General features: G+C 38.7%; 94 protein-coding genes and 1 pseudogene (2 of these 95 only partly in view). 50 read left to right on the top strand and 45 right to left on the bottom strand.

Annotated elements, in window-relative coordinates:
- The 8 genes from GQR87_RS17675 to GQR87_RS17640 form a co-directional block, all read right to left on the bottom strand.
- Positions 1–556, bottom strand: the 5' portion of a protein-coding gene (locus GQR87_RS17675; protein WP_158971633.1) for a hypothetical protein. 1,979 nt of this gene lie to the left of the window's left edge; the window shows 556 of its 2,535 coding nt (coding positions 1–556); it begins with the start codon at positions 554–556; the stop codon falls past the left edge of the window.
- Between the two features lie 37 nt (positions 557–593).
- Positions 594–1,700: a GNAT family N-acetyltransferase gene (locus GQR87_RS17670; RefSeq protein WP_158971631.1), complete on the bottom strand. Its 1,107-nt coding sequence runs from the start codon at positions 1,698–1,700 to the stop codon at positions 594–596.
- A 36-nt stretch (positions 1,701–1,736) separates the two neighbouring features.
- Positions 1,737–4,472: an XrtA/PEP-CTERM system TPR-repeat protein PrsT gene (gene prsT / locus GQR87_RS17665; protein WP_158971629.1), complete on the bottom strand. Its 2,736-nt coding sequence runs from the start codon at positions 4,470–4,472 to the stop codon at positions 1,737–1,739.
- A gap of 142 nt (positions 4,473–4,614) precedes the next feature.
- Positions 4,615–6,252 (bottom strand): FAD-binding oxidoreductase, encoded by a 1,638-nt coding sequence (locus GQR87_RS17660; RefSeq protein WP_158971627.1) that lies wholly within the window; start codon positions 6,250–6,252, stop codon positions 4,615–4,617.
- 185 nt (positions 6,253–6,437) lie between these two features.
- Entirely contained in the window at positions 6,438–7,337 is a 900-nt protein-coding gene (locus GQR87_RS17655; protein WP_158971625.1) for a PEP-CTERM sorting domain-containing protein, read from the bottom strand.
- 148 nt (positions 7,338–7,485) lie between these two features.
- Positions 7,486–8,313, bottom strand: a complete 828-nt coding sequence (locus tag GQR87_RS17650) for a PEP-CTERM/exosortase system-associated acyltransferase (protein WP_158971623.1) — start codon at positions 8,311–8,313, stop codon at positions 7,486–7,488.
- Between the two features lie 11 nt (positions 8,314–8,324).
- Positions 8,325–9,164 carry a patatin-like phospholipase family protein gene (locus tag GQR87_RS17645; protein WP_158971621.1) on the bottom strand — a complete coding sequence of 280 codons (840 nt, stop codon included), beginning with the start codon at positions 9,162–9,164 and terminating at the stop codon, positions 8,325–8,327.
- Positions 9,165–9,240: 76 nt separating this feature from the next.
- On the bottom strand, positions 9,241–9,993 hold the full coding sequence (locus GQR87_RS17640; protein WP_158971619.1) for a YdcF family protein: 753 nt from the start codon (positions 9,991–9,993) through the stop codon (positions 9,241–9,243).
- A gap of 479 nt (positions 9,994–10,472) precedes the next feature.
- On the opposite strand from GQR87_RS17640, the gene GQR87_RS17635 reads away from it, so the two are divergent.
- The 4 genes from GQR87_RS17635 to GQR87_RS17620 all read left to right on the top strand — a co-directional run bounded on the left by GQR87_RS17635 (position 10,473) and on the right by GQR87_RS17620 (position 14,166).
- On the top strand, positions 10,473–11,201 hold the full coding sequence (locus GQR87_RS17635; RefSeq protein ID WP_233267309.1) for a serine protease: 729 nt from the start codon (positions 10,473–10,475) through the stop codon (positions 11,199–11,201).
- Between the two features lie 146 nt (positions 11,202–11,347).
- The gene (locus GQR87_RS17630; protein WP_158971615.1) at positions 11,348–11,929 is read left to right on the top strand and encodes a hypothetical protein; all 582 of its coding nucleotides are present in this window, start codon (positions 11,348–11,350) and stop codon (positions 11,927–11,929) included.
- 247 nt (positions 11,930–12,176) lie between these two features.
- Positions 12,177–13,064: an HprK-related kinase A gene (locus tag GQR87_RS17625; RefSeq protein WP_158971612.1), complete on the top strand. Its 888-nt coding sequence runs from the start codon at positions 12,177–12,179 to the stop codon at positions 13,062–13,064.
- Positions 13,057–14,166, top strand: a complete 1,110-nt coding sequence (locus GQR87_RS17620; RefSeq protein WP_158971610.1) for a nucleotidyltransferase family protein — start codon at positions 13,057–13,059, stop codon at positions 14,164–14,166. The genes GQR87_RS17625 and GQR87_RS17620 overlap by 8 nt, the downstream gene beginning before the upstream one ends.
- Positions 14,167–14,186: 20 nt before the next feature.
- On the opposite strand, the gene GQR87_RS17615 is transcribed toward GQR87_RS17620, so the two are convergent.
- Positions 14,187–15,128 carry a LysR family transcriptional regulator gene (locus GQR87_RS17615; protein WP_158971608.1) on the bottom strand — a complete coding sequence of 314 codons (942 nt, stop codon included), beginning with the start codon at positions 15,126–15,128 and terminating at the stop codon, positions 14,187–14,189.
- A gap of 232 nt (positions 15,129–15,360) precedes the next feature.
- Between GQR87_RS17615 and GQR87_RS17610 the strand changes: the two genes are divergently transcribed.
- The gene (locus tag GQR87_RS17610; protein ID WP_158973081.1) at positions 15,361–16,308 is read left to right on the top strand and encodes a chemotaxis protein CheV; all 948 of its coding nucleotides are present in this window, start codon (positions 15,361–15,363) and stop codon (positions 16,306–16,308) included.
- Between the two features lie 152 nt (positions 16,309–16,460).
- On the top strand, positions 16,461–17,747 hold the full coding sequence (locus GQR87_RS17605) for an alkaline phosphatase (RefSeq protein WP_158971606.1): 1,287 nt from the start codon (positions 16,461–16,463) through the stop codon (positions 17,745–17,747).
- Between the two features lie 81 nt (positions 17,748–17,828).
- On the opposite strand, the gene GQR87_RS17600 is transcribed toward GQR87_RS17605, so the two are convergent.
- Both GQR87_RS17600 and GQR87_RS17595 read right to left on the bottom strand, forming a co-directional pair.
- Complete coding sequence (locus GQR87_RS17600; RefSeq protein WP_158971604.1) at positions 17,829–18,527, bottom strand: VC0807 family protein; 699 nt, start codon at positions 18,525–18,527, stop codon at positions 17,829–17,831.
- 85 nt (positions 18,528–18,612) lie between these two features.
- Positions 18,613–19,179 (bottom strand): rhomboid family intramembrane serine protease, encoded by a 567-nt coding sequence (locus GQR87_RS17595; protein ID WP_158973080.1) that lies wholly within the window; start codon positions 19,177–19,179, stop codon positions 18,613–18,615.
- 143 nt (positions 19,180–19,322) lie between these two features.
- On the opposite strand from GQR87_RS17595, the gene GQR87_RS17590 reads away from it, so the two are divergent.
- Positions 19,323–20,372, top strand: a complete 1,050-nt coding sequence (locus tag GQR87_RS17590) for a glycoside hydrolase family 5 protein (protein ID WP_199271641.1) — start codon at positions 19,323–19,325, stop codon at positions 20,370–20,372.
- A gap of 268 nt (positions 20,373–20,640) precedes the next feature.
- Positions 20,641–22,626, top strand: coding sequence for a glycoside hydrolase family 127 protein (locus GQR87_RS17585; protein WP_158971602.1), 1,986 nt, complete (start codon positions 20,641–20,643; stop codon positions 22,624–22,626).
- Positions 22,627–22,765: 139 nt separating this feature from the next.
- Here the strand turns inward: GQR87_RS17585 and GQR87_RS17580 are convergent, their stop codons facing one another.
- The 4 genes from GQR87_RS17580 to GQR87_RS17565 all read right to left on the bottom strand — a co-directional run bounded on the left by GQR87_RS17580 (position 22,766) and on the right by GQR87_RS17565 (position 29,855).
- Entirely contained in the window at positions 22,766–23,938 is a 1,173-nt protein-coding gene (locus GQR87_RS17580) for a glycoside hydrolase (RefSeq protein ID WP_158971600.1), read from the bottom strand.
- On the bottom strand, positions 23,931–25,616 hold the full coding sequence (locus GQR87_RS17575; protein ID WP_158971598.1) for a sodium:solute symporter family protein: 1,686 nt from the start codon (positions 25,614–25,616) through the stop codon (positions 23,931–23,933). Before GQR87_RS17575 ends, GQR87_RS17580 begins: the two co-directional genes overlap by 8 nt.
- Positions 25,617–25,873: 257 nt before the next feature.
- Positions 25,874–28,621: a sialidase family protein gene (locus tag GQR87_RS17570; protein WP_158971596.1), complete on the bottom strand. Its 2,748-nt coding sequence runs from the start codon at positions 28,619–28,621 to the stop codon at positions 25,874–25,876.
- A gap of 196 nt (positions 28,622–28,817) precedes the next feature.
- A complete protein-coding gene (locus tag GQR87_RS17565) occupies positions 28,818–29,855 on the bottom strand; it encodes an SMP-30/gluconolactonase/LRE family protein (RefSeq protein ID WP_199271640.1) in 1,038 nt (345 codons plus the stop codon).
- Between the two features lie 134 nt (positions 29,856–29,989).
- On the opposite strand from GQR87_RS17565, the gene GQR87_RS17560 reads away from it, so the two are divergent.
- The 8 genes from GQR87_RS17560 to GQR87_RS17525 all read left to right on the top strand — a co-directional run bounded on the left by GQR87_RS17560 (position 29,990) and on the right by GQR87_RS17525 (position 42,958).
- On the top strand, positions 29,990–31,558 hold the full coding sequence (locus tag GQR87_RS17560) for an MFS transporter (RefSeq protein WP_158971594.1): 1,569 nt from the start codon (positions 29,990–29,992) through the stop codon (positions 31,556–31,558).
- Positions 31,559–31,572: 14 nt separating this feature from the next.
- Positions 31,573–32,472: a 2-dehydro-3-deoxygalactonokinase gene (locus GQR87_RS17555; protein ID WP_199271639.1), complete on the top strand. Its 900-nt coding sequence runs from the start codon at positions 31,573–31,575 to the stop codon at positions 32,470–32,472.
- A gap of 16 nt (positions 32,473–32,488) precedes the next feature.
- The gene (locus tag GQR87_RS17550; RefSeq protein ID WP_158971592.1) at positions 32,489–33,130 is read left to right on the top strand and encodes a 2-dehydro-3-deoxy-6-phosphogalactonate aldolase; all 642 of its coding nucleotides are present in this window, start codon (positions 32,489–32,491) and stop codon (positions 33,128–33,130) included.
- A 101-nt stretch (positions 33,131–33,231) separates the two neighbouring features.
- On the top strand, positions 33,232–33,981 hold the full coding sequence (locus GQR87_RS17545) for a FadR/GntR family transcriptional regulator (protein ID WP_158971590.1): 750 nt from the start codon (positions 33,232–33,234) through the stop codon (positions 33,979–33,981).
- Positions 33,982–34,586: 605 nt separating this feature from the next.
- Positions 34,587–35,210, top strand: coding sequence for a hypothetical protein (locus tag GQR87_RS17540; protein ID WP_158971588.1), 624 nt, complete (start codon positions 34,587–34,589; stop codon positions 35,208–35,210).
- A gap of 87 nt (positions 35,211–35,297) precedes the next feature.
- On the top strand, positions 35,298–39,236 hold the full coding sequence (locus GQR87_RS17535) for a hypothetical protein (RefSeq protein ID WP_158971586.1): 3,939 nt from the start codon (positions 35,298–35,300) through the stop codon (positions 39,234–39,236).
- 228 nt (positions 39,237–39,464) lie between these two features.
- Positions 39,465–41,903: an alpha-amylase family protein gene (locus GQR87_RS17530; RefSeq protein ID WP_158971584.1), complete on the top strand. Its 2,439-nt coding sequence runs from the start codon at positions 39,465–39,467 to the stop codon at positions 41,901–41,903.
- A gap of 206 nt (positions 41,904–42,109) precedes the next feature.
- On the top strand, positions 42,110–42,958 hold the full coding sequence (locus GQR87_RS17525) for a putative RNA methyltransferase (protein ID WP_233267308.1): 849 nt from the start codon (positions 42,110–42,112) through the stop codon (positions 42,956–42,958).
- A 16-nt stretch (positions 42,959–42,974) separates the two neighbouring features.
- On the opposite strand, the gene GQR87_RS17520 is transcribed toward GQR87_RS17525, so the two are convergent.
- The 4 genes from GQR87_RS17520 to GQR87_RS17505 form a co-directional block, all read right to left on the bottom strand.
- Complete coding sequence (locus GQR87_RS17520) at positions 42,975–43,427, bottom strand: hypothetical protein (protein WP_158971582.1); 453 nt, start codon at positions 43,425–43,427, stop codon at positions 42,975–42,977.
- Between the two features lie 11 nt (positions 43,428–43,438).
- On the bottom strand, positions 43,439–43,876 hold the full coding sequence (locus GQR87_RS17515; protein WP_233267307.1) for a hypothetical protein: 438 nt from the start codon (positions 43,874–43,876) through the stop codon (positions 43,439–43,441).
- 112 nt (positions 43,877–43,988) lie between these two features.
- The gene (locus GQR87_RS17510; protein WP_158971580.1) at positions 43,989–45,536 is read right to left on the bottom strand and encodes a DUF3413 domain-containing protein; all 1,548 of its coding nucleotides are present in this window, start codon (positions 45,534–45,536) and stop codon (positions 43,989–43,991) included.
- A gap of 24 nt (positions 45,537–45,560) precedes the next feature.
- A complete protein-coding gene (locus GQR87_RS17505) occupies positions 45,561–45,779 on the bottom strand; it encodes a DUF1414 domain-containing protein (protein WP_158971578.1) in 219 nt (72 codons plus the stop codon).
- A 119-nt stretch (positions 45,780–45,898) separates the two neighbouring features.
- On the opposite strand from GQR87_RS17505, the gene yejK reads away from it, so the two are divergent.
- The 10 genes from yejK to GQR87_RS17455 all read left to right on the top strand — a co-directional run bounded on the left by yejK (position 45,899) and on the right by GQR87_RS17455 (position 53,981).
- Positions 45,899–46,969, top strand: coding sequence for a nucleoid-associated protein YejK (gene yejK / locus GQR87_RS17500; RefSeq protein ID WP_158971576.1), 1,071 nt, complete (start codon positions 45,899–45,901; stop codon positions 46,967–46,969).
- A gap of 64 nt (positions 46,970–47,033) precedes the next feature.
- A complete protein-coding gene (locus GQR87_RS17495) occupies positions 47,034–47,909 on the top strand; it encodes a 6-carboxytetrahydropterin synthase (protein WP_158971574.1) in 876 nt (291 codons plus the stop codon).
- Between the two features lie 10 nt (positions 47,910–47,919).
- Positions 47,920–48,708, top strand: coding sequence for a M23 family metallopeptidase (locus GQR87_RS17490; RefSeq protein ID WP_370459643.1), 789 nt, complete (start codon positions 47,920–47,922; stop codon positions 48,706–48,708).
- Between the two features lie 264 nt (positions 48,709–48,972).
- Positions 48,973–49,401, top strand: a complete 429-nt coding sequence (gene rplM, locus GQR87_RS17485; protein WP_158971570.1) for a 50S ribosomal protein L13 — start codon at positions 48,973–48,975, stop codon at positions 49,399–49,401.
- Between the two features lie 12 nt (positions 49,402–49,413).
- Entirely contained in the window at positions 49,414–49,806 is a 393-nt protein-coding gene (rpsI, locus tag GQR87_RS17480; RefSeq protein ID WP_133471128.1) for a 30S ribosomal protein S9, read from the top strand.
- Between the two features lie 288 nt (positions 49,807–50,094).
- Complete coding sequence (gene petA / locus GQR87_RS17475) at positions 50,095–50,727, top strand: ubiquinol-cytochrome c reductase iron-sulfur subunit (protein WP_158971568.1); 633 nt, start codon at positions 50,095–50,097, stop codon at positions 50,725–50,727.
- A 1-nt stretch (position 50,728) separates the two neighbouring features.
- The gene (locus GQR87_RS17470) at positions 50,729–51,997 is read left to right on the top strand and encodes a cytochrome b N-terminal domain-containing protein (protein WP_158971566.1); all 1,269 of its coding nucleotides are present in this window, start codon (positions 50,729–50,731) and stop codon (positions 51,995–51,997) included.
- Positions 51,994–52,728 carry a cytochrome c1 gene (locus GQR87_RS17465; protein WP_158971564.1) on the top strand — a complete coding sequence of 245 codons (735 nt, stop codon included), beginning with the start codon at positions 51,994–51,996 and terminating at the stop codon, positions 52,726–52,728. Before GQR87_RS17470 ends, GQR87_RS17465 begins: the two co-directional genes overlap by 4 nt.
- 179 nt (positions 52,729–52,907) lie before the next feature.
- A complete protein-coding gene (gene sspA, locus GQR87_RS17460; RefSeq protein ID WP_158971562.1) occupies positions 52,908–53,540 on the top strand; it encodes a stringent starvation protein SspA in 633 nt (210 codons plus the stop codon).
- 27 nt (positions 53,541–53,567) lie between these two features.
- On the top strand, positions 53,568–53,981 hold the full coding sequence (locus GQR87_RS17455) for a ClpXP protease specificity-enhancing factor (protein WP_158971560.1): 414 nt from the start codon (positions 53,568–53,570) through the stop codon (positions 53,979–53,981).
- A gap of 67 nt (positions 53,982–54,048) precedes the next feature.
- On the opposite strand, the gene GQR87_RS17450 is transcribed toward GQR87_RS17455, so the two are convergent.
- Genes GQR87_RS17450 through GQR87_RS17435 form a run of 4 tightly spaced genes read right to left on the bottom strand, consistent with a single transcriptional unit; the run spans position 54,049 to position 57,525 of the window.
- Positions 54,049–54,621, bottom strand: a complete 573-nt coding sequence (locus GQR87_RS17450) for a BON domain-containing protein (RefSeq protein WP_158971558.1) — start codon at positions 54,619–54,621, stop codon at positions 54,049–54,051.
- Positions 54,622–54,626: 5 nt separating this feature from the next.
- On the bottom strand, positions 54,627–55,220 hold the full coding sequence (locus GQR87_RS17445; protein ID WP_158971556.1) for a phosphoheptose isomerase: 594 nt from the start codon (positions 55,218–55,220) through the stop codon (positions 54,627–54,629).
- A gap of 36 nt (positions 55,221–55,256) precedes the next feature.
- Positions 55,257–55,637, bottom strand: coding sequence for a YraN family protein (locus GQR87_RS17440; protein WP_158971554.1), 381 nt, complete (start codon positions 55,635–55,637; stop codon positions 55,257–55,259).
- Positions 55,624–57,525, bottom strand: coding sequence for a penicillin-binding protein activator (locus GQR87_RS17435; RefSeq protein WP_233267306.1), 1,902 nt, complete (start codon positions 57,523–57,525; stop codon positions 55,624–55,626). The genes GQR87_RS17440 and GQR87_RS17435 overlap by 14 nt, the downstream gene beginning before the upstream one ends.
- A gap of 138 nt (positions 57,526–57,663) precedes the next feature.
- Between GQR87_RS17435 and rsmI the strand changes: the two genes are divergently transcribed.
- The 3 genes from rsmI (at position 57,664) to GQR87_RS17420 (ending at position 60,326) form a co-directional block, all read left to right on the top strand.
- The gene (gene rsmI / locus GQR87_RS17430) at positions 57,664–58,497 is read left to right on the top strand and encodes a 16S rRNA (cytidine(1402)-2'-O)-methyltransferase (protein ID WP_158971550.1); all 834 of its coding nucleotides are present in this window, start codon (positions 57,664–57,666) and stop codon (positions 58,495–58,497) included.
- A gap of 77 nt (positions 58,498–58,574) precedes the next feature.
- Positions 58,575–59,096 carry a hypothetical protein gene (locus GQR87_RS17425; protein WP_158971548.1) on the top strand — a complete coding sequence of 174 codons (522 nt, stop codon included), beginning with the start codon at positions 58,575–58,577 and terminating at the stop codon, positions 59,094–59,096.
- 564 nt (positions 59,097–59,660) lie between these two features.
- The gene (locus tag GQR87_RS17420) at positions 59,661–60,326 is read left to right on the top strand and encodes a 2OG-Fe(II) oxygenase (protein WP_158971546.1); all 666 of its coding nucleotides are present in this window, start codon (positions 59,661–59,663) and stop codon (positions 60,324–60,326) included.
- 87 nt (positions 60,327–60,413) lie between these two features.
- Here GQR87_RS17420 and pyk read toward each other — a convergent pair whose 3' ends face one another.
- Both pyk and GQR87_RS17410 read right to left on the bottom strand, forming a co-directional pair.
- Entirely contained in the window at positions 60,414–61,847 is a 1,434-nt protein-coding gene (gene pyk / locus GQR87_RS17415) for a pyruvate kinase (RefSeq protein WP_158971544.1), read from the bottom strand.
- A 240-nt stretch (positions 61,848–62,087) separates the two neighbouring features.
- Positions 62,088–62,933 (bottom strand): MurR/RpiR family transcriptional regulator, encoded by an 846-nt coding sequence (locus tag GQR87_RS17410; protein WP_158971542.1) that lies wholly within the window; start codon positions 62,931–62,933, stop codon positions 62,088–62,090.
- 280 nt (positions 62,934–63,213) lie between these two features.
- Between GQR87_RS17410 and zwf the strand changes: the two genes are divergently transcribed.
- Genes zwf through GQR87_RS17385 form a run of 5 tightly spaced genes read left to right on the top strand, consistent with a single transcriptional unit; the run spans position 63,214 to position 68,849 of the window.
- Positions 63,214–64,704 carry a glucose-6-phosphate dehydrogenase gene (gene zwf, locus GQR87_RS17405; protein ID WP_158971540.1) on the top strand — a complete coding sequence of 497 codons (1,491 nt, stop codon included), beginning with the start codon at positions 63,214–63,216 and terminating at the stop codon, positions 64,702–64,704.
- Positions 64,704–65,396 (top strand): 6-phosphogluconolactonase, encoded by a 693-nt coding sequence (pgl, locus tag GQR87_RS17400; RefSeq protein WP_158971538.1) that lies wholly within the window; start codon positions 64,704–64,706, stop codon positions 65,394–65,396. The genes zwf and pgl overlap by 1 nt, the downstream gene beginning before the upstream one ends.
- 27 nt (positions 65,397–65,423) lie before the next feature.
- Complete coding sequence (gene edd / locus GQR87_RS17395) at positions 65,424–67,244, top strand: phosphogluconate dehydratase (RefSeq protein ID WP_158971536.1); 1,821 nt, start codon at positions 65,424–65,426, stop codon at positions 67,242–67,244.
- A 4-nt stretch (positions 67,245–67,248) separates the two neighbouring features.
- A complete protein-coding gene (locus GQR87_RS17390; protein WP_158971534.1) occupies positions 67,249–68,202 on the top strand; it encodes a glucokinase in 954 nt (317 codons plus the stop codon).
- 5 nt (positions 68,203–68,207) lie between these two features.
- Entirely contained in the window at positions 68,208–68,849 is a 642-nt protein-coding gene (locus GQR87_RS17385) for a bifunctional 4-hydroxy-2-oxoglutarate aldolase/2-dehydro-3-deoxy-phosphogluconate aldolase (RefSeq protein WP_158971532.1), read from the top strand.
- Positions 68,850–68,927: 78 nt separating this feature from the next.
- On the opposite strand, the gene GQR87_RS17380 is transcribed toward GQR87_RS17385, so the two are convergent.
- Positions 68,928–69,794, bottom strand: coding sequence for a hypothetical protein (locus tag GQR87_RS17380; RefSeq protein ID WP_158971530.1), 867 nt, complete (start codon positions 69,792–69,794; stop codon positions 68,928–68,930).
- A gap of 164 nt (positions 69,795–69,958) precedes the next feature.
- Between GQR87_RS17380 and GQR87_RS17375 the strand changes: the two genes are divergently transcribed.
- Both GQR87_RS17375 and GQR87_RS17370 read left to right on the top strand, forming a co-directional pair.
- Positions 69,959–72,349 carry a right-handed parallel beta-helix repeat-containing protein gene (locus GQR87_RS17375; protein WP_158971528.1) on the top strand — a complete coding sequence of 797 codons (2,391 nt, stop codon included), beginning with the start codon at positions 69,959–69,961 and terminating at the stop codon, positions 72,347–72,349.
- Positions 72,350–72,426: 77 nt separating this feature from the next.
- The gene (locus GQR87_RS17370) at positions 72,427–74,049 is read left to right on the top strand and encodes a cytochrome-c peroxidase (RefSeq protein WP_158971526.1); all 1,623 of its coding nucleotides are present in this window, start codon (positions 72,427–72,429) and stop codon (positions 74,047–74,049) included.
- Between the two features lie 38 nt (positions 74,050–74,087).
- Here the strand turns inward: GQR87_RS17370 and GQR87_RS17365 are convergent, their stop codons facing one another.
- From GQR87_RS17365 to argC, 7 genes are all read right to left on the bottom strand, one after another.
- Positions 74,088–74,432, bottom strand: a complete 345-nt coding sequence (locus GQR87_RS17365) for a HopJ type III effector protein (RefSeq protein ID WP_158971524.1) — start codon at positions 74,430–74,432, stop codon at positions 74,088–74,090.
- Between the two features lie 66 nt (positions 74,433–74,498).
- A complete protein-coding gene (gene argA, locus GQR87_RS17360; RefSeq protein WP_158971522.1) occupies positions 74,499–75,809 on the bottom strand; it encodes an amino-acid N-acetyltransferase in 1,311 nt (436 codons plus the stop codon).
- A 9-nt stretch (positions 75,810–75,818) separates the two neighbouring features.
- Positions 75,819–77,201 carry an argininosuccinate lyase gene (argH, locus tag GQR87_RS17355; protein ID WP_158971520.1) on the bottom strand — a complete coding sequence of 461 codons (1,383 nt, stop codon included), beginning with the start codon at positions 77,199–77,201 and terminating at the stop codon, positions 75,819–75,821.
- Positions 77,201–78,448, bottom strand: a complete 1,248-nt coding sequence (locus GQR87_RS17350; RefSeq protein ID WP_158971518.1) for an argininosuccinate synthase — start codon at positions 78,446–78,448, stop codon at positions 77,201–77,203. Before GQR87_RS17350 ends, argH begins: the two co-directional genes overlap by 1 nt.
- A 144-nt stretch (positions 78,449–78,592) precedes the next feature.
- Positions 78,593–79,522 (bottom strand): ornithine carbamoyltransferase, encoded by a 930-nt coding sequence (locus tag GQR87_RS17345; RefSeq protein ID WP_158971516.1) that lies wholly within the window; start codon positions 79,520–79,522, stop codon positions 78,593–78,595.
- Between the two features lie 38 nt (positions 79,523–79,560).
- A complete protein-coding gene (gene argB, locus GQR87_RS17340) occupies positions 79,561–80,349 on the bottom strand; it encodes an acetylglutamate kinase (RefSeq protein ID WP_158971514.1) in 789 nt (262 codons plus the stop codon).
- A 1-nt stretch (position 80,350) separates the two neighbouring features.
- Complete coding sequence (gene argC / locus GQR87_RS17335; protein ID WP_158971512.1) at positions 80,351–81,379, bottom strand: N-acetyl-gamma-glutamyl-phosphate reductase; 1,029 nt, start codon at positions 81,377–81,379, stop codon at positions 80,351–80,353.
- A 349-nt stretch (positions 81,380–81,728) separates the two neighbouring features.
- On the opposite strand from argC, the gene argE reads away from it, so the two are divergent.
- Entirely contained in the window at positions 81,729–82,874 is a 1,146-nt protein-coding gene (gene argE / locus GQR87_RS17330) for an acetylornithine deacetylase (RefSeq protein ID WP_158971510.1), read from the top strand.
- Positions 82,875–83,301: 427 nt separating this feature from the next.
- On the opposite strand, the gene GQR87_RS17325 is transcribed toward argE, so the two are convergent.
- Complete coding sequence (locus GQR87_RS17325; protein ID WP_158971508.1) at positions 83,302–83,898, bottom strand: hypothetical protein; 597 nt, start codon at positions 83,896–83,898, stop codon at positions 83,302–83,304.
- Between the two features lie 84 nt (positions 83,899–83,982).
- On the bottom strand, positions 83,983–85,068 hold the full coding sequence (locus GQR87_RS17320; protein WP_233267305.1) for a glycoside hydrolase family 5 protein: 1,086 nt from the start codon (positions 85,066–85,068) through the stop codon (positions 83,983–83,985).
- Between the two features lie 378 nt (positions 85,069–85,446).
- Between GQR87_RS17320 and GQR87_RS17315 the strand changes: the two genes are divergently transcribed.
- Positions 85,447–86,616: an AraC family transcriptional regulator gene (locus GQR87_RS17315; protein WP_158971506.1), complete on the top strand. Its 1,170-nt coding sequence runs from the start codon at positions 85,447–85,449 to the stop codon at positions 86,614–86,616.
- A 472-nt stretch (positions 86,617–87,088) separates the two neighbouring features.
- Here the strand turns inward: GQR87_RS17315 and GQR87_RS17310 are convergent, their stop codons facing one another.
- A complete protein-coding gene (locus tag GQR87_RS17310) occupies positions 87,089–87,937 on the bottom strand; it encodes an alpha/beta hydrolase (protein WP_158971504.1) in 849 nt (282 codons plus the stop codon).
- A gap of 392 nt (positions 87,938–88,329) precedes the next feature.
- Between GQR87_RS17310 and GQR87_RS17305 the strand changes: the two genes are divergently transcribed.
- Positions 88,330–88,647, top strand: a complete 318-nt coding sequence (locus GQR87_RS17305; RefSeq protein WP_158971502.1) for a heavy metal-binding domain-containing protein — start codon at positions 88,330–88,332, stop codon at positions 88,645–88,647.
- Here GQR87_RS17305 and GQR87_RS17300 read toward each other — a convergent pair.
- From GQR87_RS17300 to GQR87_RS17280, 5 genes are all read right to left on the bottom strand, one after another.
- Entirely contained in the window at positions 88,637–88,816 is a 180-nt protein-coding gene (locus GQR87_RS17300; protein ID WP_158971500.1) for a hypothetical protein, read from the bottom strand. The two genes, GQR87_RS17305 and GQR87_RS17300, sit on opposite strands and share 11 nt — an antisense overlap.
- 139 nt (positions 88,817–88,955) lie before the next feature.
- On the bottom strand, positions 88,956–89,843 hold the full coding sequence (locus GQR87_RS17295; protein ID WP_158971498.1) for a response regulator transcription factor: 888 nt from the start codon (positions 89,841–89,843) through the stop codon (positions 88,956–88,958).
- Positions 89,833–93,198 (bottom strand): ATP-binding protein, encoded by a 3,366-nt coding sequence (locus GQR87_RS17290; RefSeq protein WP_158971496.1) that lies wholly within the window; start codon positions 93,196–93,198, stop codon positions 89,833–89,835. Before GQR87_RS17290 ends, GQR87_RS17295 begins: the two co-directional genes overlap by 11 nt.
- A gap of 116 nt (positions 93,199–93,314) precedes the next feature.
- Positions 93,315–95,294, bottom strand: a complete 1,980-nt coding sequence (locus tag GQR87_RS17285) for a bifunctional diguanylate cyclase/phosphodiesterase (protein ID WP_158971495.1) — start codon at positions 95,292–95,294, stop codon at positions 93,315–93,317.
- 165 nt (positions 95,295–95,459) lie between these two features.
- Positions 95,460–96,848, bottom strand: coding sequence for an MATE family efflux transporter (locus tag GQR87_RS17280; RefSeq protein ID WP_158971493.1), 1,389 nt, complete (start codon positions 96,846–96,848; stop codon positions 95,460–95,462).
- A gap of 545 nt (positions 96,849–97,393) precedes the next feature.
- Between GQR87_RS17280 and GQR87_RS17275 the strand changes: the two genes are divergently transcribed.
- From GQR87_RS17275 to GQR87_RS17265, 3 genes are all read left to right on the top strand, one after another.
- A complete protein-coding gene (locus GQR87_RS17275; protein ID WP_370459613.1) occupies positions 97,394–97,597 on the top strand; it encodes a CsbD family protein in 204 nt (67 codons plus the stop codon).
- A 124-nt stretch (positions 97,598–97,721) separates the two neighbouring features.
- Positions 97,722–98,291: a YqaA family protein gene (locus GQR87_RS17270; RefSeq protein WP_158971491.1), complete on the top strand. Its 570-nt coding sequence runs from the start codon at positions 97,722–97,724 to the stop codon at positions 98,289–98,291.
- Between the two features lie 673 nt (positions 98,292–98,964).
- Entirely contained in the window at positions 98,965–101,118 is a 2,154-nt protein-coding gene (locus tag GQR87_RS17265; protein WP_158971489.1) for a hypothetical protein, read from the top strand.
- 393 nt (positions 101,119–101,511) lie between these two features.
- On the opposite strand, the gene GQR87_RS17260 is transcribed toward GQR87_RS17265, so the two are convergent.
- On the bottom strand, positions 101,512–102,072 hold the full coding sequence (locus tag GQR87_RS17260) for a phosphoribosyltransferase (protein ID WP_158971487.1): 561 nt from the start codon (positions 102,070–102,072) through the stop codon (positions 101,512–101,514).
- Between the two features lie 83 nt (positions 102,073–102,155).
- On the opposite strand from GQR87_RS17260, the gene GQR87_RS17255 reads away from it, so the two are divergent.
- The gene (locus GQR87_RS17255) at positions 102,156–102,725 is read left to right on the top strand and encodes a phosphoribosyltransferase (RefSeq protein WP_158971485.1); all 570 of its coding nucleotides are present in this window, start codon (positions 102,156–102,158) and stop codon (positions 102,723–102,725) included.
- Positions 102,726–103,352: 627 nt separating this feature from the next.
- On the opposite strand, the gene GQR87_RS17250 is transcribed toward GQR87_RS17255, so the two are convergent.
- The gene (locus GQR87_RS17250) at positions 103,353–104,687 is read right to left on the bottom strand and encodes a serine hydrolase (protein ID WP_158971483.1); all 1,335 of its coding nucleotides are present in this window, start codon (positions 104,685–104,687) and stop codon (positions 103,353–103,355) included.
- A 753-nt stretch (positions 104,688–105,440) separates the two neighbouring features.
- Here GQR87_RS17250 and GQR87_RS22595 point away from each other — a divergent pair.
- Positions 105,441–105,947: a prepilin-type N-terminal cleavage/methylation domain-containing protein gene (locus GQR87_RS22595; RefSeq protein ID WP_158971481.1), complete on the top strand. Its 507-nt coding sequence runs from the start codon at positions 105,441–105,443 to the stop codon at positions 105,945–105,947.
- A gap of 810 nt (positions 105,948–106,757) precedes the next feature.
- Here GQR87_RS22595 and GQR87_RS17240 read toward each other — a convergent pair.
- Entirely contained in the window at positions 106,758–107,741 is a 984-nt protein-coding gene (locus GQR87_RS17240; protein ID WP_158971479.1) for a transposase, read from the bottom strand.
- A 115-nt stretch (positions 107,742–107,856) separates the two neighbouring features.
- Positions 107,857–108,195, bottom strand: a pseudogene (locus GQR87_RS17235) (transposase); the annotation flags it as partial.
- Positions 108,196–109,120: 925 nt separating this feature from the next.
- Here GQR87_RS17235 and GQR87_RS17230 point away from each other — a divergent pair.
- The 6 genes from GQR87_RS17230 to urtE all read left to right on the top strand — a co-directional run.
- The gene (locus GQR87_RS17230) at positions 109,121–110,080 is read left to right on the top strand and encodes a porin (protein ID WP_158971477.1); all 960 of its coding nucleotides are present in this window, start codon (positions 109,121–109,123) and stop codon (positions 110,078–110,080) included.
- Between the two features lie 68 nt (positions 110,081–110,148).
- Positions 110,149–111,432, top strand: coding sequence for an urea ABC transporter substrate-binding protein (urtA, locus tag GQR87_RS17225; protein WP_158971475.1), 1,284 nt, complete (start codon positions 110,149–110,151; stop codon positions 111,430–111,432).
- Positions 111,433–111,590: 158 nt separating this feature from the next.
- Complete coding sequence (gene urtB, locus GQR87_RS17220; protein ID WP_158971473.1) at positions 111,591–113,228, top strand: urea ABC transporter permease subunit UrtB; 1,638 nt, start codon at positions 111,591–111,593, stop codon at positions 113,226–113,228.
- Positions 113,228–114,415 (top strand): urea ABC transporter permease subunit UrtC, encoded by a 1,188-nt coding sequence (gene urtC / locus GQR87_RS17215; RefSeq protein WP_199271638.1) that lies wholly within the window; start codon positions 113,228–113,230, stop codon positions 114,413–114,415. Before urtB ends, urtC begins: the two co-directional genes overlap by 1 nt.
- Entirely contained in the window at positions 114,412–115,221 is an 810-nt protein-coding gene (urtD, locus tag GQR87_RS17210) for an urea ABC transporter ATP-binding protein UrtD (RefSeq protein WP_158971471.1), read from the top strand. Before urtC ends, urtD begins: the two co-directional genes overlap by 4 nt.
- On the top strand, positions 115,221–115,343 hold the 5' end (the start) of the coding sequence (urtE, locus tag GQR87_RS17205; protein ID WP_158971468.1) for an urea ABC transporter ATP-binding subunit UrtE. It continues 573 nt past the right edge of the window; 123 of the gene's 696 nt are visible here — the first part of the coding sequence; its start codon is at positions 115,221–115,223; its stop codon lies off the right edge, out of view. The genes urtD and urtE overlap by 1 nt, the downstream gene beginning before the upstream one ends.

Raw genomic sequence — 115,343 nt, 5'->3', positions numbered from 1 at the left:
CGAATGTTAAGGTAAACAGGCAAGGGGGCTGCGGTTGTTGATCGGAAAATTGACCTTTTACTATGATCTCAAGATCAGAATTTTCTTGGCTCAGTAAACTTTGTTTTCTTACTATTTGGTAATCTACAGTGTTAGGAATTAATTTTGAGCCTAGTGCATCTTTTAAATTAATTGTTCCAGCTTGTTTCACTAAGTGGTTTGTGTAATTTAATTCAAAACTAGATTGATTAAGATTGTAACTAAATACAGTGTTTTCTGTTTGTAACTTAATGAACTGCTGATCAATATCTAATACAAATGAATCTTCTTTTGGCGTAATTGAAGCTGCAAAGCTAGGGTCAATCACTATCTCGATTTTTTCAACGGGATGGCAGGAGAAATAAATAATTATTAAGCATGACTTAATACTTTTGTCATGCCAGTTTGAGGTTATTTGTGCACTCGCCTCAACCTTGTTGCCATTTACTTCAATTGACATTTGATCAAGTGATTTGAGTACACCACAAGGTAATGGTAGACCAAACTTAACTAAAGGTGAAGTTTGTTGTTTCTTCAATAGGACTGGAATTCTAATCACTTGCTGCTTATACCTATTAATCTTTATTCGAGGGAAATATGATTTGTTTTAAATGACGTAGCTGTTTTATCAAAATAAGTAAGCTTGAGGGTTTTGAAAAACAAACGAGAGCTTGAGGCTCTTCTACCACGTTACTCATTGATTGTTTGTATCTGGCATCGCCAGCCAAAAAACTATATTTTTGTATATTACATTTTATCGCTTGTTCTATCACTAAAGTATGGGCCAATAAGCCTATTTTAATTCTATTGTCTGAATGGGTTTGTATGCCAGATAAATAAAAATACCAAGCATCTTTTGTTTTTAACAAATAAAGTAAAGCTAAAGCTTCTCCATTCAGTTCTAAAGCGTAAATATCTGAGTAGCTATTGTTCACATCTTTAATAATGATGCTTTTATGGAAATTCACGAAAGTAGTGTTGTCGAAACCGCTGCCTAGCTCGGTATCTCGCCATTTTTGCTGATGAAATAAACTTATCAGCTGAAAAAAGTTTTGCTTTTCTTGTTCTGTTTTAGCAATAGTTAATTTTACTTCGCCGAGTTGGTTAAGTAATTTTTGTGAACGATTAATTTGTGATCTAGTGTTTTTAGATAAAGAAGAAAGATATTGGGAAACATCTTGCATTTGGCTTAAATCGACGGAAAAATCGGCAGAATGTACAATTGTTCTTGATGGCCCTAAAACCTCTTCGAATTTGGTTAATAGGGACTGTTGAGACATACCAACGTAAAATTCATGCCAACGGTTGAGCTTACTTTTTATATATTCAAGTAGTGCTGCTCTTACTTCTTCTTCGTACTTTATATCAAGCAAAAAGTCATTATGTTCAATCCAAGTTTGATCAACTAAATCATCACCATATTTATGTAACCATAATGTTTGGATGGCGAAGCTGTTAAAAAAAACACGTTTGGTCTTTTCGCAGCAGAGCCCTAAACCTACTGGTTTATTATTAACATTTGCTTCAATTACGAGGACAGTAGAAGGAATGGATTGCAGCCAAGCTGAAATCCAATTCCAATCTAAAAATACACATTGTTTAGAGCTTAAGAATAGAGAGGTCCATTTATTCTTAAGCGTATTTTCGTCTTCCAATGCATAGTGAGATACAGATACTTTCAAATCATTCCCTATGAGCTTACAACCTATATTTCTAAACTAGAGTGCACTATTGAGTCGTTTCAACTCTTGTTCTTGAGATATATTTGTAGCTTTTACTCTTCTTAAAATCCCTTTTGCTTCTGAGTATTGCTTTTCTGCAATTAGAACTTCTGCATAATGGAGTTGTATGACAGCCTGATCAGGTAATTTTTCATAGGCTTTGGATAAATAATACAGAGCCTCTCTTGGTTTTTTCTGTTTATATATTATCCAGCCTAATGTATCCATAAAATAGGGAGAATCGGGAGCTAATTTATTTACCTTCGCTGCATATTTGTATGCTTCGTCAACCCTACTTAATTTAACTAATACATCTGCGTAATTATTTAATGTAATTAAATGGTCGGGAAACCTAGTAATAATTGATTCATAATGCTCTGCTGATTTTTCATACATACTATGTGTGCTGTAGAACTCGGCGACATAATGTATTTCTTTAAAGCGAGCCGGTAGTTTTATTAACTCTTGTTCTAAGTACTTTGCACCTTCTGCAGCCTTTCCTAAGCCAGCTAGGGAGTCTGCTAACAGCTTTGCTGTCTCAAAAGAAGGCGTAGAGTTGTAGTGTTCTTTTAATAATAAAGCGGCCGTTGAAAAGTCTTGTTGCAATAAAGCTAATTCTCCATCAAAGAGCTTGAGTAAAGGGTTGTTAATATTTTGCTTCTTTAATTCATCAAGTTTTTCTCTTGATTCTCGAACTTTTCCTGTTTTTAGCAAAAAGCTCGCGATAAATATGTCAAAGCCTTGTTCGTGAGGGAATAAATTAGTTGCCTCATTCGCCATTATAAGTGCTTTGTTATAGTCTCCACTTTCATTTAGGGCTTCTAGAGCATAAAGCCAAGCTCTTTTGTCTGAAGGATATCTTTCCTTCCATTGTGAATAAGTGTCAAACGCCTTATTAAATTGTTTTTGTGCAAAATAAGTATTCCCTAAAGCGGCAAATATTTCTTTTGAAGGTTCGACAATATTTGAAAGCAGTGAGATGGCTTTCTCCGGCTGTTTTTGATAATTATATAATAAGGCGAGTGCGGCTTTCGTCGTCATAGTTATATCGTTGTCATCAGCGTTATCTGTGATTATTTTTGTAAAAAATGGCTCTAGTTGCTCTACTTGTTTCTGATCTACCACAATATTGGTGAGAGTTATCATAGATTGGAGATTACTCAAGTCCATATAAACTAATCGCTCTGCGAGCTCTCTAGCTTCGGGTAATCTGTTTTCTCTCGCATTGAGAAGCATAAGAAAACGAGTAGATATGGGGTGCTCCGAATTTTGTTTTAAATTATTTTCAAGTAATTTTCGGGCTTCAGTATTTTTATTTATCTGTAAATAGATATATGCCTCAAGGGCAGTACCATTTTCTGAATCGATTTTTTGCCACTTTTGAGCTGTTTCGAGGGCTAAATCGATATCGCCGGCTTGTACATGAGCTTGTGCTAATAGCATCCAAGCCTCGTCTAACTCTTCATTGGACTTAATAGCATGCTCGAGATTTTTGATTCCTTCAAAATCATCATTCAATAGCCTCACTAGCCCTTCTTTTAATAAATTTTCCGAGTTATTAGGTGTAATTGAGTTCGATTTACTAAGAAAACTTTTAGCTTTTTCTAGGTTTCCTTGTTGAAACATCCTTATTCCAGCTTTCGAGTAAAGCTCTGATTCATATTTTGAATCTCCTGAGAAGTTTGACATTAATGTCTCAATGTTATCCGTGTAGCCTAGCCTTAATTGCACCTCAGCTAATAACCTTTTACCTAAATGATTATTAGGAAGGCTTGGTGCTACTTTACTTAAATACCTATATGCACTTTCTAATTTGTTTGTTCGGTAAGCTGTCACTCCTGCTAATAAATTGCTCACAGTATTATCGATACCATTTTGAATCGCGGTTTCCACTGAAGAAAATGAATCTTCGAATTTTTCGTTTTTAAATTCAATCTGTGCTTTTAATAGGTTTATATAGGCGCTTTTACTATTTATGTCATACAGAAAATTTACATGTGATTTTGCTTCGTTTTGCCTATCGGCTTTAATTAAGATTTCAGCTAACTGAAATCTGGCCACATAATAATTAGGTGCAATTGCTACTGCATTTTCTAAGTCTTCTATAGCCTCGGGTTTATTGTCTAGAAAGGTGTTGACTAAACTCGATAATAAGAGTTTTTCTAATTTATTTTTATCTTGGTTTTGAAAAGTATTTATTATTTCTTCACTTTGCTTTAAGTTTCCAATGGCCAGTGATTGGTATGCTCTTGCTATAAGTTGATCATCATTTTCTAAATATCCTATTTCGATCTGTTCAACATTTTCTTCTGTCTTAAATTTAGATAAATAATTGAATAAATTAACGGAGCTCAATATCGCTTTATCGTCTGTTTTAAAGTCTTTTGTTAAATTAATCACTCGGAAAAAGTCATTTTGGTAAAATATTGTTCTGCTTAGTGGGGGGATGACTAAGTCTGCAGGCGCACCGAGTTCTAGGGCTTTTCTCAACTCTTTTTCAGCTTCTTCGTATAAACTTTTTTCGAAGTAAAAATGACCAATTTTCACTCTAGTATTGAAGTTTGATGGCTCAATAATAATCGCATTTTTAAGAGCTAAAATTGCAGAATTAATATCATGATTAATGTAACTAACTCTAGCGGATTCAATATACTCCTGCTCTGTTTTTTTATTACATCCTATAAGCGGTATGACTGATAAAGCCAATAATAAACTGATTAACTTCTGACGCATTCTAACTCCATTAGTAAAAACTATATTACCCAATTACTTATGAGAAAACATATCTTAAATTTTTCGTTCTTCGACTTATGTAAACTCATTCTATTACAGTTGTTTATAAAAAATCATACTTATTTTTACAAATTCCCATTACTTAATCATTTGCTGAAGGTGCGTATCTACCAGGTGAGATTACGTTATTCGGATCAATTGTTTCTTTAAGTAAATTGACTGTTTTCCAAAATAATTGATTTGGATCAAGCTTCTGTTGTTGCACTACATCCATCCTATAAGGAACAAACCCTCGTTTTTTTCCTTCGGAAATTAATTCATCCAAGCAGTTGTGAGCTGATTTTTTGGCCTCACTATTGTGTAAATCAAAAACGATGGGAACTGTTGAATCAATACAATCGTGTTTTAAATTGGTAAAGGTAATTAGAGGTTCTATGCCGTATTTGGGCGTTGTTAATTTAACAAACTTTACAAATTCAGCTAGCTTTTCCGGGAGCATAGGAATTAAAGGGGCATACCATAACAGCCCGCATTCATCTTGTGCAGGAGATAGTGCATTATTTTTGTTCGGTTCGACTCTTGGATTACGCCAGTATGCGAGTGGCAGCGCTACTTGGTTAGGTTTGCCTAACATTATCTCTTGTCCCTGCTGCAAAGATAATAACTGGCTTTTTATGTTATCAATTGCTGATAGTGATGGTAAGGGCACTTTAGCTAAAGTTGTCGCTAGTTTTAATAGCAAGCTGTCTGAAAAATACACTTTTCCGATTTTTTTTGCTCTCTTCTTAAATTCCTTCTTCGCACTATTTACAATTGTTTTTGTGCCATAGAGTGACCCTACTATCATCCATTCTGGTAAACGTTTATTGTTTGCAAGCTGGATAACTTGTTCTTGTGTCATATTGGTATGTTTATCAGTGCCATTAGGATTTTGTGCAGTCATGGAAATAAGTCGATTTCGATCCATTAAATTAATAGAGCCAGTAATTGTTTCGAAATCTTTCAAAAATTCTCTGATCAGCAAAACCGAGTCTTGAAAGTTATCGTTATTAAATATCTGCAGGTAAAAAGAGCTAAAGTATACTGGTTTGGGAGCTAATCTTATTGTCACCTCAGTCACTACGGCTAAATTACTCTGGGTAAATAGTCCGTCTAAATAGGGCCCTAAACCCCACTTATATGTTTTGTCTATGAAGTCATCTTTTGATTGATCTAACTCTGATACAGCGGAATTATATTGTGTGTGACATAGTTCAGGATGAGGTAAATAGGCTTTCAGAGCGTTTACTGCCATGAAATGGTCTGTTCTTGGGGTGATGCCGTAGCCTCGCTCAAGGGCATTACTTAATATGCTACATGAAGGGCCCGCGCCAGTGACAGGAACCATATAATCCCAATTATTTTGTTTTAAATAATCATATAGCTCTTGCTGAGTCACACCCGGCTGTAAGGTAATCAGACCTAATTCTTTAGAAGTTGGGGTTATTTTTTTTAACTGTCCCAGATCTAATATAATCAATGGTTTAGTTAATTTTTGTTTGGGAATTGAGCCATAACCCCAATTATTACCACTGCTCAGAGGAACAAGGTGAAATCCTATTTCGTTTGCTAATTTTAGAATATCTGGTAAAGCATTAGGTGCTTTTACAACAATTGCAGCATAAAGCGATTCTGGTGTAGCAAATGTAGTTTTTCCATACTGACCGCTTGCTTGTTTTTCACATAAAATAGTGACCAAGTCTGAGTCTAGATTTTTTTTAAGAGTATTAACTATATCCATTTTTGTCTCACTTATCTTGACCTGCGTGATACGAATTGCTCGTACTTTATCAGATTAAAATTGAAAGATTGAATGGTTTGTTAAAAAAATAAGTATATAGGAGGATAATTATTAATAGTGATAAATAATAACGCAAAAAAAAGAGCGATTATAAATCGCTCTTTTTAAGTAAACTTTAATGTTACTTATTTTTTTAATCTTCTTCCAAAACCTAGACCTAATAAGCCTAAACCTAATAGAGCTAAACCAGTAGGAGCTGGAACTTGAATGTCTGGACGTTTATCTAATCCAATTACGATATTATCAAATTCACCGGCAACACCAGAGGTCAGTACGCGAAATTTGTTGAATGATTCAGCAATAGTAAAGTCGATGTTAACGTAAACATTTGTTCTATCATCTACTTGGTCACCTGAAGTTCCACCAAGTTCATCGAATAATTCTTGACCAGTTATTGTTTTTAACAAGGTATCATCTGAGTAAAATTCAAATGAATTATATATATCTGCAGAACCCCAGTAAAAACCAAGATAGTTAATACTAGAACCAGCTAAGTTTGGAACCAAACCACCGATTGATGTTAAAAAGCTACTATAATCGATATCTACATAACTAGGTTGTGCGCCAGCTGTTTGTGGAGTGGTATAAGCGTAACATGTTGTATCATTAGCAGGAGCTGCTGCAACACTAGTAACAGAGCCTTTTCTTACATTTACTACGCCTGGAGCGCTTTGAGTAAGGGCTAGTGGCGAATTAACTGCACAACCTGCACTTGGGTTAGCACCATTATCCGCTGCATCGGTAGCATTTACCGGTGTAGTAACATTGTAAGCCGTATTTTGAGTGCCAGGAATGCCAGAAAAAGCTGGAACTTCAGTAGCAATATCAAAAGTCTCAACGAAATAACCTTGAGTTACATCAGTTATTATGTTGCTTGCGTCAATTTTGTTACTTGTTTTTGCAGAGCCATCAGTCGCTGCTTGCCCACCAAAAGTAACTGTTGCTGCAGTCGCGCTGCCGGCAACACCCATCGCAAGCACTAAACTAGCAGATAGTAATTTTGTTTTACTTATTAAATTTTTCATATTTTGCATTTCCTTGTTATGGAGAATTTCTGAATCATAATACCTAAAGCATTCTTTGTGCCAGTTTTAAAAAGTTGTTTAAAAACAAGTGGTTGATTTTTTTTCCCGAAAATGAGTTACATGGAATGTAAATTTTTCTGACAGATCTTTAAACCTTTGGCTGTGTTGATTTGTACTGTGCTTCAATTTTTTTATCTATGTTTTTAAGCATACTTTTAAAACCTGGACTTAGGCCATTCATCAACAGATGTCTACTTATATAATATGGTGCTCTTTTTCCATGGTACTCCACAACGGGCCCTACTTGTTCAAAAGGAATACCAACAAAGCGTAAACTCCGTGCAAGTCTTGGTTCCATCATAACAAAGCAATGCTTTATCCCTTGGCGTAAACAAATTGATGCGACTGAAAGATAAAGACCTACCGCAATAAATGGAAAACACCTGAGTTCTTTTTCAGAATAGACTGTTTGGTTAATTACACCTGTGGCTGAGCCTTTAAACTTATCTGTTTGACGTTTTCTGAATTGGGCTGGGACTGCTAGTCGAGATATTTCACAAATTTCTTCTCTTGGAAAATCATTTGGATGAACATTATCTTCGTCTATCGAACTCATACAGTACTTTTCGATAGGCAATAATTGGCTTTCATTTGCTGACTTTACAATTCGAACTGTACCCGCGTATTCACCTGTAGGCATATGTTGAATTAAGCAATGGGTTGAGTGACTATCAAAATCATCGATTTCTAAACCACTTGGCTTCATTTCCTCAAATTTTAATTCTCGGCAATAGACTTCATGACGAATTTTATAAGCTTCGGTTTGTAGTGATGGTTCTAATGCTAGGACTGGACTTAAATATTCAGAAAAGTGAGCTGAAATTTTGTTAGCTTGCCGACTGACTTCAAAATTAATAATTTTTTTTATAATAGGACCAATGAATGGTTTATTTGCATATTTTCTAAGTTTTTTCACTTCATATTCCCTTAGGATACTTTATTAGTATCTCGATCTCTTTCCATTCGGTTAGGTACAAATTCTAGTGCTGTTTGATAACCTGCCAAATATAAGTCTTCTTTCTGCTGGACCGTCATATTAAAATCTACAGGAGATAATTTGCCAGTATTTACAACTATGGTATTTTTCCAGTATTGGTCATGTACGTACTCTCTAGACATTGCTGTCATAAAAGTTCTAACAAGCATCATCACATATTGTTTTATAGGCAACCAACTTTTTTTAAATTTTTTATCTGCCACTTGATCACTTTTTAATCTGAAACAAATGACTTGCGTACCATCATCAGCCCAATCTTGATATAGCGCGTCTTCTGATAAAATGGCGCCATCAACTAAAATATGTTCTTTATAAGATTGAAAACTAAAAAATAGAGGGATCGACATCGAAAACCTAACTGCTTTTGATACTTTTAAGTGTGGTGAATTTTTTTTATTAAAGGTTACCGGCCCACCGCCATTCACATCTGTGGCTAAAATATTTAAGTGGTGTGATATTTGAGAAAATGTTTTGCCACCGAGCTTGTTGTCTATCCATGCTTCAAATTTATCACCATTACTGAGTCCCCCTTGTAATAATAAGGTAAGCAGGCTGAAGCCTTTAAATTTCTTGAAATCAGTTTCTATTGCTAATTCTTTGATTTGCTCTAAAGGCATCCCCGAGCAATATAAAGAAGCGACTATCGAACCGCCAGATACTCCAACTATATGATCAAAGCTCACATTTAGCTGGTTTAATGCATCCAAAATACCAATATGCGCGGATAATCGAGTCCCTCCTCCAGAAAATATTGGTACAATTTTATTCACTTAATGTCAGCCTCTATCTTTATATCTTAATCGTTATAGTTGGTTATTATTACGAAATTATTGATGCCATTGCAATTTAACGTAGATAATTCTGATAAATTAAACCTAAATATTCATGTATGGCTCTCTCACTTCTATATAAGCTTCGAGCGTTGGGCAAACCTAACATGGGTTCAATTTTTCTATTACTCATGTGCTCCACAGGGATTGGTACAACTTCAAGACCTTGTTCTTCAAAATATTGCACAGCTCTTGGCATATGGCTAGCTGACGTCACTAAAGAAATGCGTTTACCTTTCAATAAAGGTGCTAGAGCCACAGCTTCCGCCTGAGTATTTCTGCCTTGTGATGCGGTGATTATATCCTGACTTTTAACGCCTAGAATTTCGAAGAATGACTTATTGCGCTCGGCTATCGATTTTTTTTGGTTTTGGCCTAAAACTGCTCCTGCTAGATAAATAGGAAGTGGGTACTTTTTATACATTAAACTGGCGTGTAAATTACGTTGTAGTGAGCAATTAGGCCAATGGGAAACAAATGGGAGCTCATCATCCTCAAAGTAATAACACGCCAATACTACTATGCCATCCGTTTGTTTCCATTTGTTGGAGTCTAGTGAAACTACGTCATATTGATCTTCTAAGTGCTTAATCATCAGTGCACTTGGGTAGGTTAAGGAACAAACATACAGCCAAAAAATGGGTAGCAAAGATAACCATTTACACGTTTTTGGCAATACGTTAAAAGTAACTAATATTCTAAAAAATACAAATAGTAATGGCGTATGCACCAGTGGTGAACTAATAAAATTAGCTATATCAGATAACATTACCTAAATCCCTTTTTACTGTAATATCTATACATTAGGTGTATCAATCTTTATATTAATCCACAATGTTTTTGATGTTAACCTCAACTATTGTTTTAGCCAATTAATGTGTTTGTTCTGCCAATTGTTGAAATGTGAATATAAGTGTTTGGGAGATTATCAACTTGTGTTGATGATGGGTTTCCCAACCCAAATATCTGCGGGAAAAAATATTCAGTTATTTCTCTGCCAGTCAGGCCTATTTTTGTATGTGTAAAATTTTTTGACATCTTGGGGCGTGAAGTTGTCTAACCCTTTTTATTTAGTTGATATTGTTAATATCTACTGAGGTATTTGTTAGTTTAAATCATTGATGAGAAACTTATAATTAAATGGCCGATATACATTGTGTATGTGATTATACTCATATCCACCGTTGGAACAGTATTTAAAAATCAATGATATTAAAAAAAATTATAGTTACAGGGCTTATTGCGTTAATGTTTGTATCGACTGTTAATGCTCATTCGATAACCAAAGTCGTTGCCCAAGTGAAACCCTCAGTTGTAGGTGTGGGACTATATGATGCATTAGGAGTGCAAACACATCAATTACATGGCACAGGTTTTGTTTTTGGTGATGGTTCTCTAGTGGCGACAAATTACCATGTAATCGATAAGCCATTAGATCCGCAGAAAGTACAATATCATATCGTTTTTTCAGGAACAGGAAGAAAACCTAAAATAGCCAGAGTAGAAATCATTGCCAAAGATCGTGAACATGATTTAGCAATTTTAAAGTTACCCAGCCCATTAACTCCGTTAAAATTAGCAGACTCACATTATGTAGATGATGGTACTGATGTATTGTTAACAGGATTTCCTATTGGCGCGGTACTAGGTTTATATCCAGCAACTCACAGAGGAATAGTGGCAGCCACTACACCCGATGTGATACCCACAGCGCATTCTAGCCAGTTGTCAATCAACATGTTAAAGAGGCTGGATAAAAAGTTTATGATTTATCAACTGGATATTACAGCTTATCCGGGCAACAGTGGCAGCCCACTCTATGATGCTCATAGTGGCGAAGTTTTGGGCATTTTGAATAAAGTATTTGTTAAAGAAAGTAAAGAATCGGTGTTAGAAAAACCATCAGCTATCAGTTATGCAATCCCAGTTAAATACTTAATTGAACTTGCTAAAGGTAAGAACCTAAAGGTAAAATGACGGTATAAAGTATATAGTGTCATTAATTTTTACATACCTAGTTTTTAACTATTTATTTATCCTTGTTTTTCAATTGGTTATGAAGTGGTCTAATACTTGCTTTATTCTATGGAATTAGTGAAAAGAATTTAATTTAAGGAATTGTTATGAGTCTTGATAATCCAAAAGGAATAGAATCTTCGGTTTCTAACAACACAAAACAACGTCGTACGTTTTTAAAACGGGCGTCAGCAGGTGCCGTTATCGCATCAATACCGGGTCGTTCTGCATGGGCAACAATTGCGGGTTCGGTTGTGGCATCTGGGCATGGTTCAAATAATATACCCAGTACCAGTGTTGCTCCTATTGCATTATTATCTCACGGTTTTTGGAAACAAAGACTACATCCTACAAGGAATAATGGCCGCCGTGGATCCCATCGAGCAGATAATGTAGCTTTCAATTCAGTATTTACTGCTTCAAGTATTACTGACACATTTTATGAAGTGCTAACCGGAAGCCAAGATAACGTTCATTTTCAAATGGTGGCAATGTACTTGAATGCTAAATATCATGGAACGCTGGGCATAAATTATCCCGTCGTTTATAATGCTTATTATTCTGAGGCAACAAACGCAGCATATCCTGATTTAGATGCGTTTGCCCAACAGTTGTGGAGCTTATCCTTAACTAATTCTAATTTTGGGTCAGAACTTGATGATTTGATTAATAATAATCATGCATATTAAACCTTAGTATAATGCTTGGTATTTTTTTATCGAAAGGAGTGATTTATCACTCCTTTTCTGATCATTCAAGTTGTGTCTTTTTAGACTTATATTCAGGGGAAACGTTGAGTATTTTAATGTCAGAAACTGAAATTGTTAAGGCTTTGACAGGTGAAATGAAATTGGATAAATCAGATGTGAAAAGTCTTGCGATGAGTTCTCTAATGCAGAAAAACATCTTAGTTCCTTTAGATAATAAAAATCACTGATGCCTGCTAGTTATTTTATAGATTTACATCCTTTTTCATTTTCTGTTAATACTGACCTCCCTCAGGTAGCTCAAAATTTAGCTACTATTTATGGCGAACGTTTTAAAAAAACAGTAGATACAGTAGATACAGTAGATGAAGTGGCTGATTATGAATTGTCGGTGCAAAAGTCTTCGGGCTTACGTTCATTTATTCGTCCTCAGGCTCGATTTTTTTGCGATCAGCTAGAACCTTTCAAACCTCTGAGCTTTCAAAAAGCTTATGCATTTTTAGAATGGGGGATGAATTGGACTGTGGCTGGTAATGAAGTACAGCATGTTATCATCCATTCTGCTGTGTTAGCTAAGGGCAATAAAGCTATTTTGTTTCCTGCCCCCCCAGGTTCAGGAAAAAGTACACTAACCGCCTATTTAGCCCATAACGGCTGGCGTTTGTTATCAGATGAAATGGCCTTAATTATTCCTAATAGCAAAACAGTGGTGCCATTTGTTCGACCTATTTGTTTAAAAAATCAATCGATTGATATCGCAAAAAAATTATTCCCTGAAGGGAAGTTTTCAGACATAGCTAGAGATACCCATAAAGGGGATGTAATTCATTTGTCTCCGCCTGAGTTAAGTTGGCAAAATCGAACAGAAACTGCAGAATTGGTTGGCGTGGTATTTCCAAATTATCGAGTCGATCAAGATTTACAAATATATCAATTAGATAAAACTCAAGCTTTTATGCAGCTGGTTGATAACGCAATAAATTATAGTGTGTTGGGAGGACAGGCTTTTAATACATTGACTCATGTGATTGAAGGTGTTCAAACCTTTGAAATTTTCCACAACGATTTACAGCAAGTAGCTGAATTTTTAGAGCAGGAAATTATTGGAAATGCTTAACCTTTCAGCTCGCGATGTTTGTTCAGTGTATATCAAGCCCGAAGTTGCATTGGCCTTTACGCCTAAACAGTGGCAACAATTGGTTTTAATTTTACGTCATCAACAGTTATTAGCCTGCTATTCGGCCGTTTTTAAACAAGCGGGTATTTTTCAAAAAATTCCCCAACAAGCTCAACGACACTTTTTAAATGCAGATGTGCTGGTTGCAAACCATAAAAAGCAGGTGATGTTTGAAGCCGCTGAGTTACAACGTGAGATTGGTGACAAGCAGCAATATTTAATTTTTCTAAAAGGGGCTGGGTATACCTTATCAAAGACTAGAGTAGGGGATACTCGAGTCTATAATGATATAGATATATTGTCGGATAAATCTTCAATCGATGAGATTGAAAAAAAGCTGTGTCTATTTGGTTGGTTATCAGAAGAGTTAACCGAACATGACGAAAAGTATTATCGTAAATGGGCTCATGAAATACCGCCATTACGTCATGGTAAACGTGGCACTATTATAGATATCCATCATAATATTGTGCCGATTATTTCAGGTCGGCAATTAGATGCAAACCAGTTTGCTACTCATAGTGTGACTACAGAAGATGGCTTTCAAATTTTATCTTTTGCCGCTATGACCTTACATAGCTTAATTCATTTGTTTTTTAATGAAGATGTTAAAAAAGGCTATCGAGATATTATTGATATTCATACTCTAATGACTTATCACAGTGAGGGTGATTATTGGCAAGAGTTACTTTCATTGAGTAAAGAAACGGGCTTTGAATTAGAGCTATTTCTGGCTTGTCGTTATGTGCAACAAATACTAAAAACACGTATACCTGAAGAAATTACTGAGCAAGTCGCCAAAAATATTCCGTGGAATATTGGTTATTTAGATTTTGTTTACAAAAAGGTATTACTGCCAAGTCACCCTAGCTGTCGCCCCAAATTTTTTGCTTTGGCTGAGTTTCTGGTTTTATTGCGTGGACATTTCCAAAAAATGCCGTTACACATATTAATATTTCATTTAACCACTAAGAGTCTCGTTGGTTTGACCCAGTCTTTATTAGGAAAACACTTTTTTACTAAAGAGTTAGATCAGCCTTAAACTGTATTTTCGATTTAATCTCAACTAGACAACTCTTCACCTACCTCTGTAATTAATCTTCTTAACCATATATGTCCAGCGTCGTGCTGTAAAATAGCACTCCAAGCCATTTTTAATGGGAAAGGGGGGATATAAAACGGTGGTTCAAGTATTTTTACATTAGGATCGTTTTTATATAGATTTGCTGCCCGCTTTGGTAATGTTGCGACTAGGTTTTGTTCTTTGGCTAGTTGCAAGGCAACGTGGTAATGACGTGTAAATACCCTGATATCGCGTTTTTTGCCCAACTTGGTTAATTCAGCATCTACCCAGCCCAATTTCTGTACCGCATTAGGATCGATTCCTACACCCACACCAAATCCTGTTTTACTAACCCAAATATGTTTGTTTTTAAGGTAATTATCTAAATTGAATTCTGAGACTAATGGATTTCGGCTGTTCATCACACAAGCGAACGAGTCTTGCCAAATCACTTTTTGGTGAAATGATTGGGGTAGTTCTTCAAAGCGATTAATCGCCATATCGACTTTGCCTTGCTCCACGTCATGAAAAGTCACATCACTTGGGGTGATTAAATCTAAGGTGATATTGGGAGCGAGTTTATCTAGCCTTCTTATGACTTCCATTAATAAGGTTGATTCAGCGTAATCACTGGCCATAACCCTAAATGTTCTATCACTAATGAGGGAAGAAAATTCAATTTCAGTGTTGATTGTATTTTCTAATTTCGACAAAACATTTCTAATAATCGGCTGTAGTTGGGTTGCTCTTTGGGTTGGTAACATGCCACTGCTAGTACGAATTAACAGTGGGTCTTTAAATAACTCTCTTAACTTTTTTAAATTGTTACTCATAGCAGGCTGGGTAATACCTAATTGATTGGCTGCTTTTGTAACGTTACCTTCACGCATTAGCACATCAAGATAAACAAGCAGATTCAAATCGATTTTGGTTATGTTCATATTATATTTTTCTAGAGGTTATCTGTTACTGTGATTTAGTAGTAAATCATAACCTATTTATGGATGGATATTTTTTACATAAGTATCGAAGTGAACACTTATTAAATTATGATGCTGCGGAGTATTAAAATACGGTGACTGTTTATTTCCCTAGAATTGTATACAAGGCTATTGTCAGTTAATCTTAATTTACTTAACAGCTAAGCTTTGAACCGTGAGCGAGAAAACATTTATGTCAGATTTATTGTCTTCTGTTGACCAAAGAACACAACTTGTTGGCGAAAACAGATTAGAACTGCTTATGTTCAAGTTAGGTACTAGACATACTTTTGCGCTAAATGTGTTTAAGGTGAGGGAAGTTATTACCGTTCCTAAAATGAATCAAATGATAGGTTCACATCAGCATTTAAAAGGTGTCACTGACTATCGAGGAAAGTCTATTCCGGTGATTGATCTCCGTTCTGCGATTAAAATCACCCACGGAGCAGAAAATTACCAAACCGAAAATGTCATTATTACTGAATATAACCGGACTGTGCAGGGATTTCTCATTGGGCAGGTGATGAATATTGTGAACACCTCCTGGAGCGAAATCCAACCACCGCCGACGGCTGCAGGAAAAAATAATTATTTAACCGCTATTACCCAAATTGAAATAGATAATAATAAAGAGTTAGTTGAAATTATTGACGTAGAGAAAGTATTAGCGGAAATCGTTGAATACGACACGAGTATATCCCCTGAAATATTAGATCAGGAAGTGGCATCTCATCTTCGCGGGAAAAAAGTATTAATTGTCGATGATTCATCTACAGCTAGATGGCAAATTAGAGAGACTCTTTGCCAACTTGGGATGGTAATCATCGAACAAAATGATGGTCTTAAAGCTCTTAATTTACTGAGAAGTTGGGCTGATGAGGGTAAGGAGGTGACTGATGAAATTTTGCTGATGTTCACCGATGCCGAAATGCCAGAAATGGATGGTTACCGTCTAACCGCCGAAGTACGCCAAGATCCTCGAATGAGTTCACTATTTATAGTCTTAAATACCTCATTAAGTGGAAGTTTTAATGAAGCAATGGTGAAAAAGGTTGGGTGTAATCGCTTTATTTCAAAGTTTCAACCAGACCTTTTGGTCGATGTGGTGCAACAGAGGATGCGCGAAATTTTAGCTGAGTAGAAATAACTGTATATTTGACGTGATAAAGCTAATTTCTTCTTTATTAGTTTTTATAAAAAATTCACAATATAAGGTAATATCCTTGGTATCGATAAGATTGTATTTAGTTCTTAATTGCAATTTTCAATTTACATCCTTTATATGGAGACAATATGAAACTACTGGTTTCTCTTTTAATGGCAGGTATATGTTCGTCTACTTTAGCCGCACAGGCGCCGAAGAACATTATAATGATAGTCGGTGACGGAATGGGGCCAGCTTATCCTACTGCCTATCGGATGTTTGCTGATGATATGTCTACTCCAGAAGTAGAACAGACTGTATTTGATCGTAACTTAGTCGGTATGGCTAGTACCCATCCCCACTTAAACTCGGGCTATGTGACTGATTCTGCAGCCGGTGCAACGGCTTTGTCATCAGGTATAAAAACTTACAATGGTGCGATTGCAGTCGATGTTGATAAAAAAGCGGTGCGTACTGTTTTAGAATTAGCTAAGCAGCAAGGTCGTAAGACAGGGGTCGCAGTGACTTCGCAAATTAATCACGCTACACCTGCAGGTTTCAGTGCTCATAATGAAAGTAGACAAAATTATGATGTTATCGCCAATAGTTACTTTGACGATAGAATAGAGGGTAATTTTGTATTGGATGTGATGTTAGGTGGGGGCTGGAAATACTTTGCAAGGGACGACCGAGACTTAACTAAAGAGTTTCAGCAAGCGGGTTATCAGTATATAGATGACATAGCTAAATTAGATCAGTTACAAAAAGGCAAATCCGTTCTAGGCTTGTTTGCTGATACAGGTTTACCTTGGGCTCTAGATTCAACTAATAAACAGCGCTTGCCTCAGTTAACTAAAGCAGCAATAGCACAATTAGAGAATGAAAATGGCTTCTTTTTATTAGCAGAAGCGAGTCAAGTGGATTGGGCTGGTCATGCTAACGATATCGCTGCTGCTATGTGGGAAATGCGTGATTTGGCGATTACTTTAGAATGGTTAGAGCAATATGTAAAAGATCACCCAGATACTTTGGTTGTATTGACCGCCGATCACAATACTGGCGGGGTTTCTATTGGCGCCAATGGCAAGTATAAATGGGAACCTAAAATTTTAAGACAGATGGATGTTTCACCAACTGAAATATCTAAACAATTAGTGGACTCTAAAAATCGCGGTGAATTGGCTTCATCTTTGTTAAAATTTCAATTAACAGCAGAGGAATCAGCAACGTTAGATAAGCCCACTAAAGAAAAAGAATTATATAACGCTATTAAAAAGATAATTGATGTTAGGACTTCTACAGGTTGGACATCTGGCGGCCATACAGGTGTAGATGTACCTGTATTTGCAATGGGCGCAGGTCGTGAAATGTTTATCGGGCACTCTGATAATACTGATATAGCCAAAAAGATATTTGAATTATTACAAGCCAAATAATCTCAATTAAACAGCATTAAAAAAAGCCCGCATTATCATGAATAATGCGGGCTTTTTTATTGTTCTGTACTAGGTATTAGACTATACGTCAGCTAAAAATTTCTCTAACTCTTCGCCTGTCAGTTTTTTGATTTGTGAAAATAGATACCACAAAGCGGCCATCAACATGATCATGCTAGGGATCACAATCACTGGGTAACTGAGAGCCGTCATTCTGCCTAACTCTTCGGTATATTCTGTTGTTCCTGGAGGGCTTACTAAAATGACTTTTGCTAAAATATAATTAAGAGCTGACGATAAGAAAAATGAGCCAGCGACTATATAAGAACTATTGGCCATCTTCTTTTCAAATACATCTGTATTGCCTGCGTTTTCTAATGATTGGCTTAAATTAGGCCAATTCACTATTTGTTCATTTAATACAAATACTTTCAGTAATGGTTTGCTTGTGCGTTGAGTAAAAAGTACCGCTAAGCCTATTATACCGGGTATAGCTGCTTCTTTTATGGCGATATATTCAGCGGGTAATTCCAATAAACTGATGCCGCCGGTTAAAAATACACTGACGATACCCAATATAGAAAAGGCATTAAATTTACCTGATTTTTTTAAATCCCAAAGTCCATAGCCTATTGGGAAAATAAGAGCCGCCACTATACTCCAAGCGGGCCCTAGATATTCATCACCACTTAATTTAGACATGATGACGACAGGTATAATGATGTTAAATGCTAAGTTGCCTAGCAGGCCACCTTGCTTTTGAGGTTTTGTTTCAGACATTCCTGACCTAATAAATTACACAATAATTTTGTGAGACTAGTATATTCAAATTCTTAGCAATCGGCTAAGAATAGTTTGTAGATATTCATACTTTGGCTTGTGCCCACAACTTTGCAGCAACTAATCCTGAAATAAAACCAAAAAGGTGGGATTCCCAAGAAATGTAAGGGCTAGACGGTAGCACGCCAAATATTAATCCTCCGTAAAAAAAGCCGACAACAAGTGATATTAAAATAAGCTTAAATTTACCACTTAAAAAGCCAGCTAAAAGTAAATATCCAAAATATCCGTATATCACCCCACTCACACCGATGTGAGTGGCAGAGCGGGCAAATAACCAAACAAGTATTCCTGTTAATAAGGTGATAAAAATAGTGATTAATACATAACGCTTTAACCCGTATTGCAACAGTAGATAACTAAAAATACATAAGGGCAGAATGTTAGAGAAGTAATGTTGCAAACTGCCATGAACAAACGGCCCAGTGATTATTCCCATTAATCCTGGGATGTATCTAGGTATGTTGCCAAATTGGTTTAACCATCTTCCTGTAAACAAATTAAAAATTTCTATAACAGTAAAAATAATAAAAATACTGAAGACCAGTTTAATCTGTTGTTTATGCTCGATGTATTTCAATACTTGCCTCATGGTTAATAAGTTTGTGATCACATTTTGCCTGATTTTCAACAGAAAACTCATGTCAAATTGTGACAAATAATATATTTAATCCGTCATGTTTGTGGTTACTATCTGTAACACAATAAAAATATTGAATATTTTTAGGACAGAAAATGCAGATATTATCTTATCCGATGTTCATGACTGTAGTATTTTTTTTATCTGGTTGTTGGTTTCAATCAGATAATAATCAAGTCTCAACACAAACTGCTGTGCAATTATATGGTCAATTAAAGGTGGTCGGCAGTAAAATTACAGATCAACATGGCGACAAGGTATCTTTGGCTGGACCGAGTTTGTTTTGGGGCAACAAAGGATGGCAGCAAAAAGGGCATTATGCACCCGATGAATATTATAATGCGGATGTAGTGGCTTATATGCAGCAAGAGTGGAACGCGCCTATTATTAGAATCGCTATGGGGGTTGAAAGCAGAGGGGGTTACCTTGAAGACCCAATAGGGCGAATGCAAAAAATCCAAGCCGTAGCCGATGCTGCCATTGAGCAGGGTATGTATTTTATTGTGGATTGGCATTCGCATCATGCAGAAGAAAATATTCCACAAGCTGTCGATTTCTTTACCTCAATTGCCAATCAATATGGCAATACGCCTAATATAATTTACGAAATTTATAACGAACCTTTAGCCAATACAGACTGGAATACTGTGATTAAGCCATATGCTGAGCATGTTATTGCTGCAATAAGAAAAATCGACCCTGATAACTTGATTGTTGTAGGCACACAAAAGTGGTCACAAGAAGTGGACAAAGCCGCTGACAATCCAATTTTAGGTGTTGAAAATTTAGCTTACACCTTACATTTTTATGCAGGCACGCATAAACAAGACTTAAGAGATAAAGCTAGTTATGCCATGAATAAAGGTATTGCCTTAATGGTGACCGAGTGGGGTACCGTCAATGCAAATGGTGATGGTGAGGCAAATGTAGATGAAACAAAGCGTTGGATAGATTTTATGCGAGTTAATGATTTATCTCACTGCAATTGGTCATTGCACAGTAAAAAAGAAGGGGCATCTATGTTATCTGTAGGCTCTAAACCCGATGCGAATTGGACTGACGATAACTTTACTCAATCAGGTAAGTTAGTTAAAGAAATAATACGTAATTGGCACAACTATGATTATGCTGGTGCTGAGCAATAGATGTACTTTGCTGTTGTCACTTTTTAAAAGCCTAATATTGGGTATTTAGATCTTGGGGTTAGCGATCAGTTTAGTTCTGAGTTGATAATAAATTTCTAGGTATTGTTTTTATAAACATCATATGTTTAAATGTTCGTAATTGATTTAACAATGTCATAACAATATTGGTTTTGGCTAAATCAGATAACCATTTTTGATAACCCACTTTGAGTGAAATACTTTTTCTTTGGTATAACATCTCAGTTTGTATGATAGGCAGGAAATTATTTTGAATTCAGTACATGCGCACAACAAGGCAATTAATGCCAATTCAGCAAGCCCACATGTAAAGCTAAAAAATATTAACTTTGGGGATTGTACCTGGACTCATGGTTTTTGGGCCGAAAAAACCCAAAAGGCGATTGACGTTATGATCCCATACATGGGGGATGTTTTATGTGGTGATGTAGGTCATGCATTGAATAACTTTAAAATTGCTGCAGGTATGAAAAAAGGCGAGCATAAAGGTATGTATTGGCATGATGGCGACTTTTATAAATTTATGGAAGCGAAAACCTATGCCTATGCATTAACTAAAGAAGCAGCATTGCTGACTGAATTAGATGAATACATAGATATTTTGGCCAAAGCACAAGAGCCTGACGGGTATTTGCAAACACAAATCCAACTATGTGCAGACGCTGATCGATATGAAAATCGTAAATATCATGAAATGTATAACACTGGCCATTTGTTTATCAGTGCTTGTGCCCATCATAGGTTAACGGGACAAAATAATTTTTTAGATTTGGCGATTAAACATGCTGAACTTTTGTATACCATTTTTTTCCCAGATACACGGCACTTCCAACGTTTTGGTTTTAACCAAACCCAAATTATGGGCTTGGTTGAACTATACCGCACAGTGGGCGACGAAAAATATCTTAAACTAGCGCAGAAGTTTATCGACCGTCGTGGCACATACGAAATAGTGCATGACAATACCACTGTGGGTTATCCAATTGGCGACATGGTACAAGAGCGAACCCCACTAAGAGAAGCAACCGATCCGGTCGGTCATGCGGTACTAGCTTTGTATTATTATGCAGGAGCTGCTGATGTCTATGCTGAAACGGGCGAAACCGCTTTAATTACTGCGCTAGATCGTTTGTGGGAAAGTGTTACTCAGAAAAAAATGTATGCAACTGGGGCTGTGGGGCAAACTCACTATGGTGCATCTGCTAACCGAGATATGATCGAAGAAGGTTTCATTGATGATTATATGATGCCTAACTTAACTGCTTATAACGAAACCTGTGCAAATTTATGTAATGCCATGTTCAGTTTTAGAATGTTAGGTATTCATGGCCAAGCCAAATATGCCGACATTATTGAATTAGTCATGCACAACAGTGGCCTGTCAGGTATTAGTGTTGAAGGTAAAGATTACTTTTATGCTAACCCACTCAGAATGTTACACGGTACCCGCGACTATGATGCCCATGCTGATGTGACCGAAACGCCAAACCGCGAAGGTTATTTAGCGTGTTTTTGCTGCCCACCTAACTTAGTGCGTACTATTTCAAATCTATCCGGTTGGGCTTATAGCTTGGCTGATAATGGTGTACACGTTAATTTATACGGCAGTAATAATTTAGCTACCACTATGCTTGATGGCTCTAAGATTAAGTTATCTCAAGACACTGAATATCCGTGGAAAGGTTTAGTTAAACTCACGGTAGATGCATGTAAGTCAGAAGCCTTTGATATTGCTTTACGCGTGCCAGGTTGGGCAACCGGAGTGACTATTACTATTAACGGTAAAGATGCAGGTGTTGAAGCGATTCCTGCCTCTTATGCAATTCTTAACCGTGAATGGCAAGCTGGTGATGTGATTGTGATTGATATTCCAATGGAAGCGACTTTTATTGAAGGGCATCAACGTATCGAAGAAGTGCGTAATCAAGTGGCAATAAAACGTGGGCCAGTAGTTTATTGTGTTGAAACCCCTGATTTACCAGAAGGCGCTAGTGTGTTGGATGTTTATGTCAAAGGTGACACTGAGTTAGCCGTTGACTATCAAGCTGACTTCTTAGGTGGTACTGCTATTATCACTGCTGATACTTACTTACGTTCAACTGAACAAGGGGCGATGTACACCGCGGTTAAAAAGCCAAATTGGCAAGAAAATAAAACTAACTTTGTACCTTATTATGCTTGGAGTAACCGCGGTACCGCCGAAATGTCGGTATTTGTGCCTGTTGTTTGGAAGTAATATTAATTATCTAGGTTTAAAGTACGCAAGTACTAACTATCTATTTTTATAGCTGGGGTAAACTATACATATTAAAAAGCATCACTAAATAATGATGCTTTTTTGTATAATCTCTATTTTGAATAAATCAGATTTCCCTTTATTTTTGCCTTGCTTGTATTTGTTCAGGGCTAAGGCTTTGGGCAAAATAAACCTCTGGGTTATGCACTATGTCAGTTTCTTTTAATTCGTTGCTTTGTTTATTGGCTAACAAGTTACAGTCGAATCGTCCGAGGAAGCTGTGTTTGGAGGTAGGATCCTGTTTATCTGAAAAATGTGATAAGCCCCAGCTTATACCCGCTCCATCATTAGTATCACTAAACGCATCAGGTATATAAGGACCGGCAGCAGTGGGCATCAGTGAGGTAACTGAGGCAAGACTAAAATTAACTCCGTCTGGCGAGTATTGAATAGTGTTGTTTTCGTTACCATTACGTATGGCTAAGTTGGCAATCCCTTGTCTAAACGGGAAATAACAAGTTTCGTGGCCAGAGTTCATAATGGGATTAAGTGGGTGTTTAACAAAAGGCCCCATAGGGCTTTCAGCTATGGCTAAACCATTGCCCACCAAATAATCTGGTCTGTCGCCGTAAGCTGCTTTGTAATATAGGTGAATTTTTCCTGCAAACACTAATAAATAAGGGTCGTGAATAGAAAACTGATCCCATTCATCTTTTGCACCATTGGCCACTACAATTTCATTGCAAGGTGTCCATGGACCATCAGGTGAGTCAGCTGATGACAAGGTTACCGGACAATGATCTCCTTTTAATCCACTGGCTTCCATAAATGCTTGATAGTACAAATAGTATTTATCTTGCCAAACAAGTATGTCTGGGGTCGATACCGAGCGCCAACCAAGGCCTGGTTTATTTGGCCGAGTGACAGCAACGCCTTGCTCTTGCCAAGTAAAACCATCTTGGCTGGTGGCGTACCAAATCTCTGCTAAATCCCAATCAGTCGAAGGTATAACGTCTGTGCATAACTCTGCGCCATTAGGCGGGGTCGGTGTAGCTCGTTTGGTATACCAAACATAATATACGTCATTCACCTTTACTATTTTAGAGGGGTCTCGTCTAGAAACGGTACCATCGTGATTACTGTAGTCAAAACCTGCTAACTTGGTGTATCTAAAGCTAGTAAATAATGGATTGTCTTCGGGCCTAGGCGTTAAATAATTATCGTACAAACGCTCCATGGCCAAACTTAATGGGCGGTCGGGTTTTGCTTGGGGGATATCCCAAGGGAAACCTACAGTTTTTTGCTTAGGCATTTGTCGCTCCACTGGCTTTGGTGCTGCGAAAACGATACAAAAGTACAGCGCCTAATAATGTCACTATCGTTGCAGTAAGTCCTACTACGAATACGCCTTTTTCTGCCAAAAATGATAAACCAAGCATGATCAAACCTGTCATGAAAATACCAAAGCCAATAACTCGGCTACCTTTGTTGTTATCGGTATCATGATCTTGTTGCTCTTCAGGTGCTTCTTGCACGTTTTTAGCTTGTTCTATTTTTGTGTATTCTTCATATAATTCAGCTTGTTCATTTCTCGCTCGTTTATACAATTCAAAAACGGTTAAGAAGAATACTGGAACTAACACACCCACTAACATCTCCTCTGAACGAGACAGTGAGATATCTAATAAACTGGGCGATACAAACTTAAAGAATGCGTTGATAAGTAACGTTAATATACTCGTGCTCAGGATGGTAAAACCATTTTGGAAACGTGAAAACAACAACCAAATTGGTGGTAAGAACAATGCGCCACCGGTGAAGGCTGCCATAGTCATCACCACTTCTACCACGCCGCCCATATAAGGCACTAATAAAGCGACTCCTATAGTGACAAGGCCTAAACAAGCAGTAGCAATACGGCCCACTTTAACTAGGGTGTTTTGACTGGCATTAGGACGAAAAAATTTAAATACATCATTGGTAATGACCCCAGCGGTAATGTTTAGCGCTGTATTGATTGAGCTGGATGTAGCGAAAATCATACCACCTAACATTAAGCCCAGCATACCTATAGGTAATACTGCTTTACACATTAGTAAGTAAGCACCTTCGTCGTCAGTACCAGCAAGGTCAGGATTAAGCACACGATAAATCATAGGTGCCAACATCCAAATAACAGGGCTAATTAAATATAAACCGCCAAATAACCAACCCACCTTTTTAGCATCTTTAGGTGTAGCAACACTGGTATATCGTTGTACGTAAGCCCAATTTCCGGCAATAAAAAATAAATTATATAAGGCAAAAGCAAAGATGAAGCTCCATGAATATTCACCACTAGAAAGAGCGAAAAATCCTTCTGGGGCTTTTTCAATAAAACCAGACACACCGCCGACTTGGTCTAAGGCTAATGGCACCACAATTAAAACCGCAGCGGTAAGTACCACAAACTGTAAAATATCTGTGACTATTACTGCCCATAGTCCGCCAACTGCGGTGTAAAATAAAATAAGTAGACCTAGAGCAATGATGGTACTGACTATTGGTAGGCCTGTGGCCACTTCAATAATTTTCGCTACTGGGTATAAAAATGCGCCTGTAGTGAAGGTAGAAATCACGATAAAAATGCTGGTATATACGGTTTGTACGCGTTGACCTAAGCGATTTCTGATAAATTCGGCGGCAGTGATAACCTTGGTTTTATTCCATTTCGGTGCGATCCAAAAACCAATGATGATCCCTGCTAAGCACATAGTCCATTGAATGGTAATGGCTACCCACCCGTGTTTGTAAGCTATTGAGCCCCATACCACAAAGGTTCCCGCAGAAAAGAAGCTCATAAATAATGATAAACCACTCATCCACCAAGGAAGGGCACCACCTGCGGAGAAAAAGGACTTGATATCGCGACCTGAGCTAGAAAAACTCAAACCACAACCAACAACTAAAAGGGTAAAAATCAGAATAACGCTAATATCTATAATATTCATATTGAAAGCTTATTTTTCTATGTTTTAGTAACCTGAAAAATTTATATGAACTGCATACGTTAGGCATGACCTTGGTTCGAAAATTATTCAGAAATCTAGGTTCAATAGGGTGGGCGTACAATAATATAAACAATATACAATGTCACGTCGTATCTATTATAGTAACAAAGGTATTTTGTCAGAATGTTAAGTTATAAAGAATAAAAAGCCCAACAAAGCTGGGCTAAAATCAATGTATTGGTTAGTTTACTCAGTATTTACTTTGTTAACCAACTCTCTTTAGAGCCATTTAAATAAGCAATATGCCAACCACTTCCCCAGCCGGCTGCCCAGATTACATTGGGATTATATGGATCGGGTTTAGCATCAATAATTTTATCGTAGTTACCTAACTGTTTATTGATTTTATTCCAGCTATTGCCCCCATCTTGCGATAAATAAATGCCCGGATTCATAAATTGTCTATCCATACGCATTTGGTTACCCACAGTGAGCACTAACAAATCTGGATTGACAGGCGATGACTCTACTTGCAGCACTAATGGTGCTTTAAATATTTGTTGCCAAGTATTGCCATTATCCAAGCTACGCCAAGCTCCACCTTCTGCATATTTACCTGTATAGAAACCGCCAGCACTAATATATATAGCTTGAGTATTCCTATCGACAAACACATTGTTGACACTTTTAATCACTGTTGGAATGGTAACTCTGTGCCAATTCTTACCTTGATTGCTTGACTTATATAAGCCTCCTTGGTCATCTGTTGCCGCTGCATATAAAGTATTGGAGTCAGCAGGATCGAAGGTTATGGTACGTAAGCTCGCGCCAGCATGGATCCCTTGGTTGCTACTTTGCCAGTTATAGCCTCCATCGGTCGACTTCATTACGCCATAATCTCCTTTAGTTGGATTACGACGAGGCGCACGATAAATTTCTGAAAATGCATCTCTGGTCATGACAAAATACATATTGTCAGGATTATTGGGATCAATAATCAGTGAGTTCTGCGCTGGCATTAAACCTTTAGGGCCTTGCACAACTTGATTGATTGTTTGGTCTTGGCTTTTGGCAGCATAACCATCGACTTTTTTAATATCATTTTCAACAACTGTGGCTATGTTTTCCCAGCTTTTGCCACCGTCGGTGGAACGACGCAATTTACCTAGGTGTTTTTGACGCCAAGCTAATAAGTAAATGATATTAGGATCCTTGGGATGCACAGCGATAGTTGAGATAGATACCATACCGGTAATATTGGTTTGTCCTTCTATTTGTTGTAAAGCTACATCTTGTTTGTTAGGTAAATCTGCGGCCACCGTTTGCCAAACACCATGTTCACCACTGGCTAATAAACGTCTTTCTGGGATACCTGTTTCCAACAACATAAATCGACCTGGCAAATTACTATCGCCACGGCCAACCCACACATCACTACCAGGTGATACTTCATCATCATCAATTTGTTGCCAAGTTTTTCCTTTATCTGACGATCTGTGGGTTTGTTGCGAGATACTCATAAATACTTGGCCTGCAGAGTTGATAGCTAATAGACGGTTACCCTGGTTTTCTGCGGCATGATCCATTTCTGGTTGTACATGGGCAAAATCAATATTGGTATGAGTGGGATTATTTCGTTTTGCCCAATAATCTTTGTCTTTACCACTGAGCCAGTATTTACCATGACGGGCAACGACTAACCATGTTTTACCACCATCAAGAGTTCGCCATACTTCACCTGGGCCAAAAGTGCGATCGTGTTTTTTGTTGTAGGTAATATATATTTCTTGGCTGTTATTTGGGTTTACTACTATGCGATTGAATACGGGTAAAACAGCAGTGGGTAATTTGGGGAATTGCTCTTTAGCTGCATTAGGACTAATTTCAAACCAGTTCGCTAAAGTACGGTAATAACGTTGAATTTCTTCAGGATAAGAAATTTGAGTTAAATCGAGGGCTAGGTTTCCTGTGATATTTTTCCAGTGTTTACCGCCGTCAGTACTTGTATAGATCCCACCAGAAGAACTGACTGACTGGCCGTCTTTGTTATAGGTGGTTTGTTCAATTAAATATAAGGTGTATTGACCTGTTGCCTTATCGTAATGATAGGTTAAATCGCGAGGAATATTATGGGGTAAACCATTGGCAGCAAACTGCCAATCTAAACCGCCATTACTGCTGTGCATTAAACCACGGTTAGTGGCAGCAATAATTTGTTGCGAGTTTTCTGGATGAACTAAAATTCTGCCAGTATCTAGATCTTCAGGTAATCCTTTTGATATCTTGCTCCAAGTTTTACCTTTATTGGTACTTTTTAGTAAGTAACCATAATCAGCATAGGCCAATTTATTACCTTGGGTACGAGTTATACTTCTATGATTTTCTTTGGTATTCCAAAAATCGCCAGCGCCGATATACCAGAGGTTATCATTACTGGGGTCAACTGATATTTCTGCTAAACGTCTGCCTATTTGTTCGTCATACCAGCCTTTTCTAAAGGCAATCGGATCGTATGGGTCAACACCAACATCTTTATAACTGCCTGCAAGTTCATGTAGTTTTTGCCAAGAGCGTCCGCGGTCTTTGGTTTGATACAGCCAACCATTCCAATCAATCGCCATACCAAAATCTGCATCTTGGTGAGAAAAGTCAATATCCAGTATTCGTTTCATTTCTTGGCCAAGACCATCAGGATCTTGAATGTTATGCCAAGTATGTCCTGAATCCCAACTGCCATAAGCGACATGCATATCAGGACCTAAGAAAATCGCCTTTGGATCGGTAGGGTGAGTCCAGAGTTTTTCGTTATACCCAGACATACCCGGGCCAATGCTTTGCCATTCAATGTTTGGATCTGATGGGGCTTTTGTATTTTTTATTTGTTCAAAAAAATCATCTGTTTGTTTGTTGCTAGAGTATTCTGTTGGACTCGTACATCCAAAATTGACTATGGCTAAAAAACAAAGTGTTAATGCAAAGCGTGTTGGGAAATTTGAGGTTTTCATAAGCTCACTTATCGAGTAATTATTTACAAACTAGTTGAAAAACAGTAAATCGTTAACAATTCCATGGTGGCAATTTACCATTGAAATCCAATGTTTACTATTAAATCGAGGGTGTTTACAATTTATTTACTAGAAGAGAGTAGGGACTATGAGCATGTTACGTTGGCACACTCACAGCATTTTGTATATGGCTAAACTACTTCAAATCAATTACTGATAACGTGTAAGGTTTACTATGTTTGGTATTCAACATGCCTTTACTGACCATTAAATCAAAGTTTGAGATGATCAATTTATCCTCATAAACAATTAAGTCGGCAGGTTGATCTAATTGACCATTGCTACCGTCATTGTCTGGGTAATCCGCGATAATAGAAACCGCTCCTTGAGTATTTACTTTTAATATTTGGTTTTGTGAAAAACCAGCTAAATATAAATTACCTTTTAGATCGATAGCCATGCCGTCTACACCTACAGTATTCGGTACTTGTGCATAAAGTTCTTGAGTCTGTACGCTTTTTTGTTGATCTAATGTCAGTTTATAAATAATGCCGTCACCAAAATCGGTGGTGTACAAATGACCTTTTTGATCAAACACTAAGCCGTCCAATCCAAATTGACGATCAGGGTTTTGAGTTTCTACACTAAAAATTATGTTTTCGTCAGCTAAAGTATTAGTGACCTTAATGTTTCGATCGCTAGCTTTAAATCGATAGACAACACTGGTACTTTTTGTCGTTTTTACTCTGGGCATTTTGGGTTGAGTGGCATATAGATAACCTTGATGGTAGCGCAGGCCATTAGGATTAAGGCCTGATGCAACAATATCGCTTGATACTATTTTTTTGCCTTCGAATGTGAGTTTAAGGATACGCCCATGTTTTGGGCCTCTACTATCTGCTACGTATAAGGCGCCATCTGGTCCGTATGCTAAGCCCATGGGATTAGCTTTATTATTTTTGTCAATTCTTGGCACTGTAGCCAGATGGGTGACGTTTCCGTTTTTATCCAAACTAAATAACTCACCTTCTAATTTTCTATTCGAGTAGTTGGGACACGTTAATGTCAAACTACCATCTGGCGCAATATCAAATGCATCAGGAGTTGGACAATTGTCAGGGAGCTGACTAAAAAGTGTAGCCGTTAGTTTGTTGCTTTCAGCTGGAGCGGATGCGTAAATATTATTACTGGTTAATAATGTAATTAACACTATGTGGCGGACGACTTGTAGCATATTTTTCCTATATTTTAGTTGATTATAAAGTTTACTGGTGTAAAGCAAATGTTAAAAAACAGATTTAGATTGTTTTTATAACACATTAAACATAGTATGTTTAATATAATGATATGTATTGAGGTAAATTGAAAATGGTAAATAATCCAAATTCTAACGTCACACGGTTTTCACTGATTGCTGCTTTTGGTGGATTTGTCTTCGGTTTAGATGCCGCTAATATTTCTGGGGCAATACGGTATGTTAGTTCTTTATTTGAATTAGACAGTATTCAACAAGGGACTGTAGTCGGTTGTGCGTTATTAGGCGTCATTGTTGCACTCTTTTTTACTGGTTCTTTGTGTGAAAAGTTTGGTCGAGCTAAAACTTTATTAGCGATCGGTTTTACTTATTCTTTATCTTCTTTAATTTCAGCCACTGCGGTAAATTACGAGATGCTAGTTATCGGACGCTTTATTGGCGGCGTAGCCTTTGCTTCAATTACTGTGTCGGCTATGTATATAGGTGAGATAGCCCCACCTGAAAAGCGCGGAAAGTTTGTTTCAGTGAATCAATTTATGATTGGGCTCGGGTTATTGTTGGCTTTTGTGATCAACTATTTCTTAATTAAATACATTGATGAAATTAGTTGGATTAATAACGATAACATTTGGCGCTACATGCTGGGTGCAGAACTCGTTGCAAATGCTCTGTGGATTGCATTGTTACTGAAAATTCCAGAGTCTCCACGCTGGTTAGTGATGCAAGGTAGAGAAGAAGAAGCGGCAAAGGTATTTGCACGTATTGCGCCAAAAGAACAAATTACTGGGCTAATAGATAGTGTTAAACAAAGTTTACACAATGAGCCTAAGCTGCCAATTAAAAAGCAACTTAAAGAGTTGTTTAGTGGGCGGATGCGTTTTGTGCTTCTTATTGCAGTGTGTTATGCCATTGTGCAAGGCGCAACTGGTATGAATGCGGTGCTGTTTTTTGCCCCTATGGTATTTGAACAGGTGGGTATGAGTGTTGAAGATACCTTTATGCAAACCATTACCACAGGTGTAGTGGGGTTAATTGCAACCTTTATTGCCATTGCATTTGTTGAAAAGCTAGGTCGTAGGTTTTTAACCTTAGCGGGTTTAGTTTTAGTGGTGGTGGCTCATGGGTCTACTTGGTTTGGTTTTAGTCAGGCGAAATATGTGTTTGATGAAAAAGCCGTGGCCAGCATTGTGGTTGAATTAAAAGCAGAAAATATACCCACCGAAAGTGTTGAACGTTTATTAGGCCGTACCTTTGATAATGATGTGACGCTTAAAACAAAGCTGTCTGAAATGTATAATAAAAAAGAATTACCCATAGTTAGTGGTGTAATTATACATAATAGTGTTGTGGGTATTAACGCACCTTTGGTACTATTTGGTATCTTTGCATTTTTAGCTGCATTTAATTTGTCAATTGGGCCGATCATGTGGGTGATATTTTCTGAAGTATTCCCTAACTCGGTACGTAGTGTTGCTCTGCCTTTTGCTGCTTTAGTGCAAACAATTTCATCATGGTCCATTCAACAATTTTTCCCATGGCAATTAGATAACATGGGGGTGGCGAGCATATTCTTTATTTATGCGACGCTAGGATTAGTTGGATTAATTGTTATGTGGTTTATCTTGCCCGAAACTAAAGGCAAATCGATAGAGGATATTGAGCGTCAGTTAGTTCGCTCTTAAGGTATTAAATAAATATGAAAGATGTTCAAGCTAGTTATCTAGTGGTTGATTGGGGCAGTACAAATTTTCGTGCTTTTGCTATGGACAATAGTGGCAATTTATTAGACACCAAAGAAGCACCCTTAGGTTTGTTGCAAGTTAAAGACAGTAAATTTGCTGAAACGTTAGAAAACTTGTTAGCGGCTTGGTTAGTAAATTATGAGAGTTTGCCCATTTATATGGCGGGTATGATTGGTTCATTAAAAGGGTGGGTGAATGTCGATTATGCGCAAACTCCAGTGGACAGCCATAAACTAATTGAAAAAGCCCATAGTTTCATACTTCCTTGGGGTCCTAAAGCGACTATTTTACCTGGCGTATGTCATAACTATGAACTGGATAATTATGATGTGATGCGTGGTGAAGAAGTGCAACTGTTCGGTGTGGCGAAGTTACTGCAAGTTTCAGAATTTACCGCCATCTTGCCGGGTACACATAGTAAACACGCGACCTATAGCAATGGCAGAATTACGGCATTCGCCAGTTTCTTAACCGGTGAATTTTATTCTGTGTTATCGCAACACTCTCTTCTTGGTAAAGGTTTACCAACTGATGCGCCACAAGATAAACAGGCATTTTTAAAAGGTGTCAGTGATGGGCAGACCGGTCAATTGACTAATCGTATTTTTTTAGCCTGGACTAATCGGTTATTTAAAAACTTAACTGAGGCACAAATACCTGATTATTTATCGGGGTTGCTTATTGGTTATGAATTGAAGGAGTTGCCTATTCAGTTCGTATATCTGGTAGGCGGCAATGCATTGTGTGCTCGATATCAAGATGCGTGTAAGCAACTTGGTGTTAAAAGTGAAATCCTCAGCGGCAATGAATGTTTCTTAGCGGGAATATCAGACCTAGTCGCAGAATTAGAATAAATTATTCGGAATTGAAATGAACAAAAAAATTAATTTAGACGCACATTTACCCCTAATTGCTATCATTCGTGGCGTTACTCCCGAGAAAGTTGTTGCAGTTGCAACTATATTAATTGATGAAGGATTTACAGCGGTAGAAGTACCGCTGAATAGCCCTGAAGCATTAAAAAGTATAAAGCTATTGGTTGATACATTTGGTGAAAATTACTTAATAGGCGCAGGCACAGTAACCACACCTGAGTTAGCTAAGCAAGTTGTGGCGACAGGGGCTAATTTAGTGGTCACGCCGAACTGTAATGAAGAAGTGATTAAAATATCTGTGGCTGCTGGTTGTGCTACTTTTCCTGGTATCGTAACCCCAACAGAAGCCTTTAATGCGTTAGCGGCTGGGGCGACCGGGATCAAGTTATTTCCTATTTCTATGTTAGGTTTAGATGGTTATAAAGCACTGAACTCAGTATTACCTAAAGGTACTTTGTGTTATCCCGTGGGTGGCATTGAACCTACAGAAGAGAGTATGCGCCCGTATCTTGAAATTGGTGCTGCTGGATTTGGTTTAGGTTCAGCTTTGTATAAAGCGACTATGTCTGATGAACAAATTCGCAGTAATGCTAGAAATTATGTTGCTGCTTACAAAGCCTGTATTCAAGGCCATTAATTATAATTAGTAGAACAAATAATGTTTTTACTGGTAAATTAAGGCATATATAAACATAATACGTTTATTATGTGCTTAGTGAATAAGAAAAAGACAATATTATGAGCGAATTAGTTTACTACGATTTAAAACGTGCAGCGAAAATGACACCTAGTTTGTCAATTCAAGTCGCCAGAGAACTGGGCCGACGTATAGTAGCTGGTACATTTGAACCAGGCTCTTTAATTGAAGACGAAAATGCGCTTGCAGATCGTTATCAAGTGAGTCGTGTGGTTGTGCGCGACGCAGTGAAAATTTTAGTGGGCAAAGGTTTATTAGATGTTCGCCGCGGTATTGGTACCAAAGTGCGTCCCCGTAATGAATGGATCTTGTTAGATGACGACGTGTTAGCCTGGCATATTACTGCCACCCCCAAAATTGAATTTATTAGTCAATTGATGGACGTACGTTTAGCTTTTGAACCTAAAGCGGCTAAGTGGGCTGCCGAACGAGCAAGTACAGAAGATTTAAAAGAAATCGATGATGCTTGTATTCGTATGGAACAAGAGACTGGATCTTTAGAAAAGTTCATTGTCGCTGATGCATTGTTTCATAAAGCGGTACTTAGAGCTGCCCACAATGAATTCTTAAATGCCATGGAAGGGGTGATTTATTCTGCCTTATTAGTGAGCGTGCGCATCACTAATCAAGATCCTAGAAATAATAGTGATTCCGTTGCTTATCATAGAGAAGTTTACGAAGCGATTGCAAATAGAGATGGCGGTTTAGCAGAGAAGTTAACTGAGAAATTGTTGAACGATGCATTACGTCGATTAAAAGAATCTTATGGTGATGAGTTAGTCGTTAAATAATTTTAAGATTTACTTTCTGAAAGTTTATTAAGGCCGAATGAATATTCGGCCTTTTTTTGTGCCTGTAATAAGGCACTTTAAGTAACCTGAGTTCTGGATAAGAAATATCGTCCAATCTTAATTTATCATTACAATTCAATAGCTTAATAACATCCATCCAATTCACCTCACATGGTTGCTTACTCGGTGACGAAATTTTTCGTGGATAGCAAGGCGGATTGTCGTACGTAATAACGTGTTATTGCTAGACAATCCAACGCCGCTAGGCACAAAAAGAGCGTTATCGAGAGGTTCGGCTTATCCAGTATTCAGGTTAAGTATTATAAATAATAGCGCTAGCCATCTACCCACTCGTTGAAATACGCACCTCCACTTGTTTTAAAGCATCACCTATCGCCATTTTCCTCATGTTATCAGTAGTAACAAGTGTCGTTTATTTTATACATTATGTTTACATAAATAATACATTAGTGTAAATTCAAACAATATAAAGATATGACCTTTATATTGTTTGGGTAATGAAAATCAATAAAAGTAACGTACAGTGACACTCATTTAAGTTGATGTAGTGTGACTGGAGATAAACACAGTATTAGGAAACGATAATGAAATTAAATTTAGCGCATAAAAATATTTTAACGTCGGCCTGTTTAATTGCTGGGCTGGCTCTTAGTGGCTCCGCATCTGCGGGTCTAATTAATGATGATTTTAGTGATGGATTAAATGGTTGGGGAGGCGATGTTAATTATTTTGACGGGGTTGACGAGCAACAAGCATTTGATGTGAATTTTAGTGATTATGCTAATGCTTTTTCCACAGACGCTAACAGTGTCACCCTAAGCACGTTTGATGCCACGCCTGATGAGCAGTGGGGTGTGTACTTATTTCAGGAATTTGTGGTGGCTGCAGATTCGTGGTTACTTTCATTAAATGTAGATTATTTAGCAGATGATGCCTATGCGACCTTAGTTGATGACAATGGTGATCTACTCCATGACTTTCTAACGCAGGGGTTAAGTGTTGATATTAGTGCTTGGTTAGGCAATTCAGTCGCCCTTGAGTTTGGAGTGGAAGATTTTGATTATGTCTATGATGACTATTTAACCGTATCTGATATTGCAATTAGTCAAAGCACCAGCCCTGTACCAGAGCCTTCTGCACTAGTCTTGTTTTCAATAGCCTTAATAGCGTTAAGACAAAAATCTAAGTCTCGTAAAGTAGCAAGTTAATAGCTTGTCATTGGGTGTCTTATTAGCGCTATTTAACAAAGATACTTTTATTAAATAGCCTGTCTTTGATTTTTTGGAGAGCAGAAAATGGTTAAGTCCAGCTTTAACCGAGTTTGGTTAAATAAATTACAAAGTGTCCAGCGGGCATTTATTCGTTTCATTATGTTGACATTATTCTGTCAGTTATCTTTTTACACACATGCAGTAGAAGAGGGCGCTTGGCTGATAGTTGAGTCGGCCAGTATTCAACAAAGTGAACGTTACACAAAACGCCGTGTAGGTTATTACACCTACAACACCATTGAATTGTCAGATTCGCCAGAACTTTCTGATGAATTAAGGCTTGTGATCACTAGTAGCAGTCACACTGTTATGGACGCTGACGGTTTAGACGCGCAAGGTTTACCATATTTTAATCTAGCTTCGGTCAATGATAGTTCTCAAGTATTTTTCGAAATCAAGCGTGGGGAGTTAAGTTATACGGCTGAGTTACAACAGTTTGTGGCTGAATCATCAAGCATAGAATTTAGCTATGACTTTAACATTGACCAAATTCAAACAGAGAATAACAATTGGGAAGGTTGGGTATACCCTACTAAGAATAGAGGTGTGATGGCCTTTGAGGAAGGCCAAGGCGAAGATGGTAGTGCTGTATACTCATATGTAGATGACAGTACTAATGTGAATATTACGCAAAATGGTATTCGTTTTAATAACCGCACCAATCAAGACAATATCAACCCTTGGACTGACTTATTAGGTGATGCTCATGGTAAAACACTAGACTCAGTCTCACTATGGGTGAAAGTTGAAAAAGCAGTGGCGGGCAATGTTACCGTTCGTCATAACGTGATCCCATTTCCACTAATCGATGATAAAAAAGGTCCTACCTTAGATGCAGGCTTAGACGTAGGCCCTGAATATGAAATGGTTATTCCTGCCTCGGCAAACAATACTTGGGTGCAAATAGAGTTTGTAGATAGTAAAACTGGCTCACGTCAATTTACTATTCCTGATACTTGGGTGCATTATGACGGCAGTTCAGACATTCAAGTTTACCCTCAGTTCTTATTCGATGGTTTAGAAGTAGGAGACAAAGTGTATGTCGATAACTATTTAATCAGTGCTGAATCTTTAGAAAACCCATGTTGCGAGCCAGTTGATGACACTGATCCAGGAACCGGTGGAGGTTCTGGTGGTGATAATAGCGGGGGCGGAAACTCTGGCGGTGTTGATGAGCCAGAATATAACCTAGGTGACGTTCTGACGTTTAATTATGATTTTAATACCAATAACTTAGCACCTAATCAAGGTAGTCAAGGCTGGATTTATACAATTGTTGATCGTGGCGTGATGGCTTTTGAAGAGCAAGGTCACAATGGCTCGGCTATTTCTTATACCGATGCCAGTGTGAATATTAACCCTGAACAAAATGGTATTTATTTACAGCAGTGGTCTGCCAGTCCATTTACCGCTCGTTTTGCTAACCATGGACACACAATCACAAGTGTTAACTTGTGGGTCAAAACTGACCTAGTTAGCGAAAAAGACATAGAGGTGATTCATTACTTGTTGCCCTATGGATTGGTCACGGGTAACAAACAAGCCAATTATCCTGCGGCCCTAGAAGCTGCGCCTAAGTTTGTTGGTGTGGTACCTGCTAGTACTTCGGGCTGGGTAGAGATCGAGCTGGTTTTACAAGGTGGCGAATCTGAATTTACTATCCCGTCTGACTGGGTGGGGGCCAATGGCGGCGATTTAAACGTGTATCCAGAATTTAAATTTGGCAATACCGAAGTCGGCGATAAAATTTATATTGATAACTATCAAGCAACAACAGTGGTGGGCGAGCCCTTGCCAGTACCTACTGATTTTAGTATTGAATATAACTTTAATGATGCAACAGTCGCGCAAAATGGCGGCTGGGGTTATGTCCTAAATGACTACGGGACTATCGGTTTAGAAGAAGGCGCAGGTTATAACGGTACCAATGCCATTTCTTACCTTGATACAAACGAAAATGTGAACATCAATAACCAATCTTTACTTTGGCACAAGTGGGGTAATAGCAATCCATGGAGTGTTGAGTTTGGTGGCGGCGCTATCGAGTCTGAAATCCAATCTGTCACCCTTAGAGTGAAAGTTGAAAAAGGCGCAGGTAACTTAGGCACAGATGATGTGATTATTAAGCATCATTTATTACCATGGAACGTGACCTTAGATGGAGGTAAGTTTGGCAAAGTAACCGCCGCGCAAGCCATATCGCCAGATTATACGGCAACGGTCAACTCTGCTGATTTTGGTGAATGGGTTGAGCTTACGTTTACCGATTTAAATACTGATTTAGCCAGTTTTTCTGTACCAGACACTTGGGTGCTGACCACAGGTAGCGATATTGTTGATCTATTACCTTCATTCTTCTTTGGAGGATTAGAAGAAGGTGACAAAGTGATTATCGATGATTATGTGTTAATTGGTGATAATGCCTTGGCTCGGTCTGTCACATCTGGTGATGATGGTGAGTGGACTGGCCCTGATTATGGTTTCCATGATGGTAGTGGTACTTTCACATCAAATGGTCGCACAGCACCCTTAGCAGTAGTAGACACCAGTTTTTACACCGCCCCTATAGCCTTTAATGTTACTCGAAACGCTGTAACTGATTATCAGGTGAGCACACAAGCTTCAGCTGACAACAGTAAAAATGATACCGCTGATCTACAAGCTGCAATTGATGATATTAGCCATAACCTTGGAGGAGGTAAGTTAATTATTCCTGCAGGTGACTACTATGTACGTAGTTTGCATTTAAGATCGAACGTTCATTTAGAAGTAGACCAAGGGGCCACTTTCCACATGTCTCAAGGTGGTGGGTATAACGTCTGGTTGTTTGAAATGGGTAATGATAGCCAAGGTAAGGCTGAAAATTTCAGTATGATTGGCCTAGACGATGGTTTCACCGTTGATTTATCAATAGATAGGATCTCAACAGCCAGCCCGAATAATGAGCGTGTTGCCGTATTTAAGATGGGTGATATAGAAAATTTTAAGTTCTCAAACATCAAGATAAAAGATAACAAAACGGTATTTGCTTCATTCCTAGTCGGCCCCACTTCACGAGACGGCGCTTTCTACGGACCCACTAATGGTATTGTAGAAAATATCGACCAAAGCAATTCGCTATTTGGTTATGGCGTTATTCAAATGTACATGGCAGACAATATCTTGTTCAGAAACTTGCATTCTCAAGGCGGGATTACCCTGCGTATGGAGACCGATAATTTATCTTTGAAAGAATTTGGGCAAGGTGCGCCGGATAAAGGTGGAATACATAATATTTTTGCTGAAGATATTCGTGGCACAAATTGTTTAGCTCCCGTTATGTTTGGCCCTCACTTCCAACAAAACGGCTCTGTTCAAGTGAATGGTGTAACAGCAAATAGCTGTAGTTTTGCCGTTAGGGTGGATGATGGTTTTGTGGAGTTGTTTAGTCCATCTGGAGTTGACAAAAATGCTTGGACTACTGAAGTTGACGATACTTATGGCGCTGGCTGTGCAGGAACCACGTATCAACGTGGTGTCCAGCAGTGGGCAACTCGTATCAACGAAACTAAGGCCTGTTTAGATGCGGTTCATCAAAGAACAGGATTAAAACCTGGTTGGTTTGAAGAGTCTTATATTTATAATGTTACAGCTAACTACGGTATTGATGCTCACTTGAAATTACAGAATCTCTATTACATACCCTCGGCAGACAACCTGTGTATTGCAGCAAGTTCTCAATGGCCAAATAGGGCGCAGATATTCATGGGAGACTCAGTCGCGCCTATAGAGAATCATATGCAAGCAGGTGTGGATTATAACTTTAATATCAATGTTTATGATTTAATTGCTAATGATTTCCCTAGCGTTCACCATGATCTAATTGATAGTCATTCAGCTAGATTAAATCCAACTGTAACTAATTACGGTACGGCTGTTCAGTTACCTGATTGTTCAGAGGCACGTTGGAATTACAGCAACTAGTTGTTTAGTGAACCAATAAAAAACCTAGCTAATTTAGCTAGGTATATATTTATGATTTAGAGTAAGGCCAGTAACCAGTGTTACTGGCTTTTTTTCGTTCTGAGCCAATGCACAAAGTCTCTAATTAATCCGCAGCAATGTTATTAAATATCTATACATATGATGTTTAAGTATGTAGTATGTGGTTTTTAAAGCAACATCTTGTTAACAGATATAGTGAGATAGATCATGAAACGCCATTTTATAGGAGCATCTATTGCTTCCGCGCTATTGCTTACCTCAGCTTGTAATCATCAAGCTAATACCGAAGTGAATACAGCAACAAAAACTGAGTCCGCACAAACAAAAGCTGTCGTCACTAGTGTTTTAGAAAAACAAGCGCGGGTTAAATTAGCCACCTTAAAAGACATGATGGACCAAGCCCGAGCGAAAAACATCGATGTTGCTCGCGAAGAAACCTTAGTGTGGTTTTCAGAAGAGTTTCTTAAATTTGCTAATTGGGATGAAGCCAACCCAGAAGCTATCGAAATGGCTTTTGGCTATGAGCGCTATTACGCAAAAGACAAAAAGCAACTTGCTTTAGATTTGCCCGACTTTGAACGGACTAAAGTGGTTGAAATATTAGAAAAAGGCATAGATGTTTTAGGCCAAGAATTACGTGGTGAAATCAAACGTCGCCCTGTGAATAAAGTAGATTGGCAAGGCACCAAAGCCGCCGACAATATGTTTCTCAGTAACGGTAAACCTATCTTCCCTTATGATTATTTTTCTAAAACTGTGGGTCAACCTTTAACTAATACCGACGTTTATAATGATCATTTAGGCGCACTTTATCACGGTGGTGAAAACCTTTATCCAACTGATCATGACCGAGCGATTAACTCCTTTCTATTGAAAGAAGATGGCACCTTTGATCAAGAGTTAATGAAAGAGCTAACCGATATTCCAGATACCAATATTGGTTTTTTATATTACTGGATCATGGGTATTCCAGAATGGATCGAAAAGCGTGAACCAGAAGTGCGCAAAGGTCGCTCTTTATTTACTGGTTTTGATATCGACAACCCACTTGTGCGTGAGGTGTGGGGTAAAATCATCCGTGAAACAGGTCGCTTAACCAAAGGCAAAAAAGTCACTGAGTTAGGCTTTGTATTAGCTAACGAACCTCATTGGTATGCTGAAAAAGGCCATTGGACGCAAAAATTTGAAGAAATGACTTCCATTTCATCTTATACCTTGAACAAGTTTCGTAGCTGGTTAGATAACAAATATGCCGGTGATATTGCCCAGTTGAATGACAATTGGAATACAGAGTTCTCTGGTTTCGACAATATTCAAATCGAGATCCCAATCGACCCAGCACTACTAGGTCAACCCATTTGGTATGACTGGTCTCGTTATAATATGGATCGTTCTACAGACTGGTTTACCTTTGTCCAAAATGAGTTGCACTCAGTCAATCCAGAGGCTGATACTTCTATTAAAATCATGCCAAGAATGTTTATGGAAGACGCCCGTTCTGGAGGTATTGATACCGAAGCCCTGGCTGAATTAACCACTATGGTAGGCCATGATGCCAAAGCATTTGGTAGTGAAAACATACGCCCCGGTAAGTCTTCTAAATGGATGGAAAAGTACGCTTACTCTTGGGGGAAAGTGGCCATGTTCCATGATTTTATGGAGTCGGTTGCACCAGACAAAATTAATTTTAACTCAGAGTCACACTTTTTATCATCGGGCCAATGGCGTGATCTGGATACACGCACCAGCTACGTGCGTAGTGTATATTGGTTAGCGACGTTATTGGGAATGGATGCCAACACTGGTTGGTTCTGGGCTCGTGACCCAGACGGGTCGCCTGAAGATAGGTTAGAAGGAGAGTTAGACTTCTTTGATCCAGGTTTAGGTGGTGCTTATGCGGGCTCGAATAATATGCAGCCCCACGTCACTAATGAAGTGACTCAGGTCATGTACGACTTGAACAGTTTTTCAGAAGAAATTATCGAACTACGTGAACAACCCCGTCCACTGCGTTTGTTTTATTCTGAAACCACAGCAATCAATACCGAAAATTACATGACTAAAGCTTACAAACTTTACGAAGAGTTATTCTTCGAAGGTGCACCTCTAGGTTTTGTGACCAAAAATATTATTCAAAAACAAGACAATAGCAGCTGGGATACAGTGGTTGTGTATAACAATCCTAACGTTAGTGATGCTGAATTCTCAGCCTTACAATCATACTTGAATACCGGCGGCACGATTATTCTTGATGCCAAAAGCTTACAGCTAAACGAGTACGGCAAGAAACGTTCGCAAAAACTAGTGGCAGGTAAAGGCAAGCTAATTAAGTTAGAAGCCGGTGCCAACATTGCTAAAATCAAGCAAGTTGCCTTAGCTGAAGTGGCTGAGCACATGCCAGATGTGCTCATTGCCGAAGACAACGGTGAAGCCTACAAAGCGACTACATGGCGCACAGTACAACAAGCGGATGGTAGTTATTTAGTGAATATACTCAACGTTGGTCATAACACAGCTAAATTAGATTTAACCCTAAGAAACGGTAAGTCTGTTGTTATCACTGATTTAATGACTGGCAATGTTTTAACGACTGAATTTGAATTGGCTTCAGAAGGCATATTATTGTTAGAGGTAAAAGCGCAATAATAATTAGCTTTATATATGTAAGCCTAAATGGCACCGCTAGGTAAACGCGGTGCTTTTTTTTGCTAAATTTTTACTATGTTATTGATGTTGAATAAAAAACGTAATCTAAAACTCCACATAAATAAAAACTGCTAATTAAAAACCGCTGGACGCACTGCTAGTGACTACTTATCATTGCCGGCTGTTATTTAAGTTAGAAAGAATAAATGAATCCTGTTAGCTCTTCGTGGAACTGCCCTTCTTGTCAAAGTGCCTTAGTATTAAATAATAGAACTTGGTGTTGTGAGAATAATCACAGCTTTGATATGGCTAAAGAAGGTTATGTTAATTTGTTATTAGCCCATCACAAAAACAGCAAAGAGCCAGGTGATAATAAAGGTATGGTCAATGCTCGCCGGGCATTTTTAGAACAAGGCCATTACCAACCGCTAGCAGAAAAGCTCAGTCAATTAGTTGCAGACTATTTTCGCACCGTAGAAAATCAAAATGATTTGAGCTTTTTTGATGCAGGCTGTGGTGAAGGGTATTACATGAATGTAATTAGCCAATTTGTTCAATCTGCAGGCATGACTTGTGCCTATAGTGGTATAGATATTTCAAAAAATGCAGTACTAAAAGCCGCAAAAAAATATAAAGATAATCAATTTGCAGTGGCAAGTACCTATCATCTGCCTTTACCAGCTGTTAGCCAAAATGCAGTGTTACAGATATTTGCCCCAAGTAGCGAACAAGAAATATTGCGGGTGCTGAAAGCTAATGGTCTTTGGCTAACAGTAAACCCAGCAGCTAATCATCTGCATCAACTTAAACAAGCACTATATGATTCGCCCAGCGAGCATAAAGATAACTCCAGTCTGCCTGCAGGATTTATCTTACAGAGCCGAATTAACTTAGGTTTTGATGTGCCACTTACTACTGAAGCTGCAAGAGAAAATTTGTTAATGATGACCCCTTATTATTGGTCTGCCACTGAACAAAAAAAACAACAGCTAATTCAAGACTTGCAGTTAGTGACCACTGATTTTGATATTAGTTTGTATAGCAAGTTAGCGTAAACTTTTATGTTACCAATTAATGGTAGTTAAGCCCATGTGCAGGTTTTTCTTGTAAGGCGTAATTAATATCTTTATTGGCTTCTGTTAAGGCTTCGGAACAATGTTGGAAAAAAGCAACCTTAGTGGCATAACCCACAGCGCAACTAATCGCACATTGCATTTTGTTCTTTAGTCTGAGTAATAGCCGTGTTGCGGCTTCAGCTCGGCCAGTAATGGAATAAGCATGGGCTAGCATAATAGCTGAGGACGTTAAACTAGTAGTCAGCTGTGGGGACTCTAGACGGTTATCAAAGATTATCTCGGCGGTTTCAAAAGCGGCGCCTAATAGTTGAATCGCTTCTTCAAATTGGTTCTTATGTAGCTTTTTCTCGGCTAATTTAGTGAGTTGTAAAACATTGTCAAAAGCTTGCTGTGGATTTTCATCCACCCAAGCTCTGTGTTGAATACAAATATATTGATATTCGACCATAACAGCTCTCCTTATTGATTCATTTTCTTTTTTATGACAGCTTTTGAGTTGCAGAATGTTGATTGTTCTTGTGTAGGCTGCTGTAAAAAGTAGGTGTGTAATATGTTGATTTCATTTACTTTTTGGTTATATTTTGCAGGTTCTAACATTTCGAAAAGTAAAGGTAATAATCGTTTTATATAGAGGTGACAGTGTTGGCGCCATGCAAGGGGTAATGCGTTGTCACACATAGTATCAATTAACGTGTCTATCACACGCATATGGGCTGAACGCACACTTTTTAGCTGTTTAAGATTTTTTGCCCTTTGTAATCCAATATGTACGTAGCTGCTAATAATCCCTAAATCTTTACTTTGGTTATCGCAGTAACGAACGGTTAATTCAATCGCTGAAAATGTAAAACAATAATTAATTGACATGGTTTCATTGTAAATGAGAATGATTTGCATTTAACTTATTGCAGGCAGGTCAAATAGTCAAGCACGAAATTAAAAAAATGATGAGAGATTGTGAAGAATAACTCACTGTAAGCAGAGTGACTCTGCTTACAGTTAAAGATAATTACTGATTTTTATATGAACGTTTAGCAGAAAAGTGGGTTAAGTTTTTAATGCCTTGGCTTAATAGGTCGGTATTAATTGGGGTAAATAATTCTTGGCTGTTGTCTAAATCAAATATTTTGACACTACCATTGTTCATTATTTCGATTCTCTGATTGTTATTTAGTAATAAAACTTTACTGCCTTGGGTGCCTACTACGTAATTAACACCAGAGTTTGTGGTTAAACTATTGCCTGTACTATAAGTTCTGGTTTGAGCATTACAGCCTAATAAAGTGAGAGCTGTCGGTGCTAAATCTTCCTGACTCGATAACACTTTGTTTAATGGAATATTGGTAAATAATAATTGTTTTAAATTATCAGCACTGGCTAGATTAGTGATGATTATTTGGTATTCAGCTAAAACAGAATCAGTTAATAACTCTGATAATTGTTTGGCTTCAATAAAGCCCACAGACAAATTGCTGTTAGCATTTGTTATTTTTTGCTTGAACTGTGCCCAATCTGCAATGAATGGATTAAGAGGTTCTTGCTTATTGTTGGGTAAATATAAGGATACATCCAAACCCATTGAACGAGGTAAGTTGAGTAGAATAGGTTGATATTCTTGCAATGATTGGTGATACAACTCAGGTAGACCATATAAAATGGAATTAATCCCGCTGATTGCTGAAGAATGAAATCCATAGTGATTTTGCCCTTTCACTAACCCCGGTATTTGTTGAGGAACCTTACCTTCAGCTATCGCTAATAACAGTACTTTACTACTTTTATTCACAGGGCAATATACTGGTGACGAAGGGTAAGAAATACCTTTCAGAGTATGATTAAACTGCAAAGCTTTACGTTGTTGATAATCTTCAATATCTAACAGGCTATAGCGTGCCATTAAGGTTTTTGCAGTGGCAGGGTAAGACAGTGGGAATATATTGTCTTGCTGCACTATGGGTTGATATAAATTGGCATCAGCCCAAACGTGTAATGCATGACTTGCGACAAAACAACTGACAAAAAAGCCACTGATAGGAAATCCCCAGCGACGTTTTTGTAGCCTATCAATTCGAGCCCATAATGCATTAGCCACAACCAGTTGAAACGACAACCAAGCTAAAAATAGAAATAACAAATATCCCCATTGCTGCCAACTAAATTGAGCAATAACAGTTTGTGCTTCATGTCTGATGATATCAGCAGAGTTGATACTTAGGTGCACACCATATTTATTGTAAAGTAGGGCGTCAAAACCAAGGGAAGCTAAGCCCAATGCAGCCAAAATTGAACTGACTATTTTCACGGTTTTAGCATTTTTGGCTAGATAACATAAAGGCAGTATCAAGATTACGAAGGCAAAAAAAGTTAGAAAGCCAACGTGGCTTACCCAATTTACCAATAAATATACCACTCCCAATGTTGTTTCAGGCATAGGAGAGTTTAAGATATAAATGCCGGCTATAGTGATGGCAATGATAATATTTAACAAAGTAAACCAATGTCCCCAATTGACTAATTGGGTAACTAATTTTCGACGTGGAGTTTCAGTTAAGATCATTGAGAGTGTAAGCCCTTAATTTTTTTATTTTCCATTGATACTTTTTAATAGCACTTGTGTAAACTGTTCAGCCATTTGTTTACGTTGTTTTTCGTTAACTTGTTGCTGAAAAATATTAGTAATGAGATTACCCAAGACCATAAGTGAAAGGTCGCGATTGGCTTGATGTTTTTCAAGTGCGATAATAATGTCATGCATGATAGCCTCAAATTGGCTATCAGAATATTTGGATTGTTGCGGCATGTGCTGTGCTCTAAAAATTTTACGAATAATATTATCGCGATAGTAACAATGGTCTGGTTAAATTGCGAATAAACAAACATTAACAGGCTAATTTAATTGAATTTAACTAAGGAAATAATGTGAGTGCGTTAATTCACCACTTTGTTGTACATCAACTAGCAGTCAATCAACAAGAAGAATTGACTCTGGTTCCAAGGGCTAGTTGCTTTGACGTTAGTCCAGAAATTGAAAACTTAGCCCAACAAATTAATCATGCTTTTAATACTAAGCCGGGTAAAGGGGTTGGTTGTTTTGTTGAACCTCAGGCTGAAATCGTCAGTGTCAGCGTTGAAAGCGAAGACGAGTCTGAGCAAACTGTATTAAAACCTCATGCGGTGCAATTCAAAACTTTGTTAGAAAAAATGCAGAGTGAAGAAATTGATTTTGTTGAGTTTAGTATCCAAGCTAGCGAGTTGTTAAAAAAATCTTTGATCGATACCGGTACATTAGAAACTGGCTTTGTAGTGTTTAGTCATTATCAGTTTCTTGCCACAGATTATTTAATGATTGCCATGATTAATACTAAACAACACGTTGAAATTAATCGTGAATTAGAATTAAGCAGTAGTGATCATTTAGATTTAGCGAAAATGCAATTAGCTGTCAGGATCGATTTAACTCAGTTAGATGTGAGTGCTGAACAACAAAGATATATTAGTTTTATCAAAGGTCGAATGGGCCGTAAGGTGTCAGACTTCTTCATGCATTTTATTGGTTGTGAAGAGTTGGTTGATGTTAAGCAACAAAATAAACAGTTACTTACCACTGTTGATGCATTTTTAGCTGCTGAGGAGTTAGATCCTACAGAGAAACATCAAGCTAGAGAGGCGGTTTCTGATTATTACAAAGAAAAACTGGAAATGGGCGAAGACATTCAGATCCAAGAATTAGCCGCAAAATTGCCTAGTGACCATGTTAGTTTTGAACAGTTTAATCAAAATGCAGAACAACCTGTTGAAGAACAATTTCAAGCAGATCGAAGTGCTTTAAAAACACTAGCCAAGTTTGCTGGGCAAGGCGGTGGCATATCTTTAAGCTTTGAACGCAAATTATTAGGTGACAGAGTCAGTTATGATGCTGGCTCAGATACTTTGATGATCCGTGGTATACCACCTAATCTCAAAGACCAGTTATTAAAATCACAAAGTTGATATTAGCCGACTAGGTTTCTTATCAACTTGTTTTAACCATTTATTAAAGTAGACACAATTTTATATGCAATTATTCGTTAATGATTTAACCGTTATGGACTTTTCTTACTTATGCGCTGAGCGGGGTATGGTGGGAGAAAGCTGGATTGTCGATGTGATCCTCAACGGTGACCTTAATGAAGAGAGTATGGTGTTAGATTTCGGTAAGGTAAAAAAACAACTTAAATTTTTGATTGATGAATATATCGATCATAAATTATTGGTACCTGTCGATCATAGTTTTAGTATGATCAACCGTGATGAAAAAAACGATATAGTTAAAGTAGATTTCATCCGTCCTAATGATCATTCTATTCATTTAAATTGTCCAGCAGAAGCTTACGCTTTTATCTACTCAGAGCAGGTGACTATGCCTTCTGTCAGTGATTATTTAAAAGACGTGATAGCCACGCACTTACCAGAAAACGTACAAGGTATTGAACTAATCCTTAGAGCAGAAGTGATTAATAGCCCTTTTTATCACTATACCCATGGTCTTAAAAAACATGAAGGTAATTGCCAACGTATTGCCCATGGCCATAGATCAAAAGTGCTAGTGTTTGAAAACCAACAACCTAGCAACCTTTGGCAAGAGTATTGGGCAAAACGTTGGAGTGATATTTATATTGGCTCTGAAGAAGATATAGTTAATGAGAGTGTCACCAACCTCAAAGTAGATAACATCGACTTTTCTCAACACTTTGTTTTTGCTTACGAATCATCTCAAGGCCGTTTTGAAATGGCTATTCCTAAAGCCGAAGCTGAATTGATCCAAACAGATACAACGGTAGAGTGTTTAGCCCAATATATGTTAGAAGAGCAGCAGCGATTATCTCCTAATAATGAATTTAAAGTTTTAGCCTTTGAAGGTGTAGGTAAAGGGGCGATAGCTCATGCTTAAACACCTTGGTATGTTACTACTTACTATCGCTAGCTTTGCTGTATTTTCAGCTGATATTCAGTTGCAAGGTGAACTCACTCAAGGCAGTCTAGTTCGTGGTAAATTACCGGCTGGCAGTCAAGTATGGTTAAACGACAAGTCAATTAAAGTATCCAAAGAGGGACATTTTGCTTTTGGCTTTGGTCGTGATGCGGCATTAACTCATCAACTCAGCTGGCAAGACACACAAGGGCAAAAGCATCAACAGTCACTCACGTTAATAAAACGTACCTACCAAGAACAAAAAATTGAAGGGGTGGAAAGCAAATACGTCAGCCCGCCTAAAGAAGTATTAGACAGAATTAAACAAGACAATTTACAAGTGGCTAAAGCCAGAGCAACTGACTCTAGTCATTTGTTTTTTACTCAAGATTTCATCTGGCCAGCTGAAGGGCCAATCAGCGGGGTTTATGGTAGCAGACGAGTGTTTAACGGTGTACCTAAACGCCCCCATTTTGGTGTAGATGTAGCGGGGCCAACGGGTACGCCTGTATACGCACCAGCCGATGGCATAGTCACCTTATTTGTGTCAGATATGTATTACTCAGGTGGCACTATGATTATCGATCACGGCTTTGGTGTGTCTTCAACCTTTATCCATTTAAGCAAAGGCCACGTAAAAGCCGGTACCAAAGTCAAACAAGGGGACTTGGTCGCTGAAATTGGTGCCACAGGCCGTGTGACTGGCGCTCACCTAGACTGGCGGATCAATTGGTTTGGTGAAAGATTAGATCCGGCATTGTTGGTGCCCAAGCGTTAATGGAGAGATTTACATCCTAAAGCTGATTTTTCACGAAAAAACATTAAAAGCTTAAAATTTATACTCGCGTTTTGGAGCAACTTCTGTATAATTCGCGCCCTGCCCAGTTGCCCCCGCTTTGGGAAAGCGGATAAATCATACGACTCGAAGGGGTCAAAGTATTGATTTTTAGCGGTTTCTTGCAGATTGTAAAGATGGCTTTAATAAGTATCTATACAAGTAGAAACCAAAGTAACGATTATTATATTTTTCGGGTAATTAAAAATGAAAACTTTTGTTGCAAAGCCAGAAACGGTAAAACGTGAATGGTATGTGGTTGACGCCGCAGACAAAACACTTGGTCGTTTAGCGACTGAAATCGCAAGCCGCCTACGTGGCAAGCATAAGCCAGAGTACACACCTCATGTGGACACTGGTGACTATATAGTAGTGATCAACGCTGATAAGATTACTGTCACTGGCAACAAAGCCAAAGGCAAAATCTATTATTCTCACTCTGGTTATCCGGGCGGTCTTAAAGACACAACTTTTGAAAAGTTGCTAGCTCACAAACCAGAAATGATCATTGAAAAAGCGGTTAAAGGTATGTTGCCTAAAGGTCCTCTTGGACGCGATATGTTCCGCAAAATGAAAGTATACGCAGGTCCTGAGCATAATCATGCTGCTCAGCAGCCTCAAGTATTAGACATTTAAGGAATATTACAGATGGCAGATAATCAATATTACGGCACTGGCCGACGCAAAAGTTCTACCGCTCGTGTTTTCCTTCGTGCAGGTAGTGGCAACATAGTTGTTAATAAACGTCCTCTTGACGAGTTCTTCGGTCGTGAGACTGCACGTATGATCGTGCGTCAACCACTAGAACTAGTTGAAATGACAGAGAAGTTTGACCTTTACGTCACCGTTGCTGGTGGTGGTATTAGTGGTCAAGCTGGTGCAATCCGTCACGGCATTACACGTGCTTTGATGGAATTTGACGAAACACTTCGTCCAGCATTACGTAAAGCGGGCTTTGTTACTCGTGATGCACGTAAAGTTGAACGTAAGAAAGTTGGTCTTCATAAAGCACGTAAACGCCCACAATTCTCAAAACGTTAATTGTCAGGCGATATTCTTACCAAAGAATACGTTCAAAAAACCCGGCTTATGCTGGGTTTTTTTTTGTTAATAAATTATTAAAATTCCCCATTCTGTCTATTTATACTGCTAAATTAGCTTAAGTGTCAGTTATTCTTCATTTTATTGGATAATTCCTTGTCTTTTATATGGGTTTTCTTTTATCATTTTCTGTTAATAAATATAGCTGTAATTTTTTCAGTGTTTGTACCGTTTTTTGATGGTCGACATCTGAAACGTTAAACCAATTCAACCCTCGGAGATAAGTGGATGAGCAATGTATCTTTAGATGCGCCCGATTCGTCTGAAGCTGAAAACCAACCAGACAATAGTACTAGGCGCAGATTTTTAACTGTTGCTACGTCTGTTGTTGGTGGTGTCGGTGTAGTCAGTGCTGCGGTGCCTTTTATTGCGTCTTGGAACCCAAGTATTAAAGCAAAAGCGGCAGGTGCAGATGTTGAAGCTGATATAAGTAAAATTGAACCCGGTCAGTTGATTCGAGTAATTTGGCGTAGTAAACCTGTATGGATTGCCCGAAGAACGCCTGAATTGTTAGCTTCACTAGCTGACTGGGAAGATCAACTTAAAGATCCTAACTCTGAAGAAGAGCAACAGCCAGAATTTGCTAAGAACACTTATCGTTCGTTGAAAGAAGAATTCCTAGTACTTGTAGGCATATGTACTCACTTAGGTTGTTCTCCTCAACATTTGAAAGATGGTGCCTTTGAACAATACGTTGAAGGTGTTCCTGAAGGTTTTTTCTGCCCTTGTCATGGTTCTAAGTTTGATATGGCTGGCCGAGTGTTTGACAATGTACCCGCTCCATTAAACTTAGTGGTGCCGCCTTATATGTTTCTTGACGACAACACTATCTTGATCGGTTCAGAAGAGGGGGCAGCATAGCATGTGGAAAAATTTAATGGATTGGGTAGAGTATCGTCTGCCAATTATGCGTGTTGCCAATATGCACGCCATTCAATATCCAGCACCTCGAAACATGAACTTTTGGTATATGTTCGGTTTCTTGGCAACCATTGTTTTAGTTAATCAAATAGTCACGGGTGTCTGGTTAACTATGAGTTTTACTCCCACTTCAGAAGGTGCGTTTGCATCCGTCGAGTACATCATGCGTGATGTCGAGTATGGCTGGTTACTGCGCTATATGCATAGTACTGGTGCTTCGGCATTTTTCATAGTTGTTTATCTGCACATGTTTAGAGGCATGATATATGGCTCGTATCAGAAACCTCGCGAGTTATTGTGGTTGTTTGGTATGTTTATCTATCTAGCCCTTATGGCTGAAGCCTTTATGGGTTACGTATTGCCATGGGGACAAATGTCTTATTGGGGGGCACAAGTAATTGTATCTCTGTTTAGTGCTATTCCAGTAATTGGCCCTGATTTAGTTATCTGGATCCAAGGTGATTATGTTATTTCTGGTGCGACACTTAACCGATTCTTTGCGTTACATGTTATCGCGTTACCTCTAGTCATTGTTATCTTAGTGTTTTTACACATTGTAGCCTTGCATGAAGTGGGTTCAAACAACCCAGATGGAACAGATGTTAAACGTAAGAAAGGTTCTTTGACTGAAGACGAAAAAACCAAGTTTAAAATCCATGAATATTACACTGACAAGTACGATATTGTTGACGATATAGTGCCTTTCTTCCCGCATATCGTATTAAAAGATTTAGTTGGCTTTAGTTTATTCTTAATTGCTTTCTGTTACATCATGTTCTTCAACCCAGAAATGGGTGGTTACTTCTTAGAGCATCCTAACTTTGAAATTGCTAACCCACTGAAAACACCAGAACATATTTTCCCAGTTTGGTATTTCACGCCTTTCTACGCGATATTGAAAGCGGTTCCCCATAAATTAGGTGGTGTAATCGCAATGTTTGCCGCGATTATTGCGTTAGCCTTATTACCTTGGATTGACCGTGGAAAAGTGAAGTCATGGCGTTATCGTTGTGGTTTACATAGATGGAACTTATTGACCTTTGCTGTGGTATTTATTTTCTTAGGTTACTTAGGTGGAACACCACAAGAGAATTGGAAAATTACTGCATCTCAGATTTTGACTATTATGTATTTTGGTTTCTTTGCGTTGCTTTATATCTACAGTAAGAACGAAAAAACTAAGCCAGTACCAGCGAGGATTACAGAATGAAGAAGTTGATTTTTGTTTTAACCATGCTGTTGCCATTTAGTGTATTGGCTGCTGGCGGTGGTGCACATTTAGATAAAGCTGACTATGACTTAACAGATAAAGCATCATTGCAAAATGGCGCTAAGATGTTTATGAATTATTGCTTAGGATGTCACCAAACTCAGTACCAACGTTATCAACGTACATTTGAAGACTTATCTATTCCCCTTGAACTAGGCAGTGCTAATTTACAATTTACTGGCGAGAAGCCTGGTGAGCATATTAAAAATGCTATGCCTACTGAATCTGGGGCTAAATGGTTTGGTGCGCCGCCTCCTGATTTAACGTTGGTCGCTCGTGTACGCGGTGCTGATTGGATCTATACCTATTTACGTACATTCTACGTAGATGATAGTCGTCCGTTTGGTGTGAACAATGAAGTGTTCCCTGAGGTGGGTATGCCTCACGTATTACAAGAACTCCAAGGTGTGCCTACTAAAACAACTGAAAAAACTTTAGTTGATGGTGAAATGGTTGACCGTTATATAGGGCTTACAGTGGATGGAAGTGGTGAACTAAGTCCTGCTGAATATGATACTGCGGTATTAGATTTGGTTAACTACCTAGTTTATGTGGGTGAGCCTTCACGTTTGACTTCAGAAAGTATCGGTCGCTATGTCATATTATTTTTGTTGATATTGTTTGTACTGGTTTATTTACTGAAAAAAGAATATTGGCGAGATGTACATTAATTCCACAAAACTTTTTGTTGAATTTAGTGTATAATCCGCGAAATTTTGAAAGGGGCCTTAAAGCCCCTTTCTTTTCTACCGTTAGTTAATCAACTAGTCATTAAAGGCAGTGGGTTAATAACCATGACGATGCATAACTCTTAAATATGCATTTAATGGGTAATTTAGGAGATATATAAATGGCTGTAGCCGCAAATAAACGTTCTATCATGACGTTATTTTCAGATACTTTAGACATATACAGTCACCAAACACGTATAGTGTTGGCAGAAAAAGGTGTGGGTGTAGAAATTAGTTATACTGACCCTACAAACCTACCTGAAGATCTACTTGATCTAAATCCTTATGGAACTGTCCCAACTTTGGTGGATAGAGAATTAGTTTTATATAATTCACACATCATCATGGAATATCTTGATGAGCGTTTTCCTCATCCTCCACTAATGCCTGTTTATCCTGTTTCTCGTGGTCAAAGTCGTTTGACTATGCACCGGATACAGAATGATTGGTATGTATTAGCTGAGAAAATTTTGAAAGCTGAAGGTGATGTAACAACTGCGCGTAATGAATTACGTGAAGCGTTGTTGAGTTTAGCGCCTTTATTTGCTGAAACGCCTTACTTTATGAGTGAAGAGTTTAGCTTAGTAGATTGTTATTTAGCACCTCTATTATGGCGTTTGCCTGCATTAGGTATTGAACTGACTGGTACTGGTAGTAAAGATGTTCGAACTTATATGAATCGCATCTTTGAACGCGCTTCTTTTAAAGCGTCACTAACAGATCAAGAACGTGAAATTCATAATCCACTGTAAGTGATAAAATAACGGGATAAATGACTCATGACACCTAATCAACCTTATTTGTTACGTGCATTTTATGAGTGGATAGTGGATAACAATTTCACTCCTTATGTTGTGGTAGATGCACATTATCCAGGTACTCAGGTACCTCAGGAGTTTGTGCAAGATGGTCAGATAGTTTTAAATGTCTCCCCATCATCAACAGGTAAATTACAATTAGGGTTAGACGAAATTACTTTTGAAGCTCGTTTTGGTGGTGTACCTAGAAGTTTAGTGCTTCCTTGCCCAGCAGTTTTAGCTATTTATGCTAAAGAAAATGGTGCAGGCACGGTATTTACGGTAGAAGAAAATATGTCTTCTGCTGAGTCTTCCGAGGAAAACTCGTTAGAAAAAAATGAACCACCGGCAGCTAAACCTAAAAAAGGTAAACCAACCTTGACTGTGGTTAAGTAGAACAATAAAACAAACGAATAAAAAAGCGCCTTAGTTAAGGCGCTTTTTTTATACAATTTTAAAAGCGCTATAAATATTCAAAAACTTTGATAACTTGTTTTACACCGTCAACGTGGCGAGTAACATCAACCACTATGTCTGCTTCTTGTTGGCTGATCAATCCCATTAAAAATACCTCACCATTTTCGACTTCTATCTCTATGTTCAAGCCATCTATTCTTTTATCAGCAATGAGCTTAGTTTTTACTTTTGAAGATAGCCATAAATCGTTTGCAGTTACGCTTGGGGGAATAGGCAGACCTAGACGAATTTGATTATGTATTTTCTTGATATGTTGAACTGAAGCGGCAAGTTTTCCTGCATGAACTATGAGTTCTTGGGTAGGGGCTTGGCCAACTAAAAGAGCAGTACCATTAAAAACTTGTATTGATATATTGGTTCGCGTTTTTATCGATTCATCAGAGCCTAAAGTGGTAGCTATGCGGCTGCTAGTGGTTTTATCATCAAGTTGAGTGCCCACTGTTCGATTATCATGAGCAACAGATACTGCACCTACACCAGCGCCAATAATTAACCCAGCACATCCTTGAAGCAATAAAGTAGTGGAAAGGGCGAAGGCAAGTGTCGTTATTTTATACATGAATATTATTCCTGGATGTTTTCTGGGAAAAGACAATTATCGATTCCATCACAAAGGCTGTGTACAACTAAATAGTGTACTTCTTGTATTCTAGAGGTTCGTTTCGAAGGCACTCTAATCTCAACGTCATTTGGTCCAACTAAACCCGCCATTTTACCCCCATCATTCCCCGTTAAGGCAACAATAGTCATATCCCGGCTGAGGGCTGCTTCCATGGCGCTCACTACATTCTGTGAGTTGCCGCTAGTCGATATGACTAATAAAATGTCACCAGCTTGACCTAATGCTCGAATTTGTTTGGAATAAACTTGGTCAAATTCGAAGTCATTGGCAATCGATGACAAAGTGGCGCCATCAGCGGTTAATGCTATAGATGGCAAACTAGGTCTATCACGTTCAAATTTATTGAGCATTAAAGAAGAAAAGTGTTGAGCACTGACAGCAGAACCACCGTTACCACAGCATAGTATTTTGTTGCCATTAATCAGTGCATTAACCATCATAAAAGTTGCGCTTGATATTGGCTCTGGTAATAGTTCTATTGCCGCAATTTTTGTCTGAATACTTTCAGTAAAATTGGCTTTAATGTGTTCTAGCATAGTGCTCCTTGTATAATATTTATCTGCTAAATCGCTCTAAGCTAGAGTGATGTTTTTTAGCCAGGTCACATTTTGTTGACGATTATTTCTGTCAATTCCAATGAGGTCAATCCTATGTGGAACAATACTAGGATTCAAATTTTTTTCTTGCATATAACACATTACAGCTGAAATAAATTTCCGCTGCTTTGATGAATGAAAATATTCAATAGCAGTGCCATGTGATTGGTTACTACGAAATTTCACTTCTATAAAAACTAGCTCGGTTTCATCTTGCATTATTAAATCAATTTCACCGCTACGACAACGATAATTTTTACTCAAAAAAATGAGTCCTTGCTGTTCCAAGTAATTTTGTGCGTAACGTTCAGCATCACTACCAATTAGTGGTGATAGTGCCTGTTTAATCCATTTCAAGACGTATTACCCGATCTCTGCTTATTTGAGCTAAGGGTAGTTTTCGTTTAATCATGCCAGAGGTAATTGATATTTCACCTGTTAATCCCGGACTAGATAATTGTGGTAAAGCTGCTAGCTGCCGTAATTGCGGAATAAAACTGTAAGCATCGTACCCCATGGCAAACAGTCTTAAGAGAGAGTCTTTACGTTGTGGCCATAATTGGTTGATTTGTGCTTTGAGTTTAGGCCATTTATGTTCTGGTAACAAAAAGGGCATGTCAGTAAAAGTAAGATTGCGCAGATCTCTCAAACTACCGTCAGTTTGACTTTGGCTATAACTACGAGATGAGGCGAATACAGAAAGAGATATTTCGGCAAATGAACTTAAACTGGCTTCAATAATTGGATTGAGTAATTCAGTTTCTTCAGGGTTAGCAAAAATGACAATGGCATCTATGTCCCTACGGTTTCTTTCTTCACCAAACACTTCGACGTTAGATAAATATTCAATTTGTTTAATCCGTGCTTTACTTTGATCAACATCTAACATTTCAGCTACTTGTTTACGCATGTCTTTATTATCTTTAAATATAATTACTTCCGGCAGGATAACTTCAGGGAAAGCTTGCCACTGCTGAACAAATGCTTGAGCCATTCGTTCAGTCACATTGTTGTTTGCGGCGAATATAATGGGCTTAGTTAATTTGCGCTGGTGAATGTGTTGAGCTAGTTGTTCTGCCTCGTCTTCAGGGGCTAACGAAAAATAGTAATGTTCTGCTAATTCAACTGGATTTTCTACAGCTAGTAATGAAGGAGACTTATTAGTTGTGTCTGTATCGATTCGATTCAGCGCCAATAATATTTTATCTTTTGGCAAAATTTTACTTAAAACTTCGATCTTTTCTTTTAATAATGGGCCTACTACTACATCATAATCAGCTACGAGTTGGTTTAACTCTTCTGGCGTTTTTAGAGCAGAATCAAAGAAGTGAATCTCTAAGCTTGAGGAGGCATTTTCAATCTGTTGCGCACTATTTTCAATTTGTTTATGTGCAGCTGTAAAATTTTTAATATCTTCCATATAAGCAGCAAAAAAACCATCTTTTATTACAGTACCTTGACTAGACAGCCTACCTGTTAAAGGAAGTAATACTGCGACACGTTTAGAAATAATTGGCTTTATTTCAATTGCTTGGGTGATATTTTTAGGGATGTTTTGTTGTAATACATGGCCCACGTTTTGCTTCTGCCATTTGACGACTTCTTGACTCAACTTTGTCGGAGTTAGAGCATATTTCTGGACAATAATTGCCAGTTGGAGCCAAGGTAATAAACTGTCATTTTTCCATCGAGCTTTTTCTAAATCAGCTAAGGTTAAGTGGCTAATTGCTTGCCAAATTTGTTCGCTTTTTTCGGTATCAGATAAACTGGTTTGCACTATTTCATTGGCTGCGTTCAACCATTCATTTTTACCTGAAAATAATCTAGAGCGCAGTATTGCCATGCGACTATTAGCAACATATTGTTGCTCTACTTTAGATAATAACTGTGCCGACTGTTGTGCATTTTCTGGGGAAATTGCGAAATAAGCTTCGGCCAATATTAGGTGAGCTTGGCTAACCAACTTCTCATTGCTTAATTCTGGGAGCAAAATGTTTAATAAATTAATGCTTTTAACGTGTTGTTGTTCAAGGTGCAGCATATGTGCTGCTTGAATGAGTAATTCATCTCTTTGTTGAGTGTCATTGTTCTGTTTAAAAACTTGACGAGCTTCAGCTAAATAAAATTGACTATCCCTGATTAATTCAGTGGTTTGGGTGGGGATGACAACTGTTTTTACTTTGGTTTTGGGCTTAGGTGTATTTGTGCAAGATGTTAGCACTAAAAATGCAACCCAAATACTCAAAAAAACTCTCATACTCATCACGGATATCCAAAAAATCAACAGCGTAATAGTTTATAGTATCGGAAATAAATATCTAGCAAGAATACTCGGTTAACGCATTTGTTAACGAGTCTTAGTGTATTCCTAAGGGGAAAAAAATTGCTTGAAACTAGTACTCTTTTTATCGTACCCACGCCTATCGGGAATTTGGAAGATATTACACACAGGGCATTGCGTATTTTGTCTGAAGTTGATTTGATCGCTGCGGAAGATACCCGTCATAGCCAAAAATTGCTGCAGCATTATAATATTTCAACCCGTTTGATTTCTTTACATGATCATAATGAATCGCAACGTGCAGTGCAGTTGATTAGTAAATTGAAATTAGGGGAAAACATTGCTTTGATTTCGGATGCAGGTACGCCTTTAATTAGTGATCCTGGTTATGGTTTAGTCAGTCAATGCCGAGAAGCAGGAGTTGAAGTGATTCCCTTGCCCGGACCCTGTGCGGCAATTACAGCTTTAAGTGCGGCTGGCTTAGCCACTGACAAGTTTCAATTTGAAGGTTTTTTACCGGTTAAAGCTGTCGCCAGACAAAATGCCTTAGGAAAATTGATAAAACAACCGAATACTTGTGTGTTTTATGAATCACCTCGAAGAGTGTTAGATACAGTTAAATTAATAGCTCAAGTGCTGGGGAATGACCGTCGTATCGTTTTGGCCAAGGAATTAACAAAAACCTTTGAAACCTTTTATTCTAATACTGCTGAGGCATGCATCACTTGGTTAGAAGCAGATATCAATCATCAAAGAGGAGAGTTTGTTTTAATGGTTGCAGGTGATAAATCAGATCAAACTGAAGTATCAGCCGAGGCGTTAAAGTTATTAACTCTATTAATGAAAGTGTTACCCTTAAAAAAGGCGGCTGCGATCACGGCTGAACAATTTGGTTTAAAGAAGAATCATCTTTACCAAATAGGTTTAGACTTATAAATATATGGATACAGGGGCTGTCATTTTATTTGCAGTAAGAGGCTTGTTTTTGATGTTTGTACCAGGAATAGTTAGAAGTGAAACAACGATTATTTGTACCGAATATAATTGATATTGAAGCAAGTGGTTTTGGCGCATTCAGTTATCCAATAGAGGTGGGTGTGGTAAATACTCAAGGACAGAAATTTTGCCGCCTTGTTAAACCCGTTATAGGTTGGGAGCATTGGGATGTTAAAGCTGAAAGTTTACATGGAATTAGCCGAGAACTTTTGCAAGCAAAAGGCGAGTCTGTTGTACAGTTATGTCTAGATCTCAATGTCTTCTTAAAAAATCAGGTTGTCTATTCAGACGGCTGGGTGGTAGACCAACCATGGTTAATTAAATTATTTGATGGCGCCAAAATTCCTATGAAATTCACTATCAGCCCTTTAGAAATGATTTTAAACGAACAACAAATGTCAGTATGGCATGTAACAAAAGATAAAGTTTGTGAGAATATGAATATCAGACGTCACAGAGCAAGTAGTGATGCCGCATTAATACAAAGCACTTTTGTTACCACACAAAAAATGTCATTCAGCCAATCGACTCATACGTAAAGTTCAAGGTAAATAACAATTTAAATAAGTGGTAATCCTATTCATTGTTCGTTATTTTACGCCGTCATTATTGGGAAATAATCTTTTTATAGCGAATAAATGTCTAAGTCACTTATTTTCAATATCAATTCTATTCATAAACGTTGGCATCTAGTTATCTAGATCGCTGGTGTTTAGCTGATTACTTAATGAGTAAACAGTCCAAGTACCATTCTATTTACCTCATTCTGACTATTAACTACCTTCACTGTTGTTCATTTATATAAAGTGGATGCGGTTGGGGGCTGGTTATTATGTTAATCCATAGTTTGAGCGGATCTATGGCCTACAGAGTTTCAATCTGTTTTTGATTATGTTGTGCCATTATGGCTATAGCCTGCACTCTTACTCGGTCATGGTTGTTCAGTGGCGGAATATAATAATAGATGTAAGTAAAGCATAGGTAGTGGGATCAGTAGGTCTTTTGATGACAATTATGTTCCCAAATTATTTGTTATATGAGCCAATTACTTGGATGTATTTTGTTGGCGTTGTCTGTGTGGTTTTAGGTATGCAATTATTAAAATGAAGATAGAAATTAAGCCTCAGCATGATAGGCAATTATTTGAATTACAAGTGGATACGATAGCTGAATATTTAACTATAAAAGGTTTTGTCATGCTCGCAGATTTTTTACCTGCAGAGTTAGCTCAGTTGTTGTTAGAAGAAGCACAAAATTTAGCGACTAATAAATTTACTATCGCAGGTATTGGGCGTAAAACTGATCAGCAAATCAATACCCGAATTCGAACGGATAAGACTTTGTGGCTAAATGGGACAAGTGAAGGGCAAAGGCAATATCTAGAGTTTATGGAGCTATTGAGAATTGGCTTAAATCGTAGGTTATTTATGGGCTTATTCGATTTTGAAAGTCACTTTTCTCATTACAAAGACGGGGATTTCTATAAAACTCATATAGATGCCTTTAAAGGACAAAGTAATCGGATCTTAAGCACGGTTTATTATCTTAATCACGACTGGTTAAAAACAGATGGTGGAGAGCTGGTGCTTTATGCAGAAAAAGACAATTCTGTGGCAGATATTATTTTACCTGTATTTAATCAATGTGTGATTTTTTTAAGTGATGTCTTCCCCCATGAAGTCAAAGTGAGTCATAAAGATAGATTTAGTATTGCCGGTTGGTTTCGCATTAATGCCTGTATTCAGGGGCAGCTTGATCCATCTAGATAATATAGATTGGTATTAGATAAAAAAAACGAGCCAGTGTTAGGCTCGTTTTTTGTATTATTCACGTCTTAAGCGCGATTGAAATAGTATTTAAACAATAACTATTTTACTTGCGTTAGTGCCGCCAATTGTTTCCATGACATCACCATAAGTCATGATGAATTGATCACCTTTTTCTAGTAATCCTTTTTCTAGCAATACTGCAACTACATCATTTTTAAGCTGACCTGGATCGCTGTCTCTTGAATCGAAAAAGACAGGCTTAACACCACGATAAAGAGCCATTTTATTCAATGTTCCCTCGTGTCTAGCAAATGCATAAATAGGCAAATTTGTAGTAATACGCGACATTAATAATGGCGTTGAGCCACTCTCAGTCAGGGCTACAATAGCTTTTATTGTTTTCAAATGGTTTGCCGAATAAACTGCACTTAAGGCAACTGTTTCGCTAACCGTACTGAATGTTTGATCCATACGGTGTTTTGAAATAGTCACACTTGGGTGAGTTTCGGCTCCGATACAAACACGAGCCATAGCTTCTACTGTTTCGACTGGAAATTCACCAGCAGCTGTTTCAGCTGATAACATCACAGCATCTGTGCCATCAAGCACAGCGTTTGCCACATCCATTACTTCCGCACGAGTCGGCATTGGACTAGTAATCATCGATTCCATCATCTGGGTCGCAGTGATAACAATTTTATTTAACTGTCTTGAACGCGCAATCAGTTTTTTCTGTACGCCTACAAGTTCAGCGTCACCAATCTCAACACCTAAGTCACCACGGGCAACCATAACTGCATCAGATGCTCTAATGATATCGTCGATAGCTTCATCAGAAGCAACAGTTTCAGCACGTTCTACTTTGGCACAGATTAATGCATTACAACCGGCTTTTACTGCAAGCTGACGTGCGTAGTCTAAATCAGCACCTGAACGAGGAAATGATACTGCAAGATAATCTACGCCGATTTCAGCGGCAGTAACGATATCTTTTTTGTCTTTTTCTGTTAGTGCTTCAGCAGACAATCCACCGCCTTGACGGTTGATACCTTTGTTATTAGATAATTTACCGGCAACGGTTACGACAGTATGCACTTTATTACCTTCAACACTGGTCACTTTTAATTGAATACGACCATCATCCAATAACAATACGTCGCCATCGCTAACGTCTTGTGGCAGGGCTTTATAATCTATACCAACAGCTTCTTGGGTACCTTCATCACGACCCATATCGGCATCTAGGATAAAATGATCACCTATCTTTAAGATAATTGAACTGTTTACAAATTTCGCAACACGAATTTTAGGACCTTGCAAGTCACCTAAGATGGCGACATATTTCCCTAATTTTTTTGCTGCTGCACGTACTTTATTAGCACGGTTTATATGATCTTCGGCAGTACCATGAGAGAAGTTCATTCTTACTACATTGGTGCCAGCTTGGATGATTGCTTCTATTTGTTCCACTGTATCAGTAGATGGACCAAGTGTAGCGAGGATTTTTGTGCGTCTTAACATAGTATTTAGTGCTCTGTTGTTATGGCAAATTTATGACCTTTTTCATTGCTGCCTAATGGCAATGAAAAGGGGAATTAATTCCAACAAGTTTAATCTTTTTATTACAACTAACCAAGTCGTTAGTTGTAAATTAACAAAATTGTAATTTAATTACGAAAAATCATAGTAAAAAAAATGCAAAATGTGAAATTACTTATAACTGTTGTGGGGTGTTTATCTTTTTTTTTATGAAATTAAGTTCTATGACTTATCAAACCTAGAACCTCTTAACGTATCTTTTACCCGTTTTAAGTTTTCACGGAACTTGTTTCCACGTCTCAGGGTAAATCCTGTTGCTAAAATGTCGATTAAGGTTAATTGTGCGATTCTTGAAGCCATTGGCATATACATATCTGTGTCTTCTGGTACTTCAAGAGATAATACTAAATTACATTCTTTAGCTAATGGACTGTCTTTAGATGTTATACCCATTACAGTGGCATCATTACTGCGGGCAATTTGTGCTATTTCTACTAAACTTTTGGTTCGTCCCGTATGAGAAATAAGTACTACTACATCATCTTCACCACAATTCATACAACTCATACGCTGCATTAATATATCTTCAAAGTAAACAACGGGAACGTTGAATCTGAAAAATTTATTCAATGCATCATGAGCTACAGAAGCAGAGGCTCCTAAACCAAAAAATGAGATTTTTTGTGCTTGAGTGAGGAGGTCTACCGCTCTATTTATCGTGCTAATATCAACTGATTGTCTTGCAACTTCTAAGGATGCCATGGTCGATTCGAATATCTTTTTTGTATATTCTTCGGTGCCATCATTCTCATCTACATGTCGGTTTACGTATGGCGTACCATTGGCAAGACTTTGAGCTAAATGTAGTTTAAAATCTGGGAAACCTTTAGTGTCAAGTCGTCGACAAAATCGATTAACTGTGGGTTCGCTAACTCCTGACATTTTAGCTAAGGTCGCAATACTGCAGTGGATAGCAGTTTGTGGGCTGTTCATAATGACTTCTGCTACTTTACGTTCAGATTTACTGAATGCAGAGTCGTGATGTGTTATTTTTTCTAGAATATTCATACTTATACTAAAAACTTCATTATAATTGTCCACTATAGAAAGTTACATTAACTCTCTCACTTAAGATAAGGGTACTAGAGTTGTAATTTTTTAACAGAAAATCTTTCTAAATTAGGCGAATAAAGGCCTAAAACCTAGAATTTAGCCAGTCAAACTGGCATGAAAGTTGTAATTTTACTACATTTTGTGTTAAATTTTACATCATAATTCTGCTTCTCAGTGTGTATCACAGGGGAAGCAGGCAACTATATTTAAACTATATTAAGTAGGTAGATAAAAAATGGTTTTGGAAAATTCATTCGAACCTTGCGATTTTGTATTGTTTGGTACCAAAGGTGACCTAGCAAGACGTAAACTTTTACCCTCCCTATATCAACTTGAAAAAGCCGACTTGATCCATGCCGACACCAAAATTATTGGTGTGGCTCGTCAAGATATCAGCAAAGAAGAATATGTGGCATTGGTGAAAGAGAATATTGAAAAGTTCTCTAAAGAAGCGTTGTGTGCAGAAACATGGGGGCGTTTCCAAGAGAAATTAGATTACGCCTGTGTCGATATGAAAAATATCGAAAGTTATAAAGCTTTTAAAGAAATCGTCGATCCAAAACGGATTATGGTTTGTTATTTTGCCACCCCTCCTTCTATTTTCGGTGATATTTGTCGCGGCCTTAAAGCAGCAAAAATTATTGATAAAAGCATGCGTGTTGTTCTTGAAAAGCCAATTGGTCATGACTTGGAATCGTCAAAAGTTATTAACGACCAAGTGGCAGAGTTTTTTGAAGAGCGCCAGATTTATCGAATTGACCATTATCTAGGTAAAGAAACGGTTCTGAACTTAGTGGCATTGCGCTTCGCTAACTCAATTTTTGCCACTAACTGGGATCATAACTGTATTGATCATGTACAAATCAGTGTGGCTGAGTCTGTTGGTATTGAAGGGCGTTGGGGCTATTTCGACGAAGCTGGGCAAATGCGTGATATGGTGCAAAACCACCTATTACAAATTTTGACTTTGATTGCTATGGAACCACCGGCTACCTTAGACGCTACGAATATTCGTAACGAAAAACTTAAAGTTTTAAAAGCATTACGTCCGATTGATGCTTCGAATGTTCGTCAAAACACAGTACGTGGGCAATATGTTGAAGGCTTTATTAAGGGCCAAGAAGTGCCTGGTTATTTAGATGAACCTGATGCTAACCAAGAAAGCACAACAGAAACATTTATCGCATTAAAAGTTGAAATAGATAACTGGCGTTGGGCTGGTGTACCTTTCTACTTGAGAACTGGTAAGCGCTTACCTAATAAGACTAGTGAAGTAAATATTTTCTTTAAACGTCAGCCACATAACTTATTTAAAGCTAGCTTTCCTCAGTTGCCGCCAAATAAGTTGACTATTAGATTACAGCCCGATGAAGGTGTAGAAGTTACTGTTATGAATAAAGTGCCAGGTTTAACCGGTACTGGTCATATGGATCTACAAAAATCAAAATTAAACTTGAGTTTCTCTGAAACCTTTAAAGATGATCGTATTGCAGATGCCTACGAAAAATTACTTCTTGAAGTGATGATGGGAAATCAATCGTTATTCGTACGTCGTGATGAAGTTGAGGCCGCTTGGACTTGGGTTGATGGTATTTTGGCTGCTTGGGCACATAGTAATGAAGCGCCAGAACCCTATCAAGCTGGTACTTGGGGACCTGTATCTTCTATCGCATTATTAGCTCGTGAAGATAGAGCATGGTTTGAAAGTCGCGCAGGGAAAAAATAATGGCATTAATGAAATCGTTATATACAAATACAAAACAGTTAAATAGATCATTTGCTGGAAACATTTGTCGCTTATTAAGAGCTGGAATCGAAGAGAATGGTCGAGCTAGTTTAATTGTATCTGGTGGTAAAACTCCGGCCGAGCTATTCACTGCTTTGTCTAATGCAAATTTAGAATGGGATAAAGTTGATATCAGTTTAGCTGACGAGCGTTGGGTTGATAATTCTGATGAGGCTTCTAACGAAAAAATGTTACGTGCTAAGTTACTAGTTAATAATGCTGCGAGCGCCAATTTTGTGCCACTTAAGACACAACATGCAAATGCTGAAGATGCAGTACAAGAATGTACTGCTAATTTACAAAGTATGCATACACCTTTTGATGTTGTAATTTTAGGTATGGGGGAAGACGGACACACTGCGTCATTATTCCCTTGCTCAGAACAGATTGCTGCCGGCTTAGATTTAGAATCAGAGAATGCCTACATTGCAGTGCAACCCACTTCCGCGCCTAATCAGAGAATGTCTTTAACTTTACCTGGTCTATTGAACAGCAAACAGATATTTTTACATTTAACAGGCGAAGGCAAAAAAACAGTGTTAGAAACTGTGATGTCTGGTGACGATGAATTAGCTATGCCTATTCGCGCCGTAATTAAGAATGCCGAAGTTAAATTAATGTGGGCGCCATAATTAACGTTTAAACGTTAGGAGACAATTGTGAACACTCTTATCCAAGAAGTAACAGAACGAATTATTGAACGCAGTCAGCACACGCGTAAAGCATATTTAGAAAAAATTGAAGCTGCTCGTTTGAAAGGGCCCCATAGAGGCGTATTGTCTTGTGGTAATTTAGCCCATGGTTTTGCTGCTTGTAGTAGTGAAGTTAAGGCTGATTTAACGAGTATGACTAAGGCGAATATCGCCATAGTTTCTTCATACAATGATATGTTATCAGCACATCAGCCATATGAAGATTATCCCGCTAAACTAAAAAAAGCCATAGCGGCAGTTGGCAGCATTGCTCAACATGCTGGTGGCGTTCCTGCTATGTGTGATGGTGTGACTCAAGGTACACCTGGCATGGATCTAAGCTTATTGAGCCGCGATGTGATTGCTATGTCAACTGCGGTTGGCCTGTCTCATAATATGTTTGACGGTTCATTGATGTTAGGGATTTGCGATAAAATCGTACCTGGTTTATTAATGGGCGCGCTTAGTTTTGGTCATTTACCAACTATATTTGTCCCTGCAGGTCCTATGCCTTCAGGTCTTCCAAACAAAGAAAAAGCCCGTGTGCGTCAAGCATATGCTGAAGGCAAAGTAGGTCGAGCTGAATTATTAGATGCTGAATCTAAATCTTATCACTCAGCTGGTACTTGTACCTTTTATGGTACTGCGAACAGTAATCAGTTAGTAGTTGAGACAATGGGATTGCATTTACCTGGATCATCGTTTGTAAACCCAGGTACTCCCTTACGTGATGCATTAACCGATGCTGCAGCTCGACAAATAACACGCATTACTGACTTAGGCACTGAATATCGTCCAATAGGTAAAATTGTTGACGCTAAATCTATTGTTAATGGACTAGTTGCATTGTTGGCAACAGGTGGTTCAACTAATCACACTATGCACTTAGTAGCAGTGGCTAAAGCGGCTGGTTTTATCATTAATTGGGATGATTTCGCTGATATATCAAGTGCAGTTCCTTTATTAACTCGTATATACCCTAATGGTTCTGCAGACATTAATCACTTTACTGCTGCCGGTGGTATGGCGTTATTGTTTAAAGAATTATTAGAAGGTGGTTTGTTACACAATGATGTGTTGACCATTTGTGGTCAAGGTTTAGAGCAATACACTAAAGAGCCTATGTTAGAAAATGGCGAGTTAGTGTGGCGTGATGGGCCGACTGAATCTTTCGATAAACAAGTTATCGCCAGTGTCAAAGAGCCCTTCAAAGTTGACGGTGGATTATCTGTATTATCAGGTAATTTAGGACGAGCAGTTATGAAAATATCAGCCCTTAAAACGCCTCATTGTCATATTAAAGCACCTGCAGTGGTCTTTGAAGATCAACATGAATTACATGCAGCTTTTAAAGCGGGTGAATTAGAAAAAGACTGTGTTGTTGTGGTCCGTTTCCAAGGTCCTGTTGCTGTCGGTATGCCTGAACTACATAGTTTGACTCCGCCACTAGCCGTATTACAAGATCGTGGTTTTAAAGTCGCATTAGTCACTGATGGACGTATGTCTGGTGCCTCAGGTAAAGTACCTGCTGCCATTCATGTGACGCCTGAAGCGATTAAAGGTGGGATGTTGGCTAAGTTGAAAACTGGCGATATGGTTGAGTTAAATACTGAAACTGGCGCGTTAGACGTCTTAGTTAGTGATGATGAATTAGCTAAACGTGAAGCTAAGGTGTTAGATGTGACTTCAAATCAAATCGGTATGGGCCGTGAAATGTTCGCCGGTTTACGTAATACACTAACAGGTGCCGAAGAAGGTGCCTGTTCATTATTTTTCGGACAGGAATAAGTCAATGTCTGCTAACTTCGTTGCCGATGTAGGCGGAACTAATATCCGTCTTGCACAAATTGATAACGGCCAATTGAGCCATATTCGTAAATATTTGTGTAGTGATTACGCTACTATTGGTGAAGTCATCAACAAGTATTTTGCTGAATATCCAGAAGTGACATTTACTTCAGGTTGTTTAGGTGTGGCTTGCCCGGTGACCAGCGACACTATCAGTATGACCAATAATAGTTGGCAGTTTTCTGTTAAAGAATTACAGGCTGATTTAGGCTTAACTTGGTTAGGTGTGATCAATGATTTCACAGCTGTGGCTTATGCTGTCACTGTTTTAACCGATGAACAAAAAGTACAAATTGGTCCCGGTCAAATTATTGAAAATGAAAATATTGCAGTGTTTGGTCCAGGTACTGGTTTAGGGGTGAAACATTTAACGCCTGCAGTACAAGGTTGGTTAGCATTGGATGGCGAAGGTGGTCATGTGGATTTTGCCGCCGTAGATGAAGTCGATATTGCTATTTTGCAATTCTTAACTAAAAAGTTTGGCCATGCTTCTGCTGAGGAAGTGTTATCAGGTCGAGGTTTAGTTCATATATATCAAGCTATAGCTGAGTATAGAGGGGTTGATTTTCCTTTAACTGAAGCTGCTGATATTACCGAATCGGCGCTAGATGGTAGCTGTGACTTGTGTGTCGCTACCTTAGCCCAATTCAGCAAAGTTTTGGGTAGCTTTGCTGGAAATCTTGCCCTTAATTTGGGGACGCGTGGTGGCGTATATATTGGTGGTGGCATTGCCCCCCGTTTCACCGACTTTATTCGAGAAAGTGGTTTTAGAAATCGGTTTGAAGCTAAGGGTCGTTTTCGTGACTACGTAGCCGGAATACCGACTTTTATTATCACTGAGCCCGATCATGGCTTGATCGGCGCAATGGCCTATTTAAATCAAAATTGTAAAGGTTAAGTACCATGTCAAAAAATTGGAAAATGACGTCAGAAGAAATATTTAGTGCCGGACCAGTTGTTCCTGTACTAGTCATAAAAGATGTTGCATATGCAGTACCATTAGCTAAAGCATTAATTGCTGGCGGTATCCGAGTTTTAGAAGTGACGTTAAGAACTGACGCTGCGCTAGAAGTGATCAAAAAAATAGCTGACGAAGTGCCAGAAGCTATTATCGGTGCCGGTACTGTAACTAATAGAGCTCAATTGCAGCAAGTTATTGATGCAGGCGCTAAATTTGCTATTAGCCCTGGCTTAACTTCAGACTTGTTGAAAGCTGGTAATGAAGGAAGTATTGCCCTTATCCCCGGTATTTCATCTATCTCTGAACTTATGACTGCAGCAGATCACGGTTATACTCACCTTAAGTTTTTCCCTGCTGAAGCTTCTGGTGGTGTTAATGCGCTTAAAGCCATAGGTGGTCCGTTTCCACATATTGCTTTTTGCCCTACAGGTGGTATTAGCCCAAGTAACTACAACGACTACTTAGCTTTGCCTAACGTTCGTTGCGCTGGTGGTTCTTGGTTAGCTCCTGAAGAAGCCATGAAGAATGGTGATTGGGATAAAATTACAGAATTGGCAAAACAAGCTATTGCAGGTGTTAAATAAGCCTTAATTTATATTCATGATAAAAGCCGCTAAATTTTAGCGGCTTTTTTGTTTCTATTTTCGCCTATTTATTCGCGATTATTGTAGGAGGTATAATTTCCAGTCAATGATTTCTGGATTTCTAGAACCCGTTTGATTATATATTTTATTGATTATTCCTGACGCTCGCATTTTTAGTAATCCTTTATTAATTGCCTGGCTAATCTCGAAACTATGAGCCATGTCTTTTCTTACCGCTATATGTCGACTTTGATTGATGACTATTTTCATGTTGGGAACTGGGTATAAATACACATCTCCTAATAAGATTGACATATTTTGATTAAATTCTCCTAAGGTGAAATCTGCCCGGTCTTTTTCTATCATTTTATGAATGGAATCAGGGGAGGGGGCGGCGATAACGTTTTTAGTTAACTGACGTATTGTATTCCAATCATGATGCCAAGAGGGCATGGTAACCCCTCGAAAGTAACTGAGCTCTTCCGGTTTTTGCACGTATTGCATAATGGAATGATTTTTTAAAGTGTAGATACCTTTTACTATTTCTCCCTTTTTTAATAAAGCTGGTGAAACATAAAATCGCTCAGTGTCCGTTTGATCTAGCCAAACGGTTTGTGCTTGTAGATGAACTTTCTTTTGTTGTGAAAGCAATAAACTACGAGAGTAGTTAGGCGTTGGGTATATATCAAACTCAAATTTTAGTCCGCCTAAATGTAATGCTTTACACAGTATGATTAATTCTGCCGCGCCTCGATTGGTGTGTTCTGCTTTAAACTCTGTTACTTCCCAACAAGGTTTATTTCTTGTCCAGTCTTGGAATACAGATAATATATTTTCAAAGATAGCTATAGAAATCTTGAGCGGTTGCTCTTTAGCTAAAGATTTTTCGCTAGATAACAGCATGATACAAATGATCAAACATATCTGAATGAGGAGTTTTGGCATATTTATTTACTCGTAGAAGGACGCGCTCATGTATAACTAGAATTGTAAGGAATGTCAAATATCCACAAAATACACATTAATTGTAAGTGAACTCCTTTTTTTGTATGTAAATAATGTTAACATGGGGTTATATTTGTTAACTATGACCTTTATTTGAGATAATTATGCAAAGATATTTGAAACAAGCTTCTTTTCTTTTGGCAATGTTTGTAATAGCCAATTCAGCCAGCGCCAGAGATATATATGTGGCAAAAACGGGAAATGATAGTTCTGATGGTACTTTAGGTAGCCCTTATTTAACATTGTCTAAAGCAGCTGAGCAAGCGGTTGCAGGTGATGTGGTTAATATTCGAGAAGGTGTATATGAAGAGGTTTTAGCGCCTGTGAATTCTGGTGCTGAGAATAACCCTATCGTTTTTCAATCTTATGATAATGAAAAGGTCATTATTAGTGCTATGCAAGCAGTAAATAACTGGTCTCTAGATTCTGAAAATATCTATGTTACACAAATAGATTGGGATCTTGGGCAGGCTAATTTTGTTATGCAAGGCAACACAGCTATGGACTTGGCTCGTTGGCCAGATAATATTGATGGTGATCCCTTTACCCAAAATTCATTAAGAAACACAGGGGGAAGTGGTAGTGATGAAGCAGATAATGCCTATCTAGAATATTCACCAGGTATACCAGATGGTGATTGGTCAAAAGGAGGATCGATATATTTTTATGGAGATAAGCCAGGCTCAGGTTGGACAACTTGGCGTTCGTTTATCACAGCAAACACAGATACTAGCGTCAGTTTTAGTTTAAATAAAAATCCAGCTTGGATACGTACATTTCATGCCCCTGCGGATAAAGGTGATTTTTTCTTACAAGGTATAAAAGAAGCATTAGATTACCAAAATGAATGGTATTTTGATCCTGAAACTAAAAAACTTTACGTGCAATTGCCAAATGGTGAAATGCCAACAGAAAATCAAGTGAGTGTGCGAAAACGGGAGAAAACCATTGATTTATCAGCCCGTAATTACATTCAGATTAAAAATTTAGCTGTGTTTGGTGGTTCAATCGAAATAACAAATGGTGCCTCAAATAACCATATCTACGGTGTAACCAGTTTATACGGTAACTACACATTAGGTGTAGTGACTGGTTTTGCTTCTGGTAATCAGAGTATTAATATCCGCAGTGATTGGGATAAATTTAATACTAAAAATAATATTATCGAAAACAGCGAAGTAGGTTTTGGTTCGGGTACCGGTATTTATGATTCTGGAGAGAACACCCAAATATTAAATTCTTACCTGCACGATTTTAACTATTTAGGTAATTACGATGCGATCATTAATGCTCGTGGTGGTAACAATACCAAAGTGTTAAACAACACTATCACCCGTGCAGGTAGAGACGCCATTCAAGGTTTTAACGATAATTCTGAATATGCATACAATGATATCTCACATAGTAATCTTATTGCTGATGACTGTGGATTATTTTATACAGTGGGCGGACCAAGTAATACTGTCATTCACCATAACTGGCTACATGATGCCTATTCTAGTGGTACTAAGTCTAAAGCTGCAGGAATTTATTTAGATAACGACGCCTCTGGATTTGAAGTACATCATAATGTGATTTGGAATACAGAATGGAGCAGTATTCAAATTAACTGGAATGGTAAAGACATCAATATTTATAACAATACTATGCTCAATTCAAGTGGCGTTATGGGAGCTTGGCACCTTGAAGGGACTGCATTTTCTGATGTAAATGTGTGGAATAATCTTGCCGACAATAACGCTTGGGAGCCTCAATCTGATAAACAAAATAATCTAGTGGTGAGCCTCACAAATGGTCCATTTATTGATGTTGAAAAAAGTGACTTCAGGTTAAAAGCTAATTCTTTACCGGTTGATGAGGGTCGAATTATTGACGATATCACTACCGATGTGACAGATGGTAAACCTGATGTTGGCGCCTATGAAATTGCTGGAGATCAAGCTAATTGGGTGGCAGGAATAAGCTGGGAAAGTAAGTTAGGGCCAACAGGGTTAGGTTGTTACGGCTTGCCAGGTGAAGATTGCCAGTTACCCAGTGACGTTGAACCTACTGTTGAGTTTAGCCAAAATCAAACTGTTGATGAAGGCGCTACCGCTATAGTGACTGTGACGTTAAGTGAATTAGCGGCTAATTATCCGGTGACTATTCCATATATAGTGTCGGGGACAGCAAGCAGCAATGATCATGATGCTGTGAATGGTGAATTTGTTATTAATAGCGGCACAGAAGCGAGTATTAATATTTCGCTTAAACAAGATGATATTCTTAATGAAGTAGAAAATATAATTATCACTATGGGTAACCCAACCAATGCTATTGTTGGCGATAATGATGTACATACCATCACGATTACCGATAAAACTCCGCCACCAGTAATTCCTACTGAGCCGACTCCTAGCCAACCTGATCCAGATTCTTCAGGTGGCGGTTCAGCGGGAGGTCTGTTGTTGTTTTTGGCATGCTGTTTGTTTATCAGAAAACATAAAATGTTTTAACAAAAAGAGGAATACAGTGAAAAGTTTTTTTACTGTATTCCCTTTGTTTTACAATGATCTAATTTAAGAAAGCTTAGATGGCATTAGTTGTGTTAAAACTCCTACAAAACAGTCTGTTAATTTTTGTTTTAGGCACATTTTTTAGTAAGCCTTCATTAGCTGCAGCAAAAATATCTGATGATATGTCATTACCTCCAGTGCCTTACCCTAGTGAAAATCAACCCACAGAAGCCAAACGTGTGTTGGGCAAGATCCTTTTTTGGGATGAACAACTGTCAACTGATAATTCTATTGCTTGTGGTACTTGCCATTTACCAAGTGCTAACGGTGCAGATAAAAGAATTGGCCTAGAGCCAGGATTCGATAAAATAATCAATACCAGTGATGATATCTTGGGCAGTCTGGGGGTTGTCTCCAGGGATGCACTTGGTCAAGTGCAGAACCATAGTGTTTTTAAACAGAATCCACAGGTAACTAATCGTACAGCACAAGCCTATTTTTCTGGTATATGGGCTGATACTAATTTTTGGGATGGTAGAGCGAGCTCAGAATTTATTGACCCCAAAACTAAAAAGATAGTTATCTCAGCTGGGGGAGCACTAGAAAGCCAAGCACTTGGTCCATTAATGAGCAATGTGGAGATGGCTAAAGATGGACAAACTGCTGACGAGATTATTACTAAATTAAAGCAAGCTAAACCTCTAGCATTAGCGACTAACCTGCCTGCTGACATTCAAGCGGTATTATCTGATGGGAGTGATTATAATACTTTATTTACTAAGGCTTTTGGCGATCAAAATATCAGTCTTAAACGTATTGCTTTTGCACTAGCCACATATGAACGTAGTTTAGTGTCTAATCAAACGCCTTGGGATTTAGCTATGGCCAAACAACAAAAACTGCCTTATCTGGAAAACTTAGGTTGGGAGTTTTTCCAGCAAAGTGGCTGTGCTCAATGCCATACGCCACCTCTATTTACCGATAACAAATTTTATAACATTGGTATCCAAGGAATAAATACCGATTTAGGTCGCAAACAACTCAGTCTGGACAGTAAAGACCATGGTGCGATGAAAGTCCCCAGTTTACGCAATACGGGTCTTAAATTGACTTACATGCATACTGGGCAGTTTACTTCATTAGAAAAGGTGATAGACGTATATGCCAATGTACCCTTTGAAGATATGGCCACCAAAATGCCTAACGGCGAAAAGTATAATTTTCAATTTTCTGAGTACCAACGTAAGGCTTTAATTGCATTTTTGACCTTCTCTTTGACCGATGAAAGGGTCAAGAATGAAACATTCCCCTTTGATCGGCCAAAACTAAGAAATGAAATAAGTAATACTCAATCACCCCAAGCCATTCAAAATTCAGCCATAGGATTGAACAAAAAAGGTTTGGTTGAAATATCGTGGCAGCAGATGCAAGCAGAGTTGGGTTTCGATGTAGAAATAGTTCGTAATGATGGCCGCCATTATTGGGCCGCTCAATCTCCGTTTGAAGATATTTATACTGAATTTGGTGAGAGTTATGAATATCAAATTTTCAGCAGAAATGGGCAATTATCACTTTCAGAACCTGCGATCCTGAATATCAAATTAGCGAGTGATAAATCTATTTATTGGCTTTTGACTGCCTTAGGTTTGTTGCTGTTAACTATAGTGGTATATAGCAAAAAAATGAACAAACCTAATTAATCTGAACTCGGTTTATTAGGCTTTTTTTTAAGTAACTCTTATTTGCTGGCTAAAGCGACACCATCAAATGTGATACCTGCCCAACCTTTAAGCATAAAGTTTCGGATATTGCCATGGTCGCTATTTTGCGGATGTTGTAAAACATCTTGACGATAATAATTGCCAAACAATTGCAGAGTTTCAGCTGCATTGAGTCGGTTTATTTGGGCAAAGTAAAAAATCTTACAGGAACCTTCATTGCTGCCCGCTTGGCTAACTAAGCCTCCGTTAGTAAAAGTAGTCGGGGTATACTGATAATTTTGCTCAATGACTTGTATGACTTGGCTAAATTCAATGGTTTCAGGTTGTGTACGTACTAGTTTGATTAAGTCATTAATCGTCATCTTTGATCCTAATGATAAATTATAAGGGGTTAGGCGCGTCTAAGACTCAACCTTAAAAGGTTTGAATTATAAGGCGAGCATAAATACTTTAGAGTTACGCTGGAAGTTATATAACTGTTTTTTCTTGGAGGGTAAGTCATCTAATGTTGCTTCGACAAATCCTTGCTCTCTAAACCAGTGAGCAGTGACAGTTGTTAGCACAAAAATTGAATGTAAACCTTGCTTACGAGCCTGTACTTTAATCGCCTCTAGCAACCTTTCTCCACGGCTACCACCACGGTAATCAGCGTGAGTGGCAACACAGGCCAGTTCGCCCATGGCTTCGTCTGGATAAGGATATAGAGCCGCGCAAGCGATAGTCATACCATCACGTTCTATTAGAGTAAATTGTTCAATTTCTTTTTCTAAATATTCTCTAGAACGTTTAACTAAAATCCCTTTTTCTTCTAAAGGTTTAATCAGTTTTAATACGCCGCCTACATCTTCAATATTGGCTGGTCGTAGTTGTTCATAAGAACGTTGAGAAATTAATGACCCTGCTCCATCACGAGTAAATAACTCTTGTAATAAAGCGCCATCTTGACGGTAGCTAACACAGTGACAACGACTTATATTCGCCTCCAAACTAGAAATTACTGACTGCAAAATCTGTTTCTGTGGAGAGTAATGCGGCTGGCTGATCATGCCATAGAGTTGGTCTAATTCTAGATTTCTCAATAGCTCGCCATCTTCACTCACTATGCCGTGTTCATGAGTGAAAGTGATAAGTTTATCAGCCTTTAACGCTATAGCTGCATTGGTTGCCACATCAGCGTAAGACAAATTAAATACTTCCCCTGTAGCTGAATAACCCATAGGAGATAAGAGTACAATGGAGCCATCATTTAGATGATCGTTAATGCCGTGTACGTCTATACGACGCACTACGCCAGTGTTTTCAAAGTCGATACCTTCTTGCACACCAGCAGGCATAGCGACCACTAAATTTCCAGAGCAAACACGAATTTGAGCGCCATGCATGGGGGAGTTAGGCAAACCCATAGTCAACAAAGCTTCGACTTGGGCTCGTACAGAACCAGCCGCATCTTTTACACATTCCAACGTCTCCTTGTCGGTAATCCGCATATCTTGATGAAAACGGGCCGCTAACTTTCTTAATTCAACTCTTTGTTCTATTTGTGGTCGTGCACCATGGACTAAAACTAAACGTACCCCCAAACTATTTAATAACGCAATATCATGAATAATATTGGCGAAATTAGCATCTTCAATGGCTTCACCACCAAACATTAAAACAAAGGTTTTGCCTCTGTGCGCATTAATATAAGGTGCTGAATTACGTATAATTTTAACACTGTCAATGTGTGAAACGACCACAAATATTCCTTACTTGTTAGTGCTAGTTGCGGCCAATTCGGCTGCTAAAGCTGCACTTACAGGAGCAATTCCGGTTCCGCCTAAGATACTACGTTTATCTACTAGGTAATCTAGTTGTAATATCTCGTATACGTCGTCTTCAATTAAGTCTGAATATTTTTTCAATTCAGTTAATTCAAGTTGTTCGATAGCCACTTTTTGCTCTAAGGCTGCCAGTACTACTTGGCCTGAAATATCGTGGGCGGTTCTAAAAGGAATACCTTTAGCTACTAAGTAGTCAGCTAATTCAGTAGCGTTAGCATAACCTTCACGGGCCGCTTTGGCACAGCGCTCAGAATCTAGTTTAATACTGTCTAATACTTCACAAGCGATACATAAACAAATGTGCCACTGGGTCACAGCGTCAAGTACACCTTCTTTGTCTTCTTGCATATCTTTGTTGTAGGCCAAAGGAAGACCTTTCATGGTGACTAACATACCTTGCAGGCTACCAAATACTCGACCACATTTGCCGCGAATTAATTCTAAGGCATCTGGGTTCTTCTTTTGTGGCATCAAAGATGAGCCAGAGGTTACTTGGTCGCCTAAGGTGATAAACCCTGCTTCACCTGAATTGAAGAAGATTAAGTCTTCTGCCATACGTGACATATGCATCATGCTCGTGCTGGCAGCAAATAAAATTTCTAAGACAAAATCACGATCAGATACAGCATCTAAACTATTAAGACATGGACTATCAAAACCTAAGTCTTTAGCTATTTCATGACGGTCAATAGGGTAGGTGGTACCAGCAAGAGCACCACTACCTAATGGACATTTATTTAAGCGTGCTTTTAGATCTTGTAAGCGACTAATATCACGTTTAAACATCTCTACATAAGCTAAACACCAGTGAGGGTAGCGAACGGGTTGAGCGCGTTGTAAGTGTGTATAACCGGGTAAAATAACCGTTTTGTTATTATTAGCGGTGTTAAGCAATGAAGCTCTTACATTTTCTAAATCTGCTACTAACAAATCAACATGATCGCGGCACCAAAGACGGAAGTCTGTGGCAACCTGATCATTTCGACTTCGGCCAGTGTGTAACTTACGAGCAATATCACCTAACTGTTCGATTAAGGTGGCTTCAACAAAGCTATGGATATCTTCTTCGCTGCTGGCATCAAAATCTAGCGTGTCATTTTCGGCTTTAACTAACAAAGCTTGTAAGGCACTTTCTAGTTGCTGTTGCTCGTCTTGGGTTAATACACCAGCTTTACAAATAGCTTTTGACCAAGCTATGGAGCCTCGAATATCTTGACTTGCCAATGCACGGTCGAAGGGTAAAGAATCGTTTACCCTTCTAAACATGGCACTACTGCCATCTTGAAATCGTCCGCCCCATAAACTCATTATTCTATTCCTGTATTTTTGAAGGCAATACCTTTTTTGTTCATCGCTTCAATACGGCTAGATAAGCTATATAAGCGGATGAAACCTTCAGCATGACTTTGGTCATAAACGTCATCTGCCCCAAAGGTGGCAAAATCTTCAGAGTATAAACTGTTAGGCGATTTTCTTTGTACTACAGTGGCTTGACCTTTGTACAACTTCACAACGATTTCGCCTGTTACTTTTTGGGCAAAACTTGCGGCGCCAGCTAATAGTGCGTCGTTAAGTGCAGTAAACCAGCGACCATCATACATAACGTGTGAATATTCAAGACCAATTTGCTCACGATACTTAAGTGATGCTTTGTCTAAGACTAAACATTCTAAAGCTTTATATGCTTTCATCATAACAGTGCCGCCAGGCGTTTCGTAACAACCACGAGATTTCATGCCAACCAAACGGTTTTCAACGATATCGATACGGCCCACACCGTGTGCAGCGGCTATTTCGTTAAGTTTCATTAATACGCCGTAAGGAGTTAGCTCTTCGCCATCAACATGAGTTAACTTACCTTCATCAAAAGTCAAGTGAACACGAACGGGGTCATTTGGTGCGTCTTCTGGATCAACAGTTAACGTCCAGATCCCTTTAGTCGGCTCACACCAAGGATCTTCTAATTCGCCGCCTTCATGAGATATGTGCCAAGCATTGGCATCACGGCTATAAATTTTGGTTAGTGATGCTGAACAAGGAATATTACGCTCGGCTAAATAATCAAGTAAGTCTTCTCGAGATACCATGCTCCATTCGCGCCAAGGAGCAATCACTGCTAAATCAGGGGCTAATGCTGCGAATGTACCCTCAAAACGCACTTGGTCATTACCTTTACCAGTACAACCATGACAAAGGGCGTCAGCGCCTACTTTACGGGCAATCTCTACCTGTGCTTTAGCAATGATAGGGCGAGCCATAGACGTACCTAATAAGTATTCGCCTTCATATACCGCACCCGTAGTAATGGTTGGGTAGATATAGTCAGATACAAACTCTTCTTTAAGGTCAACGATATAACATTCGCTAGCACCAGTCGCTAGTGCCTTTTCACGAAGTCCAACTAGTTCTTCATCTCCTTGACCTACATCTGCAGCAAACGCGATAACTTCACAATTATAGGTTTCGATTAACCATGGAATGATAGCTGATGTATCTAAACCACCTGAATAAGCCAGTACGACTTTTTTAAATTCTTTGTTTGCTTTGATAGCCATGTTTTTTCCTGTTTAAAATCAGTTGCCAGCTTCGTGTTGCGAGCCAACATATTGCTAAATTAATATAAGTGCGGCAAAGGCGTCTTGCTTCTGCCTTTGCCGTATATCTATTTTTTATACTTTGTTCAAATCTCGAATCTATTTCTAGTTTCTTGGGGTAAAATCGCTAGCTAGTAAGTGTACCAAAATAGCATTTTGACCGTGCATGCGATTTTCAGCTTGTTGGAATAACAACGACTGTTCGCCGTCAATTAAGCTACCGCTAATCTCTAAATCTCGATGAGCTGGTTGGCAATGTAATACATAATCAGCGCCTGTTTTTTCCATCAATGCCTCGTCAATTTCATAACCGGCGAAGGTATCTTTAATTTCAGCTAGAGGCGTATCGTCACCCATAGAAAGCCAAGTGTCTGTATACAATACTTGTGAGCCAATGGCTGCCTCAATGTCGTTACTAATAGTCAATTTACCGCCAAATTGCTCAGCACGAGCTTGCGTTAATTCAACAATGTTCCCATCAACCTCATGACCTTTAGGAGTGACCACTACTACTTCACAACCTAAAGCTACACCCACTAACATAAGTGAGTGAGTCACGTTGTTACCATCACCAATATAAGCGACTTTTACTTTGCTTAAATCATCATAATGTTCGCTAATAGTTAAGTAGTCAGCTACTGCTTGGCATGGGTGATACATGTCACACAAGGCATTAATAACGGGAACTTTAGCCGATTCAGCTAGTTCTTTTAATGTGCTATGAGCAAAGACACGAGCCACAATTGCGTCAGCCCAACAGGCTAAGTTTGCACCCATGTCTTTGACATCTTCACGGCCAGCTAGTTTGTTTGATTGAGAGTCTAGATAAACTAAGTGCCCACCTAATTTATTAATTCCTATATCAAAACTCACACGAGTTCGAAGAGAAGGTTTTTCAAATAAAGCTACCACAGACAAACCATCAAGGGCTGTGCGGTAACCAGACGGATTGGCTTTAATGGTTTTAGCTAAGGTGAGCAAGTCGGTTAATTGCTCAGCTGTCCAGTCTTTAAAAGAAAGAAGATCCTGTTTCATGCCTGTGCCTTGTATTTAATTCTAAGTATTTAGTTAGTCTAGCTAACTAGCGAAGGAAAGATTTTTGTGCCCACTGCTTGTTGTTGTAATAAGCCCAATAGTTTTTCAGAATCTTTCCAGCTAGCGATAGTCACATTTCGGCCTAAACTATTAGCTGCAGTAAGTGCAGCTTCTACTTTAACCACCATGCCATCGCGAATGACATTTTCTTTAACCAATAGATCGATTTGTGTACTGGTTAATTCATTTATCAGCGTTTTATTTACATCCAATACGCCAGGCACATCGGACAGCAATAATAACTCAGCGTCTAGCAGCTGGGCAATCACAGTTGCGGCCTGATCTGCATTTATATTTAATAATTGCCCAGCATCACTGACTCCAATCGAGCTGATGATGGGTAACATTTGTGTTGCCGCTAATACTTTTAATAAAGTAGGGTCATTAGCCGTGACTGTCCCTACTGCACCAAGCTCTTCACGCATGACAGCTGCGTTACACATTTTACCATCAACTAAGCTTAAACCAACAGGGGTTAGTCCTGCTTGTATCGCTAAACTTGAAAGTTGTTTATTGGCAGTGCCGGCTAATGCTCCTGTTATATAGGGCATATGTTCAGCCGGAGTTACCCGTAAACCATCAATTTTTTGGCTGGACAAATTTAACGCTTGCATTAATTCTTCAACCATAGCGCCGCCGCCATGCACTAACACTAGGTGATAGTTTTCTTGCAGTTGGCCTATGGTGTTTAGTAAATCTAAGGCGTGAGAGTCAGACTGCATAAAAGCGCCGCCAACTTTAATCACTAATGTAGGTTTGTTTGTCATATTAATTCACCAAACCATTGGTTAAACCTAAATGAGCTTCAAAACCAAAACGTAAATTGGCACATTGTACCGCTTGTGATGATGCACCTTTTAGTAAGTTATCAATAGCACTGGTCACTACTAAATAACCGGTCTCTGCATCATATTTCCAGAATAAATCACAGAATGGGGTGCTCGCCACATCGTCGATTTTTGGCCACGTATTACGAATTCTAACAATTGGATTATTAGCATAAGCTTGGCTGTAAGCTTGATCGATTTGCTGTTGGCTGACACCGGGCTGCAATTTGACTGTAATGGTGGCTAATATGCCACGCTTGAAATTACCTAAGTGAGGGGTGAAAATAACCGGTGCCCCCAGGTACTCAGAAATTTCAGGTTGATGTCTATGGCCCAACACACCATAAGCTGTAAGGCTAACTTCGGTGAAACTGGTGCCTAATGCCGCTTTACGCCCCGCTCCAGATACACCTGAAACCGCGTTGATAATAGGAAAATGCTTAGCATCTAATAGTTGATTATTTTGTAATGGCTTTAACGCAGTAAGCGAAGCTGTCGGGTAACAGCCTGGCACTGCAATTAAATCTGCTTGTTTAATTTGTGCTTGATGCCAATCGGCTAAGCCATATACAGCTTTGCTTAATAAATCGCTAGCAGTATGGGCAAAACCGTAAAACTGTTCAAATACTTGTTTGTCTTTGATTCTAAATGCACCTGATAGATCAAATATTTTAGCTTTTTTACCTGTTAGTTCAGGCATCCATTGATGACTTGCCTCATGAGGTGTGGCTAAAAATATGGCATCGTAAGTTTCAGCTAAACAAACTAAATTAGATTCATCGATAGGGGTTAATGACAAATTAATTTGATTAAAGCATTTAGGATGAATATCCCCCAAATTTTTACCTGCATCGGCACTGTTGGCTGATACATACAAAGCTGCTAATTCAAATTCTGGGTGGTTCTGAATGAGCACCGCTAGGTCAGCGCCGGCATAACCACTGGCTCCAATAATACAGGTTTTAATCATAGGAAAATTCTCTATAAGCTCTTTTTCGAGCCAAATACAATATAAATTAAAGGGAGTTAAGTACTCTTTGCCAAATACTAACACTAATGACAAACGGTGAGCTAGGCGCGTGATTTCGACTTATCGTCGAAATAAACGGTTAGCGAAGCTAGGCAGGGACATGAAAACTGCTAAAATTGTTGAAACAAATAAGTACATATGCGTTAAATAGCCAAAAATAAGTTAAATTATATGGTGTTAACCAAGGTGAATGATTAAGGTTTCTAACGACCGTTTATTATAGCCAGAGATTTTGTCATGTTTTATATAGTTATGCAATTAAAGTGAATAAATATTTAAGTTGAGTGTTATGCCAAAATTATCTTTTATAGAACTCTATGAATCTATCATCCAGAGCCCGTCTATTAGTGCATTTGATCCTAAAATAGACCAAACAAATAAGCCCATAATAGAGCTCTTATCGACTTGGTTTGCTGAATTAGGTTTTACAATAACTATTCAACAAGTGCCTAATGCTCGCAATAAATTTAATATGTTAGCCAAAATAGGCAGTGGTGAAGGTGGGTTATTACTCAGTGGTCACTCAGACACTGTGCCTTTTGATCAAGGTCTTTGGCAATCAGATCCTTTTGTTTTAAAACAACAAGATGGCAAGTTATATGGTTTAGGCAGTTGTGATATGAAAGGTTTTTTTGCTTTTATCCTTGAAGCATTAAAAACTATCCCTTTAGAAAAATTACAAAAACCTCTGTACATTTTAGCCACTGCAGATGAAGAAACGTCTATGGCTGGCGCGCGTTTTTTTGCACAGCAGCAGCTCATCAAGCCTGATATGGCGATTATTGGCGAACCGACAGAGTTAGTGCCTATCTATAAACATAAAGGACATATGGCGCAAAGTTTAAATATACAAGGACAATCAGGGCATTCTAGCGATCCCGATAAAGGAGTTAATGCAATTGAAATTATGTATCAAGCTATCGGCCAGTTAATGGACTTACAATCAGTTTTAAAAACTAAATATCTAGATCAAGCTTTTAGCGTTCCTTACACCACAATGAATTTAGGGCATATACATGGTGGCGACAGTGAAAACCGTATATGCGGTCATTGCACCTTAAATTTTGACTTAAGAGCGACACCAGAGTTATCTGATCAAGAAGCGTTAGCGTTAATTGAAGAAGCATTGGCTCCTGTATATGCACCTTACCCTAATCGTTTAAGTCTTGAATTAATGTTTCCTTCGGCTCCAGCATTTGCTTGTCGTGATGAACAAAATATCTTAGCTTTGGCTGAAAAACTCACTGGCAATAAATTTCAAACGGCAAATTATGCCACCGAAGCGCCATTTTTAAATCAGCTTGGTTGCGACACTATAGTATTAGGACCAGGAAGTATTGAACAAGCTCACCAACCCGATGAATATATCTCGCTAGATTACGTCGCTCCCACTGTAAGTATGCTGCAACAGATGATTAATAAGGTGTGTTTTTAAAGCCGCGGGTGGCAGACTTAGCAGCACAAGAAAAATAGCTGTCGTTACCAATCATTATAAGGCTTCACCCTACAGTCTTAGTCATTTTTTGCTATTTATTTAAGCGGTTTAATTGACTCTATTGAATCCAGTTGCGACATATGAAGCTTGCTTTTTTGGGGGTTATTAATACGGATTGGTATAATCAGTGCGATAGGGATGCAGAATTGCAGGGTTCATTGTAGACAAACAAGAAGTGCTGGCCAAAAAGGTCAGAAGAAGCACTATCACATTTTATGGTCGCTTAATCATGAGAGTTCCTCTTTAATAAACCTGATTAACAGGCCGAATACATTTATTCACCTTGCCTGAATTCTAATTGGCATTAACAGCATCACGATGGCTAAGACTGCCTTGCTTAGTTTGCCAGTTACCTCACTAGCCTGCTTCATTCGGTTGTTTTTTGTAGATAGTACTCTAAAAACAACATAAAGCTGGCAATCTGGCCGCTATCATCTGTCATGCTAGAAAATAGTTGATGCTGTTTTTCTAATATTGGTTTTGCTTGGCTTTGTTGGCCTATAGCCGCAAGTGTTATTCCCATAAAAAACGTGTTAGTAATGTGCGGTAACATATTATCTAAGCTTGTGATTGAATCTAGGTAGGGGAGTGCTTTGTCAATCAAACAACTTTTCACTTTATGACTAATGGTTTGAATAAACTCCTCTACTGTTTCCGACTGAAAGTGTTCAGCTAGGCGGCATACACCTATTGTTGAATGTAGTCGGCTACTGAGGTGGCTTGGATTGCCAATTTCGTCAGGAAATCGTTGCATAAAATTTGGATCAATTAGTGACGATGTAGCAAATACATCAATTGTAAAACTGGTACCTGCGGTATTTAAATTAGGCATGATAATATGATAAATATTGCCAGTATTTCTATAAAAGGTGGAGTGCTGGCTATCTTCACAGCAAAAACCATAAGGTGCTAATACCTCGCCAAGGTATTCTTTTGCTAACTCATTAAAATGTTTTTCTAGCATTCAATATCAACAACTTTTTCTAATTTAAATTTTTTATCGAATAATATAATTTGCCGCGACTATTTTAATCGCGACATAAAAATATTAGTTATTTGTGGTGACTAAAATGTCTTTCTCTGGGCCCCAGGTATTAGTCCTTCGGTCAAAAGTGCTAAACGAACCTCCGTCATCCCAAAAAGTGCCAGTAATTGCATATTCTTTGGCTAAACTGACATGATGTTTTAAATAGTCTAATCGTTGCTGCAAATCACAGACATTTTCAGGTGCTGTATGATCATATTTGGCCGCGCCAAACTCATTTATCATAACGGGGATCTGGTTGTCGTTAGACCATTGATTGGCTTTTTGATAAATTTTACGAAGCTCTGTTTGGTGATTATGACTTCCCCACGTTTGTATACATTTACCTGCGAAGTTCCAAGGATCGTAGCTATGAAAATTTCCGATTAAAAATTTATCATCAATATCAGGAATTTCGGCCGATAATAAAGAGGCTAATGGGGTGTAACCGTTGCCTGAATAAATAACTAATCTATTTGGATTGTGGTTGCGGATAAGGGCAAGTACTTGTCTGTTAAGCTTGTTCACTTGTTGCATCGTCATGCCGGTAGGTTCATTTAAAATTTCAAAGGCTAATTTTGCTGATTTTTGTTTAAAACGTTCAGCGAGTTGTAGCCAAATCTTATTAAATCGTGGGAGGTTGGCTGAGTAATCATTCTTAAACCAAGATTCATGGTGTGCATTGAGGATCACATAAAGGTCTTCTGCTAAAGCCCAATCAACCACTTGTTCAACTCGAGTTAAAAACTTTTCGTCTATTTTAAATGGTGCCACTTGCTGGGTATGATGGTGCCAAGTAACAGGAATACGGACATGTTTAAAGCCTGCATTTTTGAAAGCAATAATAAATGATTTTTCTGCCGGTAATGCCCAATCTCCCTCTAAGGGGGCATCGAGAGTGTTTCCTAAGTTAATTCCGATAGCCATTTCAGAGACGGCTTTGTGGGCGCTAATTTCATTGTTCAATTTTAGTGGCAGGCTAGTTTGGGCAGAGGCTTGAGTCGACGTATTATTGATTGTGTTTTCTGCGGTACTTGTACATCCAAGGGTAAATGTAAAAAGTACAAAGCAGCTAATCGCTTTAATTATATTTATGTGGATTGTTAGCAAAACGTTTCCTCTAGTTATGTTTTTGTTAAATGTCCGTGTAAGTTTGATAGTGATAACATTGTTTATTTTGATAGTCGTCTGAACTTATACAAAGCGTAAAGTTGAACGTTCTACTTTATTGTATTTAACCGTGAATATATTTATTATCATTAAAAATCAATTGGTTAGAGGTGGGTGAAGGTAAAGGGGATAAATGTGTTATTTTTATTAAATAAACTATCAAAGACTATTTTTATGATATAAAAAGGGCTCCTTTTATAAGTTAAGGCAAGTTTTAACGTCTCGCTTATGCATTGTTAATATTCAAGGCTGAAAATATCTGCTTATTCAACAGTAGGCATATAAAGTAATTTTTGTTTTAAAGGTATCATTTTTTAGATGAATACAGTTTTATTTAACACCCATGATTTAGCATTGATCATTACTATTTATCAATGTTTGTTGTTTTCTATATTTCTTGTTGTTATTAAAAAGGGGAAGTTACAAAGCAATATATTACTAGCTGCGTTCTTATTGGCTCAGGCTGCTATTCCTCTTGATAATTTAATTAATTTTGGCGTAGTGTTTAGACAAGTTGCTCTGGATATTTCACCTAACTTATTTTATACCTTTGGTTTGGCTTATTGGATAGAGTCGCCTTTGTTGCTGCTTTATATTCGGTCTTTAATATATAAAGATTTTAAACTGCAGAAGTCCGATTTACTGTACTTTTTGCCATTTTTTGTATATGCATGCCACTTTTATTTATCTTGGCTAAGTGTAGATAACGAATTTAAAATGATTGCTTTGCAGGGCAACGTTGTCGAAAATAGCCCCACTTTAGAGCGTTTTTTTCACTTATTTAGAGGACTGTTTCGTTTGTTTTGTGGTGTGTTATGTGTGATTGAATTACATAAATATCAGAAACAAATAAAAGAACAAGTCGCCGATTTGATCAACGTTGATATCACTTGGCTGAAGATGTTATCTATCGGCTTTTTAGTCATTCGAATTGGCTCAGTTTTGGTAGCGGCTGCAATCATCTTTAATTTTGAGTTGGGCTATATAGTTGATCACGAAACTATTGGATTAATCACTAATTATGCGGTTATGTTACTCATTAGCGGCATGATATTTTTTAGTGCCAGTTATTCAGCTGTGTTTAAAGGAATAGATAAAAACTTATCCACCGATGAATTAAAAAATAATGTCGATATTAAACCTCAAGATATAGAGCTGCTTGAGCAGTATATGCAATCGCAAAAACCTCACTTAAATCACTTGTTAACATTAGATAATTTAGCTAACCAACTAAAACTTCCGGCACGTCATTTATCAGTTATTATTAACCGTCATTTTAGTAAAAACTTCTTTGAATTTATTAATCAATATCGGGTAGATGAGAGTAAGCGTTTATTAGAATCTGAGACAAATAAAAAAATGACAATGTTAGAAGTGATGGACAGAGCAGGCTTTAATTCGAAGGCTACCTTTAATACATTTTTTAAAAAATTAGTGGGTAAAACGCCAACTCAATATAGAAAAGAGTTTTGGCAGCAAGGGCAATAAAAAGTATTAAGCAGTAGATAACCTGAATACTGGATAAGCCGAACCTCTCGATAACGCTCTTTTTGTGCCTGGCGGCGTTGGAGGAGAGTCTAGCAATAACACGTTATTACGTACGATAATCCGCCTTGCTATACACAAAAATTTCGTCATCGAGTAAGCATTCAGATGAGGTGATTTGGGTGAATGGTATTAAGGTATTGAATTGTAATGATAAATTCAGATTGGACGATACTTCTTATCCAGAACTCAGGTTAGATAGATTCAAGTTTTGAGAAAGATAATAGTCAAATAATTTGTTACAGAGGTTTTTAATGCGCTTACTCTGTGTTGCGCTAACTAACTTAAAAAACTCCGAAAGAGCACTGGCTCTTTTTTAATAAAAATATTCATTCAAGCGCCTTGATTAAGCGCATTTAAACTATCGCTGAGTGGGCGCTTATTATTACGGATTGGTATTAATACTCGAATTGAGCTAGTGAACCCTGTGTTTCTTAACAAACTCAACGACCTGAGTTGGATCTGTCAGGCCGTGTGGGTGATGACCCTGACCTTCTTTGTAAATGATCTGAATTCTGCCGCCGAGTTTTTCGTAGCGCTCTTTCATGATTGCCCCGTTTTCTTCATAGGGCACGATTTTGTCTGCCGTTGCGCAGCCCATCATAATTGGCACGTTAGCTTTGGCAAGTGGCTCCAGTAGATCAATCGGGCTTACTTTAGCTGCTAACGCCTCTGCATCTGTGGCGAAACCATAAGTTTCCTTAAGCAACTCCCACGACTTGGCATCACCCTTACCTGTTGAGTCATTGCCCGGCACTAGCTTTCCGCCCGGCCAGCTCTTTACATTGGTTACACCATTATCGACATAGATACTTTCCACCTTGCCAGGATTGGCAGAAGCCCAACGAAACAAGGCTAGTGTCTCTCGGCTCATAGAAGCCATAGATAACTTTTTAGAGAATCCATACTCATTCGTCAGCATGTCATAAGCTGCGTCAATTGCAGCATTACCTTTAGGGTGACCTGATACATTACCAGGGGCTTTAACGACAGTGTAACCCGCTTCTAGTAATTGCAGGTCGGCGGCTGTGAAAGGTTCAACGGCCCGGCCTTTTATTCCCCAGAATATACTGCGCCACATCCAAGGTTTTCCGGGGGCGACTTGCTTGGGGGAAATTACTGAAATGGTGCCCTTGCCGGTAGAAACTTCATAGCGGTCGAAGCCTCGAAAGTTTGTTTTTTCACCTGCAAACTCTTTAGCATTGCCCAGCACTGGCAAAGCCAATAAAAATAACACACAGATCAAATAACTAATTTTTCTCATCTACATTCTCTTTTTTTATGCTGGGGTGGCATATTACAGCAAAAATAACATTTATTGGTTGCGGTTAGCGTAATGGCAAATAACGCACAATTCAACAGATGAAAAACAGTTAATTTTGCTCCTGTGTTGATAATCTAAAGTAACTTTTTTGCCCCTAATATTCGTTTGCTTTCGAAAATTAAGCATATTGTTACTAAGTGTTTAGTGGGTAAAGTAATGTGTATATTGATGCTAATATGCCACAAGAGTTAATTATAGAAATAGTATATTCTGACGCTATATGCAGTAAACAGGTAACAATAAGTTATGAAGCCTGTCGGCTAATTGCACTTTACGTTGAGGTTTTTCTACAGCCGAGTTCCGATTTGTTCTTTTTTCAAGGAGATTTTATTATGATTTATTCCACTACTGAGTCTATTCCAGGCAAAGAAATAGCAGAAATTGTTGGAGTTGTGACGGGTAATGTTGTGCAAGCAAAACATATTGGTCGTGACATCATGGCAAGTCTAAAAAACATTGTCGGTGGTGAAATACGTGGTTATACCGAGATGTTAACTGATGCAAGAGATACAGCGATTCAGCGTCTGGTTGCAGATGCAGAGCAAAAAGGAGCGGATGCGGTAGTCGGTATTCGTTTTACTACCAGTGCGATAATGGATGGATCATCTGAAATTATGGTATTTGGCACTGCGGTTAAATTTAAAAAATAGCTTTTACTTTATCTAGTGTGTTTTTGTCCAATCCGTAATACAGCTCTTTAATGCTAGCATCTACATGTTGATCTCCACGATAAGTATCAACCTTAGTCAGTCCAATGGACTTTATACTATCAATGGATTGTTCGATGGTGAGTGTGTTGACAAAACTAACTGTGTGCACAGACAGTGTCCAACCTAGTTTTTCTGCTCCAGTTTAGGCGAATCCGACTAAGTGAAAGCTTAGAAGAATGAATGTTGTTATAAAAATTTTATAATAAGTTATTTATTTCCATTGTTATTAAATGTAGCTAAACAGCTTATCAAAGATCCAATAAACGTATGGATATGGCGGCCGCAGAAGTGCGATTATCCACGCCTAATTTTTTGAATATTTGTTCTAAATGTTTATTCACTGTACGTGGGCTCATATCCAGTATTTGTGATATTTCCCAACTGGTTTTGCCATAAGAGACCCAATATAAAACCTCAGACTCTCGTTTGGTCACAGGTAGATTTTCACGTAAACATTGGGCGGTCTTTTTTTCTTTTCTTTGCATGATGCGCAGTAAGTGTTTGTCTGCTTGTTGTCTCTCGTAGAATATCTCGACTGGTTGTTCAAAACAGTCTATGAGTAAGTTTTGTTGGTGATCTGAGTTCAGCCATTTTTCAATATGGCTGGCCATAGTGGCCCAAGGACTTTGATCGTCGGGCGCTAGGTTTTCTATTAATTTGTGTACATTAGGAGTGGCCCAAGATAGGCGGCCTAAACTGCTGACACAAAAGACATTACTGCCAGAATGATCTAATGCATCTTGGGCACTAAGGGCAAGTTTTGCGGTTTCGATATGGGTTTTGATTCTGGCAATGACTTCATTGGGTGAAATGGGCTTAGTCACATAATCAATGGCACCAGCTTCAAAACCGCGAACTACATCTTCAGAATCACTTAAGCCTGTCATAAAAATAATCGGCGTGTTAGGGAGTTGTTGTTTAAGTCTGTGACAGGTCTCAAAACCATCCATTTGTGGCATCATAGCATCGAGTAAAATCACGTCAGGTTGAATTTTTTCTATAATAGACAATGCCTGTAAGCCATCTAGTGCTACTAGGGCTGTGTAGCCTTGAGTATTCAGAGCAGCATTTAACATGCCTAATGATTCGGGGGAATCATCAACCACTAATACTATTTCGCCTAACTTACTGCTCATGAGTTATCTCTTCTAAATACTTAATGATTTCAGGAAAATTACAAAATTTAACGTACTCATTTAATTGCGACAGTATATCCGCTGGTACGTGGTAATGTTCAGTTATCTGCTCTAGTTTATCTTTAAACCCTGATAAATAGCCTATTTCAGCTAACGCCATTAAAGCTTGATATTGTTCTCTCTCGGCAGGAGCTTTACTCGGTATGGTTTCGGTTTTGGCAGACGTTTGTTGCTCTTGTTCAAATTGCCATTGTATTGACAACAAGGCGCCAATTTTACCTAACAATGCATCTAAATTAACCGGTTTGGCCATGTAGCCATTGTGGTTGCCATCAGCGGCTAAATTGGTTTCTGCATCTCTGGCGTTGGCCGATATCATTAACACTGGCATTTTATATCCATCTTCACGTATTTGTTTGGCCATGGTCCAGCCGTCTATCTCTGGCATACGTACATCAAGGATCACTAAGTTTATTTCATTGTTTGCCAAAATTCCCATACCTGTTCGTGCATCAGCGGCTTGCAATACCGCAAAACCTAATGGTTTGAGCAGGTCATTCATCAGTTGCCTTTGGTTGGAGTCATCATCTACCACTAACACTGTGCGTTTGCAGCCTAAATAGCCATTCACTCTTAATTTGGTGTATTCGGGGGTGTTTTTGTTTTGTGCGAGCTGCACTAACATTAAACGTAAATTAAAGGTCGACCCTTGGCCCAACACACTGTTTAAAGTGATTTCTCCGCCCATCAGTTCGGTCAGGGAACGGGAAATGGTTAAACCTAAACCTGTGCCACCAATGGCCTGGGTATGGCTATTACGAATTTGTTCAAAGGGTTTAAAAATTAATTCTTGGTTAGCTTCTGAAATCCCTACACCTGTGTCAATTACACTAAAATTAGCCACTTGATTTCGATAAGTGACTTTTAGAGTGACAGAGCCTTTTTCTGTGTATTTGATGGCATTAGAAATAAGATTAATCAGAATTTGTCTGAACCTTTGTTTGTCGGTGGCCACAAAGTCTGGCAAGTTTGCGCAAGGGTCATAGTTAAATTCAATGTTTTTCTGCGCTGCTATTACCTGAAACATATCCACTAGCTGCTGCAAAATGGCTTTAAGATTAAATTCGTCTTTTTGTAAGGTGAGACGCCCAGCTTCAATTTTTGATATTTCTAATAAACCTTCAATTAAGTCAGTTAAGTGTTCGCCATTACGTTTCATTATGCCAATTGAGTCTCTTTGTTTGGTAGGGATTTTTTTATCCTGACTTAACAATTGGGCATAACCCAGCATCACATTGAGCGGAGTTCTGAGTTCATGGCTTAAGCCCGCTAAATAACGGCTTTTAGCATCATTGGCTGTTTCGGCAACCACCTTGGCATCTTTGAGTGCTTTGGATGTTTTTTCATGGGCATTCACTTCAGAGGCCAATGTTTGGGTCAAAGAACGTAGTTCTTTTAATGCGGAGTGACTGCTATTACGGGCTAATATAAATAACCAACTGACCACACCGATAATTATCACCAATAAGAAAAATATTTTAATTAAGGTGCTAGCAAAAGCTTGTTTGACTGCCACACTTTCTGGGGGCACTTGCAGGTAAATCAAAAACAATATACCGGCACCTGTTAAGCTCATTCCTGTGGTTAATGCAATAAATTGCGCCAGTGGAGTGGTCATGATTTTTAATAAATTGGTGGTTAAAAATCGATGGAAAAAATGATGAGATTGGCTGGATAAAGTGGCATCTGGACGACATTTGTCACCACACCTAACATCTAATGAACAACATAAAGAACAAATCGTTTTTTGATAAGCGGGGCAGTATGTCATATCTTCGTGTTCAAATTCGTTTTCACAAATATGACATTTATTTATCCCCGTTATTTCAGGGGATTGCCGTTCCACTAGATAAAACTTACCTTTAGTTAAATAACCTATCAAAGGCACAGTAATAAAGGGTAGGCCACAAGCTAAAAACGAAGCCAATGCTTTGAGTGTTTCACCATACCAACCAAAATGGGCAGTAAAACCAACAAAACTCGCGATAATCATTGAACCCACACCCACAGGGTTGATGTCGTATAAATGAGAGCGTTTAAATTCGATATGTTTAGGACTAATACCTAAAGGTTTATTAATAATTAAATCTGCCACCACAGAACTCAGCCAAGCCAGCACTAATACAGAATAAACCGACAACATGCTTTCTATGGTTTGGTAAATGCCCAATTCCATTAGTAACAAAGCAATTACAACATTAAATACCATCCAGACTACACGACCTGGATGATTACGGGTGACCCTAGAGAAAAAGTTTGACCAAGCCAAAGAACCGGCATAAGCATTGGCGACATTGATTTTTAATTGAGAAATCACCACAAAACAACAAGCTACCACTACGCTGATACTGGGATTGTCGAACACATAACTAAAAGCTAAGTTGTACATATTGGCGGGGTCGTCAGCTAATTCAATGGACACACCTTGTTGCAGAGCAAAATAGGCTAAAAATGAGCCTAAAAATAGTTTTAATGCACCAAATATAATCCAACCCGGGCCACCCGCTATCAGTGCTGCCCACCATTTCCATTGGCTAGATTGGGGCTTTTCGGGTAAAAAACGTAAAAAGTCTACCTGTTCGCCAATTTGTGCTACCAAAGCCAATAAAACTGCAGACGCTGCACCAAATAATAATAAGTTAAAGCTAGCTCCTTGCTCTCCACTTTGTCCGGTAAATTCTATCCACTCTTGTATTTGACTGTCTGGATGGTTGAATACAAAGATCAATGGCACTATTTGTAACACTAGCCAGATGGGTTGTGTCCATACTTGAAAGCGACTGATATAGGCTATGCCATGGGTAACTAAAGGTAATACCGCTAAAGCGCTGATCACATAGGCGATTGCCAAAGGAATACCAAACAGAATTTGGAGTGCCATAGACATAATGGCCGCTTCTAAGGCAAAAAAGATAAAAGTAAATGAGGCGTATATTAATGACGCAATAGTGGAGCCGATGTAGCCAAAACCACTACCTCGACTGAGAAGGTCAATGTCTACCCCATATTTAGCCGCGTAATAACATATGGGTAAGCCAGTTAAAAATATTACACCTATCACCGCCAGTATGGCCCAAGCTGAATTGACAAAGCCAAAGTTCAGGGTGATAGCACCACCAATTGCTTCTAATACTAAAAAGGAGACTATGCCTAGTGCCGTGTTGGCTATTCTCCCCAAAGACCAAACACGAGCTCGCTTTGCGGTAAACCGCAAAGCAAAGTCTTCCATCATCTCATTGGCTACAAGTTTGTTATAAGTGCGGCGGGTAGGTAATATTTTTTCGTTTGACTGCATGTGAATTTCGTATTTTATGGGCTTCGAAAATGAGTGACAGAGCCAATCGGTTTACGCTGAGAAATAATGCTAACTAAAAATGCTTCAAAATTATATGCGTATATTTGCGTAACTCTTTATCGCTGTTTTTGCGATGCTTCTACTTTGAAATTATCTAATTGAGCATAAGTTAAAGGTTTACTGAAAAAGAAGCCCTGTAAATTTTTAATGCCTAATGCTTTAAGTGTGGCAACTTGTTCTGCGGTTTCTATACCTTCAGCCACTACCTCATATTTTAAATCCCGGGCAATATGCTGTGTGGCTTGAATAATTGCTTTACCACCTTGCTCTAGTGCGTTGATAAAACATTTATCTATTTTGACAATGTCAGCAGCTAGGTTTTGTAATAAAGCTAATGACGAAAAGCCTGTGCCAAAGTCATCGATTGATACCTTAGTGCCAATCGTTTGCAGTTTTTTTACCACGCTAATGACTTTATCTATATTTTCTGCAAAAAGTGATTCAGTGATTTCAATATGTAAGCGTGCGGGCTCAATACCTGAGCTATGAAGGGCATTTTCGATAATACTGATAATGTCTTGGTTCATAATTTGCGCCACTGAAACATTCACAGATATGGCAACGTCTGCACCAATATTCCATCTGGTCGCATCTTTACAGGCTTGATTAAGTACCCAGGCACCGATTTCATGGATAAATCCATATTGCTCTGCTATCGGAATAAATTGCTCTGGGGGGATGTTTTCACCGTCCCATTGCCAGCGTAAAAGGGCTTCACAAAAGGTTATTTTTTCTGACTGACAGTCAATAACGGGTTGATAAACTAAGTATAATTGATTTTTAGCAAGGGCATGTTCTAAACCGGCTTTTAATTTACTTTTGGTCAGCAGCTCGACTCGCATTTGTTCAGAAAAAACTAACACGTTTGAATGACTCATTAACTTTTGTCGATACATAGCTGTATCTGCTAACAATATTAAATCTTGTCCTGTTGCTCCATGTTCAGGGTACATGGAAATACCGATAGTTGCGCCAACTGCCACTGAATTAATATTTAATTCAACAGGGCGTTTTATTTCAGTGATTAATTCTGTGGCAAATAATTTTGCTTCGGTAATATTAATATCTACCATAGCAATGACAAATTCATCGCCTCCCCATCTACAAACATGATATTTACCCGTGGTTGCTTTGGTTAGACGTTGAGCAACTCTAGCCAGAACTATGTCGCCAGTGGCATGACCATTTTGATCATTAATTGCTTTAAACCCATCTAAGTCTATAAATAGTATGGCAATATTTTGTTGTAAGGTTTCCGTCTTGTCGATCAGTTCTTTGAGAGTATTAGAGAAAGCTTTACGATTGGCTAGGTTGGTTAAAGGGTCAACATTTGAGGCTCTAATGACTTCTTTAGTGCGAAGGTTGACGGTTTCTTCTAGCATCTCATTCTGTTGGTGTATTTCATTTAATAGCTCGTCTTTATGGCTAATTAATTGATCGTTGTGGTGTTTGGTTTTAATGGCCTGCAAGGTGAACTTTGCTGACTTCAAACCAGAAATAACCATGACCCCAGCGAAACTAAGACCTAACATTCCCAAAACATAATGATGGCTATACTCAGACGTTAAACCCACTAGGGATATAGGCAGTAATAAAATAGTTGAATAGCTAATTGACATGATTTTATCGGCAGAGAGCACGGTACTTGCACCTCCTGCCATAGAGGAGAGAATAATAATAGTGGTCGAGAATTCAATTAATGACATTTGTGCAAAGAAATACACACCATAAAAGGACCATACTAGTGCAGTAGCTATACATCCGGCTCTGAACCTGAGGAGATCAACTGATTGATTTTCTTTTCCTGCTAGGCGTTTTGTTCTTTGCCAATATAACCAGTCGACAAATCTTGTTAATAAAATAAGTACCATGACAATAAACCAATATAGTTTATCGTTGTTTGAATTCGGCTGTTGAAAACCAAATGCCATACCTGCACTTGCGACTAAGCTAATTAATAGACCGCCCAATAAATCTTGATATAGTAAAAATTTACTATCAGTTTTTATTGCTATTTCTTCAGTGCTAACAGTCATTTATTCTTAATATAACCTAGTAATGGTGAGGTTAAAATTTTCTCATGTTTGTATACAATAACATTAGAATAGATTTGATAGAAACAAGCATCTACTAAAGTATTAGTTCTACCTAATTTATTTCTTTACAACTCTTTGCCATTTATAGTCGATTGAAACATGAAGCTATTTTGTTTGACTGGCCAGTTGTTCTGCTTTACGTTGTTCTCGCGCACTGACATGGGAATTTTGCCAATGGCCTTGTCGCCACCTATACAAATAGAAAACAGCCCGAACTGTTTCGTCTAATATTGCAGAAGCCATAATGCCGTATATTCCCCAGCCTAATGTAAATGCCATAAAATAAGCAACAGGCAGAGCAACTAACCAAGTAAATAATGGACCCACAATCGAAATTAAATAGCCATCACCTGTGGCTCTTAATACTCCTCCCACCATGATATTTATGGTACGAGGCGGCTCTGAAAGTGCCGCCAGTAAAAACATCCACATTGCCGCGCCAAGAACTACTTCATTGTCGGAATACATATTCATGATTGGTTGATGTAACGCGAAAAGAATAACCACCACTGCGCCAGAGCCCCAAAGGGCGACTTTTAAACTTTGTTTCATTTGTTGTATGGCTTGGTCGTATTGATGGGCTCCGACTTTTTGACAAATCAATACTTCGGTAGCCATGCGTAAAGCGACACTGGTTATTAAACCCAGCATAAAAGTATTGAAGGTATACACTTTGGCCGCAAGAGCTGCAGCGCCTAAACTGGCTGCCATGCCGTTTAGCACTATCATATTGATATCAAAAGACAGGGGTTCAATTAAATTAGGTACAGCGATACGACCTATGTTTTTTGAGGCGTTTTTAAATTCTTGTTTTATATTCAGCCAATGCAATTCTAGTTTTAAACGTAAGAATACCGCCAAGCCACTGACAATTACTCCCATAGAAGAACCCACTACACTAGCCCAAGCGACACCTTCGATGCCCATTTTGGGGAACCCCAACAAGCCAAATATGACAATGGCATTGCCAGTAACATTTGCCACAAAGTAGACAATATTGGCGTACATATTCCATTGTGGTTTTCCATACAGATTAAGTACTGATTGAAAAATACCTTTAAACGCCCACACCACCATCAACCAACACATAATACTCATATAAATATTGGCGTTTTTTTGTATTTGCCCCGGTAGACCCATTAATTCGGTTATATAGGGAGTCGCCCAAGACAATAAAGCGGTAAGTAATAAACTGCTGCACAATGCCCAAACAGCGTAAGTGCCGATAGTGGCATTGGTACGAGCGAGATTGCCTGCCCCTAAGCGCTGACTTGCTACTGCTGCCCCAGCAAAAATAGTGGCCCACAACATATTGCCGCAAAAAAACAAAACAGGTGCCATTGCCCCAGCGGCAGATGCCGCCGAGTCACTAATTCGACTGAGGAAAAAAGTGTCTAATAGTGGCACACTAAATTGTAGGCTCTGCTCGACCAACATAGGTCGGCTCATACCCCATAAGCCTTTTTTCTGAGCTGCTGTAGTTTCTTCTGACATAAGTAAAATACTTCTAAATAATGGCGTGTTTGTAGGTAGTTGCTAATACCGAGAAAGAAAAATCGATAAAGGGTTAAACCTTAACTAAGCCGCTATTTTAGTCTAACTAGCGCAAAATTTAAGTTACTAATTACAGTTAGCTAGTTATCAATATTATCGAAAGCAGACTAGGCAAAGAAAAGTAGAGTGGATTCAAATAAAGCAGCTTGTGGCAGCAAAAGCCAGTGTTAAAGAAACACATAAAAGAATGAGGGCGGCCTAAATTCCTGCAATGACGATGTGTAAAAGGGTATACATCCTCATTCTTGATAAAACTTTTAAGATGACTTTAAAGGACGGTATAAATTGCATGTCAGTCTGTAAAAACTACAGACTAAGTTCTTCACTATTCATATTGTTTTTAATAAAATCCTTATTTATCAGTTGTTTATATGTTGGCATGGGAATGGCTTTAGCTTAGATGCAGTATCAATTAGGAGCATCACAAGTCTAGAGTGAATAGACCGAAGGTGCTGTAAATCTCACTAATATATCTAAGAGGAATTATGATGAATAAAGAAATTGCAAAAGGAAAATGGCATCAGTTGAGCGGCTCAATCCAAGAAAAGTGGGGAGAGTTAAGCAATGATGAGATTACTCAGATAGAAGGAAAATTCGATAAATTTTACGGTAAAATGCAAGAAAAATACGGCATGAGTAAAGAAGAGGCTCAACGAGCTTTCGATGGGCTAAGCCAGCCAAGCATCTAACTGGCCAATCATTTAGCTTGCTAGCGCTGCTAAGTGTTTGCAGCTTAAATATGCCAAGACTTTGGGGATCTCACCCCAAAGTCTCAGTTAGCTTAATGACAGTCTAAGCAGCTGTAAGGTTCGTATGATCAATTATTTACAAACAAAAACGAAAGAACTTATCGATTCGCCCAAGTTATATGCAGTGCTATTTATTAGCTCATTTCTAGAATCGATAATTGTGCCGATCCCTTTAGAAACAATGTTAATTCCACTAATGCAAGCCCGGCGCAAGAAAATGTGGCTATTAGCATTTTGGGCAACAGTAGGTTGTATTCTTGGTGCGATAGTGGGTTATTCGCTAGGTTATTTTCTATTTGAAAAATTTACCGAACAAATTGCCAGTTGGTTTTCTGACCCGCAGCAATTAGAGCAAGTCACCAGCCAAATGCAAGATAAGGGCTTTCTGTATGTGTTGTCTATTGGCCTTTTACCTATACCTTTTCAAATAGCCATGTTAGCTGCGGGAGCGGCTAAGTACTCCTTTGGTATGTTTATATTAGCTACATTCATCGCTCGATCTGTGCGTTATTTTGGCTTGGCTTTGTTAGTGCTAATAGTAGGTAATCAAGCAGAAGCATTATTTAAAAAATATAAACTACACACAAGTATCGCTATCACACTATTGGTAGTGGTTATTTGGTTGGTCCTTTGAATGGCAAATATTAAGGTAGACAGCGCACCGTAAAGCAGAATCAATTAACCTGAACTCGGCTTATCCCGAAGCTCAGGTTAACTATTAGAAAACCCTAAATCGAAAGTGACCCGTGTAGTAGATAACTCTTTTTGGCTTTTAAGCATATAGGCAGCATGTTCTAAATGACAGTAGTTTAAAAACTCTATGGGGCTAGTGCTCGTTAACTGTTGGCAGTAAAGGCTAAATTTAAATGCGCTTGCTCTGTGTTGCTCGAACTCAAAAGAGCGCTGGCTATTTTTTAATAAAAAGATTCATTCAAGCGCCTTAATTAAGCGCATGTAAACTCTCGCTGAGTGTACCTTTATCAATGCGCATTGGTCTTAGGTCTTGATCTTCAATATGCCACATATCAACAAAGCCATCATAATTCCAAAGTGTGTTATTGAAATAATGAACTTTATTATGCATGGATTTGCTTCTAGGGCATAAGAAAATTGGCTGCCATCACTTTCAACTGTTTTGCTTGGTATTTTTCTTTCTTAGGAAATCGCATTAATATTGTCTACATGTTTTTTGTTAACAATGTTGTTGTTAATGTTATCTTTGTGTAACTTTTATCCAAAACAATAATGGCACGACTCAACAAGCGTAAGCAATTGACTTGTTTTTCGGGGCCGAAAGAGGTGACTTAATGAATGTTTTAAGCAATAAATCTTTGCTGTCTGTTGTCCTAGCTGTCAGCCTAGGTGTAGCTATTAGTGCTTGTGGAGGAGGGGGCAGTGATTCAACACCCTCTGAGAATCCCAGCCTAGCGCCTGATCCAGACCCGACTCCTGCCCCGGATCCAGACCCCACTCCCATGGGTAAACAGGTGGATATCAATTTTGACACTAAGCATAGTGTAGGCGGTATCGATACGTTCGATCGTCAAAAGTTTATTACTATTCATTCCAGTTCGAGCGAGAATGACTGGGGTGAAAATGATGGTCATACTCAAAATGCGCCTAATGACGATCCCAATTTAATGGTTAATTTTGTGACTGATAATGATGTTTATTTTGGTCGTGTAACAGGTTCAATCGGTTGGGCGTTAAGAAATGTAAGTGAAGACCCCACTAAATCAGGTTTTGTGGATGAAGCTTCGGCAACCACTGTTGGTGGCAATTTCCGTTGGACTTACGCAAATAGTAGTGCCAAGAAGTATGCTGATGCTCGACTTCCTGAAATACAGGCTCGTTCATTGGATATGATCCAAGGTGGACAACAACATCCTTATTGGCCAGAAGGTACACCAATCAATCCATTAGCTGGTGATCCTTGGGCATTTTCTCAAGCGGATACTGATGAAGAGCCTTTAGGTACAGCAACCGGACATTACATGGGCCAGTATTTGTCTAAGTTCTTCAAGAATAATGACAGTGAATCTTGGGAGGCTAAACCTAAATATTTCGAAATCATGAACGAACCTTTGTATGACTTAACCACGGTTCGAGATCCCAGTGATCCTAAATATGTGGAGCCAGCCACGGCATTTAAATTTCACAATACCACCAAAAATGAAATCCGTAAGATAGCTGAAAACGATGATATTCAAGTCGGTGGATACACAGTTGCCTTTCCTGATTTTGATAAAGACAACTTTCAACGTTGGTACGATAGAGACAAACAATTTATTGATATCTCTGGTGACAGTATGGACTTCTACTCCATTCATTTGTATGACTTCCCATGTTTAGGGAATACCGAAAAATATCGTAAAGGCAGTAATGTAGAAGCCACTATGGACATGATGGAACACTATAGTCGTATCACTGTTGGCGAAATGAAACCTTATGTGATTTCTGAATACGGTGCGGCGAGTCATTGTGTTAGAAATCAAGGATGGAGCCCAAGAAAAGACACCTATGTATTGCGGGCCACTAACTCATTGTTAATGAGCTTTATGGAACGTCCAGATGTGATTGCTAAGACAATACCGTTTATTGTTGTGAAAGCAGAATGGGGACGTACCGATGTGCCTTATGGTCCACGATTAATGGTACAAAAGTTTGAACGTAGTGGTGTCGACACTGAAACTCAGTGGGTCTACTCTGACTTGGTTTTATTTTATAACCTCTGGTCTGAAGTGAGAGGAACCCGTATTGATACTTGGTCTTCTGATTTAGATATTTTGGTTGATGCGTATGTGGACGGCGATGATGCTTATATCATTCTCAATAACTTAGAATTTGATGATGCCGAAGTGAATTTAAATGCCATGGGCATTGATACCGCCAATATCAGCGCGGTAAACATTAAACACTTGCGGACCACAGACGATACGCAAGAAGCTTCTTCTATTGAGTTGACCGATTTATCTTCATTGCCAGACGCCGTCACCCTAGATGGTGAGGGTACTATGGTAATCAAGGTGACTTACAATACTGATTTCACTATTGATCAAACTAGCGAAGAAACCAAATATTATGCCGCTGATTACATACATGACATCACAGCGAATACCGATATCACCTATAACATTAATGGTGTCAGCAAAGGTGATAATGGCGAAGCAATTTTACGTTTAGCTATTGGCCGTGAGCATGGTCAATCTTTAATGCCAACAGTGACTGTGAATGGTATAGAAGTCACGGTTCCGGAAGATTTCAGGGGATATGACCAAGAGACAGGTAAAGTTTATCCAGGTAGAGATAACTTTTTTGGCACCATTGAAATTCCAGTGGCCTATAGTGATTTACAGACTGACAACAGCATTAAAGTGCAGTTTAGTGATACAGGTGGTCACCTAGCATCTGCTTCTTTGCAAGTATTTAATACTTCTAAAGAATTAAGCCGCACTCGATAGGGTTAACACATCTAACTTATCGGTAACTTTAAAGGCCTGTTTCTTAATCTAAAGAAACAGGCCTTTTTGTCTGGCTGATTCATCCATCTGCATTGGTATTCGTTGTTAGAAAACGCCATGAACAAAGCAAAAACCTTCATCACAGAGTGACACAGAGGCTTCGCTACACCGAGAAAAGAAACATCATGAAAAAATCTACTCAATCAAAAACGAGTAACAAATTGATTTAGCTAACTTATATATCATTTTGTTGCGAAGGGGGTCTCAGTAAGCCTCTTTAGCCCTTTTAATGACCGCCACGTTATTTAAGTGCCTTGTTACTTTGCAGTTTATTATCAAGTTACATCCTTTTTAGCTAGACACCCCAGCCTCTAGGCAGCATTTAGACCACCACTAAACCAACTTAGCTACATAGGGCTTGTGCTGCTCAATTTCCTCAGCGGTTAAGCCTTTGAGTTCATATGGAAACACCAGCCAGTCTTGTGTTTCGTGCAAACAAAAATCGGGCTGTTTAACTGTACGCTGATAACTTGGACGTCTATACAATGAGGCAATTTTTACGTCTTTTGGGAAGTTTCGTTTTAGATGTCGTTTTAGGTGTTTAACAGTAGCGTCAATGCTGTTACCCGAGCTAAACACATCGTCAACAATCAATAATGAGTCATCTTCGTTTAAGTTTTCAATCAGATATTGGGTGCCGTGGACACGAATATTACCAGGTTCGGCGAGCATAGACTCGTAGCTCGGTAACCCCCTATAAGATGTACGAATGGAAATATGGTCAGTGACTACCCCCAATGTCTGCAAACACTCCTGAACATAGATACCCACCGCGCTACCACCGCGCCAAAGGCCGACAATAAAAGTTGGACGATAACCCTGTTTATATATTTGCACGCCAAGACGGAAGGAGTCTTCAATTAGGCTATCTTCATTGAGAAAAACTTTATTCATATGCTTATCAACTTTCTTGTTCAGGCAGATCACTTTATTATACGTCTTATATTGTTATTATTTCGACTCATTATAAGGCTGCAATGAAAAAAACCTATCTAACAGGCGAGCAGTTGCTGGCTGATTCGTTCAAGCTCGCTAAACTGGTTTTTGACAGTGGATACCGCCCAACATTTATTATTGCAGTGTGGCGTGGTGGTGCACCTATTGGTATCGCGGTACAAGAGTTCTTTAGTCATCTCGGCATTGAAACAGATAATATTGCGATCCGAACATCATCTTATGCGGCAGGTATCGATAAACAGTCGCGAGAAGTAAAAGTACATGACCTCAATTATTTGATTAAAAACGTGCAACATACTGATAAACTTCTTATCGTCGATGATGTGTTTGATACAGGTCGTTCAATTGAAGCCATCATCAACAACCTGCAAGAAAAAACCCGCCTAAATATGCCAGAAGACATTCGTGTGGCTGTGCCGTTCTATAAACCAACCCGACGGGAAGTCGATAGGATCCCAGATTACTACGTACACGAAACCTCGGCATGGCTGAAATATCCACATTCTTTAGAAGGCCTTACGGTAGATGAAATGGCAGAACACCGCCCGGCACTATACGACATTATTAAAGACTACTTACCCACACCTTAGTTTTTACTAAGGTGTTTTTATTGAGATAGATTTAGTCAAAAAAACATCCCAAATTCAATCTTCCAAAACTCACACTATATGCATAAGAGCTAGGTAGCATTAAAAATCGTTTGAGTACTATCATGGCTGTCTTGTTAGTAGTCAGTACTATCATGGCTGTCTTGTTAGTAGTCTTGTTAGTAGTCCTGTAGATAGTAAATAGTGGTTAGTGAATATAAAAGCCAAAGCAAAAGCAATCCACAGAGTGACACAGAGAAAAGCGATACCATTGTTAAAATCAAAAGCAGATCACAGAGGCTTAGCTACACCGAGAAAAGCAACATTACAGAATAAGGCAGACTAAGCAGAGTGGGGCAGAAATTGCAGTTTAAGAGCAGTAGATAGTTCAAAGCCTGAGCTGGCCTCAAATTTCGTCATTTCGGTGTGCTTGTTAGCAGAAAGTCCCAGCTTAAAAAACAACATCACCGTCAATAGAAAAGCTGTAAATGTTTGATTTTGATGCTTTTTATCCCATTGGGATGGGGCTGGATAACGCGTTGCTAATTTTTACTATGGGTGTCCATGTGAAATTAATAACTCGTTAATAATCCTACGTTTTAAAGGAATACGAGCTCTTTATTATTTCTTTTAGTTTATAGAGTTGTTACTTTTTTGTTTGATATATCCACCAATAGTGCGAACAATTCTTAGCAAATTCTCGTTGCTTGCTAAGTGACCATTATCTGACCAGTTTGCCATGAATACTATAGCGACTTGATTATTATAATCGGCAAAAATATATTGACCGAATGAACCTGCAGTGTACATCAGCTCATCGTTTCGTAACATCCACACGTGATTTCTGTAATCCTCCACTTGACCCAGTAACTTATAATTTGACCGAGGTTCTGAAATAGGTTGATCATATGTTGATTGAAAATAACTATCAGGGATTATCCTCTTACCTTTGTACTGGCCTCTTTCTAACATCATTTGGCCAAACCTGGCTGCATCTCTTAATGTCATTGCTATACCCCAGCTAGAACCTGCATTGCCGTCTTCATCAATAGCAACCGCTCCGTCAAAGCGATATTGTAAGGGACGCCAGAAGGTTTCTTCCATTAGCTGAGCATATCGCTTACCTGTTACCTGCTCAGCAACCATAGCCAATACCTGAGTATTCATGTCGTTATATTTAAATTTGCTACCCGGAACGAAAGTGGGCTTCTGAAACTGCTTAATAAATGACAAAATAGAACGGTGTTCAACACCTAGCACCTTTGGCTTCAATCCCAGATGAATTTCGCTCATATAGCCATAATCTCCGGGCTTGTGATAACTACCAAAGCTAGGAAATCCCACTTGCATATCAAGCATGTTTTGCAGCGTAGAACCTTTGAAAACGCCGGCATCCAATTCAGGTAAATATTCGTCAACATTAGCCTCCAAGCTTATTAACCCGTCGTTCGCGAGTTTGTGTATCAACATCCCGGTAAACGTTTTTGAGCTCGATTGTAAAATTTGAATATCATGCTGCTGCATTCCTTGGTCGTAGGTTTCAAAAACCAATTTCCCGCCATGCATCACAGCAAAACCTTTCATTTGGATTGACCTCAGAAGGTCTAGTAACAGCACCTTTTTTTTCTGATTTATTGAAACCTTTAATGTCATGAGGTTAAACGGATCATTTATTATTTCTTCAAGCGCAGGGGCTTCAGGGTCAGAATGAATGGTCGCCATAGGTACAAATTCACGAGGGTGATGACTTGCATAACGGCTGTAAGGCCAGTGTTGCCAATTAAGGAGATTGATATCTCTGCGCTCGAAGGTAGTATCGAATGGAATGTCCCGTTTCACCTCAAGATTTTTATTAAAACTTTTCTCTTTGATATCATTAGCACTAGCTTGAAAGCCCCAAAATGCCAAGTAAAACATAATAAATACTTGGTTTATTTGGCAGAATGATTTTGGCTTAGTTGTCATTTTTTACCTCAATAACAGTCATAGTATCGGGACACCCTGCTTATCTTTTTTTGACATAAACCTTTGCCATATTTATTAGATTGGGAGTCTTTTTTACTATTGGTATCAATATGTTTTAAAGCCTAGAACATAAACGCTCTTTTGCTAATTTTTAAAGATTAGTGACTTCTTCATTAAATCAGAATAAGGCAGCGCAGAGTGAGCAGACTTTTGCAGAAAAAGCAGAAAATGATAAAAAGCATGTCGCAGAGTTTTAGAGGCGGCTGCGCCGAAAAGTCCAAGATTAAAAGCTATTCACCTCAGAGGACGGCAGAATAAATCAGATAGCAGCAGGCAAAGACGACAACAGCTAATAGCCACCAGATCTTACCCAACTCCGAAGTTTGTCATTCCTGCATCTTGTTAGCAGGAATCCATTCTTGAAAAGCAGAATACTGCAGTTTAAAAGCCCAAAGTCGTAGCTCGAATCTAGTAGATCGCCACTGTATTTAAACCATGGATTCCGGCCTATATCGTCATCCCTGTATGTTGTTAGCAGGGAACACCGGAATGACGGGAGGAGAAAGACGATAGGAATATTAATTTTACTAGTACCTAATTACGAAGTTATCATGGCTGTCCGTGTAAAAGTTATCATGGCTGTCCGTGTAAGAAGTTATCATGGCTGTCCGTGTAAAAGTTATCATGGCTGTCCGTGTAAGGTACTGATAAAATATCTGAGGCAAACATTTAAACATCATTAAGGTATTAAGTATGCTTAATAAAAGCACTCAAAAAGGCTTTACGTTAATAGAGCTTATTATAGTTATCGTTATCCTTGGTATTTTAGCGGTTGCTGCTGCTCCGAAATTTATTGATATTAGTAGTGAGGCTAAAAAAGCCAGGCATGATGCATTAACAGCATCTATTAAAACTGCTGCTAAATTAGGTTTTTATAAATGTTTAGCGAGCCCTAGTTGTAGCCAAAGTGGCGACTCAACTGTTGATATCGGTGGTGGTGTAGTTGTTGAAATGTTAAATGGTTGGCCTAGGGCTGACGAAGACACGGGTATTGGGTTATTGATAAATCAAGATTTTGCTGTTGAAGTGAGAAGCGAGAGCGCTGCTAATGGTGGCGCGTATACTTCATGGTTGATTTCGTGGCCAGGTAGAAGTGGCCTGTGGTGGAAGCAAGATTGCACGGTAACATATAGCAATTATGGCAGTGTTGACTCTCAAATAAATGCCTCTACAGCTTTTTCTGATGTTTGCGAAAACTAAAATTGAAAGTCATGACGACTAATTTAAATCATACATTTATCCTTAAACGGGTGAATTTAAATGCTGATTTATTGAGAAATTGACTCAACCAGTGGTTTACCGTCAGCAGTGTTTTACCGTGACACCCAACGAGTGGTTTACCGTGACACCCCGAGTGGTTTACCGTGAGAGTGGTTTACCGTGACACCCAACGAGTGGTTTACCGTGACACCCCGAGTGGTTTACCGTGACACCCAACGTAAGTGACTCACCGATACTACTCAATATTGCACAGTCTTTACAATGGATACTGTTGGTTATTTATTTTGAAGTAAGCGGAAGTGCTCTACTTTTAATAAGTGGTTTACCGTGAAGTGGTTTACCGTGACACCCAACGTAAGCGACTCACCGATACTACTCAATATTGCACAGTCTTTACAATGGATACTGTTGGTTATTTATTTTGAAGTAAGCGGAAGTGCTCTACTTTTAATAGCTGATACTCAGAAAACCGGGATATATTGGTTTGGGTTTACCGTGATGGGTTTACCGTGACACCGATGGGTTTACCGTGACACCCAACGTAAGCGCCCCGAGTGGTTTACCGTGAGGGTTTACCGTGAGGGTTTACCGTGACACCCAACGTAAGCGACTCACCGATACTACTCAATATTGCACAGTCTTTACAATGGATACTGTTGGTTATTTATTTTGAAGTAAGCGGAAGTGCTCTACTTTTAATAGCTGATACTCAGAAAACCGGGATATATTGGTTTTGCAGATATACCTAACTCTCATCTTGCGATGATATTTATATATTTGGTGATGAGCTTATGCCCGTTTAAGTAAGGCCTTTGATTGACACATGCCGCGCATTCGCTGATGGCCTGTGTGCACTTTAAATTGATGCATCATTTGTTCTGCGCCGGCGGCATAACAAAAGTGCTTTTCGAATTCAGTGGTCAGCGTAAGCCATTGGTCATCTGACAGTCCTAGCCTTTCCAGTATTGGGTTTTGGTGATGTTCAATATGCCCTGCTTTGTCTTCACGAATACAGCGGCCTGTACAATCTACTAATTCACAATAATCTTTTAAGCTGTAGGCAATGCCTTTGGGCATATCTTGTTTGTAGTTACCGACAAATGGCAGTAATTGATGGGGTTGGCTTTTCTTTTGTTTAATGGCTTTGGTACGTTTACAAATACTGGTGTGTTTTGAGGTTTCAGGCGTACTTTCCATTTTGGCTCTAATAGGGTTTAAATCAACATAGGCCATACAGGCTAATACAGCCGATTCATCTAATAGGGCTTGAGATTTAAAGCGCCCTTCCCAGAACCTCCCCGTGCAACCATCTTCTTTATTCGCTTCGCGGGCTATGTATTCATTGAGGTTACCCATGAACCAACTGATGCTATGTAAACGTTGGCGATAGATTTTTGCGGTTTCAGTTAGGCTTAGTATTTCGCTATCTGTGAGTGTTTCTTCTCGTAGGTATTTTTGACTGAGTAATGTACCTCGATGTAGTTGATGCCAATGCTCAAGTACTTCTTTCATTGACCAATCATCTGCTGTGTTTTTATCGACAAATAACACCACATGTACATGATTACTCATCACAGCATACGCACAAATATCTATCGCAAATACTGACGCTAAAAACAATAACCGCTCTTCTACCCAGCCCCGCCTATGTTCGTAACTTTGGCCTGAATAGCTATCTACACCACATAAATAACAACGGCGTACACAGCGAGAATTACAATGGTAATAAGGCGTATCGATTAGAGAAACTTGAGATGCACGTGACCTAGGCATGATTGACTCCCTTCAAACAACGTAAATTAAGCCTAGCTCAACAAACTAAAAACTCAATTTTTTAATTGCTTACGATGGGTGTCTATGTAAGTGTTGCGATGGGTGTCTATGTAAGTGTTGTTTCAGGCGTACTTTCCATTTTGGCTCTAATAGGGTTTAAATCAACATAGGCCATACAGGCTAATACAGCCGATTCATCTAATAGGGCTTGAGATTTAAAGCGCCCTTCCCAGAACCTCCCCGTGCAACCATCTTCTTTATTCGCTTCGCGGGCTATGTATTCATTGAGGTTACCCATGAACCAACTGATGCTATGTAAACGTTGGCGATAGATTTTTGCGGTTTCAGTTAGGCTTAGTATTTCGCTATCTGTGAGTGTTTCTTCTCGTAGGTATTTTTGACTGAGTAATGTACCTCGATGTAGTTGATGCCAATGCTCAAGTACTTCTTTCATTGACCAATCATCTGCTGTGTTTTTATCGACTGGTTTACCGTGATGGTTTACCGTGACACCCAACGTAAGCGACTCACCGATACTACTCAATATTGCACAGTCTTTACAATGGATACTGTTGGTTGTTTATTTTGAAGTAAGCGGAAGTGCTCTACTTTTAATAGCTGATACTCAGAAAACCGGGATATATTGGTTTTGCAGATATACCTAACTCTCATCTTTCGATGATATTTATATATTTGGTGATGAGCTTATGCCCGTTTAAGTAAGGCCTTTGATTGGCACATACCGTATTGGTTTACCGTCGGGTTTACCGTGACACCCAACGTAAGCGACTCACCGATACTACTCAATATTGCACAGTCTTTACAATGGATACTGTTGGTTGTTTATTTTGAAGTAAGCGGAAGTGCTCTACTTTTAATAGCTGATACTCAGAAAACCGGGATATATTGGTTTTGCAGATATACCTAACTCTCATCTTTCGATGATATTTATATATTTGGTGATGAGCTTATGCCCGTTTAAGTAAGGCCTTTGATTGGCACATACCGTATTGGTTTACCGTCGGGTTTACCGTCGGGTTTACCGTGACACCCAACGTAAGCGACTCACCGATACTACTCAATATTGCACAGTCTTTACAATGGATACTGTTGGTTGTTTATTTTGAAGTAAGCGGAAGCTATCTATATAAGAGTCTATTGGTGCGCGTAGCGCATAAGTGGCGAAGCCATGCTCTGTGCGCGCAGCACATCAAATCCCCAAACTACGTAATTATACGTACCCCCTTGCGCGCTTTTGCGAATATTAGTTATTGACCAATAAGCACATACTCATTCCAGCTCTCAATAGGCTTGTGAAAAGAGTTACCAAATAAGGTAACCACACATCTCAATAATCTAATAACTTGTGGAACATACAAATGAAAAAATTTACAAAATTGACACCTGTAGCAGCGACTTTAATGCTGGCACTTGGCGCAGTATCTAGCGCACAAGCAGATGACAAATTAACGGTTGGCGGTTTTATCGATATGTCTTATCTGTCAACCGACACGGATGGGGCCAGCTCAGAAAGTGTATCTGGTGTTGACCAAGTTGAATTTAATATAGGTTATGACTTCGGTAACAAGTTAACGGCTAATGTTGACCTTGAATATAAAAATTCTACTGACGGTGCCAATGTAGAACAAGCATTTATTTCATATGCAGTTTCTGACAACTTAAGCATTAAAGCGGGTCGTTTTTTAAGCTACTCAGGTTGGGAAACTGAAGAGCCAACTGGTTTGTTCCAATACTCAGGCACAGGTTATGCTCAATATTTCTATGGTTATTATCAACAAGGTGTTTCTGCTTTATATAGCGGTGATAAATTCGCAGTAGCGGTTTCTGTAGTAAATGATTTAGCTGGGCCACAATCAACCGATTCTGAGCATCCTGGTATTGAAACTATGGTTGCCTTTATGCCTACCGAAAACTTTACTGTTAAAGCTTTTTACTCGGTAGATGGCGATACTAAAATGTTGAACACTTGGGCTGCCTATTCAATGGATAGCTTAACTTTAGCCGCTGAATACAACTCTTCTGAAGATACTGCTGGTGCAGGTAGTGAAGCTGATGGTTATTTACTAATGGCTAATTATGGATTTGAAAATGGTTTAGCCCTAACAGTTCGCTACCATGACTTTGAAGTAGAAAATGGTTTGATTACTGAGGAAGATGAGAGTTTAACTCCTTTTGCTAAAAGTCAGAGCGCTATCACCATTGCTCCTAGCTACGCAGTAAACGACAACCTGCTAATGGTATTTGAATACCGCATGGATTCTGATGACCTAGGTATGGATTCTGATTCAATCGCGATTGAAGCATTAGTCACATTTTAATTTAAGCATAACTTCTAGTTAGTCAATCTAGCTAGAAGGCTATCAATCAATATTAATAGGAACACATTATGAAATTTAAAAAACTTATTCTTGCTAGCTCAATCATTGCTAGCAGTCTAGTAGCCCAAGTTACAATGGCTGCTGATACCATTAAAGTCGGTGTTTTACATTCTTTATCAGGCACTATGGCTATCAGTGAAACTACGCTAAAAGATACAGTGTTAATGATGATTGAAGAGCAAAACAAAAAAGGTGGTTTGTTAGGTAAAAAATTAGAAGCAGTTGTGGTTGACCCTGCATCTAACTGGCCTTTATTTGCTGAAAAAACGCGTGAATTATTAGCTAAAGAAAAAGTAGACGTTATCTTCGGTTGCTGGACCTCAGTATCACGTAAATCTGCTTTACCTGTATTAGAAGAACTTAACGGTTTAATGTTTTACCCAGTACAGTACGAAGGTGAAGAATCATCTAAAAACGTATTTTACACAGGTGCTGCGCCAAACCAACAAGCCATCCCAGCTGTTGATTATTTAATGAATGACATTGGTGCCACTCGTTGGGTATTAGCGGGTACTGACTATGTTTACCCTCGTACTACTAATAAAATATTAGAAGCGTATTTATTATCTAAAGGTGTGAAACCGGCTGACATCATGATCAACTACACGCCTTTCGGACACTCTGATTGGCAAGGTATTGTTTCTGACATTAAAAAGTTTGGTTCTGCTGGTAAGAAAACAGCCGTTGTTTCGACTATTAATGGCGACGCAAACATTCCTTTCTACAAAGAGCTAGGCAACCAAGGTATTTCTGCTGAAGATATTCCAGTAGTCGCTTTCTCTGTAGGTGAAGAAGAGTTATCTGGTTTTGATACTAAGCCTCTTGTGGGTCACTTAGCCGCTTGGAACTACTTCCAAAGTGTTGAGTCTGACGAAAACGAAGCCTTCATTGCTAACTGGAAAGAGTACATTGGCGACGACAAACGTGTGACTAATGATCCTATGGAAGCAACTTATATTGGTTTCAACATGTGGGCTAAAGCAGTTGAAAAAGTAGGTACGACTGATGTTGATTCTGTTGAGCAAGCCTTGATTGGTGTGGCAGTGCCTAACCTAACTGGTGGGACTGCAGTGATGAACGCTAACCACCATTTGTCTAAACCTGTACTAATTGGTGAAATCCAAGAAGACGGTCAATTCGAAGTGGTTTGGGAAACGAGCGACACAGTAATTGGCGATGCATGGTCTGATCATTTAGATAGTTCTAAAAACCTAATCTCTGATTGGACAGCACCTGTTTCATGCGGCAACTTCGATGTGAAAACCGCCAAATGTTCTGGTCAAAATTTCTAACAATATAATATAAATTAATAATTAAGATGCTTGTGCAGTCTGTCATTAGATGGGGTGTACAAGCTACTTTAAACAACATTAAAAACACCATTATTCAATCAATACATAACACTCAAGCACCAAATTAGAATTATGTTGTACCCAAAAAGGAAAACACAATGTTGAGAACGATCATGGTATTGCTCAGTGTATTTGTGTGTTGTCACACCTTTGCTGCTGACAATCAAACTGAAACTGAAGCCGGCTCGTCATTGTCTACACTAGCCAGCCAATTACCCACTACCAAATTATCTAAAATGGCACCCTTAGTAGAAAAAATTTCTGCGACTAAGGGCCCGAAAACAAGGGTTTTATTACAATATTTATTAGACGGCGAGCTTTATTATATCAAGTCCAATAAGGCCATTGTTCGCGCGGTTTATAACGACCAAAAAGAATATGATGTGACTGATGTTTTAGGCTCAGTTGAATATGCTAATATCGGTAAAAGTGCGATTAAAAAAATCAGAACCAACAATAGCCTGCGAGGAAAAATAAGAAGCCTATTAGCTAAGTTAGACTTAACTGACCCAGACTCAGATGTACGTATTCAAGCACTGCAACAATTAATCGACAAGCCCAACGACAGTGCTTTAGAGGCAATTAATGATTTAATTAATCAAGAAACGGACTCAGATGTTAGATACCTAATGCAGGTAATTTTAGATGTAGAAATATTAAAAACCGGTACTCATCAACAAAAAATGGCGGCAATCACCACGTTAGAAACTAGCTTAGAGCCATCGGTAAAAAACATGCTGGTAAAACAACTGGCAGCTTTACCTAAAAAACCAAGCACTGCAGAAGATATTGCCTTAGCGAAAAGCATCAATAGCGCTATTGAAACTATCGACAACAAACGCAGTTTTTACGGTGTGGTTGAAAATATCTTTTTTGGTTTGAGTTTAGGCTCAGTGTTATTACTCGCCGCTATTGGTTTAGCGATTACCTTTGGTGTGATGGGTGTGATCAACATGGCTCACGGCGAAATGATCATGTTGGGTGCTTATACCACCTATGTGGTACAGCTAATTTTCCCCCATTTAATAGAATACTCTTTGTTTATTGCTATACCCCTAGCATTTTTAGTGTCGGGTAGTGTGGGTATTTTGATTGAACGATGTGTGATCCGTTTCTTAAAAGGTCGTCCGTTAGAAACCTTACTGGCTACCTTTGGTATCAGCCTTATTTTACAACAGTTAGTCAGAACCATTTTCTCACCATTAAATCGTCAGGTGTCTTCACCAGAATGGATGAGTGGATCGTTACAAATTAACCCAGTGTTCTCTTTAACTTACAGTCGTTTATATATCATTATATTTTCACTGATGGTGTTCTTTGCTTTACTACTCATACTGAAAAAATCGTCTTTAGGCTTACATGTAAGAGCGGTATCGCAGAACCGTGATATGGCTAGAGCATTAAGTATTAAAAGTGATTGGGTGGATGCTATTACTTTTGGTTTGGGTTCGGGCATTGCAGGTATTGCGGGTGTGGTACTCAGTCAGTTAACTAACGTGGGGCCAAACTTAGGTCAAGCTTACATTATTGATTCATTCTTAGTAGTGGTATTTGGTGGTGTAGGAAACTTATGGGGCACCTTAGTGGCGGCTATGTCGTTAGGGTCAATTAATAAGTTCTTAGAGCCTATTACTGGGTCGGTTCTAGCCAATATTATTGTGTTGGTTGGATTAGTGTTATTTATCCAAAAACGTCCTAAAGGGCTGTTTCCACAAAAAGGGAGGTCAGCAGACTAATGACTTCATCAACTACAAATACTTCAAGTGCTCCGTCAACTGCATCAGCTACTGGCCTATTGGGTAAGTTAAGCAATTTACATGTGGTGATTGGGGTACTGTTATTAGCCACGTTTTATGTGAGTGTGTGTAACTTGCTTTTTGCTGAAGGCTCAATGTTGCACGTGAGTGACTACACAGTGAGCTTGTTTGGCAAGTACTTATGTTACGCACTATTAGCCTTAGCCGTTGATTTAGTGTGGGGTTATTGCGGCATTTTAAGTCTTGGTCATGGCGCGTTTTTCACCTTAGGTGGCTACGCCATGGGTATGTACTTAATGCGCCAAATTGGTGACCGGGGTGTATACGGTAACCCTGACTTACCTGATTTTATGGTGTTTTTAAACTGGACCGAAATGCCTTGGTATTGGGCAGGCTCTGACAGTATCTTGTGGATGGTAGCCATGGTGTTTATTGGCCCCGGGATACTAGCTTATGTATTTGGTATGTTGGCGTTTCGCTCACGAGTTAGTGGTGTGTATTTGTCTATCATGACCCAAGCGGTGACTTATGCCTTAATGTTAGCGTTTTTCCGCAACGAAATGGGCTTTGGTGGAAATAACGGCTTAACCGACTTTAAAGAAATATTCGGCTTCTCGTTACAATCGCCAGACACCAAACTGGGCTTATTTATTGCCACCGCTTTGGTGCTGGCAGTGGCTTATGTGGTTTGTCACTTTATTGTTAATTCAAAGATGGGCCGAGTGGTCACCGCCATTCGTGACTCAGAAAACCGTGTTCGTTTTGTCGGTTATAAACCAGAAGATTATAAAGTATGGATCTACGTGGCATCAGCCATGATTGCCGGCCTAGCAGGTGCACTATATGTGCCGCAAGTGGGTATTATTAATCCAGGTGAGTTTTCGCCTATCAACTCAATCGAAATGGTGATTTGGGTGGCAGTAGGTGGACGTAATTCCCTTTACGGTGCGTTAATTGGTGCCATAGTGGTGAGTTATGCTAAAACGCGTTTTACCGCCATTATGCCCGAAGCTTGGTTATTCGCTTTAGGGGGGTTGTTTGTGTTAGTCACCTTGTTGTTACCTAAAGGTATTGCCGGTTTTGTGCCGTCGATAATCACTAGAATAAAAGATAAAAAAGCTAATGCTAAAGCAGCAGAAGAACATGCCGCGGAGGTGAAGTCATGATAGTCGATAAAAATGGTTCACCTATATCTGCCACTGAAAATATTCAGCCAGATACCCGCCACGGTGTGATTTTATATGTGGAAGATGTCAGTGTTAGTTTTGATGGTTTTAAAGCCCTGAACAACATGAATTTATATATCAACGACGGTGAGTTACGGTGTTTGATTGGTGCCAATGGCGCAGGTAAAACCACCTTAATGGATGTGATCACAGGGAAAACTCGCCCAGATACGGGCAAGGTTAGCTTTGGTCAACAAGTGGATTTATTACAGTTGGATGAAGCGGAAATTGCCAATGCAGGTATTGGTCGAAAATTTCAAAAACCAACGGTATTTGAACAACTTTCTGTGTTTGAAAATATTGAATTGAGTTTAAAAGGTAATAAAGGCATTTGGTCTTCTTTATTCCATAAATTAAATGGTGAACAAAAAGACCGTATTGCTGAAATTTTACACACCATAGATCTCATTAAAGAATGCAATTATCCAGCAGGGCGTTTGTCTCACGGGCAAAAACAATGGTTAGAAATAGGCATGTTACTGGCCGCTAACCCAAGGGTACTGTTGGTGGATGAACCCGTTGCCGGTATGACAGGTCAAGAAACAGAGCGTACCGCCGAATTATTAACTTCATTAGCAGGCGAGCACTCGGTAGTGGTGGTTGAGCACGATATGGCGTTTGTTCGTTCAATTGCTAAAAAGGTGACTGTGTTACACCAAGGTTCGGTATTAGCCGAAGGCACTATGTCAGAGATCCAATCAAATAAAGAAGTAATCCAAGTGTATTTGGGTGAGGAGCAAGGTTAATGATCGAACTTAAATCCGTTGACCAAAGATATGGTGGCACCCAAATTTTATGGGACATGAACCTTGATATTAAAAAAGGTTCACGTACCTGTATTATGGGTCGGAATGGGGTGGGTAAAACC

The sequence above is a fragment of the Paraglaciecola sp. L3A3 genome (assembly GCF_009796765.1).
Lineage (GTDB): Bacteria > Pseudomonadota > Gammaproteobacteria > Enterobacterales > Alteromonadaceae > Paraglaciecola.
This window is presented reverse-complemented; position numbering and strand designations above follow the sequence as displayed.

What these genes read in the sequence shown, in the direction of transcription:
- argH (WP_158971520.1), bottom strand. Translation starts at nt 77,201, where the DNA reads ATGAGTTTATGGGGCGGACGATTTCAAGATGGCAGTAGTGCCATGTTT.
- GQR87_RS17455 (WP_158971560.1), top strand. Translation starts at nt 53,568, where the DNA reads ATGACACCTAATCAACCTTATTTGTTACGTGCATTTTATGAGTGGATA.
- GQR87_RS17390 (WP_158971534.1), top strand. Translation starts at nt 67,249, where the DNA reads ATGTCTGCTAACTTCGTTGCCGATGTAGGCGGAACTAATATCCGTCTT.
- GQR87_RS17555 (WP_199271639.1), top strand. Translation starts at nt 31,573, where the DNA reads ATGAAAGATGTTCAAGCTAGTTATCTAGTGGTTGATTGGGGCAGTACA.
- GQR87_RS17285 (WP_158971495.1), bottom strand. Translation starts at nt 95,294, where the DNA reads ATGACTGTTAGCACTGAAGAAATAGCAATAAAAACTGATAGTAAATTT.
- GQR87_RS17505 (WP_158971578.1), bottom strand. Translation starts at nt 45,779, where the DNA reads ATGCCGCAACAATCCAAATATTCTGATAGCCAATTTGAGGCTATCATG.
- GQR87_RS17260 (WP_158971487.1), bottom strand. Translation starts at nt 102,072, where the DNA reads ATGAATAAAGTTTTTCTCAATGAAGATAGCCTAATTGAAGACTCCTTC.
- GQR87_RS17495 (WP_158971574.1), top strand. Translation starts at nt 47,034, where the DNA reads ATGCAATTATTCGTTAATGATTTAACCGTTATGGACTTTTCTTACTTA.
- GQR87_RS17280 (WP_158971493.1), bottom strand. Translation starts at nt 96,848, where the DNA reads ATGTCAGAAGAAACTACAGCAGCTCAGAAAAAAGGCTTATGGGGTATG.
- GQR87_RS17315 (WP_158971506.1), top strand. Translation starts at nt 85,447, where the DNA reads ATGAATACAGTTTTATTTAACACCCATGATTTAGCATTGATCATTACT.
- argC (WP_158971512.1), bottom strand. Translation starts at nt 81,379, where the DNA reads ATGATTAAAACCTGTATTATTGGAGCCAGTGGTTATGCCGGCGCTGAC.
- GQR87_RS17470 (WP_158971566.1), top strand. Translation starts at nt 50,729, where the DNA reads ATGTGGAAAAATTTAATGGATTGGGTAGAGTATCGTCTGCCAATTATG.
- GQR87_RS17230 (WP_158971477.1), top strand. Translation starts at nt 109,121, where the DNA reads ATGAAAAAATTTACAAAATTGACACCTGTAGCAGCGACTTTAATGCTG.
- GQR87_RS17385 (WP_158971532.1), top strand. Translation starts at nt 68,208, where the DNA reads ATGTCAAAAAATTGGAAAATGACGTCAGAAGAAATATTTAGTGCCGGA.
- GQR87_RS17490 (WP_370459643.1), top strand. Translation starts at nt 47,920, where the DNA reads ATGTTACTACTTACTATCGCTAGCTTTGCTGTATTTTCAGCTGATATT.
- GQR87_RS17630 (WP_158971615.1), top strand. Translation starts at nt 11,348, where the DNA reads ATGAGTCTTGATAATCCAAAAGGAATAGAATCTTCGGTTTCTAACAAC.
- GQR87_RS17565 (WP_199271640.1), bottom strand. Translation starts at nt 29,855, where the DNA reads ATGCTACAAGTCGTCCGCCACATAGTGTTAATTACATTATTAACCAGT.
- GQR87_RS17325 (WP_158971508.1), bottom strand. Translation starts at nt 83,898, where the DNA reads ATGCTAGAAAAACATTTTAATGAGTTAGCAAAAGAATACCTTGGCGAG.
- GQR87_RS17615 (WP_158971608.1), bottom strand. Translation starts at nt 15,128, where the DNA reads ATGAACATAACCAAAATCGATTTGAATCTGCTTGTTTATCTTGATGTG.
- GQR87_RS17375 (WP_158971528.1), top strand. Translation starts at nt 69,959, where the DNA reads ATGCAAAGATATTTGAAACAAGCTTCTTTTCTTTTGGCAATGTTTGTA.
- urtB (WP_158971473.1), top strand. Translation starts at nt 111,591, where the DNA reads ATGTTGAGAACGATCATGGTATTGCTCAGTGTATTTGTGTGTTGTCAC.
- GQR87_RS17270 (WP_158971491.1), top strand. Translation starts at nt 97,722, where the DNA reads ATGATCAATTATTTACAAACAAAAACGAAAGAACTTATCGATTCGCCC.
- GQR87_RS22595 (WP_158971481.1), top strand. Translation starts at nt 105,441, where the DNA reads ATGCTTAATAAAAGCACTCAAAAAGGCTTTACGTTAATAGAGCTTATT.
- GQR87_RS17590 (WP_199271641.1), top strand. Translation starts at nt 19,323, where the DNA reads ATGCAGATATTATCTTATCCGATGTTCATGACTGTAGTATTTTTTTTA.
- GQR87_RS17350 (WP_158971518.1), bottom strand. Translation starts at nt 78,448, where the DNA reads ATGGCTATCAAAGCAAACAAAGAATTTAAAAAAGTCGTACTGGCTTAT.
- GQR87_RS17600 (WP_158971604.1), bottom strand. Translation starts at nt 18,527, where the DNA reads ATGTCTGAAACAAAACCTCAAAAGCAAGGTGGCCTGCTAGGCAACTTA.
- GQR87_RS17530 (WP_158971584.1), top strand. Translation starts at nt 39,465, where the DNA reads ATGAAACGCCATTTTATAGGAGCATCTATTGCTTCCGCGCTATTGCTT.
- GQR87_RS17535 (WP_158971586.1), top strand. Translation starts at nt 35,298, where the DNA reads ATGGTTAAGTCCAGCTTTAACCGAGTTTGGTTAAATAAATTACAAAGT.
- GQR87_RS17620 (WP_158971610.1), top strand. Translation starts at nt 13,057, where the DNA reads ATGCTTAACCTTTCAGCTCGCGATGTTTGTTCAGTGTATATCAAGCCC.
- GQR87_RS17365 (WP_158971524.1), bottom strand. Translation starts at nt 74,432, where the DNA reads ATGACGATTAATGACTTAATCAAACTAGTACGTACACAACCTGAAACC.
- GQR87_RS17380 (WP_158971530.1), bottom strand. Translation starts at nt 69,794, where the DNA reads ATGCCAAAACTCCTCATTCAGATATGTTTGATCATTTGTATCATGCTG.
- GQR87_RS17520 (WP_158971582.1), bottom strand. Translation starts at nt 43,427, where the DNA reads ATGGTCGAATATCAATATATTTGTATTCAACACAGAGCTTGGGTGGAT.
- GQR87_RS17305 (WP_158971502.1), top strand. Translation starts at nt 88,330, where the DNA reads ATGATTTATTCCACTACTGAGTCTATTCCAGGCAAAGAAATAGCAGAA.
- GQR87_RS17660 (WP_158971627.1), bottom strand. Translation starts at nt 6,252, where the DNA reads ATGGATATAGTTAATACTCTTAAAAAAAATCTAGACTCAGACTTGGTC.
- GQR87_RS17510 (WP_158971580.1), bottom strand. Translation starts at nt 45,536, where the DNA reads ATGATCTTAACTGAAACTCCACGTCGAAAATTAGTTACCCAATTAGTC.
- petA (WP_158971568.1), top strand. Translation starts at nt 50,095, where the DNA reads ATGAGCAATGTATCTTTAGATGCGCCCGATTCGTCTGAAGCTGAAAAC.
- GQR87_RS17240 (WP_158971479.1), bottom strand. Translation starts at nt 107,741, where the DNA reads ATGCCTAGGTCACGTGCATCTCAAGTTTCTCTAATCGATACGCCTTAT.
- GQR87_RS17265 (WP_158971489.1), top strand. Translation starts at nt 98,965, where the DNA reads ATGAATGTTTTAAGCAATAAATCTTTGCTGTCTGTTGTCCTAGCTGTC.
- zwf (WP_158971540.1), top strand. Translation starts at nt 63,214, where the DNA reads ATGGTTTTGGAAAATTCATTCGAACCTTGCGATTTTGTATTGTTTGGT.
- pyk (WP_158971544.1), bottom strand. Translation starts at nt 61,847, where the DNA reads ATGTTAAGACGCACAAAAATCCTCGCTACACTTGGTCCATCTACTGAT.
- GQR87_RS17640 (WP_158971619.1), bottom strand. Translation starts at nt 9,993, where the DNA reads ATGTTATCTGATATAGCTAATTTTATTAGTTCACCACTGGTGCATACG.
- GQR87_RS17595 (WP_158973080.1), bottom strand. Translation starts at nt 19,179, where the DNA reads ATGAGGCAAGTATTGAAATACATCGAGCATAAACAACAGATTAAACTG.
- rplM (WP_158971570.1), top strand. Translation starts at nt 48,973, where the DNA reads ATGAAAACTTTTGTTGCAAAGCCAGAAACGGTAAAACGTGAATGGTAT.
- GQR87_RS17465 (WP_158971564.1), top strand. Translation starts at nt 51,994, where the DNA reads ATGAAGAAGTTGATTTTTGTTTTAACCATGCTGTTGCCATTTAGTGTA.
- GQR87_RS17345 (WP_158971516.1), bottom strand. Translation starts at nt 79,522, where the DNA reads ATGAAACAGGATCTTCTTTCTTTTAAAGACTGGACAGCTGAGCAATTA.
- GQR87_RS17625 (WP_158971612.1), top strand. Translation starts at nt 12,177, where the DNA reads ATGCCTGCTAGTTATTTTATAGATTTACATCCTTTTTCATTTTCTGTT.
- urtA (WP_158971475.1), top strand. Translation starts at nt 110,149, where the DNA reads ATGAAATTTAAAAAACTTATTCTTGCTAGCTCAATCATTGCTAGCAGT.
- GQR87_RS17450 (WP_158971558.1), bottom strand. Translation starts at nt 54,621, where the DNA reads ATGTATAAAATAACGACACTTGCCTTCGCCCTTTCCACTACTTTATTG.
- GQR87_RS17525 (WP_233267308.1), top strand. Translation starts at nt 42,110, where the DNA reads ATGAATCCTGTTAGCTCTTCGTGGAACTGCCCTTCTTGTCAAAGTGCC.
- GQR87_RS17545 (WP_158971590.1), top strand. Translation starts at nt 33,232, where the DNA reads ATGAGCGAATTAGTTTACTACGATTTAAAACGTGCAGCGAAAATGACA.
- GQR87_RS17370 (WP_158971526.1), top strand. Translation starts at nt 72,427, where the DNA reads ATGGCATTAGTTGTGTTAAAACTCCTACAAAACAGTCTGTTAATTTTT.
- sspA (WP_158971562.1), top strand. Translation starts at nt 52,908, where the DNA reads ATGGCTGTAGCCGCAAATAAACGTTCTATCATGACGTTATTTTCAGAT.
- GQR87_RS17635 (WP_233267309.1), top strand. Translation starts at nt 10,473, where the DNA reads ATGTTTGTATCGACTGTTAATGCTCATTCGATAACCAAAGTCGTTGCC.
- GQR87_RS17655 (WP_158971625.1), bottom strand. Translation starts at nt 7,337, where the DNA reads ATGAAAAATTTAATAAGTAAAACAAAATTACTATCTGCTAGTTTAGTG.
- GQR87_RS17610 (WP_158973081.1), top strand. Translation starts at nt 15,361, where the DNA reads ATGTCAGATTTATTGTCTTCTGTTGACCAAAGAACACAACTTGTTGGC.
- GQR87_RS17255 (WP_158971485.1), top strand. Translation starts at nt 102,156, where the DNA reads ATGAAAAAAACCTATCTAACAGGCGAGCAGTTGCTGGCTGATTCGTTC.
- GQR87_RS17275 (WP_370459613.1), top strand. Translation starts at nt 97,394, where the DNA reads ATGATGAATAAAGAAATTGCAAAAGGAAAATGGCATCAGTTGAGCGGC.
- pgl (WP_158971538.1), top strand. Translation starts at nt 64,704, where the DNA reads ATGGCATTAATGAAATCGTTATATACAAATACAAAACAGTTAAATAGA.
- argB (WP_158971514.1), bottom strand. Translation starts at nt 80,349, where the DNA reads ATGACAAACAAACCTACATTAGTGATTAAAGTTGGCGGCGCTTTTATG.
- prsT (WP_158971629.1), bottom strand. Translation starts at nt 4,472, where the DNA reads ATGCGTCAGAAGTTAATCAGTTTATTATTGGCTTTATCAGTCATACCG.
- GQR87_RS17310 (WP_158971504.1), bottom strand. Translation starts at nt 87,937, where the DNA reads ATGAGAAAAATTAGTTATTTGATCTGTGTGTTATTTTTATTGGCTTTG.
- GQR87_RS17250 (WP_158971483.1), bottom strand. Translation starts at nt 104,687, where the DNA reads ATGACAACTAAGCCAAAATCATTCTGCCAAATAAACCAAGTATTTATT.
- GQR87_RS17410 (WP_158971542.1), bottom strand. Translation starts at nt 62,933, where the DNA reads ATGAATATTCTAGAAAAAATAACACATCACGACTCTGCATTCAGTAAA.
- GQR87_RS17540 (WP_158971588.1), top strand. Translation starts at nt 34,587, where the DNA reads ATGAAATTAAATTTAGCGCATAAAAATATTTTAACGTCGGCCTGTTTA.
- GQR87_RS17550 (WP_158971592.1), top strand. Translation starts at nt 32,489, where the DNA reads ATGAACAAAAAAATTAATTTAGACGCACATTTACCCCTAATTGCTATC.
- GQR87_RS17560 (WP_158971594.1), top strand. Translation starts at nt 29,990, where the DNA reads ATGGTAAATAATCCAAATTCTAACGTCACACGGTTTTCACTGATTGCT.
- urtC (WP_199271638.1), top strand. Translation starts at nt 113,228, where the DNA reads ATGACTTCATCAACTACAAATACTTCAAGTGCTCCGTCAACTGCATCA.
- rpsI (WP_133471128.1), top strand. Translation starts at nt 49,414, where the DNA reads ATGGCAGATAATCAATATTACGGCACTGGCCGACGCAAAAGTTCTACC.
- GQR87_RS17420 (WP_158971546.1), top strand. Translation starts at nt 59,661, where the DNA reads ATGAAGATAGAAATTAAGCCTCAGCATGATAGGCAATTATTTGAATTA.
- GQR87_RS17575 (WP_158971598.1), bottom strand. Translation starts at nt 25,616, where the DNA reads ATGAATATTATAGATATTAGCGTTATTCTGATTTTTACCCTTTTAGTT.
- GQR87_RS17295 (WP_158971498.1), bottom strand. Translation starts at nt 89,843, where the DNA reads ATGAGCAGTAAGTTAGGCGAAATAGTATTAGTGGTTGATGATTCCCCC.
- GQR87_RS17605 (WP_158971606.1), top strand. Translation starts at nt 16,461, where the DNA reads ATGAAACTACTGGTTTCTCTTTTAATGGCAGGTATATGTTCGTCTACT.
- GQR87_RS17290 (WP_158971496.1), bottom strand. Translation starts at nt 93,198, where the DNA reads ATGCAGTCAAACGAAAAAATATTACCTACCCGCCGCACTTATAACAAA.
- GQR87_RS17515 (WP_233267307.1), bottom strand. Translation starts at nt 43,876, where the DNA reads ATGCAAATCATTCTCATTTACAATGAAACCATGTCAATTAATTATTGT.
- GQR87_RS17570 (WP_158971596.1), bottom strand. Translation starts at nt 28,621, where the DNA reads ATGAAAACCTCAAATTTCCCAACACGCTTTGCATTAACACTTTGTTTT.
- urtD (WP_158971471.1), top strand. Translation starts at nt 114,412, where the DNA reads ATGATAGTCGATAAAAATGGTTCACCTATATCTGCCACTGAAAATATT.
- argE (WP_158971510.1), top strand. Translation starts at nt 81,729, where the DNA reads ATGCCAAAATTATCTTTTATAGAACTCTATGAATCTATCATCCAGAGC.
- GQR87_RS17445 (WP_158971556.1), bottom strand. Translation starts at nt 55,220, where the DNA reads ATGCTAGAACACATTAAAGCCAATTTTACTGAAAGTATTCAGACAAAA.
- GQR87_RS17580 (WP_158971600.1), bottom strand. Translation starts at nt 23,938, where the DNA reads ATGCCTAAGCAAAAAACTGTAGGTTTCCCTTGGGATATCCCCCAAGCA.